The following is an 85,426-nucleotide window of genomic DNA, read 5'->3' as shown; positions in this document are numbered from 1 at the left end:
TAGCCGCCGAACTCAACGGCCGACCACGCAAAACACTCGGCTGGGACACCCCAGCCGAGCGCCTCGCTAAACTCCTCACCGAAACCAGTTGATCACCTGTGTTGCAACGACCCCTCGAATCCGCCTTGCCGAGGAAGGGTCCCCTGCAAACACCTCAGCGGGTGGGCTGCGCCGTGCCGGGGGCAGCGTCGGTGAGGACGACCTCCCACGCCTCCACGCCCCGCTCGGTGACCGTGGTCGGCGACTCCAGGTGGTACGCCCCGCTGGGTAGGATGCCGGCACCGCCGTACCGGGCCAGCACGGCCAGCTGCGCCGCCACGTCCTCGCCCTGATGCCCCTCGGGCAGCCGACGCCAGAAGTCGAAGCCGCCCGCGTCGACCAGCCGGGCCCGGTCGTAGAGCACGCAGCCCCCGATCCAGGACACCTTGTACGCCCGCCAGGCACCCTCCGGCAGGTCCAGGCTTCCGGTCACGTGCAGCAGGTTCGCCGCGGAGTGGATGGTCGCGCGCTGCCACTCGCGGGTGCCGGGGCGTACCGTCTCCGGGACGGGTGGGCCGGTCCACTCCTCGTAGTGCCGGTGGCTCTGGGGCCGGACGTCGTCGAGGTAGGAGAGACCGTGCACGGCGTTGCCGACGAACCCGCAGCCCAACTCGGTGATGGCGGTGACCAGCCGGTGCAGGGCTCCCGGTTCGAGCCAGACGTCGTCGTCGAGGCAGAGCACGTACCGGGCCGCCGACCGGTCCAGCAGGTACGCCCGGTGTTCGGCCAGGCCACGCCGGGGCAGCCGGCGGGTGAGCAGCACCGGGTGCCCCCGGTGGCGTAACGCCCGAGCCATCGTGGCGACCGCCGGGTGGCGGAAGGCGGGCGCGCCGTCGGACTGGTCGCTGACCACCACCCCGAATCCGGGTACGCCCTCCTGCGCGGCGAGCCCGGCGAGGGTGACCGCGAGTTCGGCCGCCCGGTTCCGGGTGGGGATCAGCACGTCCAGGGTGCGCTCGCGGCGGAAGTCGTCCGGCGAGCCCGGATCGAGCGGCCGGTCGACCACGCCGGGCGGGCACACGGTGTGCGGCCGGTCGGCGGTCCCGGGCGGGGCTACGGCGTCCGGCCGGTTCACGGCGTCCGGCCGGTGAGGAAGGGGCCCCGGTTCCCCTTGCCGTGGCCGTTGCCGTTGTGGTGGCCGTTGCCGTTCGGGTGGCTGTCGGTGTGCGGGTGCGTGTTCCTCGGGCGGTCGGTGCCGGCCGCGTTCGACTGACCGGTGCCGGTGCCGGTGCCGGTGCCGGTGCCAGTGCTGCTGGCGGTGGCCGTGGCGTGGCTGGTGGCGTCGAGGGTCGGCACCTCGGCGATCTGCTGCGCGCGGATCCGTTCGATGATCGCCGAGGTGGAGCGGTCCGGGACGTAGCCGAGGGTGCGGACCTGCCCGCCGAGCCGGCGGACCAGGGGAGCCTCGGGCACCATCTCGGGCGGGTAGTCGCCGCCCTTGACGTACACGTCGGGGCGGATCGCCTCGATCAACGTCGCCGGGGAGTCCTCCCCGAAGACCACCACGTGGTCGACGCAGGCCAGTGCGGCGAGCAGGGCGACCCGGTCCTCGACCGGGTTCACCGGCCGGTCCGGGCCCTTGAGCCGGCGGACGCTGTCGTCCGAGTTCACCGCCACGACGAGCAGGTCGCCCAGCTCGGCCGCCTGTTCCAGATAGCGCACGTGTCCCCGGTGGAGCACGTCGAAGCAGCCGTTGGTGAAGACCACCGACCGCTCGGCGGCCCGGTGTGCGGCCACGATCGCGGCCAGGTCCTCCGGGCCGACCAGCACCGGCCGGTCACCGCCGTCGACCGTGACGCCCAGCGCGGCGAACAGGTCCTGTCGACGGCAGACGCAGGTGCCGGTGTCCGAGACGGTGATGGTGGCGGCGAGCTGAGCCAGGTGGGCGGCGGTGGACAGCGGAGCCTCGGCGGCGAGGGCCAGCGTCATGGCGGCCAGGTACGCGTCCCCGGCCCCCACCGCGTGGCTGGCCGGCACCGGGGTGGCATGGCTGCGCCTGGTCGAGCCCTCGGCGCTGCCGACCACCGCTCCCTCGGTGTCCAGGGTGACCGCCACGACGTCCGCCCCGGTGTGCGCGCGCAGTTCGGCCAGGCGGGACTCGGCGAGGCTCGCCCGGTCCGTGCCGGTGCCGTCGGCGGTGACGGTCACTCCGGTGCCGGTGACGCTGAACCCGTCCCCGGTCAGGGCCAGCCGGTCCTCGCCGGGGGTCGGCTCGCCGGTGGGTCCGGTGGGTGGCATGTCGGCCGGGCCGGGGACCGGTTCCTCGCGGTGCGGCGGCCGGCCCGGGGCGGTGCCGTCGTGGGGCACGACGGCTGTCCGGGTGGCCCGTCCCTCGCCGGGGGCGGTGCCGACGACGAGTTCGGAGGGCCCGTCCGGCGGGTCGGGGTGGTCGAGGTGCAGGACGTCGACGCCGGTCGCCCGGACGGTGGCCCCGGCGGCGGTGGCCCGGGCGAGCAGCCGGGTCGCCTCGGCGAAGCTCGGTGTCACCACGGTCGGTGCGAGCCCGCGCCAGTCGGCGAGGTCGTGCGCGTCCAGGGCGACGGTGGCGAAACGGTGCCGGTTGGCGACCAGCCAGGCCCGGATCGGTGCGGACAGCGCACCGAGCCCGTAGTCGCAGACCACCAGGGTCGGCGCGGCGCCGGCCGACGCGGCCCGCAGTTCCTCGACCGCGCATCCCACGGCGGTGAGCAGCCGGGCCACCCCGTCGTCGGTGAGCGTGTCGTCCGGGTCGCCGGAGTCCTCCCGCAACAGGATCTGGTTCCCGGCCAACATCCGGCGTTTCACCGGGGTCGGCCGGCCGGGCTGGTTGACCGTCCGGTCCCAGACGCCCGCGCGGTCCAGGCAGTCGTGCAACTCGTCTCCGGCGACGTCCGCGCCGACCGGCGCGACCAGTGCGGCGAGGCCGCCCAGGGCGGCCAGGTTCACGGCGGTGTTCGCCGCCCCGCCGGCCGCCGAGATCCGTCGCCGCAGGGTGAGCACCGGGGCTGGTGCCTCCCGGCAGAGCCGGTCGGAGTCGGCGAACCGCCACTCGTCGAGCATCGCGTCGCCGATGACCAGGACGGGGCGTCCCCGCCAGCTCTCCACGACGGTGGCGAGCCTGCGCTGTTCCGCTGCTGCTCCTGCCATGCCGTGCCGGATCCCCCTGCCTCGGCGGGTCAAACCCGCCACCGGGCGGCGTGACCCGGGCGACGCGTTTTGCCCCTCCCTCCTCGGGAACACCATCAGTGACACGGAGAACGGGACGACGGAGGAGGGCCGACTGATGGCAGGCCGAGTACTGGAGGGCAGGCGGATCGCGTTCCTCGCCGCCGACGGCGTGGAGGAGGTCGAGTACGTCCAGCCCCGCGAGGCGGTGGAGAAGGCCGGCGCCCGGACCGAACTGGTCTCCCTGAAGGGCGGGTCGATCCGGTCGTTCAATCACCTCGACCCGTCGACCAGCTACGACGTGGACGTGGCGGTGGCGGAGGCGGACGCCGGGGCGTACGACGCGCTGGTGCTGCCGGGTGGCGTGGCGAACCCGGACTTCCTGCGGGCCGACCCGGAGGTGGTGCGGTTCGTGCGGAGCTTCCACGAGCAGGGCAAGCCGATCGGGGTGATCTGCCACGGCCCGTGGACGCTGATCGAGGCGGACCTGGTCCGGGGCCGGCGGATCACCTCCTGGCCGACGCTCCGCACCGACCTGGTCAACGCCGGCGCGGAGTGGGTCGACGAGGAGTGCGTGGTCGACGGCGGCATCGTCAGCAGCCGGAAGCCGGACGACCTGCCGGCCTTCTGTGCCGCGATCGTCGAGGAGTTCGCCCGCCGCTGAGGATCCTGGCGGCGTCGTGACCATCGAAACCGCCGGGAACCGGCCGGCGTCGCGCCCGACGCGGGCGCGGGGCGTCGACGAGGGACATGTGGCACGGCCCGGGTGAGGCCCGCTCCGACCGGACCCGGCGGGGCGGTCCGGGCCGTGCAGCCCGACCGGGCCCGGCGGGTCCGGTCGGGGCCGTGTGCTCCGACCGGATCCGCCGGGCCGTGTGGCCAGGCCGGACCCGGCGGAGCGTGTGGCCAGGCCGGATCCGGCGGAGCGTGTGCTCAGGCCGGATCCGGCGGGGCGGTCCGGGCGCGGCTGGTCAGGCCGGGGCGCGGTCGGCGGCGGTGGCCGCCCAGGCCGCGTCCTCGGCCTGTTTGCGGGCCAGGCCGTCGCGGCCGTCGTAGCGGAGGAAGGCGGGCAGCGCGGCGGCGAGCGCGACGGTGCCGACGACGCAGAGGATGCCGCCGGAGACGATCGAGCCGTTCACCCCGACCCACCGGGCGGCCAGGCCGGAGCGGAGTTGGCCGAGGAGCGGCCCGGTCGAGTAGGAGAGCATCTCGATACCGGCGAGCCGGCCGCGTAGGTGGTCGGGGATGGTCTGGTTCCAGATGATCATGCGGAACAGGCCGGAGACCATGTCCGCCGCGCCGGCCAGGGCCAGGAAGAACAGGGCCAGCCAGAGCGAGTTGACCAGCCCGACGCCGATGATGGCCAGCCCCCAGGCTCCGGCGGCGAGGACCACCATCAGCCCGTGCCGGTGCACCCGGGCGGTCCAGCCGGAGCCGACCGTGGCGATCATCGAGCCGACCGCCGGAGCGGCGTAGAGCAGCCCGAGCACCGACGGCCCGCCCAGTTTCTCGGCCATGAACGGGTAGAGCGCCTGTGGCATCCCGAAGAACATCGCGTTGATGTCGACCAGGTAGGTGCCGAGCAGTTCGGGACGGCTGCGGGCGTACCGCAGGCCGGTGACCACCGAGCGCAGCGACGGTCGGTCGGCGGCCGGCGGCGGCGGGACCGCCCGGACCATGGCCAGGCAGACCAGCGAGACCGCGAAGGTGAGCAGGTCGAACGCGTACACCCAGGCCAGGTCGACGGTGGCGATCAGGATGCCGGCCAGGCCGGGTCCGCCGAGCTGGGCGAGCTGCATCCGCAGCGAGTTCAGCGCGCTGGCCGCCGGGATCTGGTCCGGGGCGACGATGCGCGGGGTGAGCCCCTCCATGGCCGGTCGTTGCAGCCCGTCGAGCGACGCGGTCAACGCGGCCACCAGGTAGAGCAACCAGAGGTGCGGCTCGTCGTCGAGCGAGTTCACCAGCAGTACCCCGCAGAGCAGGGTGAACCCGATCTCGCCGCCGAGCACCAGCAGGCGGCGGTCCAGGTAGTCGGCGAGCGCACCGCCGACGAAGGCCATCACCAGCAGGGGTACGAGTTCACAGACGCCGATCAGGCCGACCAGGAGGGGATCCCCGGTGATCTGGTACACCTGGTAGGGCAGCGTGACGTAGGTGATGAAGGATCCGAAGCTGGATATGCCCGCCGCGGTGAAGACCAGCCGGTAGTCCCGCGAGGTCCGCAGCGGCGTCACGTCCAGCGCCGTACGGCGGAGCAGGCGGATCAGCACGTGCGGGATGTTCGCCGTTCCGGTGCGTCCTGTCCAGCGTTTTGCCCCCGAGGTGAGGGCAACCTGACCTGGCGTCCGGCTACTTGAGGATGAGCCGGTCGGTCTGCTCGAAGACAGCGAGGTCCGCGAGGGTCTCGGCGACCGAGGGGGAGAGCGGGGCGGGGAACCCGTCCCCCGGGTGGAAGAACCCGGCGTCGGTGGTCTCGTCGGTGATCCGTAGCAGGTCGCCGTCCCACTCGTCGACCCGGAACGCGGCGGTGAAGACCTGGTAGGTGTGGCCGTACATGTTGGTGTGGGTGCGGTCCGGGCCGGTGTAGAGGGCGAACGCGCTGACCCGCAGCGCCCGGAGCCCGGTCTCCTCGCGGACCTCGCGTACGGCGCAGTCGGCGATCGACTCGCCCAGTTCCATCGCGCCGGCCGGCATCGACCAGTGACCGTTGTCCGAGCGTTGGATCAGCAGCACCCGTCCGCGCTGGTCGCGCAGCACGGCCCGCGCGCCCACGAACATGAGGGTGCGGTCGCCGGCCAGTGCGCGCAGTTGCCCGACGTACGACTCGGCCCAGGAGACACTCACCGGACCAATCTACGGGGTGGTCGGCGTGTCGTACGCCACACTACTTTGTTACCTATGCGTAGCACGATGATGGACGCCCCCCTCCAGATCGCCCGGATCCTCGACCACGGCGCCACCGTGCACGGCACGGCCGAGGTGGTCACCTGGACCGGTGCGGAACCTCGCCGGATGTCGTACGCCGAGGTGGCCCGGACGGCAGCCCGGCTCGCCCACGCCCTGCGGGACGAGTGCGGGGTGACCGGGGACGAGCGGGTCGCCACCTTCATGTGGAACAACAACGAGCACCTGGTGGCGTACTTCGCGGTGCCCAGCATGGGCGCGGTGCTGCACACCCTGAACATCCGGCTCTTCCCGGAGCAGCTCACCTACATCGCCGACCACGCCGAGGACCGGGTGGTGCTGGTCGACGCCACGCTGATCCCGCTGCTGGCCCGGGTGATCGGTCAGATGACCACCGTGCGGCACGTGGTGGTGGTCGGCGGCGGCGACCCGGCGCCCCTGCTGGCGGCGGCCGGCGACCGGATCGTCGTACATCACTGGGATGCGCTGCTGGCCGACCGCCCGACGGTCTACGACTGGCCGGAGGTCGACGAGCGCGACGCGGCGGCGCTCTGCTACACCTCCGGGACCACCGGCCACCCGAAGGGGGTGGCCTACTCGCACCGTTCGGTCTACCTGCACTCGCTCCAGGTCTGCATGCCGGAGGGGTTCGGGCTCGCCCCGACCAGCCGGGAGCTGGTCATCGTGCCGATGTTCCACGCGATGGGCTGGGGGCTGCCGTACGCGGCGTTCATGTCCGGCGCGTCGCTGGTCATGCCGGACCGGTTCCTCCAGGCGGCACCGATCGCCGAGATGATCGCCGCGGAACGGCCGACGATGGCCGCCGCGGTGCCGACCATCTGGACGGACCTGCTGGCCCACCTGGACACCCACGACGCCGACGTCTCGGCGCTGCGCGAGGTGGTGGTCGGCGGGTCGGCCTGCCCACCGGCCCTGATGCACGCGTTCGGCGAGCGGCACGGCGTCGAGGTGATCCACGCCTGGGGGATGACCGAGACGTCACCGCTCGGCTCGGTGGCCCGTCCGCCGGCCGGGGCGACCGGCGAGGAGGCCTGGCGCTACCGCTACACGCAGGGGCGGGTGCCCGCCGGGGTGGCGGCCCGGATCGTCGGGCCGGACGGCGACGTGTTCCCCGCCGACGGCGCCTCGGTCGGCGAGCTGGAGGTCCGAGGGCCCTGGGTGACCGCCCACTACCTCGGGGACGAGACCCCGGACGCGGAGAAGTTCCACGACGGATGGTTGCGCACCGGTGACGTCGGTACGCTCTCCCCGGACGGCTTCATCACGCTGACCGACCGCTCCAAGGACGTGATCAAGTCCGGTGGCGAGTGGATCTCGTCGGTGGAGCTGGAGAACGCCCTGATGGCCCATCCGGCGGTGCTGGAGGCGTGCGTGGTCGGGGTCCCGGACGAGCGCTGGCACGAACGCCCGCTCGCCACGGTGGTGCTCCGGGAGGGGGCCTCGGCGACGGCGGAGGAGTTGCGTGAGTTCCTCGCCGGCTCGGTGGCGCGGTGGCAGTTGCCGGAACGGTGGGCGTTCATCGACGGGGTGCCGAAGACCAGTGTCGGCAAGTTCGACAAGAAGGTGGTCCGGGCCCGGTACGCCGACGGCGCGCTCCCGGTGCACGTGTTGGCGGTGTAACGGTTTCGAAGGCGGCGACGCCTGAGGAGGTAGGGGCGATACTCCTACTCCCCCTCCCCAGGAGCGGCCCCGGCGTTCGCACCGCGCCGGGGCCGCCCGCTTGTGCGGTTCGTGCCGCACCAGCATTGTTGCGAATATCTTTCACATTCACCCGGTGGTCGCCGACTCTGTCCCCCGGTCGGCGGAAGCTCCGACGAACAGCGGTCAGGCCGCGCTGGTGCTGATCAGCACCTTCCCGACCACCGAGTCCTCCACCACGCGGTGCGCCGCCGCCGTGGCGTCGAGCGGGTAGTGGTGCAGCGGCAACCCGGCGCCCTCACCCACCCGGACGTGCCCCTGGGCGATCGCCGCCGTCACGTCCGCGATCGCCTGCTCCTTCGCCGGCCACGGGGTGGTGTAGACGAGGACGAACTGCCAGCGCGCGTTCGGCAGCATCAGCGCCCGGATCGGCAGCGTCACCTCGTCACCGCCGTCGTCGGCGTAGACGCTGACCACCGCGCCGGTCCGCAGGATCCGTACGTCGGTGGCGGCGTTCCGGGCGGCGGAGACCTCCACCACCGCGTCCACCCCGTCGGGCGAGATCCGGCGGACCTCCTCGGCCACGTCCTGCTCCCGGTAGTTGACCACGTGGTCGGCGCCGGCCGCCGCCGCGAGGAGCGCCTTCTCCGGGCTGCTGACCGTGGCGACCACCGTGGCGTCCGCCCAGCGGGCGAGCTGGATGGCCGCGTTCCCCACCGCCCCGGCCCCGCCCTGCACCAGCACCACCCGGCCGGTGAGCGAACCGGCGTGCAGGCGGCGCGGCATGGTCTCCCCGGCGGTCAGGCAGCGGTGCGCGGTGAGGAACGGGATACCGAGGCAGGCGCCCAGGTCGAAGGAGGCGTCACCGAGCGGCACCGCCTGCCGGGCCGGCACCACCGTGTACTCGGCGGCGGTGCCCCACCGGCGCTGCCAGGACGCCTCCCACACCCAGACCCGCTCACCGATCAGCCGCCGGTCCAGTCCGGTGCCGACCGCCTCGATCACCCCCGCGCCGTCCTGCCCCGGGGTCTGCCCGCCGTCGGGCACCGGCCAGTTGCGGCGGCCCTTCCAGTCGGTCGGGTTCACCCCGGCGACCGCGAGCCGCACCAGCACCTCCCCGGGACCGGGTTCCGGCACCGGCCGGTCGACCACCTGGAGCACCGAGGGGTCACCGTTGCGCTCGTACACGATCGCCTTCATCCCGTCCTCTCCTCCCGGTCGCGCTGCCGTACCCGGCAGTGCCCCGATCATGCCGGGTAGGGGCGCGGGAGGGGGGACCGCCGGGCACGTCATGCCCCGGGAAAGGACCCGTCGGGTACGGCCGGGTCGGGGGCGGATCAGCCGGCGACGACCTCGGGGGTGAGTGCGCCGATCGACGGGAGCACCACGGCGGCCAGCCGTTCGGCGTCCGGATCCAGCGGGTACGCCCCGTGCGGCACCGCCACCACCCGCATTCCCGCCGCCGCGGCGGACCGCACCCCGTTGGAGGAGTCCTCCACCGCCACGCAGCGCGCCGGTGCCACGCCGAGGCGCGCGGCCACCGCCAGGTAGACGTCCGGAGCGGGCTTGCCGTGCGCGGTCTCCTCGGTGGAGAGGGTCGCGCCGAAGGTGCCGGTCAGACCGGTCGCGGCGAGCGCCGCCGCGATCAGCCGGGTCGGCGAGGAACTGGCCAGCCCCAGCGGCCAGCGGCCGGCCAGCCGGCGCGCCACGTCGTCGGCCCCGTCGATCAGCGGGACGCGCTCGGCGTACCGCCGGGCCATCTCCTCGACCACCTCGGCGGCCACCTGCTCGGCGGTCCGGTCGACGCCGAGGTCGTCGCTGAGGTGGCGGGACCACTCCCCGGTGCTCATCCCCATTAGCCGGCGTTGGGTGTCCGGCTGCCAGGTGCCGCCGTGCGCCGCCACGTACGCGCGGCGGACCTCCTCCCACACCGGCTCGGAGTCCACGATCACGCCGTCCAGGTCGAAGATCACCGCATCCGTCACGGCTCCATCCTGCCGCGTCCGGGGCCGTTACGCCGGCACAGGCCCGGCGGGATCAGCCCGGCAGCCTGGCCGGCGGGGCCAGCCCGACAGCCCGGCCGGCGGGGCCAGCCCGGCCGGCAGGCTGATCCGGCAGGTCAGCCCTTCCGGCCGTTCCTGCCCGGCAGATCAGTCCGGCATGGCCGGCAGGCCGATCGGGTTGCCCGGGGGGATCATCGTGTGGCAACGGCGGGCCAGCGGTTCGAGCAACTCCCGGAGCCGGTCGATCCGCTCGGTGCCGAGCGCCTGCCACGGGTGGGCGGCGGCCCGGTCGGTGGCCTCCTCGACCGCCTGGAAGCCGGCCCGGCCCTCCTCGGAGGGCTTCCCCTCCGGGGTCAGCCAGCCGCGCCCGACCAGCCGGTCGTGGGCCGCCCGCCACTGCTCCTCGGACCAGCCCCGGCCGGTCAGCATGACCGGCTGCATGCCGTCGGCGATGCGCCAGGCCAACGTCTCCACCGGGTCCAGGCCGGCGGCGACGAGTGCCGCGACGTGCCCGTCGCCCCGGTGCTCACGCAGCGTCGTGGACGCCTGCCAGAGCCGGGCGAGAGGGTACTCCGCGCGGGGCAGGGCGGCGTTCGCCGCGCCCAGCACCCGGCCGCCCGGCTCCACCGTCAGGGCGGCGGCCTCCAGCAGCTCCGCCGCCTCGGCCAGGTGCTTCTCGGGCAGTTCGTACGTCAGTTCGGCGAGCGCCTGCACCGCTCCGGTGAGCCGGGCCCGCAGCGCTTCCGCCGGGGTGGCGAGCTGCCAGACGGCCGGCAACGCCCGGCCGACCATGTGCGGGGCGAAGGTGAAGAAGACCGCGACCACCGGGGCGGCGTCGGTCGCGCCCAGCGGCGCGGCACGCCCGGCGAAGTAGCCACGCCAGTACCCGCGCAGCCCGACCGCCTCGAAGGCGGCCCGGGACCGGGGGTGGAAGTAGGTCACCACGTGCAGCGGCTCGTAGTGGGTCCACATCAACCGGGCGGTCCGCCCCGGATCGTCCAGTGACACGTGCACCTCCGCGTCCGGCGGGTGGTCACCACGCCGCGCTGCGTGGTGGATCCTGAACCTACTGCCACCGGGCAAGCTGCCGGAAGACTCCTGTGGTCCACACCGCACCGGCCGTTCCGCCGCTCCCGGTGCCGCCCGTCGAGCGGCACCGGGAGCGGAGGCAGGTGGTAGGAGGGGGCCCCGGTTACCGCTTTTTGCGGTGCAGGGGACCCCTCCTACCACCCGAAGCGGGTCACTGGGCGGCGAGGACGTCCACCACGAAGCGCAGCGGGCCGGCCGGGCGACCACCGGCACCGTCGCCGTACGCCAGCTCGGCCGGGATGTCCAGCTGGACCCGGCTGCCCACGTTCACCCCGACCAGGCCCTGGTCCCAGCCCGGGATGACCATGCCCCCGCCGACCTGGAAGGTGAACGGCTGGCCGGTCTTCCAGGAGGCGTCGAACTCCTCGCCCGAGGCGTAGAACGCCCCGACGTAGTTGACGGTGAGCTGCTGACCGGCCTTGGTGGCCGGGCCGGTGCCCTTGACCAGCGGGGTGACGGTGAGCTTGGTCAGCTCGCCGGAGCCCTTGGCCACGACCGGCTTGGTGCCCAGCGCCGGATCGGTGTTCGGGGGCAGCTGCGGAGCGGGAGCCCCGGGCGCGTCCGCCGACGCGCTGGCCGAGGGGGAGGTCGCGGCCTGGTCGGCGGGCTCGTCGTCGCTCCCGAAGACCACGAACGCCCCGACGATTACGCCGACCACGGCGAGGCCGGCGAGCGCGCCGAGCATCGACTGCCGGCGGCGCTTCGCCTCGGCGGCCTTCTGGGCGGCCAGCTTGGCGGCGAGCCGCCGTTCCGACTTGCTCGCCGGGCTCTGGCCCGAGGACCGGTTCTCCGTGCGCTCACTCACGTCGAGCACTCCCTGTCGCTGTGGAATGGTGGGTCGGCGCCGGTGCGGGCCGAAGTCGACGCAAACGGTACCCGGATCGATGCTCCGCAGGCAGGGGTCCCAGCGGCTCCGGCCCCGGGCAACCGGTCGGTGGGTGGGCCCGGGCGGCGGTAGATTCGGCCCATGGCGTTCCTCACCGCAGACGACATTGCCCTCCTGAACGAGTCGCAGCTGGCCCACGTGGCCACGATCGAAGCCGACGGCACCCCGCACGTCACCCCGGTCTGGGTGGACACCGACGGCGAGCACGTCATCTTCAACACCGCCAAGGGGCGGGTGAAGCACCGGAACATGGAACGCAACCCGGTGGTGGCGATCTCCGTCTCCGACCGGACGAACGACTACCGGACGCTGTGGATCAAGGGCACCGTCGAGCTGACCACCGAGGGCGCCGACGAGCACATCGACCGGATGGCGAAGAAGTACCTCGACAAGGACACGTACCCGTTCCGCAAGCCGGGTGAGGAGCGGGTGATCGTCAAGGTCACCCCGACCCAGCGGCTCAGCCAGGGCTGACGTACGACGGCCGGGGTCAGGCCGTCTTGCGCGGCGCCTTCTTCGGCGCGGCCTTCCTGGCCCCGGTCTTCTTCTCCGCCCCCGGCTCGGCCTTCTTCGCCGAGGTCTTCCTCTCCGCCGTCTTCTTCGGGGCGGCCTTCTTCTCCGTGGTCTTCCCGGCCGCCTTCCCGGCCGGGGCCTTCTTCGCGGCGGCCTTCTTCGCCGGAGCCTTCTGTGCCGACCGGGCCGCCGAGATCGGTGTGGGCTCGCCGGCCTCCGGCTGTTCGCCCCGGGCTGCCCGGGCCCGCTCCACGGACGCCCGGAGCGCGGCCATCAGGTCCACCGCCGCAGCCGGTGCCTCCTCGACCTCCTCCGGCGCGACCACCTCCCGCCCCTCCACCTTGGCGTCGATGACCTCCTGCAACGCGGCCCGGTAGTCGTCGGTGAAAACGTCCGGCTGGAACTCGCCGGCCATCGAGTCGATCAGCGAACTGGCCATCGCCAGCTCCGGTGGGCGAACGGTGATGTCCTCGTCCAGGAACCCGAAGTCCGGTTTGCGGACCTCGTCCGGCCAGAGCATGGTGTTGAGCAAGAGCACGCCCTCCCGGACGCGCAACGTGGCGAGCTGTTCCCGCTGGCGCAGCGCCACCTTGACGATCGCCACCCGCTCCGCGTCGACCAGGGCGTCGCGCAGCAGCACGTACGGCTTGGTCGCCGCCCCCTCCGGCTCCAGGAAGTACGCCTTGTTGTAGAGGATCGGGTCGACCTGCTCGGCCGGGACGAACTCCAGTACGTCGATCGCGTGCGAGGTGGTCAGCGGCAGGTCGGCGAAGTCCTCGTCGGTCAGCACCACCATCTCGCCACCGCCGATGTCGTAGCCCTTGGCGATGTCGTCGTAGTTGACCTCCTCGCCGCAGACCGAGCAGGTGCGCTTGTACCGGATCCGACCGCCGTCGGCCCGGTGCACCTGGTGGAAGCGGATGTCCTTCTCCTGGGTGGCGGAGTAGAGCTTCACCGCGATCGAGACCAGACCGAACGAGACGGCACCCTTCCAGATCGCCCGCATGCTGGCGCTCCTCTCACCGCTTCTGACCAGGATCGCAAATGATCGAAGGTGGCGCGCGCCGTTCACCGGCGAACTACAGTCACACTCGTGCCGGGCCGCCCGCCGCTGAGGCCGATGCTCGCGACGACCGGGCCGCTGCCGGCCGGGTCGGAGTGGGCGTACGAGTTCAAGTGGGACGGCGTACGCGCCCTGGCCGACATCTCTCCCACCGGCCAGCGCCTCTACGCCCGGTCCGGCGTGGAGATCACCGCCGCGTACCCGGAACTGGCGAGTCTGGGTGAGCAGGTGGACGACGCCCTGCTCGACGGGGAGGTGGTGCTCCTCGGCGCGGCCGGTCAGCCCTCGTTCACCGCGCTGGCCGAGCGGATGCACGTACGGGACCGGAACCGGGCGGCCCGGCTGGCGGCGGTCGCCCCGGTGACGTACATGATCTTCGACCTGTTGCGGCTGCGCGGGGTGGACCTGACCGGCCGCCCGTACGCACGACGGCGCGCGGAGTTGGCGGCGCTGGGGCTCGGCGGGGCCCGGTGGGCGGTGCCGCCGAGCTTCCCCGACGGCCCGGCCACCTACGAGGCGGCCGGTGAACACGGGCTGGAGGGGGTGATGGCCAAGCGGCTCGACGCGCCGTACCGCCCGGGGGTGCGCTCGCCCGACTGGGTGAAGGTCAAGCTGGAGGTGACCGGGGACTTCGTGGTGGGCGGCTGGCGGCCCGGCGCGCGGAAGATCGGCGGGTTGCTGGTCGGGGTGCCCGGTCCCGACGGCCGGCTCGCCTACCGGGGCCGGGTCGGCGGCGGGATCGGGGCGGCCCTGGAGCGGGCGCTCCTGGCCGAGTTGGAGCCGCTGCGCACCGCCGCCTCGCCGTTCGCCGTCGGCGTGCCCCGGGAGGACGCCCGGGGCGCGATCTGGGTGGAGCCCCGGGTGGTGGTCGAGATCAAGTACGGCCAGCGCACCCCGGACGGTCGACTGCGCTTCCCCCGGGTACTGAGACTGCGTCCGGACAAGCCCCCCGAGGAGGTCGACGATGCCGGGTGAGCGGCTGCGCGTGGAGGTGGAGGGGCGTTCGCTGGAGCTGTCCAACCTGGACAAGGTGCTCTACCCGGACGCCGGGTTCACCAAGGGCGAGGTGATCGACTACTACACCCGGATCGCCCCGGTGCTCCTGCCGCACCTGCGGGACCGCGCGCTGACCCGGATCCGCTACCCGAACGGCGTGGCCGACAAGTCGTTCTTCGAGAAGAACAAGCCGGCCGCCACCCCCGACTGGGTCCGGGTGGAGACGCTGCCCGCGCCGGGTTCGACCAAGGGGCGGGAGACCATCGACTACGTGGTCGCCGACGACCTGCCCACCCTGGTCTGGCTGGCCAACCTCGCCGCGCTGGAGCTGCACACGCCGCAGTGGCGGATCGGCGCGCACCCGGACATGCTGGTCGTCGACCTCGACCCGGGGCCGCCGGCCGGGCTGCGCGAGTGCTGCCAGGTGGCGGTGCTGCTGCGCGACCGGCTCGCCGACGACGGCGTGGAGGCGTACCCGAAGACCTCGGGCAAGAAGGGGATGCAGCTCTGCTGCCCGGTGGCCGGCACCCAGTCCGCCGACGTGGTCTCCGACCACGCCCACCGGATCGCCCGCGAGCTGGAGGGCGCACACCCGAAGCTGGTCGTGTCGAGGATGGCGAAGAACCTGCGTCCGGGGAAGGTCTTCATCGACTGGAGTCAGAACAACGCGGCGAAGACCACGGTGGCGCCGTACTCGCTGCGGGCCCAGCCGGTCCCGTCCGTCTCCACGCCGCTGACCTGGGACGAGGTGGAGGCGGTCGCCGCCGACGGCCGGCGTCGGCTGCGTCCGTACACCGCCGCCGAGGTCCTGACCCGGGTCGACGAGTACGGCGACCTGCTCGCTCCGCTGCTCGACGGCGGTCCGGAGCTTCCCACCCGCTGACGCCGGTTGCTATTCGACGCACATCGATGCGACGCTGAAGGGGATCTCAGCCGGCGCGTCGAGTGGGGGATCGTCATGAAGCGGCTCGTGTCCCGCCTGCTCGCGGCGGCGTGCCTCCTGCCGCTGCTGGCCGTGCCGGCCCAGCCCGCGGCCGCCTCGACCCCCTTCCGCAACCCGCTCAACCCGGGCGCGGACCCCACCATGACCTACTTCAACGGCCAATACCACCTGGCCACCACGCTCGGGGACCGGATCGGCATCTGGTCCTCGCCGACCCTGGCGGGTCTGGCCAGCGCCGGAGAACGGACGGTGTGGCGCGACCCGGACCCCAGCCGCAACAAGCAGGTGTGGGCCCCCTCGATCCACCGGTTCGTCCGGCCCGAGGGACCCCGCTGGTACATCTACTACACCGCCAGCGACGGCGTCGACGCCAACCACCGCAACTACGTCATCGAGTCCGAGGGCGACGACCCGCGCGGCCCGTACCACTTCAAGGCCCGGATCGCCGACGACGGGGAGTACGCGATCGACGGTGAGCCGTTCGTGCACAACGGCACGATGTACTTCGCCTGGTCGGGGCCGGGGCGGGGCATGGGTGGGCCGCAACAGATCTACCTGCGCAGGATGACCAGCCCGTGGACGACCACCGGCAGCCGGGTCGCCCTGCCCGCCGACGGTGGCTGCCACGAGGTGCGCGAGGGCCCGACCGGGCTGCGCGGCACGGGACGGCTCTTCCTCGTCTACTCCACCTGCGACACCGGCAAGCCCGACTACCAGCTCTGGATGAGGTCCATCGCCGACGGCGCGGACCCGCTGGTGGTCGCGAACTGGCGGCAGCACCCCGGCCCGGTGCTCTGGCGCAACGACGCGGCCGGTGTCTTCGGCCCCGGGCACAACGGCTTCTTCCGCTCACCGGACGGCACCCAGGACTGGATCGTCTACCACGGCAAGACCACCTCGGCGTACACCTACGAGGGACGCACCACGCGTGCCCAACCGGTGCACTGGAACGCCGACGGCACCCCGAACTTCGGCCGTCCGCTCGCGCTGTCCGCCACCCAGGCACCGCCCTCCGGGGACCCGTGGGCCAGCCAGGAGGCGGGTGCCACCCGCAGCTACGTCTCCGCCGAGCAGCGGCACCACTTCGACCGCGCCCCCGACGGCATGCTGACCCACTGGTGGTGGGACCCGGTGGACCGGACGGTGCGGCGCGACGTGTGGGGCGGCCCGATCGCCGGCCGACCGGTCGGCTACCCGGTCGGAGCCGAGCAGTACGTCTTCGCCCGTACCCCGGACGGACGCCTGCGGCACTGGTGGTGGACGCCGGGCGGGAGCGTCCGCCAGGAGGACTGGGGGCCGGGCCTGGCCGGCGACCCGACCGGAATGGTCACCTCCAACGGGCAGAAGCACGTGTTCGGCCGGGCCCCGGACGGCCGGTTGGCCCACTGGTGGGCCGAGTCCGACGGCACCGTCCGCCGGGACACCTGGACCGGCGGCGACCTGGTCGGCACGCCGGTCGCGTACGCCGTCGGCAACGAGCAGCACGTCTTCGCCCGGGGCAGCGACAACACGCTGCGCCACTGGTTCTGGTTCCCCGGCATCGCGAACAACCTGCCGGGGCTGGACGACTGGGGCGCGGTCGGCCGGGTGCACTCCGACCCGACCGGGTTCGCCTTCGGCGACCAGCAGCACGTCTTCTACCGGACCGCCGACGGCAGCCTCGAACACCGCTTCTTCGACCACGGCGACTGGGCCGTACGGACCGACAACTGGGGTGGCGCGCTCGTCGGCTCGCCCTTCGCCCTCCGGCAGGGCCAGACGCAGCAGGTCTTCGCCCGAGGCACCGACGGCGCGCTGTGGCGGCTGTCGTGGCGGCCCGGCGGCGCGGTGACCGCCGACCGGACGACCTCCGGTGCCACCACCGACCCGGTGGCGCTCGCCTGGCGCGACGAGACCCACGTGCTGGCCCGGGGCGGGGACGGCTCCCTGGTCGACTGGCACTGGCCGTCCTCGGGCGGTGCGGTGCCGACGTCCTGGGGCGGCCAGGTAGCCCCCTGACGCCCCCGCGCACCGCACCCCGCGCGGGCTTGCCGTCGCGGCGTCGGGTGTGGCAGTGGTGGAACGTTCAGGCTGGTTCGGGGTGCCAGCGGACGGCTGCGGCGGCGGCGAGGTCGCCGGCGTGCGCGAAACCGGCCAGCACCACCAGGTCCCCGGGGCTCGGCCGGCCCTGCCGGAGGGTCTCGTGCAGGGTGACCGGCACGGCCGCGCCGAAGAGGTTGCCGTACTCGTCGAAGGTGTCCGGATGCCGGGCCACGTCGACGCCGAGGGACTCCCGCCAGTTGGCGAGGAAGAGCCGGTTCGGCTGGTTGGTGACCAGCAGGTCGATCGCCGAGGTGGGAACGTCGAGGCGGTCGCAGAGCCGGCCGACCACCTCCGGTACGAGAGCGTTGCCCCGATCAATGATCTTCCGCACCTTGTCCGGGGTGAACGAGACATCGAGCTGGCTGTGCCCCGGCTCCCAGTAGCGGCGTCCGTCCTCCAGCCGGACGCCCATGTCCCCGGCGAACTCGCCGAGGTTGCGCACTTCGACGTCGAGGATCGGCGACTCGTCCCCCACCCGCAGGTAGCCGACCCCGCAGCCGTCCCCCGGCACCGAGGCGTGCGAGCGGCGGCGTACCTCGGACTGGGCGAACATCTGGCCGGCGGTGTTCTGCACGCAGCAGATCAGCGCGGTGCGCGCCTCACCGGTTCGCAGGATCTGCCGGGCCGTCCGGAGCATGTGGACGAAGGAGGCACAGCCGCCGTTGTGCACGTCCAGCACCCAGCCCGGGTCCTGCCCGAGCCGGTGCGCCACCGCCGATCCCGCGCCGGTCCACGGCAGGTCGGGTAGTTGCACGTTGGTGAGCAGGACGTCCAGCGGTCCGTCGCCCCGGGCGGCGGCACGGTCCAGGACCGGCCGGGCGGCCTTCTCGATCATGTCCACGGCGCTCTCGCCCGGGGCCACATGTCGCCGGTACCGGGGCGACTTGAACATCACGCTCTCCCGGAGCGCGTCGTCGTCGCCACCGTAGAAGTCCACGGTGACCCGTCGTTCCGGCAGGTAGCTGCCGACATCCACCAGGCTGACCGGGTTCACGCGACCTCCCGGTCTCCGTGGGGGTGGCCGACCAGCCGGAACCGCGGGCCTGCTGTGCTCATCGAGGATCGCCCCTGTCGTGCGGTGGGTGCGGACGTCCTTCGTGATCATCGTCGCCGGGAAATCGATCCCGCACAAGCCCCCGCCCGGTCCGCCGTCCGCCGCGCCCCGCTGCCAGGGCGGGAAATCGCCCGCTCCGGCTACCGGTGTCGGGTCAGCGGTGATCGGGTGCAGGGCGCGGTGTGGTCGGTGGGCAGGGTGCACCGGCCACCGGCGGCCAGTCGCCGGTCGCAGAAGACCCGATGTCGTACGCCCTGGGCGTCCTCGGCCGAGACGGTCACCTCCCCGGCGTCGATCCGCGAGGTGAGCAGGGCGAGAGCGCGGGTGGCGGTGCGGGCGAAGATCCGGGCGCGGTTCAGGTCGGGTGCGACGACCGGCACGTGGATCACCCAACGCTCCTCGCTCATCGCCGGTCACCTGCGGTCGCGCGTAGGGCGTGCCCGGTCTGCCAGTCGCGGAGCGCGTCCTTGATCCGCTTGTTCTCGTCGAGTACGGCTTCCAGCGCGGTCTGCGCGACGGTCAGTTCGTCGGCCACCCGGTGCAGGAAGGCCCGGATCTCGTCGGGGTCGAGCCCGTGGCGGCGGGTGGTGAAGCAGCGGGCGCGGACCTGCCAGGGCCGCAACGGTCGGTACGCGGACGGCGGGGCCGCGTTGACGGGGTGCCGGTACGCCGGCCGCCGCCGGTGGTGCCGGCCGAGCAGGCGACGCAGGATCGTGCGCATCAGGTGACCGCCCTTCGGGGTGTCCGCTCTCGTTTCCGGTCTGCCCACCGGGTGGAGGGGTGGTCTCCGGCGTCGGGTCCGCCGGAGACCACCCGGCCCGACCACCGCAGCCTCGATCGGCAGTACGGCAACCGGACGTGTGGTGTCCGGTGGTCGGGGCGAAGCAGGGGGACCGCCTCGCCCCGACCGGCTGCCCCTGGTGCCATCCGGGGGCTCGTGAGGAACCTACAACCGGTACCGGTTGTAGGTCAACGATGAACCACCGGTTGGTTGAGATTGGAGGTGCCACGTGATCGAATGGGCCTTGCCATCCGGGGAGTGTGTGATGCCCAAGCAGCAGTACCAGATGCTCGCAGACGAGCTGCGCAAGAAGATCGACTCAGGCGAGTGGCCGCCCGGCACCAAGTTGCCGAGTCGCGCGCAACTGTGCAAGGAGTACGGCGTATCCGACACGGTTGTCGGTAAGGCGATGATGCTGCTCCGGGCGACCGGCCTGACGGAGACCTTGGAGGGCGTGGGCGTGTTCGTGGCCGATCGCTCGTAGCTCGCGGTCGACGAACGCCGGGCGGATGACGGTGATACCGGCCCGCCCGGCCCACGTCGACGGCTGAACGCCCGTGCCGGGTCGACGTCGCCGTCTTCGGGGCGGACCATCCAGCGGTGGCCGGCAGCGGGGCGAGAACGTTCTACGAACGGCTCGGCTTGGTCCCAGCGACGAGGCGGCACGCAGCCCCGACGGCGGGACGCGACAGTGGTTCCACCTCTCGCCCTGGCCGGATGACCCTTCGGAGCGTGGCACCGCGCCTGGATCACTCGGCCGAGTCGGTCACCTGCTACGCAGGGGCGCGGAGGCGTGCGACCTCGCTGCGGGCGTGCCGGACCGGGTCGGTCTCCCGGCCGCCGGACCGGGCCAGTTCCCGCGCCAGATCGTTGGCGGCGGTGAGGACGTGCCGGGCGGTCCGCTTGTCCCGGTGGCCGTGGCGGGACTTGAGGTACGACCGGCGGGTGCGGCATCCGCCGCTGGCCGCCGTGAGCTCGTCGTCGGTCAGTACGCCCTGGGCGGCCTCGGGTGCGAGAACGGCGCGCAGCCACCGTTGTTCCTGCGGTACGGCGAGCCGGAACGTCAGCCAGAGCAACAGCAGGTTGGCAGCGGGGAAGACGACGATCATCAGCAGCGGGGCGCCGTAGTCGCCGGCGACGAGGTAGCCGATGGCACCCAGGTTGTCCCACCCGCTGTGGGCGGCCATGGCCGCGAGCATCAGCAGGAGCCCCCGCACCCGGTGCCCGGGGTCACCCCGGCCGATCAGCCACATCAGCCCGGCGCAGAAGACGGCGCTGAAGAGCACGTGCCCGACCAGTCCGGTCAGCCCTCGGACGAGAATGATCTGGAGCACGGCCCCGACCTGGTCGGCGCCGAAGTTGGCGTACGTGTTGTTGAAGGCGTACAGGACGTCCTCGGAGATCTGGAAACCGAGCCCGGCGAACGCGCCGATCATCAGCCCGTCGTACGGGCTGCGGACCAGCCGGGGAGCCAGGCCGATCAGCAGGACCAGGGCCAGCGCCTTGGACGTCTCCTCGGTGAACGGCGCGGTCAGCCCCGCGCCCCAGTCGGTGACCCAGGCCAGACCGAACCCCTTGCCGTACAGCGACAGGATCGCCCCGTTGGCGCTGATCGCGAGCCAGAACGTGGCAGCGCTCGCGCCCCAGACGAACGCGGTCAGCAACAGCTTCGACGGGAGCGAGGTGTAACGGTTGTGGTACGCGAGCAGGAAGAGCCACGGGATCGTGTAGAGCGCGAAAGCGAGGACGCCGGTGCCCAGCCCGACGCCGTAGGCCCCCAGGGCCGGGCCGTAGTAGTGGAGCATCCCGTAGCTGCCTGCGGCGACGCCCCAGACGAAGACCCAGAAGCACAGGTTGCGGGGTTGTACGAGCCGGAACGGCTCACCCCAGCCGGAGTCCCGGATCGCGGCGGCCCGCTCGGCGGTGAGAGCGGTGGTGTCGACGCTACTCACGACTGTCCCTCCAGGCTGACGCTGCGGAGCATCACGTCGATCTCACGTTGGTACACGGCGAGCTGCTCTCGGGATGCCGCGCTGATCTCGATGGTCATCCCCCGACGGTCGGGAAGGGCGTAGGCGGCGATCATCCCGTCGGCCGCCGTGCTGGTGTACCTCTCGATCACCCCGGTCAACCCGTTGACGGTCGGCACCGTCGTCCGTTCTCCGTCGATCGTGAACGCCGGCCGGGCGTCGGACCTGTTCTCGTTGGTGTTGACCTGGTCCAGCAGCGCGTCGGCGTCGCCGGTGAACGGTGCGACGCGGAGATGGGCGGCGACACCGTCACGGACGACGGTCGCGTTCGGCGAGCCCTCCTCCGGCTCTGCGGTGTCCGCGCCGACCCGGAGGCCGTCGACCAGTTGCCAGCCCTGCGGCGGGGTGACGGTCAGTCCGCCGGACAGGTTGAGGCGGTCGCCCGGCCGGATGGCGTCGTCCGGGGCCGGTGTCGCCGAGTCGACCAGCGGCAGGACCCAGGCCAACAGGAAGCCGAGCACCGCGACCACCAGGCCGGGCAGCAGGCTGCGGCGGTCCAGCCCGAACCAGCGGTGCTCCGCCGGGACCCAGGAGGGGGGAGGGACGTGACGCCCCTCGTAGGTGTTGCCCATGGCCGCCATCCTTGCCCCGTCAGGGGCGCTCGAAACCGCAATCACGGGGCTGACCAGGTTAGTTCTGTCGGTCGCGGACCCGCCGGTGCCGGCGAGTCCGCACGATCGGTGCGACTCCCGCCGCCATACCCGGCCCCGGCGGCTGCCCACCGCGTCGTCCGCCGGACCGTTCGCCGGTGCGCGGTGCGGCACACTGAGCGACATGACGCGGGGGCATGACCGTCTGTGCTGGGTGGCGGCCGGACCGGTTGCGGGAGTGGCGTTGGGTGCGGTCGACTCGGTGGTTGACCACGTACCGGTCTGGCTCGGCGAGGTCGGCACCGCGCGCGCCGAGCGTGGTGCCGGGTCGCAGGTGGCGGAGTTCGCCAGCCTGATCCTCGACGCCGGTTGGGCGTGGGCGGCGGCCTCGGTCCGGTCGGGCTGAGCCGGAAACCGCGCGGGCTGAGCCGGAACTGCCCCGTCTGCGCGGGCAGCTCGACAGGACCGCGACCGGGAATCCGTGACCCGGCGGGCCGACCCGTCCCGCGATCAGTCGACGGTGGGCAGTTTCGGACCGAGGACGTCGTCGGCGTCGACGATCGTGTACGCGTACCCCTGCTCGGCGAGGAAGCGCTGCCGGTGGGCGGCGTACTCGGTGTCGATGGTGTCCCGGGAGACCACCGTGTAGAAGTGCGCCTGGCGACCGTCGGCCTTGGGACGGAGCACCCGGCCGAGCCGCTGCGCCTCCTCCTGCCGGGAGCCGAACGTGCCGGAGACCTGGATCGCCACCGCCGCCTCGGGCAGGTCGATGGAGAAGTTGCCGACCTTCGAGATGACCAGCGTCCGGATCTCGCCCGACCGGAAGGCGTCGAAGAGCCGTTCCCGCTCCTTGTTGGTGGTCGAGCCCTGCACGATCGGCGCGTCGAGGTACTCGCCGAGCTGGTGGAGCTGGTCGATGTACCCGCCGATCACCAGCACCTGGTCGTCCGGGTGCCGCTGCACGAGCGCGCGGACCACCGGCAGCTTGGTGCGGGCGGTCGCCGCCATCCGGTAGCGCTCCTCGCTCTCAGCGGTCGCGTACGCCAGCCGCTCGGCGTCGGTGAGGGTGACCCGTACCTCGGTGCACTGGGCCGGGGCGATCCAGCCCTGCGCCTCGATGTCCTTCCACGGCGCGTCGTACCGCTTCGGGCCGATCAGGCTGAACACGTCGCCCTCCCGGCCGTCCTCCCGGACCAGGGTGGCGGTCAGGCCGAGCCGGCGGCGGGCCTGGAGGTCCGCGGTGAACCGGAAGATCGGCGCGGGCAGCAGGTGCACCTCGTCGTAGACGACCAGGCCCCAGTCGCGGGCCCCGAACAGGTCGAGGTGGGTGAACGCGCCACCGCGCCGCGAGGTGAGCACCTGGTACGTGGCGATGGTGACCGGGCGGATCTCCTTGCGCTCGCCGGAGTACTCGCCGATCTCGTCCTCGGTCAACGAGGTGCGGGCGATCAGCTCACGCTTCCACTGCCGCCCGGCGACCGTGTTGGTGACCAGGATCAGCGTGGTCGCCTTCGCCTCGGCCATCGCCGCCGCCCCGACCAGGGTCTTGCCCGCGCCGCAGGGCAGCACCACCACGCCGGACCCGCCGGCCCAGAACGCCTCCACCGCCGCCCGCTGGTACGACCGCAGCGTCCACGGCTTCCCGCCGTCCTTGCCGGCCTCGGCCAGTTCGATCGGGTGCGCCTCGCCGTCGACGTAGCCGGCCAGGTCCTCGGCGGGCCAGCCGAGCTTGAGCAGCGCCTGCTTGAGCCGGCCGCGCTCGGACGGGTGCACCGCGATGGTGTCGTCGTCCAGCTTCGCGCCGAGCATGCCGGCGAGCTTCTTGCTCTTGGCGACCTCGATCAGCACCAGCCGGTCCAGCGCCTGCAGCACCAGCCCGTGCACCGGGTCGTTGGCGAGCTGGAGCCGGCCGTACCGGTCCATGGTCTCGGCCACGTCCACCAGCAGCGCGTGCGGCACCGGGTAACGGGAGTACTTCAGCAGCGCGTCGACCACGCCCTCGGCGTCGTGCCCGGCGGCGCGGGCGTTCCACAGCCCCAGCGGGGTGAGCCGGTAGGTGTGCACGTGCTCGGGGGACCGCTCCAGCTCGGCGAAGGGCGCGATGGCCATCCGGCAGGCCTGCGCGTCCGGGTGGTCGATCTCCAGCAGCAGGGTCTTGTCCGACTGCACGATCAGTGGTCCACCGTTCACGCCGGGTCCTCCCGCTCTCACCAGGTGTTTCGCTGTCCGTCGCGCCGTCGCCCCCGTGCCACGACGGAATCTGGGCGACCCTCCAGTCTTGCACGCACGGGGGGCGGCCAGAAAAATTCACTACAGGGTGCAACCTTCGCGGCACTCACATACGTCTAGCGAAGGGACGGCTGTGCCCCTAGGAGGACACATGAACAGAGTTCGGTCCACCATCGGGGTCGCCGCCCTGGCAGTGGTCACGCTGGTCGGTGCGAGCGCGTGCGCGCTCGACCCGCAGGCTGATCCGGCCGGCGACGACCTCGCCGCGGTCAGCGTGTCGGGACGGTTATCGGGGGAGAGCGCCTCGCTCGGCTCCGACCAGCTGACCGGCCTGACGTCCGCCAGGACGACGACCGCGACACTGGCAACCACCCGCTCCACCGTCCAGACCACCTCGAACAGGACCAGGGCCGCCGCCTGCCCGCAGGGTGAGTACCAGAAGGCGGTCGAGACCTATCTCGCCAAGCTGGGCACGTTCGGCAAGGTCATCGTGGACGGCAAGCAGTCCGCCACCGACTGCGCCGCGATCAAGAAGTTCCAGCAGCGGTACGACATCCGCCCGGTCCAGGGTCGTGCCGGACCCACCACGTACGACGTGTCGAAGCGGCTGGCCACGACGAACGTGAAGAGCTGCAAGACCGGCTCCGGTGTCACGTTCTGCATCGACCTGACCCGGCAGACCACCTGGGCCATGCGCGACGGCAAGGTGGTCATCCCGCCGACGGTGACCCGGACCGGGATGCGCGGCTACGCCACCCCGACCGGCACCTACAAAATCAACAAGCGGACCGTGAAGGAGTGGTCCGACCCGTACGAGGTGTGGCTGCCCTACTGGCAGCGCTTCGTGGGTGGCATCGGGTACCACCAGACCACCACCTACCTGCACGACAAGTCCATCGGCTCGCACGGCTGCATCAACCTGCTGCCGTACGACGCCAAGCGGTTCTGGGACTGGGGCAAGATCGGCTACCGCGTGGTCGTGTTCGGCAAGCGGCCCGGCACCTGATCCGATCCGACCGCGTCCACCCTGTCACTTCGTTCCATCAGGTGACAGGGTGGACGCAGGGGCGGCGACGGGGAGGTCAGCAGATGACGGTCGACCGGGACACCACCGCCGAGAGCGAGCGGAACGCCGCACCCGTGGCGGAGGTGCCCTCCGGCGACGACACCCGACGCACGGGAGCCGACGACACCCGACGCAGCGACGGAGCCGCCGGGACGCCCACCGTGTCCACCGCGACCGTGGTGGCGTACGCGGTGGCCGGCGCGGCGGTCCTCGGCTGGTTCCTCTTCGGTTGGCTCGTGCTCCAGCAGGGGTTCGTCGACTCGCTGGGCGAGTCCGCTGGGGCGGCCTTCGCCCTGCTGCTGGTCGTCTCGATCGTCGGCACCGTCCGACGCGGCCGACGCCGCTGACGACCTACTCGTCCCGCACCGCCGCGGTGATCCGGTGCAGGGCGAAGGTGTGCAGCATCTCCGTCCGCTCGTCCTCCGCGCGCAGGTAGCCCGCCCCGATCGACACCGGACGCACCAACCGGGACGCGGTCGCGCCGTGCGCGTCCACGTACCCCACCCAGACCAGGGCCTTGTCCCGGACCGCCTGTTGCAGCACCGCCAGCGCGTCCCGGTGACCCGGCACCGCGACCGGACCGCCTCCCTCCGGCGCCACGCCGCGCAGCACCGACGGGGCCCGCCGGGCCACCCGTGCCGCCGCCTCGCCGCGCCGGATCTGCTCCACGATGCCGAGCAGCCGGGGCGGAGTGAGCCGGGGCCCGGCCAGCGGGTCGACCGAGCGGGTGGTCACCGGCACCCGGGCCGGGGCCCGCCGTGCCTTCGGCCGGGCCAGCACCGCCGCCCCGGCCGCGTCCTCCGGCACCGGCGCGTAGCCGGCGTCCCGCAGCGCCCCCAGCAGCCGGCCGATCTGGTACGGGGTGACCAGCACGGTCGGGGCGAGCCGACGCATCGACAGCCCCTCCAGCCGCCGGTCGGCGAGCACCTCGACCAGCAGCGCCTCGTCGTCGCTGCGCAGGTACGCCCCGGCCGACCCGACCCGCAGCCCACCGTGCCGGCGGGCCACGTCGTCCACCAGGTACGTCAGCCCCTGCGGCACCGGGGTCCGGGACCGGCGACGGAACAGCTCGTGCAGGTCCTCGGCGGACCAACCGGCGTCCAGCGCCCGGCGCACGCTCGCCGTGGTGACCCGGTGCACGCTCGCCCCGCCGGCCGACTCGTGCTCGGCGACCACGTCCAGTTCGGCGGCGAGCGTCGGCTCCGGTGGACCCGGCACCACCACGGTCAGGTCGGCCTGGACGAGGAAGTGGTCGACCGGCTCGGGGAGCAGCGCGTCCAGGGCCCGGACGGCGGTGGACTGCTCGTCGGGATCGGTCCGCACCCCCAGCGGGTCGTCGACGCCCGCCCCCGGGGACTCCGTGTCGGCCAGCAGCAGTCGCCCGTACGAGGTGAGCGCCCCCAGCCCGGTCACGCCCAGCGTGGCCGCCTCCGCCAGCACCTCCCGGTGGGCCGTCTCCCGTCCCCGGCTGCGCCGGGGCGCCCGCCAGTCGAGCAGTCCCAGCACCTCGTCGGGGGTGGGGGCGGTCGCCGGGGGCAGGTCGGCGAGGACCCCGAGCACGGCCCGCCGGGCGGCCGGCGCGCCGGCCCGTTCCGCCTCGGCGGAGAGCGCGCTGATCGGCCGGTCCCGGTCGTCCCGCTGCCCGACCAGGCCCACCTGCCGGGTCATCGCGAGCCAGGCGCGGGCCAACTGCTCCCAGCGGCGGGCCAGGGAGAGCGCCCGCCACACCTCGTACCCGCCGGTGGGCAGGACCTGCTGGTCGGCCCCGTACCGGGTGGTGCTGGCCCCGGGAAGGTCGAGCTCACCGAGGAGCCCGGCCGCGTACGCCGTCTCCAACAGCAGCGCGCTGGTCGCCTCGTCCAGCCCGGTGCCCTTGGCCAGCCGGCGCAGGTCCCGCACCCCGAGGCCGCCGGTCCGCAGCACCGGTGCCGGGTCGGCGGCCAGCGCGTCCAGCAGCGCCTCGGTGTGGCGTACCACCTCCATGGTCTGCCCGGTCCCGGCGTTGTCCACGAGCTTCGCCTCACGGGGCGCGGCGGCCACCGTCGGCGGCTCGGTCCGCAGCGGGCCGAGCGGGCCCGTCTCCCGACGTAGCAGCAGACCGACCTCGCGGGGCAGTTCCACCGCGCCCGCCCCACCCGACTCGGCCCCGGAGACCGGCACCAGCAGTTTGTGGTCGACCAGCCAGCGCACCGGGGAACCGGTCGGCGGGCCACCGTTGGTCGGATCGGCCGGGACGACGTCCTGCACCCCGGAGGCGGGTGCGCGCAGCGCGCCCGGGGGCACCGTGCCGACCGGCGGTCCGGCGGCGAGCCGGTCCAGGATCGCCCGCGCGGAGGGAGGCGCGGCCAGCAGCGTCCGCCGCAGCTTCGCCGGGTCCGCGCAGAGCGCGGCGGTCGCCGGGTCCAGCTCCGCCGCCGGCCGGCCCAGCCCCGCCGGGTACGCGGACACCTCGTCCACACTCGCCACCACGTGCAGGTCGTGCTCCGGGCCGTACACCAGGAAGAGCTCGCGCAGCCGCGACAGGGCGGTCCGGACGGCGGTCGGCGCGGGCGGACGCGGACCGGCGGTGGCCATCGCGAGCACCGCCTCCACGGAGGTGCCGCCTCCGCCGGGACCCCGGGTCAGCCGGGCGGCGTCGAGGATCTGGAGGGTGAACTGGTCCAACCCGTCGAGCGCGCGGGCCACCGAGACCCGCGACTGGGCCCGGACGGCGAGGGCCGAGAGGTCGGCGGGCACCGGCACGACGAGGTCCGGCCGCCGGGCGAGCAGCGCGGCGAGCGCCTCGTCGTCGAGGGTGCGCAGGTGGTCCGCGAGTGAGATGGTCATCGTCGTTCCACGCTAGCCCGCCGAGGGGCCGTCGCGCCCCTCGGACATCCGGTCGGTACCCCGGCGACGGTAGGTTCGCAGCATGCCCCCGCTGATGGTCGGATTCGACCTCGACATGACCCTGGTCGACTCACGTCCCGGCATCGCCGCCGCCTTCCGGGCGCTGACCGCCCGGACCGGCGTGTACGTGGACGTCGACGCCGTGGTCGCCCGGCTCGGGCCGCCGCTGCGCACCGAGATCGCCAACTGGTTCCCGCCGGAGGAGGTCGATCAGGCGGTGACCCTCTACCGGGAGCTCTACCCGGCGTACGCGATCACCCCCACGGTGCCGCTGCCCGGTGCGCTCGCCACCCTCGACGCGATCCGCGCCCACGGTGGGCGGGTCATGGTGGTCACCTCGAAGCACGGCCGGCTGGCCCGGCTGCACCTGGACCACCTCGGACTCTCCGTCGACGAGCTGGCCGGCGACCTGTTCGCCGAGGAGAAGGCGACCGCGCTGGTCGCGCACGGCGCGACCCACTACGTCGGCGACCACGTGGCGGACATGGTGGCCGCCCGGACGGCCCGGATCCCCGGGATCGGGGTGACGACCGGTCCCTGCACGGCCGAGGAGCTACGTGCCGCCGGAGCGGACACGGTGCTCGATGATCTCACCGGATTCCCGGCGGCGATGGGGCGGTGGATCCGGCTAGCCTGAGGGGAGTAGACGTCTCAAACGAAGCAGAGGTTCTCAGGTGCCGACGGGTCGAGTGAAGTGGTATGACGCGGCCAAGGGATACGGGTTCGTCACCAGTGACGAAGGTGGCGACGTGTTCCTGCCCAAGGGCGCGCTGCCGACAGGGGTCACCGATCTGAAGGGCGGTCAGCGCGTCGACTTCAGCGTCGTGGACAGCCGCCGGGGCGCGCAGGCGATGGGGGTCAAGCTGCTTGACGCCCCGCCCTCCGTCGCCGAGCTGCGCCGCCGGCCGGCGGAGGAGCTGCACGGCCTGGTCGAGGACATGATCAAGGTGCTGGAGGCCAAGGTCCAGCCGGACCTGCGGCGGGGCCGCTTCCCCGACCGGAAGACCGCGCAGAAGATCGCTCAGCTGGTCCACGCGGTCGCGCGCGAACTGGAGGTCTGAGGCACCAGCCCGGCGTCGGCGGCCCGGCCCAGCAGCGCCTCCACGGCGGCGAGGCCGTCCGTGCCCAGGTCGGCGGTGAACTCGTTGACGTAGAGCCCGATGTGCTGGTCCACCACGTCGGGCTCCATCTCCTGGGCGTGGGCCAGCACGTAGTCCCGGGTCGCCGCCGGGTCGGCCCACGCCCGCTCCACCGAGGCGCGGATCCACCCGGCGGCGGCCAGCGGGTCCACCACACCGCGCCGGGCCAGGATCGCCCCGAGCGGGATGGGCAGGCCGGTGGTGGACTCCCACCACTCGCCGAGGTCGACCAGGGCGGTCAGCCCGTGCCGGGGGTAGGTGAACCGGGCCTCGTGGATCACCAGTCCGGCGTCGTACCGGCCGGCGGCCACCCCCGGCATGATCTGGTGGAACGGCACCACCTCGATCCGGGCCGGCGGGCGGTCCGCCGACCAGAGCCGGAACAGCAGGTACGCCGTGGTCCGGTCACCCGGCACGGCGACCGTCGCGCCGGTGAGGTCCCCGGCTCCGGGGCGGGTGAGCAGGAGTGGACCGCAACCCCGGCCCAGCGCCCCGCCGCAGGGCAACAGGTGGTAGTCGTCCAGCAGCCACGGCAGTGCCCCGTAGCTCACCTTGACCAGGTCGAACGCGCCCTGCTCGGCAGCGTTGTTGGTCACGTCCACGTCGGCGTAGGTCACCTCGACCGGCGGCGCGCCGGGCACCAGGCCGTGCACCAGCGCGTGGAACACGAAGGTGTCGTTGGGGCAGGGCGAGATCGCCAGCGAGAGTGCCACGCCCTCACCGTAGCCCGTTGACCTGCCGCTCCGGCCACGCCCCTCGACCACGGTCCCGCCCCCGGGCCGCCCTCCCTGGTCCGCTGCGCCCGGCCCGTTCGGCCTGCCACGCCTTGCGGCACCGACGGTGCTCTTCTCACTCCCGACGGCCGGTCTCCCGCCCTGGTGACATGCCCCTTCGAGTCCTTTGGAGCTGCCCGCACAGACGGGGCACCATCCGCCCGCCGCCCGCCGCCCGCCGCCCGCCGCCCGCCGCCCGCCGGGTTAGTTGGTTGCAGGGGACCCTTCTTCGACAAAAAACGGTAGGAAGGGTCCCCTGCAGGCACCCGGCACCCGGCACCCGGCGACCGGCACCCGGCACCCGGCACCCGGCGACCGGCACCCGGCACCCGGCGACCGGCCGGTCGCGGGCCGCCCCGCCCGCTCTGTGGGCGCACGGACGGGGCAGCTCCAAAGGGCCGGAGCGGGCATCATCCACCGCCGGTGTGGGTTGTCCACAGGTTTGTCCACAGGTTCGACGAGGCTGTTGAGGACGACGACAACCGCTCGGACGATGGGGGTGTGAGGAAGCACGCGGTGAGCCTCGACGGACCGAACGAGGACCAGCCGACCGGTGGGCGCCGGCGCGGGAGCGGGCGCGGAGGCGGAGGCGAGGATGAGGCGGACGGTGGGGGCGAACGCGGCGGGGCGGGTGTCGAGCTGGGGGCGGTGCTGCGCGCCCTGCGTCGCCGGGCCGACCTGAGTCAACGCGAACTTGCCGTGCGGGCCGGAGTGTCGAAGAGCACGGTGGCCCGGATCGAGTCGGGCGGGGCGGACGATCCCCGGTTCCGTACGGTCGAGCGGCTGGTCCGCGCCGCCGGGGGCGAGGTGGCGGTCGGCGTCGCGGATGACGGACGGCCGGCGGCGGTGCCGGCCGTGCCGCACGACGGGTGGCGGGACGGCGCGGACCGTCGCTACCCCGCCCATCTCGACGTGCGGGAGGTCCGCACTCTCAAGGACTGGCCGGGGGCCTGGTGGGCGGACTGGTACAACCTGCCGCCGGAACGGTGGCCGTTGCCGGTGCCCCCGGCGACCTACGATCTCGACCGGCGTGGTCGTGACCGACGGCGGGAGGTCGACCGGATCCTCCGGTGTCTCCGTTACCGGCGTGACGACGTCGGCCTGCCCGCCACCTCGTGGCGGCTCGTCGCGGAGCTGCCCGATGGTGCGCTGGTGGGGGAGTTGCGGGCCCACGAGCGCAGCGTCGACCTGCTGTCGACCCGCCCCGGCGACGGCGCGCGGGAACTGGTGCTCGACGGGGTGCTGGTCGCGCCCGGCCTGCATCGGGTGGGCATCGGCCGACGGCTGGTCACCCTCCTCGTCGAGGGGATGGATCAGGCCGGGATCGGCGCGGTCCACGCGATCGCCGAGGGCGGTGCGGTCGAATTCCTGCTCGCCTGTGACTTCCGGCTTGGATGCAGCCGACCGTGGGCGCTCAGCCTCCGTCGGCCCCCAGGGCGTCGAGGGCCGCCGCCGCCGAACCCAGGGCGGTGAGGGCCTCCCGGAGCCGCCACGCGTCCCGGTCCCGGGGCCCGATCGGGTTGGAGATCGTCCGGATCTCCACGAAGGGAAGTCCGGCCTGGGCGGCGGCGACCGCCACGCCGTGCCCCTCCATCGCCTCGGCCACCGCGTCGGGGTGCCGGACGGCGAGGGCCCGGGTGCTGGCCGCGGTGCCGGTCACGGTGCCGACGGTCAGCACCGTGCCGACCACGGCGTCCGGCAGGGCCGACCGCAGGGCGGCGAGCAGGGCCGGGTCCGCCTCGACGGCGACCGGGCCGCCGAGTTGCTCGGCAGTCATGCCCAGCTCGTCGATCGGGATGAAACCCTGCGGTGACTCCGCACCCAGGTCGGCCGCGAGGCTGCGTTCGGCGAGCACCGTCCCGCCCACCGCCACCCGGTGGGCGAAGCCGCCGGCCACGCCGGCGCTGACCACGCCTCGGTACGGGCGTCCGGCGGCCTCGGCGAGCGCCAGCAGACGTGCGGTGGCCGCGCCCGCCACGGCCGGCCCGACCCCGACCGGGACGACGGTCGCCGTCGGATCGGTCAGTCCGGTGCGGAACGCCTCCGCCTCGGCGGGAACCGCGGTCACCACGAGCAGGCCGGTCACGCCACCGGCCCCTGGGAGTCCTGGCGGTCCTCGTCCTCTGACCGGTCGGCCGCCGGTGAGGGACGGTAGAGGTGGAAACCGGGCGGGACCAACCGCTCGTCCTCGGGCGCGGTGGGTGCCGGCGGACGGGCCGGGGGCGGGGAGGGGGGCTGGGGCCGGGGCGGGGTGGACACGGGTGGTGGTGCTGGTGCCGAAGTGGGCGGGGCCGTCGAGCCGGCCGGAACGGGGGTCGGTGTCTCCGCCGGGCCGGACGGATCGGTGGCGCCCGACGGATCGGTGGTACCCGACGGGGCCGGGTCGGGATCCGGCGGGTCGGTGGCGTCGGCGAGTTCCTCGTCGCCGAGCGGGCGGCCGATCAGGCGTTCCCCGCGTAGCCGGTTGGTGACCAGCATGCCCCGGACGGCGGCGAGCGTGCCGGCGGCGGCAGCGACGCCGATGCCGATCCGCCCGTCGAAGGGGACCAGCCCGAGGCCGCCGCCGGCCACGAAGGCGAGCATCAGCGCCGTCTCGGAGTGGGCGAAGGAGCTGGCCCGGAGCCGCTCCGGGATGCGTTCCTGGATCGACGCGTCCACGGCGAGCTTGGCGATACCGCTGCTCAGGGCGGCCACCAGACAGAGCGCGGCCACCATCTCCAGGGAGAACCGGATGGTGGCGAAGACCGCCACCCCGGCCACGATGACCATGCCGCTGGACTGGATCAGCGCCGGGTGGTGGATGCGGAGCCGGGTGCCGACGGCGGTGGCCAGGAAGGTGCCCACGGCCAACGCCGCGCCGACCAGACCGAGGGCGGCCTCGTCTCCGAGATCCCGGCCGAGGATCACGGTGGGCAGGTCCCCGGCCTTGATCGCGAAGGCGAGGAAGAGCAGCAGGAAGCCGTACACGGCACGGAGGCTGGCCGCGCCGATCAGCGTGGCCAGCACCAGCCGGCCCGCCGGGCGTCCACGTCCCAGGGGCCGTTCACCGTCGCGGCCGAACGCCCGGCGTAGCGGGCGGGGAACCCGTTCCGGCGGTTCGGAGTCGGCGCGGGGCGGGAGGCGCAGGGCGATCACCATGCCGACCAGGAAGATGAGCGAGGCGACCCGGAGCGGCCACTGCGGGCCGAACCAGAACGCGGCGAGTCCGATCGGCGCGACGAGGCCACCGGCGATGGTGCCGTAGACGCTGGCCCGCGCGCCGACCTGGGAGAGGCCGAGCCCTTCGGGCAGCAGCCGGGGCACGGCCGCGGACCGGGCCACCCCGTAGGCGCGGGAGAGGGCGAGCACCCCGAACGCCGCCGGGTAGAGCCCGAAGCCGTGGATGTAGTCGGAGATCATCCAGGCCAGGAACGCCCGGCCCAGCATGGTGGCCGCCAGGGCGTAGCGCCGGCCGTGCCGGAAGTGGTCGAGCAGCGGACCGACCACCGGTGCCAGCATCGCGAACGGCACCATCGTCACCAGCAGGTAGATCGCGACCTTGCTGCGGGCCTCGCCGAGCGGGACGTTGAAGAAGATCGTTCCGGCCAGGCCGATCGCGATCAGGGTGTCCCCGGCGCAGGAGACGGCGTGCAGGTCGAAGAGGCGGACCATGCCGACCTCGCCCCCGGCGCTGCGGGCCCGGGCCCGGCCGAACCGCCGCCCCATCCACATGCCGCCGTTGACCGACCCCCGGAAGAGCTTTCGGGTGGTACGGACGCCCGTGCCGACGGTCGTCCCGAGGACGGAGCGCCCGGAGCGGGAGAACAGCGGCATGTGCTCCATCCTCGCCCATCGTCCCGGCCGACGCCGCATCTGCCCGGGAAGACGTGTGTCGGGGAGTCCCTGTCGGTCCGCGCCGCGCATGGGGGACAATGGACAGGTGACCAGGCCCGCCTCCGCCCGCGCCCGTCTCGACCAGGTCTGCGCCGCCGCCGTCGAGGTGGCCCGCGACGGCATCACCGAGGTGGAGCCCTCGGATGTCGGCGACCACCTGAAGGCCGCCGCCGAGGGCGACCGGCTCGTCACCCACTACTTCGAGTGTCGACTCCCGGGCTACCGGGGCTGGCGTTGGGCGGTGACCGTCACCCGCGTCCCGCGCAGCCGTAACGTCACGGTCTGCGAGACCGTCCTGCTGCCCGGCCCGGACGCGCTGCTCGCGCCGGGCTGGCTTCCCTGGCAGGAGCGGCTCCAGCCGGGCGACCTCGGCCCCGGTGACCTGCTGCCCACCCCGCCGGACGACGAGCGACTGGCCCCGGGCTACGTGCTCTCCGACGACCCGGCGGTCGAGGAGACCGCGTGGGATCTGGGGCTCGGCCGCTCCCGGGTGTTCTCCCGGGAAGGGCGGATGGACACTGCCCAGCGGTGGTACGACGGTGACCACGGCCCCGGCGCGGCGATCTCGGTGGCCGCCCCCGCCCCCGCGCGCTGCGGATCGTGCGGTTTCTACCTCCCGCTGGCCGGGGCGCTGCGGCAGTCCTTCGGCGCCTGTGGCAACTTCTACGCTCCCGACGACGGTCGGGTGGTCAGCGTCGACCACGGGTGCGGCGCGCACTCCGAGGCCCTGGTCGAGACGGCCGAGGCCGCGGTCGACGAGCTGCCCACCGTCTACGACGACAGCGCGGTCGAGGAGCTGTCGGTGAGCCGGGCACCCGGCTCGGTAGAGGCGACCGAGCCGGGAGAACCGTACGGCCACCCCTGAGCCCGACCGGCCGCGCCGGCCGGTGACGGCACTCCGGGTGGCCCGGGTGGGTCAGCGGCGCGCGCGGCGACGTCGTCGGTTCGCGTCGTGCCGCATCATCACGGCCAGACCGGGAAAGCCCCACAGGAAACCGGCCAGGCAGGTCCAGAGCCAGTTCTCGTGACCGTTCGTGGTGAGCCAGTCGCGGAAGAAGACCAGGAGCGTCAGCCCGACGACGGCCCAGATCGCCAACCCGGCGAGGGCGAAGGGCACCATCGGCGGGTCGAGCGGCTCCGGCCGCGGTGGCTGTTGTCTGGGCACGGGGGAAGCGTACCTCGATCAACTTTTCCTTGTGGCCCCTGATCTGCGACGATGCGGCCCGACAGACGGAAGATCAGTTGCGAGGACCCGATGGACAAAGCCCCGTCCAAGACCGGAACACCGTTCGGCGCAGCCCGCCCCCGCAACGGCTTCGACCGGTTTTTCGAGATCTCCGCCCGTGGGTCGACGGTGGGCCGCGAGGTGCGGGGCGGTCTCGCCACCTTCTTCACGATGGCCTACATCGTGGTGTTGAACCCGTTGATCATCGGCGGCGCGGTCGACGGCGAGGGTAAGCGGCTGGCGATCCCCGCCCTGGCGGCGGCGACCGCGCTGGTCGCCGGGGTGATGACCCTCCTGATGGGTGTGGTGGGCCGCTTCCCGCTGGCGCTCGCCGCCGGGCTCGGCGTGAACGCGCTGGTCGCGTACGAGATCGCACCGCAGATGACCTGGGCGGACGCGATGGGCCTGGTGGTGATCGAGGGTGTGATCATCGCCGTGCTGGTGCTCACCGGGCTGCGGACCGCGGTGTTCCGGTCGGTCCCGACCGAGATGAAGACCGCGATCGGGGTCGGCATCGGCCTCTTCCTGACCATCATCGGTCTGGTCAACGCCGGGTTCGTCCGTCGGGTGCCGGACGTGGCGAACACCACCGTCCCGGTGGGGTTGGGCATCGGTGGCAAGCTGGCGAGCTGGCCGATGCTGGTCTTCGTGCTCGGCCTGCTGCTCACCCTGGTGCTGGTGGTGCGCAAGGTCCGGGGCGCGATCCTGATCGGCATCCTCGCCTCGACGGTGCTGGCGATCATCGTCGAGGCGGTGGCGAACGTCGGTCCGTCGGTGGTGAACGGGCAACCCAACCCGAAGGGCTGGGCGCTCAACGTGCCGGAGTTGCCGAAGAACGTGGTGGACGTGCCGGACCTCTCCCTGCTCGGCAACTTCAACGTGCTCAACTCGTGGAGTCAGGCCGGCTGGCTGGTCGCGCTGATGTTCGTCTTCACCGTGCTGATCACGGACTTCTTCGACACGATGGGGACGATGGTTGCGGTCGGCCAGGAGGGCGACATGCTCGACGAGCGGGGCACCCCGCCCCGGGCCAAGGAGATCCTGCTGGTCGACTCGATCGCGGCGGCGGCCGGCGGTGCGGCGAGCACGTCGAGCAACACCTCGTACATCGAGAGCGCGGCGGGTGTCGCGGAGGGCGCCCGGACCGGCGCGGCCAACCTGGTCACCGGCGGGCTGTTCCTGCTGGCGATGTTCCTCGCGCCGCTGGTGGTGATCGTGCCGTTCGAGGCGGCCTCGACCGCGCTGGTGGTGGTCGGCTTCCTGATGATGATGGCGGTGCGGACCATCGACTGGTCCAACTACGAGATCGCCATCCCGGCCTTCCTCACCATCGTGCTGATGCCCTTCACCTACTCCATCTCCAACGGGATCGGCGCGGGCCTGATCACGTACGTGGTGCTGAAGTTGGCGAAGGGGAAGGCCCGCGAGGTCCACCCGCTGCTGTACGGGGTGGCCGCCCTCTTCGTGGTGTACTTCCTACGCGGGCCGCTCGAAGCCGCCCTCCTGTGACACCATCCCGGCCCGGGACACCTCAGGGTGTTTCGGGCCGGATGGGACTAAACGCCTGGTGAGCCTACTCATATCGGATGTCGTTAGCTCGGCTTATTAGCTAGGCTAACCAACGTGACGGAGCGGACGGTGACGACGAGACGCGTGGCACCGACGCAACTGGCGCAACAACTGCGTGATGCGCTCACCCGACTCAACCGGCGGGTCCGCCAGGCCCGCCCGGTGGGTGACCTCACGGTGACTCAGCTCTCCGCCCTGACCAGTCTCCGGCTGGCGGGCGCGCTGACCCCTCGGGAACTGGCCGACGTCGAACGGGTGCAACCGCCGACGATGACCAGGATCGTCGCGAAGTTGGAGGAGCGTGGCCTCGTGCGCCGCACCCCCCACCCGACCGACGGCCGGCAGGTCATCCTGGCGGCCACCGAAGGGGGGCAGGCCGTGCTCGACCAGTTCGAGCGGGCCCGCGACGAGTGGCTGGCCAACCGGCTGGCCGACCTCACCGAAGAGGAACGCGACACTCTGCGGCACGCCGCCGAGATCCTGCAGCGACTCGCCCGCGGCTGAACGCCACCGGGTCCGCACCGTCCGTCCTGGATGACGCGTACCCGAGGAGGCGCACCGAGCGTGCGGACGAAGCTGAGCACGATGTTCCAGTCCCTGCAGATCCGTAACTACCGGCTCTTCGCGTCCGGGCAGCTGATCAAGTTGATCGGCGTCTGGATGATGTTCATCGCCCAGGACTGGCTCGTCCTCGACCTCTCCGGCGACTCCGCCACCGCGCTCGGCATCGTCACCGCGCTCCAGTTCGCCCCGGTCCTGCTCCTCACCCTTCTCTCCGGCCGCCTCGCCGACCGCTACGACAAGCGCCTGCTCCTCTTCGTCGCCAACGCGTTCTGGAGCGTGCTCGCGCTCGGGATGAGCCTGCTGGTCCTCACCGGCCTGGTGCAGCTCTGGCACGTGTACCTCTTCGCCGCCCTGCTCGGCGTCGCCAACGCGGTGGAGACCCCGGTCCGGCAGGCGTTCGTCTCCGAACTGGTCGGCACGCCGCTGCTGCCGAACGCGCTCGCCCTCTCGGCGGCCACCTTCAACAGCGCCCGGATCATCGGCCCCGCCCTCGCCGGCATCGCCATCGCCCTCGTCGACGTCGGCCCGGTCTTCCTGGTCAGCGCGCTCAGCTCGCTCGCCCCGCTGGCCAACGTGGTCCGGATGAACCCCGCCGAGCTGTACCGGGAGGACCTCCGCCCGGTGAAGGAGCGCGACTCGGCCAAGGTGGTCGACGGGCTGCGCTACGTCGCCAAGCGCCCCGACCTGCTGCTGCCCATGGCGCTGATGTCGGTCATCGGGATGAGCCTGTTCAACTTCCAGCTCACCCTCGCCGCCCTCGCCAAGACCGTCTTCGACACCGGCGCGGCCTCGTTCGGCCTCTTCACCACCACGCTCGCGGTGGGCTCGCTCGCCGGTGCCCTGGCCGGCAGTGGACGGCGCAGCCGACCGTCGGTCTGGACGGTGCTCGGTGCGGCGGTCGCCTGTTCGGTGTTCGGCACCCTGGTGGGGCTAGCGCCCGCCTACTGGCTGGTCGTCGCGTTGCTCCTGCCGACCGGGTTCTTCGTGCTCTACTTCGCCCAGGCCGCCAACCAGCGGGTGCAGCTCGGCACCGACGCCGCCTTCCGGGGCCGGGTGATGGCGCTGTGGGTGCTGGTCTTCCTCGGCACCAACCCGGTCGGCGCGCCGCTCATCGGCTGGGTCGCCGAGACGTACGGCGCGGGCGTGAGCATCTGGGCGGGCGGGCTGATCTCGCTCACCGCCGCCCTGATCGCCCTGACCTGGCAACTGCGCCGCTCCGGTGCCCGGATCCGGCTGCGGGTCAACCCGCTGCCCCGTTTCTACGTCGTTCCGCCGCCGACCGTCGACCTGCCCGGTCGCGGCACCTGTGGGACGCGCGTACCCGCGGAGGCTGGTGTCCGCTGAAACGTCCCCGCCCGGATACCGGCATTCCGCTGGCACGGGGGGTCACGGGGGATTAGCGTCGATGCGTGGAGGCCGGTCGGGCGATGCTGCTGGTGCTGGCGATCCTCCTCGTGGTGTGCGTACCGGCCGCAGTTGCCCTGGTGTGCTGCGGCGACGACCGCCTCGACCGGATCGCCGGCGCCTGGTCACGTCGACGGGCCGCTCGGCGCGACCGGCGGACCATCGCCCGCCTCGACCGGGCCGTCGGGGCCGACGCCCTCACCCGTGACATCGACCTCACCGAGTTCGACCGGCCGGACCGTCGGCCGCTGGAGCAGATCGCCGCCGACCTGTGGCGGCTCCGCGCGTACCGGCTGGGACGCGGCGGACGCCCGATCGTCTGGCCGCTGCTGCTGATCAAGGCGTACGACGACCGGCTCCGACTGGCCTGCCGGTGTCTCGGCATCCCCGAGCACCTGGCCGAGCTGGAGGGGGTCGACCGGGAGATCGAGCGGGTCCGCGTCGAGGGGGCGTTGCACGCCGCCGGGCTTCCGCTGCCGGCGACCACCACCGACCACCGCCAACGACACCGGTGACCCGACGCCGGCGTCGATGAGGCTCTTCGTCGCGGTCCACCCGCCCGCCGACGCGATGGCGGATCTCGCCGTGCAGGTCGCCCGGCTGCGGATCGGACTGGCCGCCGCGGTCGGCACCAACGTACGACTGGCCGACCCGGCGGACGCGCACCTGACCGTCGCCTTCCTCGGCGAGGTCGCCGAGGACCGGCTGCCCGCCGTCCGGGAGGCGCTGGGCCGGGCAGCCGGCCCGTGCCGGGGACCGGAACCGCCCCGGCTCCGGCTTGGCGGCGGCGGCCGGTTCGGGTCCGGCCGGCGCACCGTGCTCTGGGTGGACGTGCTCGGCGAGGTGGAGCGGCTGGCGGCGCTCGCCGCGCGGATCCGGGACGAGCTGGACGCCGCCGGACTGCCGTACGACGACCGGCCGTTCCGGCCCCACCTCACCATCGCCCGCCCCGGCGACCGGCTCGACGTCGAGGAGGACCAGGCCACGCTGGGCGGATACCTCGGCCCGAGCTGGCCGGCGACCGAGGTGGTCCTGGTCCGCAGCCACCTCGGCCCGGTCGGCGGCCACCCGGGCCCGGTCCGCCGGTACGAGCACCTCGCCGCCTGGCCCCTGTGACCCGGCCGGGCCGGCGGACACCGCCGCCCCGCGCGGCTGACCGACCGCCCCGCGCGGCTGGCCGACCGTCCTGCGCGCGGCTTGACCGTCCCGCGCGGCTGGTCGACCGCCCCGCGCGGCTGGCCGACCGTCCTGCGCGCGGCTTGACCGTCCCGCGTCGCCGGCCGGACCGGGGCGGTGGCTACCAGGCCCACGCCTCCGGGGCGGGACCGCCGCTGCCGATCGGCGGGAAGAGCTCGTCGAGCCGTTCCCCGGTCGCCTCGTCGAGACGGACCGCCAGGGCGCCGAGGGTCCGGTCGAGCTGCTCGACGGTACGCGGGCCGATGATCGGCGCGGTCACCCCCGGACGGGAGAGCAGCCAGCCCAGCGCCACGTCGGCCGGGTCGTGGCCGAGATCCGCGCAGAGCTGCTCGTACGCCTCGATGGTGTCGCGGTGGGCGGCCAGCGCGTCGCCGGAACGGCCGGTCGTGCCGCGTGCCGCCCCACCGGCGGCCATCTTGGCCAGCACACCGGCGAGCAGCCCGCCGTGCAGCGGCGACCACGGGATGATGCCGAGGCCGAGGTGCTGGGCGGCCGGGATGACCTCCAGTTCGGCGTGCCGGGTCATCAGGTTGTAGATGCACTGCTCGGAGACGAGTCCGAGGAAGTTGCGCCGTCCGGCGGCGGCCTGCGCGACGGCCAGGTGCCAGCCCGCGAAGTTCGACGAGCCGACGTAGAGCACCTTGCCCTGGGCGACCAGGGTCTCCATGGCCTGCCAGATCTCCTCCCACGGCGTGCTCCGGGAGATGTGGTGCATCTGGTACAGGTCGATGGTGTCGGTGCGGAGCCGGCGCAGCGAGTCCTCGCAGGCCCGGACGATGTGCCGGGCGGAGAGACCCTGGTCGTTCGGCCAGTCGCCCATCTTGCCGTAGACCTTGGTGGCCAGTACGACCTTCTCCCGGCGACCGCCGCCCTGGGCGAACCAGCGCCCGATGATCTGCTCGGTGACACCCTCACCGGTCTGCCAGCCGTAGACGTTGGCGGTGTCGAAGAAGTTCAGGCCGTGCTCCAGGGCACGGTCCATGATCGCGAAGCTGTCGGGTTCGCTGGTCTGCGGTCCGAAGTTCATGGTGCCGAGGCAGAGCCGGCTGACCGAGAGGCCGGTACGGCCGAGGTTCGTGTACTCCATGGGCTCACCCTGCCACGGCACCGTCGACCGCACCGGCTGGCCGGTGCGGTCGGACCATGCGGTGGACCGGTGCTGACGTCGGGGGTGCCCGGCGTCGGTCGGGTCAGGAGGACTCGCGGGCCGCCGGACCGGACCCGAAGAGGACGTCGTCCCAGCTCGGCAGCCGCTTGCGTGGCTTACCGGCAGTCTCGGCAGGGGCCTCGGCGGCGGGCGCGCCGGTGCGGCGGGGCCGGAGCACCGCCAGCGACGGCACGGCCGGCACCTCCTTCGGCGCGTCCGAGTCGTCGTCGAACGCCGAACCCTGGCCACCGCCGAGCAGCGCCGCCGCGCCCCCGCTGATCGCCCGCTGGCGGGGCGTCTCCTGGTCGCCGAGGGCGGCCGGGGTGCGCGGTTCGAGGCCCCGGCCGGAGGTCGAGCCGAGCGGCCGGTCCAGCGAGGCGAGCAGGGCGTCCCGGCCGGCGCGGATCGGGTCACGACCGGTCCGGGTGCGCTCGACGGGAGCCGGCAGGCCGTGGCCGCCCCGGCTCGGTTCGCCCCGCGACGGGCCGGGCAGCGCGTGGCCCCGCTCCGGCGGGTCCTGGCCGAGGATCGGGGTGGGCCGTTCGGCGCAGAGATACTGCGCCATGTCGTCGTGCGGCGTGACGTTCTGCCGGGTCTTGTCGAGATCCCAGACCGCCTGGGCGGTGGCCTTGCCGGAGGGCCAGGTGGCGATGATCCGCCAGGTGCCGTCGTCGCGGCGGTACGCGTCCCAGGAGATCTTCTCGGTGTCGATCCCGTGCTGGGCCAGCCGGCCGTTGACCACCTCGGCGAGCGGGGTGGGCTTCTCGGCGCCCTTGAGCCGGGTGCGTCGGGCGTGCTGGGCGAGCATGGCCCGCTCCTGGAGCACCGGGCCGGCGTACCGCAGGACCCGGTCGACCGGGACGCCGGCGACGCGGGCGACGTCCTCGGCGGACTCGCCGGAGCGGATCCGGGCCTGGATGTCCCGCGGGGACAGTGAGGGGATCGGATCGGGGGCCCGTTCGGTCGCGACGGCCAGCGGCGGCGCGCCGGGCTCGGCGTGCAGCACGTTGGTGACGCGCTCGTCGATGGGCAGGGCGAGCAGTCGCCCCACCTCGTCGGCGAGCACCAGGGCCTGGCCGTCCTCGGAGAGGGCGACGAAGCGTACTGGGCGCATGACGTTGCCTCCGTCCCGCTTCGCTGGCCGCACGCCAGGGTCAGCCACCCGGGCGTCTGGTCAACACGGTACGCCCATCCGCTGGCGGGTGGGGGATGCCACGCCCGCATGTCACGGCTGAGCAGGTCAGGATCACAGTCGTAGGGGACGCCACCGGTCGGCGACGCCCCCCACCATAGCGGCTAGAGCCGCTCCACCACGTAGTCGATCGAGGCGGTCAGCGCCTCGACGTCGGCCGGCTCCACCGCCGGGAAGAGCGCCACCCGGAGCTGGTTACGGCCGAGCTTGCGGTACGGCTCGGTGTCGACGACGCCGTTCGCCCGCAGCGCCTTCGCGATCGCCGAGGCGTCCACCCCGTCGGCGAAGTCGATGGTGGCGACCACGTTGGAACGCAGCGCCGGGTCGGTGACGAACGGGGTCGCGACGGCGGAGCGCTCGGCCCAGCCGTAGACCGTTCCGGCGCTCTCGGCGGTGCGCTTGGCGGCCCAGGAGAGTCCGCCCTGCGCGTTCATCCAGTCGGTCTGCTCGGCGGCCAGGAAGATGGTGGCCAGCGCCGGGGTGTTGTAGGTCTGCTCCAGCCGCGAGTTGTCGATCGCGGTGACCAGGTCGAGGAAGGCCGGGACGTACCGGCCCGAGGCCTTGATCTCGGTGGCCCGCTCCAGCGCGGCCGGCGACATGAGCGCGATCCAGAGGCCGCCGTCGGAGCCGAAGCACTTCTGCGGGGCGAAGTAGTAGACGTCGGTCTCGCCGACGTTGACGTCCAGCCCGCCGGCCCCGGAGGTGGCGTCGACCAGCAGCAACGACCCCGGGTCGGCCCCGTCCACCCGGGCGATCGGCACCGCCACACCGGTCGAGGTCTCGTTGTGCGGGGTGGCGTAGACGTCGACCCCGGCCTCGGCGACCAGCGACGGCGCGCTGCCCGGCTCGGACTTGCGGACGGTCGGCTCACCGAGGAACGGCGCGTCCTTGACCGACTTGGCGAACTTCGCCCCGAACTCGCCGAAGCTGGCGAACTGCGCCCGGTCGCGGACCAGGCCGAAGGCGGCGACCTCCCAGAACGCGGTGGTGCCGCCGTTGCCGATCACGACCTCGTACCCCTCGGGGAGGGAGAAGAACTCGGCGAGACCACGACGCAGCCGGGCGACCTGGTCCCGGACGGTCTTCTGCCGGTGCGAGGTGCCGAGGTAGCTGGTCGCGACGTCGGCGAGCGCGGACACGGCCGCCGGACGGACCTTGGACGGCCCGCAGCCGAACCGGCCGTCGGCGGGCTTGATCTCGTCGGGAATCCGGATGGTCGAAACATCAGCCACGGTGATCAGGCTTCCTTACTGTGGGCCACTTGACCGGGTGCGAGTGGTGGTCCGGCGACGCTGCCGAGGCACCCATCCTCCCATCCGGGCCCCCTGCCGGACGCCGTCACCGTCCGCCCGGTGATGAGGCGCTGCCCACACCCGGGCGCCGTGCCGCCACCCGCCGCCCCCGTCGATCATGGACTTTGGGTACCTGACAAACCCCCGCAAACCTGGCTGATCGGGCACCACAACTCCATGATCGACGGAGTCGGTCGGGAACTCAGACGCCGTGCGGGATGGCGTTCCAGCCGTCCACGTCCTGCGGCTTGCGGGGGCCGTGACCGACGTAGCGGGCGGACGGGCGGACCAGCCGGCTGAGCTTCTTCTGTTCGAGGATGTGCGCGCTCCAGCCGCCCATCCGGGCGCAGGTGAACATCGAGGTGAACATGTGCGCCGGCACCTCGGCGAAGTCGAGCACCACGGCCGACCAGAACTCGACGTTGGTGGCGAGGACCCGGTCCGGGCGGCGGGCCTGGAGTTCGGCCAGCGCGGCCTTCTCCAGCGCCTCGGCCACCTCGAAGCGGGGTGCGCCCAGCTCGCGGGCGGTGCGGCGGAGCACCCGGGCACGCGGGTCCTCGGCCCGGTAGACCCGGTGGCCGAAGCCCATCAGCCGCTCGCCCCGGTCCAGCACGCCCTTGACGTACCCCTCGGCGTCGCCGCTGCGCTCCACCGCCTCCAGCATGGTCAGCACCCGGGAGGGGGCGCCGCCGTGCAGCGGGCCGGAGAGCGCGCCGATGCCGGAGGAGATGCAGGCGGCGGCGTCCGCGCCGGTGGAGGCGACGATCCGGGTGGTGAAGGTCGAGGCGTTCATCCCGTGCTCGGCGGCCGAGATGAAGTAGGCGTCGACGGCCTTGACGTGCCGGGGGTCGGGCTCGCCCCGCCAGCGCTTCATGAACCGCTCGACGATGGTGGATGCCTTGTCGATCTCCTTCTGCGGCACCGCCGGCAGGCCGAGACCCCGGGCCGACTGGGCGACGAAGGAGAGCGCGGTGACCGAGACCCGGGCCAGGTCCTCGCGGGCCTGCTCGTCGGAGATGTCGAGGAGCTGGTTGAGCCCCCAGTACGGGGCGAGCATCGCCACGGCGGACTGCACGTCGACCCGGATGTCGCCGGAGTGCACCGGCACCGGGAACGGCTCGGCCGGCGGCAGGCCGGGACCGAACCGGCCGTCGACCAGCAACGCCCAGACGTTGCCGAAGGAGACCTGACCGATGAGGTCCTCGATGTCGACCCCGCGGTAGCGCAGCGACCCACCCTCGCGGTCCGGCTCGGCGATCTCGGTCTCGAAGGCTACGACGCCCTCCAGGCCCGGTTTGAAGTCGGCCATGTCGTCTCCTTGGATCTGCTCGGTGCGCCCGCCTGGGCTCATCCGGCCGGTCGGCCGGGCGCCGTAGGCGACCCTCAGGGATGTGTTCGGAACATCTTGCCTGGTGGACAACCGGGTTTGCGACCCGCAACCACTGTGCTACAGGCGACATCCGACGGGGCGGGCAACCGCAACATCGTGGTGACCCGGGGCACAACGTGCTGGTCAACGGTGTGTGGCACCGTATCGGCAGGCAAAGAGGAGGGGAACGTGACGGGAGACACAGTGGTCCCGGACGTCGGGTCGCCCGGGAACGCCGAGCAGAAAGGGCTTTCCCGGGCGGATCTGGCGGCCGACTGGTGCACCCAGTTCGACCGCTGGTTCCGGGACGTGGTCGCCGCCGCGCTGCCCGAGCCGACCGCGATGGTGGTCGGCACCGCCGACGCGGCCGGCCGCCCGAGCGGGCGGACCGTCCTGCTCAAGCGGTACGACCCCGAGGGTTTCGTCTTCTTCACGAACCACACCTCACGCAAGGGCGCCGAGGCGCTCGCCAACCCGTACGCCAGCCTGGTCTTCCCGTGGTTCGCCGTCGGCCGGCAGGTGACCGTCACCGGACGGGTGGGGCCGGTGGAGCGGGCCGAGACGGAGGAGTACTTTGCCAGCCGGCCGCGCGGCTCCCAACTCGGCGCCTGGGCCAGCCCGCAGTCCCAGGTGATTCCCGACCGCGACTACCTGGTGGAGCGCCAGCGGGAGGTGGCCGAGCGGTTCGCCGGCACCGACCCGGTCCCGCCCCCGCCGCACTGGGGCGGGCTGCGGGTCGCCCCGGACGTGGTCGAGTTCTGGCAGGGACGGGCCAACCGGCTGCACGACCGTTTCCGTTACCGCCGTACCGAGCAGGGCGACTGGATCGTCGAACGGCTCGCGCCGTGACCGGGGTGCAGGACGCGACCGGGGCGAAGGACGCGACCCGGGTGGCGGGGGAACGGTCGGGGGGTGCCGCCCGCCGCTGGGCGATCGACCTGCGTCCGCTGCGGGTGCCCACGTACCGGCGGCTCTGGACCGGCAACAGCGTGGCGATGTTCGGCTTCCAGTTCACCGCCGTCGCGGTCCCGGTCGAGATGTACGCGCTGACCCGCGACTCGTTCTGGGTCGGGCTGATCGGGGTGGCCGCCTTCCTGCCGTTGTTGGTCTTCGGGCTCTGGGGCGGGGTGATCGCCGACCGCCGGGACCGCCGTCAGGTGCTGCTGGTGGGTTCCGTGCTGCTCTGGTTGTCCACGCTCGGGCTGCTGGTGCAGGCGCTGCTCGGGGCGCGCAGCCCGGTGCTGCTGCTGGCCCTGGTGGCGGTGCAGTCGGTCGCGTTCGCCATCTCCTCGCCGGCGCGCAGCGCGATGCTGCCCCGGCTGGTGCCGCTGGACCTGGTGCCGGCGGCCAGCACGCTGAACTACACCACCAACACCGCGGCCACGGTGGCCGGGCCGATGGTCGCCGGGCTGATCTTCGGCATCTGGGGCACCGACACCGGCCTCCCGATCGCGTACGCGGCGGACGCCCTGCTGCTCACCGCGCTGATCTGGGCCGCCCGGGGACTGCCGGCCCTGCCGCCCGAACCGGACCCGGACGGCGCTCCGCGCCGGCGGGGACTGGCCAGCGTGGTGGACGGCTTCCGCTACCTGGTCACCACCCGGGTGCTGATGCTGTCGTTCGTCATCGACCTGATCGCCATGATCCTGGCCATGCCCCGGGCGCTCTTTCCGGAGGTCGCCGAGGAGCGCTTCGGTGGCGGCGCGGCGGTCGGCTGGCTGTTCAGCGCGATCGCGTTCGGCGCGCTGCTCGGCGGGTTGACCTCCGGCTGGATCGGTCGGCTCCAGCGGCAGGGATTGGCGCTGGTCGTGGCGGTGGTCGGCTGGGGCGTGGCGGTCGCCCTGGCCGGGCTCGCCGGGCAGCTCTGGCTGGCCGTCGGGCTGCTCGCCGTGGCGGGTGCCGCCGACCTGGTCAGCGCGGTGCTGCGACAGTCGATGCTGCTGGTGCACGCGCCGGACCGGATGCGTGGTCGGCTCCAGGGGGTGAACACCGTGGTCGTCGCCGGTGGGCCCCGCCTGGGCGATCTGCGGGCCGGTTCGATGGCCGCCGGCCTCGGCAGCGGGGTGGCCTGGGTCGGCGGCGGCCTGGCCGCGGCGGTACTGGCCGTGCTGCTCGCGGTCGCCTTCCCCGCCCTGGCCCGCTACCGGACCGCCCCGCCCGCCACCACCCGGCAGCCCTGAGCCGGGCGGGGCGGTCGTACGGCGGCCGGACGCGGTGTCGGCCGGGCGGCCCGGTGCACGGCAGCGGACGTACGGTCGCCGGAGGCGGTGTCGGCCGGGCAGCCCCGGGCGCGGCGGTGGACGTGAGGCCGTCGGACGCGACGGTGGACGTGAGGCCGTCGGGCGCGGCGGTGGTCCAGGGACTAGGGTCGCCGGCATGCAGACCACCGAGCCCACTCCGCCCTCCGGAGCACAGTGGACCATCGCCGCCGCCGGTCACGAGGCCGTCATCGTGGAGGTGGGGGGTGGACTGCGGGCGTACCGCCGCGACGGCGTCGACTACGTCGACGGCTACGGCGCCGACGAGATCTGCCCCGGGTCCGCCGGGCAGGTGCTCGCCCCCTGGCCGAACCGGATCCGGGACGGCGCGTACACCTTCGACGGGCGGTCGTACGCGCTGCCGCTGACCGAGCCGAGCCGGCACGTCGCCATCCACGGCCTGGTGAACTGGGTGCCGTGGCGACTGGTCGAGCAGGCCGAGGACGTGGTGACCGTGGGCTACGACCTGCCGCCGCACCCGGCCTACCCGTGGGCGCTGCGGCTGCGTACCCGGTGGAGCGTGGGAGCGGACGGGCTGCGCGCGGAACACGAGGTGACCAACCTCGCCACCGAGCCGGCCCCGTTCGGTCTCGCCGTGCACCCGTACCTGCGACTGCCCGGCGTGGCCGTGGACGACATGCTGATGCGGGTCCCCGGACGCAACCGGCTGGTGGTGGACGGCCGGCTGCTGCCGGTCGGCGCGGCCCCGGTGGCCGGCACCAAGTACGACTGGACGGTGCCCCGCCCGATCGGTGACGCGGTGCTGGACACCACCTTCGGCGCGGTGATCCGGGACGCCGACGGCGGCTCGACGGTCACCCTCGCCGCCCCGGACGGTTCGGACGCGGTGCGTCTCTGGGCAGGCGCCGAGTTCGGCTGGTGGCAGGTGTTCACCGGTGACGCGCTGTCCGGTGAGCGGCACCGCCGATCGGTGGCGGTGGAGCCGATGACCTGCCCGCCGGACGCGTTCCGCTCCGGCCGGGACCTGATCACGCTGGCCCCCGACCAGACCTGGCGGGGCACCTGGGGCGTCCGGCCCGGAGTCTGAGCGGCCGACGGAGAAGAGAGCCTGAGTGACCGACGGAGAAGGAGGCGCGGCATGGAGTTCGCGGAGGTCGTCCGGCGGCGACGGATGGTGCGCAACTACGACCCGGACCGCCCCGTCCCGCCGGAGGTGGTGGACCGGCTGCTCGACCACGCGATCCGCGCGCCGTCGGCCGGTTTCGCCCAGGGCTGGGGTTTCCTGGTCCTGACCGACCCGACCGACCGGGAGCGGTTCTGGGCTGCGGCGACGCCCGAACGGGGCGGCCGGGACCGCTGGCTGGCCGGGATGCGACGGGCTCCGCTGATCGTGGTGCCGCACGCCAACCGCTCCGCCTACCTCGACCGGTACGCCGAGCCGGACAAGGGCTGGACGGACCGCGCCGAGGAGCGCTGGCCGGTGCCGTACTGGCACGTCGACGCCGGGTTCGCCTCGTTGCTGATGCTGCTCACCGCCGTGGACGAGGGACTGGGGGCGTGCTTCTTCGGTATCCCGCCGGAGCGCACCGCGGCGTACCGGGCCGCGTTCGACGTTCCGGCGGAGTTCACTCCGGTCGGTGCGATCACCGTCGGTTACCGGGCACCTGACCAGCGGTCACCGTCGTTGCGTCGGGGACGTCGACCGGTCGACGAGGTGGTGCACCGGGGACGTTGGGGCCGACCGGCTCCCACTCCGGACGCGGGGAACGCGGCCGAGTAGCGAAGCTGACAAGAGGGAGCAAAATGTGAAGTGACGGGGGCCGCTAGGCTGGCAAGGTCATCGAATACCGCTGGGTCGCGGTGTCACGCCGCGGCCCTCGGCTGGCGGGTGCCGGCCGGCTCGGCAAAGGGGAGGGGAGCGTGCCGTCGTGATCTTCAGAGCGGTTCGGGACGGGCGTCCCTACCCGGAGCACCACCTCACCCTCAAGCAGTGGGCCGAGATCCCACCGCGCCCGCTCCGCCTCGACCAGCTGATCACCACCAAGCGGGAGTTGGCGCTGGACAAGCTCCTCGCCGAGGACTCCACCTTCTACGGTGACCTCTTCCCGCACGTGGTGCAGTGGAACGGCGGTCTCTACCTGGAGGACGGGCTGCACCGGGCGCTGCGCGCCGCCCTCCAGCAGCGCAACCAGATCCACGCCCGGGTGCTCGTGCTGAGCGGCCAGACCGAGTAGCCCTGCGGTGTCGCGTCCGCGCCTGAGGGATCGTTAGGGTGACGGCATGAGCGCACCCACCCTCGACCTGCTCGACCTGGACTCGTCGCTCGGCGAGGAGGAACGGCAGATCCGCGCCGTCGTGCGCCGGCTCGTCGACGACCGGGTACGCCCGTACGTCGCCGACTGGTACGAGCGGGGTGAGGTGCCCGCCCGCGAGCTGGCCCGGGAGTTCGGCAGGCTCGGCCTGCTCGGCATGCACCTGACCGGGTACGGCTGCGCCGGTTCCTCGGCGGTCGCGTACGGCCTGGCCTGCCTGGAACTGGAGGCCGGCGACTCGGGCGTGCGCTCCCTGGTCTCGGTGCAGGGCGCGCTGGCCATGTACGCCATCTGGCGGTACGGCAGCGAGGAGCAGAAGCAGCGATGGCTGCCCGGCATGGCGACCGGCGAGCTGATCGGCTGCTTCGGGCTGACCGAGCCGGACCACGGCTCCGACCCCGCGTCGATGGCGACCCGGGCCCGCCGGGACGGCGACGACTGGTTGCTCACCGGCGGCAAGATGTGGATCACCAACGCGCCGGTCGCGGACGTCGCGGTGATCTGGGCACGGGCCGAGGAAGGGGTGCGCGGGTTCGCCGTACCGCTGGACACGCCCGGGGTGGCCACCCGTGAGATCCGCCGCAAGATGTCGCTGCGCGCGTCGGTGACCGGTGAGATCTCCCTCGACGACGTCCGGCTCCCGGCGGACGCCCTGCTGCCGGGGGCGGTCGGGCTGAAGGCCCCGCTGAGCTGCCTCACCGAGGCCCGGCACGGCATCGTCTGGGGCGCGCTCGGCGCGGCCCGGGAGTGCCTGGAGACGACCCTGCGGTACGCCACCACGCGGACCCAGTTCGGCCGGCCGATCGCCGGGTTCCAGTTGACCCAGGCCAAGCTGGCCGACATGGCGGTGGAGTGGCAGAAGGGCTACCTGCTCGCCCTGCACCTGGGCCGGCTGGCCGACGCGGGCAGCCTCCGTCCGGAGCAGGTCAGCGTCGGCAAGCTCAACAACGTCCGGGAGGCGCTGGCCATCGCCCGCCAGTGCCGGACGATCCTCGGCGCGAACGGCGTCTCCGGGGAGTACCCGGTGATGCGGCACGGCGACAACCTGGAGAGCGTGCTCACCTACGAGGGCACCTCGGAGATCCACCAGCTGGTCATCGGCCAGAAGCTGACCGGCGTCTCCGCCTTCACCTAGGCCGACGACCAGCTGGTCCCCCGTTCCCGCCGGACGACCTGCGCAGGCGGTCTAGCCGGCCGCGCGATCCCCGGCGAGCAGCGCGTCGATCTGCCCCATGGCCGCGCGGGAGCCCTCCTCCATGCCCATGGCGACCAGTTCCTCCATCTGTTCGGCGCTCCGGAACGTGGAGACCGTCGTCATGCGGGTGCGGTCACCGACCTGCTCCAGGGTCACCATGCCGTGGTTGTGGTCCTCGGGGTCGACCGGTTCGCCGTCCTCGCCGGCGAAGCCGTCGTCGAACTCCAGCCGGTGCGGGGCGTCGATGGCGGTGATCGTCCACCAGCCGCGCGACTTCTCGCCCTCCGGGCCGGTCATGTGGTAGCGGGAGGCGCCACCCACCACGAAGTCGTGCCGGTCGAAGGTGGCGGGCCACTCCGGCGGGCCCCACCAGCGCTCCAGCTGGCGCGGGTCGGCCCAGAGCTGCCACACCCGCTCCACGCCGGCGTCGAACTCGGCGACGATGGTGAGGGTCCTCGCCTCGGGGTCCTTCTGCGAACTGATGACAGGCATCTGTCGACCTACCTTTTCATTCCTCGTCCAGAATCTGGTCCATGCGGTGCACCCGGTGGCGCCACAGCTCCTCGTACGCGTCGAGGAGCTGGCTCACGCGGCGCAACGCCGCCAGGTCACCGTGCACGATCTGTTCCCTGCCCTTGCGCTGCTTCGTGACGAGAGACGCCCGTTCGAGGACGGCCACGTGTTTCTGCACCGCCGCGAAGCTCATGGTGTAGTGCCGCGCGAGCGCCGTCACGGACTGCCCACCGCGGATCACCCGGGCGAGGATGTCGCGGCGGGTGGCGTCGGCCAGGGCGTGGAAGACGCGGTCGACCTCCGCCTGATCCAACTCATCTACAACCATGTGGTTGTACGTTAGTGGCCCCGGGCGGTGGGCGCAAGCACCCGGTCTGCCCGGGACGAATCCGAGCACCGCTCGACGGGCGCGTGTCGTACCGGGGACGTACCGTCATTCCCAGACAGCAATGTCACGACCGAGGACGGTGAGGGCGATGTCCCGCAACGGCGATGTCAACCAGCCCACGCGCGAGTTCCCGGAATACCCGGCCGACAGCGCGTCGACCGACCCGGCACCGGCTGCCCGGCCGGTCGCCGAGCCCGACGGGCCCGACGACGCCGGTCGCCGTGGCCCGGCCCGTGGGCTGCTCCTGGTGCTCGGGGCCGCCGCGCTGGTCGTGGTGGTCCTGCTCGGCACCCAGGTGACCGGCCTCTGGCCGAGCTGGCGTAACCCGTTCGCCCAGGAGACCACCGACCGCAGCCAGCCGCCGCTGCTGAAGTCGATCCGGGACCTCAGCCGCTACGTGGCCGCCGAGGGCAACTTCCAGGTCGTCGTCGACCTGGAGACCGACCGGAAGTACGTCCCGGACTTCCTGCTCAACGAGCGCACCCTCTTCGTCGGGGCGGGCCGGGTCGAGGCGTACGTCGACTTCTCGAAGATCGCCGAAGGGGCGGTGGTGGAGTCCGCCGACGGGAAGTCCGTCGAGATCACTCTCCCCGCGCCCCAGATGAGCGACACCAACCTCGACATCGAGAAGAGCTACGTCTTCGCCGAGAAGCGGGGGCTGCTCAACCGGCTCGGCGACGTCTTCGCCGACGACCCGAACCGGCAGCGGGAGGTCTACCGGCTGGCCGAGGAGCGGATCACCGCCGCCGCCCGGGACAGCGAACTCGCGGCCCGAGCCGAGGCGAACACCCGCAAGATGCTGGAGGGACTGCTCCGTTCACTCGGCTACCAGACGGTCACCGTCACCTACACCAAGCCCTGACCCTGCGACGCCGCGACGTGGCGACGCCCGCCCCGGGAAGCCGGGGCGGGCGTCGTGGTCGTCGGGTCACGCCACGTCGGGCGTGGCGGCGGGGGTCAGTACTGGACGGCGTACCGGTCCTCGTTGGGCATCAGGAGCCAGAGCACCAGGTAGACGATGACCTGGGTGCCGGGCAGCAGCAGGGACAGGAGGAACAGCAGTCGGACGAACCCGGGAGACCTACCGAACCGCTGGGCCAGGCCGGCGCAGACACCGGCGAACATGCGCCCCTGACGGGGCCGGACCAGTTTGCGACTCATCGTCGTCTACTCCCACTCTGCGGCGCTTTGGCCGCCTCTGCAATCCACGGTAGGCGGGGCGCGCCACCGCGCCCTCGGCCCGCAGGTGGATCGGCAACCGGCGTACCCGTAGGTACTTACCCGCGCCGGAATGGGGTGACCCCTCCCCGACGGCGGCGATCGGCGCGGGTGTGGTGGCGACCGATCGGGGAAACCGTGACCAGGGCGGGTACGCTCGCCGGCGGCCCCGCCGACGTCGCCGGGGCCGAGGGGAGAGGTGCGGGTCATGATCAGCGTCTTCGATCTCTTCAGTGTCGGCATCGGGCCGTCGAGTTCGCACACGGTCGGGCCGATGCGCGCCGCGCGTACCTTCGTGGAGGGGCTCAAGGCCGACGGGCTGCTCGCCGGCACCGCCCGGGTGCGCGCCGAACTGTTCGGATCGCTCGGCGCGACCGGGCACGGGCACGGCAGCGACCGGGCGGTCCTGCTCGGCCTGGCCGGTGAGGCCCCGGAGACGGTCGACACCGACGGCGTCGGCCCCCTGGTGGACCGGGTCCGTAGCGAGCGGCGGCTGCGCCTGCTCGACGTACACGAGATCGACTTCGACCCGGACCGGGACCTGGTCCTGCACCGGCGGCGGTCGCTGCCGTACCACCCCAACGGGATGACCTTCACCGGGTACGACGCCGACGGGGCCGAGCTGCGCACCCGCACGTACTACTCGGTCGGTGGCGGGTTCGTGGTGGACGAGGCGGCGGCCGGCGCGGACCGGATCCGGCCGGACACCACCGCCGTCCGGTATCCGTTCGCCACCGGCGTGGAGTTGCTGGAGGTCACCACCGCCACCGGGCTGTCGATCAGCGAGGTGATGCTCGCCAACGAGCTGTCCTGGCGCAGCGAGGCGGAGGTTCGCGCCGGCCTGCTTAGGATCTGGCGGGTGATGCGGGAGTGCGTCGACCGGGGCTGCGCGCGCGACGGCGTACTCCCCGGTGGGTTGAAGGTCCGGCGGCGCGCGGCGGAGCTGCGCCGGGGGCTGGAGGCGGACGCGGGAAGCGCGGACCCGCTGCGGGTGATGGACTGGGTCACGCTGTTCGCCCTGGCGGTCAACGAGGAGAACGCGGCCGGCGGGCGGGTGGTCACCGCTCCCACCAACGGAGCGGCCGGGATCATCCCGGCGGTGCTGCACTACTACGCCCGCTTCGTGCCGGGCGCCGACGACGAGGGCGTGGTCCGCTTCCTCCTGGCGGCCGGGGCGATCGGGGTGCTCTTCAAGGAGAACGCCTCGATCTCCGGTGCCGAGGTCGGCTGCCAGGGCGAGGTCGGTTCGGCCTGTTCGATGGCGGCGGCCGGGCTGGCCGAGGCGCTCGGCGGCACCCCGGCCCAGGTGGAGAACGCCGCCGAGATCGGCATGGAGCACAACCTCGGCCTGACCTGTGACCCGGTCGGGGGTCTGGTGCAGATCCCCTGCATCGAGCGGAACGCGGTGGCTAGCATCAAGGCGATCACGGCCGCCCGGCTCGCGCTGCGGGGCGACGGGGTACACGCGGTCTCCCTGGACAAGGTGATCAAGACGATGCGGGAGACCGGCGCCGACATGAAGGTCAAGTACAAGGAGACGGCACGCGGGGGTCTCGCGGTCAACGTGATCGAGTGCTGAGCCCGGAGGCCGGGCGACCCGTGTGACGGCATCCCGGCGAGCCGGTCGCCGGAGTGCGGGCCGGGGCGGGAGGCGACGGTGGCGACCGGTGCCGCGACCCTGTGGTCGCACCGCAACGCGCTGCGCATCCTGGTCCGCCGCGACCTGGCGGTGAAGTACCAGCGGTCCGTGCTCGGGTACCTCTGGTCGCTGATCGAGCCGCTCGGCCTGGGCGCGGTCTACTACTTCGTCTTCGGGGTCCTGTACGCCCGGGACACCGGTCGGCACCTCGGCGAGGCGGCCGGGTCGTACCCGCTCTTCCTGGTCGCCGGGATCTTCGCCTGGCAGTGGGCCGCCTCGGCGATCACCGAGGCGGCCAACGCGCTGACCGGCCAGGCCCGGCTGGTCACCGTGCTGAACGTGCCCCGGGAGATCTTCCCGGTCGGCCGGGTCGCCGGCCGGTTCGCCGAGTACGTCGCCGGCCTGCCGATCCTGGTCGGCGTCGCCGCGGTCTACGCCCTGCGCGGCCGGATCGACCCGGGCGTGGAGCTGCTCGCCCTCCCGTTGGCCCTGCTGGTGCAGGCGGTCCTGCTGGTCGGGGTGGCGCTGCTGCTCTCCGCCCTCAACGTGCTGGTGCGCGACGTGGAACGGGTGATGCGCCTGGTGCTCCGGGTGCTCTTCTACGCCACGCCGATCATCTATCCGCTGAGCCTGGTGCGGGACTCCCCGGTCCCCGGCTGGTGCAAGGCGCTCTACGAGCTGAACCCGCTGGTCGGCATCGTGCAGCTGCACCACGCGGCCTGGTATCCGGACGAGTTCCCGGACACCCGGCTGCTGGTCACCTCGGTCGCCGGCAGTCTCCTCGTGTTCGTCGCCGGTCGGCTGGCGTTCCGTCGTCTCGAACCGGCCGTACTCAAGGAGTTGTGAGGCGTGCGTCCCGGGGAGCGGCGGGGAGTGACCGCGATGATCGAGGCGGACGGGCTGGGCATCCGGTTCGCCCGTAACCGGCGGCGGCGGTTGCGCCTGCGCGAGCTGGTCGTCCACCGGGGCGGCCGGGACCCGGACGGCGGCCGGTTCTGGCCGTTGCGGAAGGTGTCGTTCACGATCGCCCCCGGGGAACGGGTCGGTGTGCTGGGCCGCAACGGCAGTGGCAAGAGCACCCTGCTACGGCTGATCGCCGGGGTGCTGATCCCCGACGAGGGCCGGATCCGGGTGCGTGGCGCGGTCGCCCCGCTGCTGGAACTCTCCGCCGGCTTCGCCGGTGACCTGACCGGGCGGGAGAACCTGCACCTGGTCGGTGGCCTGCACGGGCTCTCTCCGGATTACCTCCGGCGGCACTTCGATGACATCATCTCCTTCGCTGGCGAGCAGGTCGAGCGGGCCGTCGACACTCCGGTACGGCACTACTCCTCCGGGATGAAGATCCGGCTCGGCTTCGCGATCGTCAGCCGGCTGCCGCACCCCGTGCTGCTGATGGACGAGGTGACGGCCGTCGGGGACGCGGAGTTCCGTGCGAAGTGCTACGCCACGATCGACCGACTGCTCGCGGAGGGGCGCACCTTGGTGCTGGTGTCACACAACGAGAAGGACCTGACCCGGTTCTGCCGTCGGGGTCTCTACCTCGACGGTGGCCGGTTGACCGTCGACGGGTCGCTGGACGAGGCGCTCGCCGCGTACCACCGGTCGGTCACCCGGTGACGCTCGCGATCGTGCTCGCCGCCGGGGGGCCGGCGGCGGCGCTTCCCGACGACGCCGTTCCCCACCTCGTCGCGCAGTGGCGGGCCGCCGGGGCGACCGAGGTCCGGGTCGCCGCCGACCTGGGCGAGCTGGCCGCGCTGGCCGGGCACGCGACCGGGCCGGTGCTGGTCTCCGGAGCGGACCTGGTGGCCCACACCACCGTGCTGAAGCACCTCGCCACCAGCCCGGTCCCGGGCACGGCCGCGCTGGTGCTGGCCGACCCGCCGGCCGACCGGCACGCGGTGGTCCGCGAGGAACGCGGCCAGGTGGTGTCCGCCGGCTCCACCGGGACGCTGCCCGACGCCACCGGCAGTTTCGGCGGTGCGCTGCGGGTCGTCCCGGCCGACCTGCCCGCGCTGGTCGCCGCGGCCCGGACAGCCGCCACCACGACCGTCCCCGCCGGTACGTCCACCGACCCGGGCCTGCCCGGCCCCGGTCCGGCCGGTGGACCGGGCGGGTCCGACGCCGCGCTGGTCGGCGCCGACCTGGACCGGCTCTTCGCCGCGTTCACGGCCACCGGGGTGCTGACCTTCGCGCACCGGGTGCGCCTGCTCGTCGCGCACCGGGTGGTCGACCCGACCGGGCTGGCCGCCGCCCGCGCCGAGCTGGCCGGGGTGGACGAGGACGCGGCCGAGCTGCGGCTGTCGGTGAAGGAGCGGGACGACTTCTTCACCACCTACTTCGTCAGCACCTGGTCGCCGTACGTGACGAAGCTCTGCGCGCGGCTGGGGCTGACGCCGACCGGGGTCACCATGATCTCGGTGCTCTTCGCCGTGGTCGCGGCGGTGCTGTTCGGCGTCGGCGGGCGGCCCGCGCTGGTGGCCGGTGGCGTGCTGCTCTACCTCGGGTTCATGCTCGACTGCGTGGACGGGCAGCTCGCCCGGTACACCCGCAACTTCAGCCCGTGGGGCGGCTGGCTGGACACCATGGCCGACCGGGCCAAGGAGTACGTCGTCTACGCCGGGCTCGGCTTCGGGATGACGCACGCCGGGCTGGGCGACGGCTGGGTCCTGGCGCTCGCCGCGATGACCCTCCAGACCGTGCGGCACCACGTCGACGCCTGGTACGGGGTGCTGCACGACGCGGCGGCCCGCCGGCCGAAGGCCGCCAGCACCGGTGGGGGCATCGGCGACCGGCTGAACGCCGCGTCGAACCGGGTGCAGAACGACACCGGCTCGCTGTCGTACTGGCTGAAGCGGACCGTGGTCTTCCCGATCGGGGAACGCTGGGCGCTGATCGCGTTGGCCGCCGCACTCTTCGACACCCGGGTCGCCCTGGTCGCCGTCCTGGTCTGGGGTGGGCTGGCGTTCGCGTACACGGGGGCGCTGCGCACCCTGCGGGCCCGGTTCCTGCGGGTGCCGGCGCTCGGCACCGTCGACGCCGGCCTGCACCGCGACGACGGCCTGCTGCTGCGCCGGTTCGGCGGGCGGATCCCGGCGCAGCTCCCCCTCGCGGTGCTCGCCGCGCTGGCCGCGCTCGGCCTGCTCGGTGCGGCGCTGACCGGTGGGGAGACGGCCCGCTGGGCCGCCCCGGTGGCGCTGCTGGTGCTGCTCGCCGCCGGCCTCGCCGCGCGGGGTCGGGCCGAGGGGCCGCTGGACTGGCTGGTGCCGGCCGCGCTGCGGGCCGCCGAGTACGTCTTCGCGATCGCCGTCGGGGTGGCCGGCGACGTGCCGTTGCCCCTGGTCTTCGGGTACGTCTTCGTGCTGACGCTGCTCCACTACGACCTGGTGGCCCGGCTGGAGAAGCGGCAGCCCGCCCCGCCGCTGCACGACCTCACGCTGGGCTGGGAGGGGCGCTCGGTCCTGCTGGTCGTGGCGCTGATCGCCGGATTCGCGTGGGTGGGGATGGCTACACTCGGTGCGTACCTTTTCGTGGTGTTCGTAATGAGTGTGGTCGCCGCCTGGGTGACCGTCCCGGCCCGCGCCGCGAGCGCCCCGGCGCGGTGAGGGGGCGCCGCGCGGTGGGCTGACCGGGGGGCCCGGGATGGCGCTGATCAGCTTCGTCGTACCGGTCCACCGGGTCCAGGGCTACCTGCGCGAGTGCCTGGACTCGCTGCTCGGGCAGGCGTTCGACGACGTCGAGGTGATCGCCGTCGACGACTGCTCCCCGGACGCCAGCCCGGAGATCCTCACCGGCTACGCCGGCCGGGACCCCCGGGTCCGGCTGGTCCGGCTGACCGGAAACGTCGGGCTCGGTCCGGCCCGCAACGTGGGGCTGGACCGGGCCACCGGCGAGTACGTCTGGTTCGTCGACGGCGACGACTGGCTCACCCCCGGGTGCCTCCCGGTGGTCGCCGCGCGGCTCCGGGCCACCCGACCGGACGTGCTCCTGGTCGACCACGTCCGGACGCACTGGGACGACAGCGTCACCCGCAGCGCGCTGCGGGACGTCCTCCCCGGACCGGTCGGGGCGGAGACGTTCCGGCTGCGGGACCGCCCCGAGACGGTCGCCCTGCTGCACACCGCCTGGAACAAGCTGGTCCGCCGGGAGTTCCTGCTCTCCCTCGGGCTGCGGTTCGCGCCCGGCTGGTACGAGGACGTCTCGTTCAGCTACCCGGTGCTGCTGGCCGCCGGGCGGATCGGGCTGCTCGACCGGGTCTGCGTGAACTACCGGCAGCGGCGGGCCGGGGCGATCACCCGTACCCCGGGGGACCGGCACTTCGACGTCTTCGCCCAGTGGGAGCGGGTGTTCCGGTTCCTGGCCGACCATCCGGCCGCCGCCGGGGCGCAGGAGTTGCGCCCGGTGCTGTTCGAACGGATGGTCTGGCACTACCTGACGGTGCTCGGCAACGGCGAGCGGATCGCCCCGGAGTTGCGGGCGGCGTTCTTCGACCGGGTCGTCGCCGAGCACGCCCGGTGGCGGCCACCGGGCGGATACCGGGCGCCGGACGGGGTCGAGGGGCTCAAGCACCGGCTGGTGGCGGCCGGACGGTGGCGTACCTTCAGCGCTCTGCGCGGCGTCCACCAGGCGGGTGGGACGGCCCGGCGGACCGTGCGGGCGGCGCGGCGGCGGGGTGTCCCGGTGCTGCGCGGCGCGGCGCGGCTGACCCGGGACGCCGCGCTGCTCGTCGGATACCGGGCGGAGCTGCGCCGACCGGTCGACCCGACGCTCGCCGTCTACGCCGCGTACTGGTACCGGGGGTACGCCTGCAACCCGGCCGCGATCCACGCCGCCGCCCGCCGGCTGGCCCCGCATGTACGCGGGTTGTGGATCGTCCGGCGGGACCGGGTCGACTCGTTGCCGCCCGGCCTGGAGTACGTGGTGGCCGGCACCGCCGCCTACTTCCGGGCGCTGGCCCGGGCCCGGTGGCTGGTCAACAACGTCAACTTCCCCGACCACGTGCGCAAACGCCCCGGCACCGTGCACGTGCAGACGCACCACGGCACCCCGGTCAAGGTGATGGGGCTGGACCAGCGGCGGTATCCGCTCGGCGCGTCCGGGATGGACTTCGCCGCGCTGCTGCGCCGGGTCGACCGGTGGGACTACAGCATCTCCTCGAACAGTTTCTCCACCCAGATGTGGGAGCGGGCGTACCCGGCGTCGTACGTGACCCTTGAGGTGGGCTATCCGCGCAACGACCGGCTGGTGAACGCCACCGCCGACGAGGTCGCCGACATCCGGGTGGGGCTCGGCGTCGGGCCGGGGGAGCGGGTGGTGCTCTACGCGCCCACCCACCGGGAGCACCTTCCCGGCTACCGTCCCCCGTTCGATCCCCACCAACTGCTCGACGCGCTCGGTCCCCGTGGCCGACTCCTGGTGCGCAGCCACTACTTCCACGACCGTGAGCCGGACGGGTCCGGCTGGCCGTCCGGCGACCGGGTGACCGACGTCAGCGGGTACGAGCCGGTGGAGGACCTCTACCTCGCCGCCGACGTGCTGGTCACCGACTACTCCTCGGCGATGTTCGACTTCGCCGTGCTGGACCGGCCGATCGTGGTGTACGCGCCGGACCTGGCGGCGTACCGGCTGGCGCGGGGGGTCTACTTCGACGTGACCGAGGAACCGCCGGGCGCGGTGGCGACCACCTTTCCCGACCTGGTCGACGTGTTCCGCTCCGGGGCGGTCGACTCGTCGGTGGCCACCGGGGAACGACAGCGGTTCCGGGCCCGGTTCTGCGTCTGGGACGACGGGCGGGCCGCCGAACGGGTGGTCCGCCGGGTCTTCCTCGGCGAGCCGGCCGGCGGCGGCCCGGGTGACATGGAATGACGCGGATACCGGGGCGGAAGGAGGGACGGTCGGTGTAATAGGCCTGTCACGAGGCGAACATCACACGTTTACCCGATGTCCCGATCCCTTGATGCTGGTCAGAGTCAATGCGGTGTCCGCGACGACCAGCGGGAGGTGACGGGTGGCCACCGTCGCGTTGAAGGATGTCGCCAAGGTGTTCCCGAACGGGACGCTCGCGGTGGACAACGTCAGCCTCGATGTGAACGACGGCGAGTTCATGGTGCTGCTCGGGCCGTCGGGATGCGGGAAGTCGACGGTGTTGCGCATGGTCGCCGGCCTGGAGGATCCGACCAGCGGCGCGGTGATGATCGACGGCGAGTACGCCAACGACCTGACCCCGCGCGACCGGGGGGTCGCCATGGTCTTCCAGGACTTCGCGCTCTACCCGCACATGACGGTGGAGGACAACATCGCCTTCCCGCTCAAGCTGACCGGGATGGAGTTGAGTCCCCGGGAGGAGCGCGTGGCGAGCGTGGCCAGCGCGCTGGGCATCGGGGACGTGCTGGGCCGCCGGCCGAGCCAGCTCTCCGGTGGGCAGCGTCAGCGGGTCGCGATGGGCCGTGCGATCGTCCGCCGGCCCCGTCTCTTCCTGATGGACGAGCCGCTGTCCAACCTCGACAGCGGGCTCCGTGCCGAACTGCGGGCGGAGATCTCCGGGCTGACCCGGGAACTCGGCGTCACCACCATCTACGTCACCCACGACCAGGCCGAGGCGCTGACCATGGCCGACCGGGTCGCCATCATGCGCCGGGGCGTGCTCCAGGACGTCGGCACCCCCACCCAGGTGTACGGTCGCCCGGCCACCCTCTACGTCGCCGCCTTCCTCGGCAGCCCCCGGATGAACCTGCTGGAGGCGTCGGTCTACGTCCACCTCGACCGGTACGTGGCGCTGAACCTCGGCGAACAGTCGCTCTACCTGCCCTGGGACGACATCCGCAGCCGGGCGGTGGCGCACTACCACGGTGAGCGGATCGTGGTCGGGATGCGTGCCGAGGCGCTGACCCCGGTCGCGCCGGACGCCCCGGGCGACGTTCTCCAGGGGCGGATCCGCTTCCTGGAGCACCACGGGCACGAGTCGCTGGCCTTCCTCGACGTCGGGGCGACGGCGGTGGTGGTGGACGAGATGGGTCGGCGGGTCGACGTGGACGACACCGACTCCGGCTCGCGCGGCCTGCGCCGAGGGCTCGGGCAGATGGTGCAGCGACTCACCGGTCGGTCGGCGGAGCCGGCCCCGGAGCAGCCGGTGATCCGCGACAGCCGGGCCAGCGTGCTCGGCGAGCCGGGCCGGCACCACCGCCGTCCGGCGGAGCTGTCCGTCCGGCTGGCCCCGTATCCGGCGGTGACCGCCGGCCAGCAACTGGCGGTCTCGGTCCGGATGGACGCCGTGCACTTCTTCGACGACCGGGGCGACCGGATCGACGTGGGCTGGCGCTGAGCGCGGTGACGGGCGGCTCCCGGCTGCCCCTTGCCCGGGAAGTTACCGGTCAGTAGCCTCTCTGGGTATGTCGATTGACTCGCGTCAGGTGGCTGCCGGTCTGCTGGCGGCGGTGCCGTTCGTCCGTACCCTCGACCTGGAGGTCGTCGAGGTCGAGGCCGAGGGCGACGGCGGTGTCCGGGCCGTGCTGCGGCTGCCCGACACCACGGCGACCCACAACCACGTCGGCGGCCCGCACGCCGGGGCGATGTTCACCCTCGGCGAGAGCGCCTCCGGCGCGGTGGTGCTCGCGGCCTTCGGTCACCTGCTCGACCGGGCGACGCCGCTGGCCGTGCGGGCCGAGATCGGCTACCGCCGACTGGCGATGGGGCCGGTCACCGCGACCGCCCGCCTCGGCCGGCCGGCCGGGGAAGTGGTCGCCGAGCTGGACGCCGGCCGCCGGCCGGAGTTCCCGGTGTCGATCGAGATCACCACCGCCGACGGCACCCCCACCACCACGATGACCGTCGTCTGGACCCTGCGACCCAACTGACCGCTGTCGGCGGCTGGGCGCGGAATGAGGTTTGTGGGCGGTTTCCACTGGTTAGATTCAGGGGGTGCTGGGCCTACCCGATCACGTGACCGCCTGCCTCTTCGACCTGGACGGCGTGCTGACCCAGACCGCCCGGGTGCACAACGCCGCGTGGACCGAGACCTTCGACGCGTTCCTGCGCGCGCGGTCCACCGCCACCGGTGAGCCGTACCGCCCCTTCGACCCGGGGGACGACTACAACCGGTACGTCGACGGCCGGCCCCGGGCCGACGGGGTCCGCACCTTCCTCTCCTCCCGGGGCGTCGCGCTGCCCGAGGGGGCCGCGGACGACCCGCCCGGGGCGGAGACCGTGCACGGGCTCGGCAACCGTAAGAACGTCGTCCTGCTGGAGCGGCTGCGCACCGGCGGCGTCGACGTCTACCCCGGCTCGGTGGCGTACCTGGAGGCGGTGGCCGCCGCCGGGCTGCACCGGGCGGTCGTCTCGGCCAGCGCCAACTGCCGTGAGGTGGTCGCCGCCGCCGGCCTGGAACACCTGCTGGAGGTCCGGGTGGACGGGCTGGTCGCCCGTGCCGAGGGACTGCGCGGCAAACCGCACGCGGACACCTTCCTGGCGGCGGCACGGCAGCTCGGCGTCGTACCCGCCCAGGCGGTGGTCTTCGAGGACGCGCTGGCCGGGGTGGCCGCCGGCCGGGCGGGCGGGTTCGGCTACGTGGTCGGCGTCGACCGGGTCGGACAGGCCGACGAGCTGCGCGCCCAGGGCGCCGACGTCGTGGTACGCGACCTCGGCGACCTGCTCGACGTGGAGTTCCGCGGGTGATCCGGGAACGGGCGTATCCGGTCGAGCCGTGGCACGTGCGGGAGGTGCTGCTCGACCTCGACGTGCTGGCCCAGTCCGAGTCGATCTTCGCGCTCTCCAACGGGCACATCGGGATGCGCGGCAACCTCGACGAGGGTGAACCGCACGGCCTGCCCGGCACCTACCTGAACTCCTTCTACGAGCTGCGTCCGCTGCCGTACGCCGAGGCCGGGTTCGGCTTCCCGGAGTCCGGGCAGACCATCGTCAACGTCACCAACGGCAAACTGATCCGGCTGCTCGTCGACGACGAGCCGTTCGACGTCCGGTACGGCGAGCTCCTCGACCACGAGCGGATCCTCGACCTGCGCGCCGGCACCCTGCACCGGTACGTGCACTGGCGTTCCCCGGCCGGGCGGGAGGTCAAGCTGCGCAGCACCCGGCTGGTCTCGTTCCGCCAGCGCTCGGCCGCCGCGATCAACTACGAGGTCGAGGCGGTCGACGGGCCGCTGCGCTTGATCGTCCAGTCCGAACTGGTGGCCAACGAGGCGTTGCCCGCGCAGAGCAGGGATCCCCGGGTGGCGGCGGTACTGGAGTCACCGCTGCTCGCCGAGGAACAGCTCACCCGCGACAACGGCGGACTGCTGATCCACCGGACCAAGGTGAGCGGCCTGCGGGTGGCCGCCGCGATGGACCACGAGGTGCACGCGCCGGCCGACGTGACGGTCAGCACCGAGGGGTACGACGACTGGGTCCGTACCACCGTCGGCTGTGTGCTGGAGCCGGGCGAGAAGCTGCACGTGGAGAAGCTGCTCACGTACAGCTGGTCCAGCCAGCGGTCGCTGCCGGCGTTGCGCGACCAGGTCGGCGCGGCCCTCGCGGCGGCCCGGCTGGACGGCTGGGACGGGCTGCGCCGGGAACAGCGGGAGTACCTGGACGAGTTCTGGGACGCCGCCGACGTGCGGGTCGAGGGTGACCCCGAGGTGCAGCAGGCGGTCCGGTTCGGGCTGTTCCACGTGTTGCAGTCCGGTGCCCGCGCCGAACGACGACCGATCTCGGCCAAGGGGCTGACCGGCCCGGGGTACGACGGGCACGCGTTCTGGGACACCGAGATGTTCGTGCTGCCGGTGCTCACCTACACCCAGCCGAGCGCCGTCCGGGACGCCCTGCACTGGCGGCACGCCACCCTCCCGCAGGCCCGTGACCGGGCCCGGACGTTGTACCTGGACGGGGCGGCCTTCCCCTGGCGCACCATCGAGGGGCCGGAGTCGTCGGCGTACTGGCCGGCGGGGACGGCCGCCTTCCACGTCGCCGCCGACGTCGCCGACGCGCTGCGCCGCTACGTCCTGGTCACCGGGGACACCGAACTGGAACAGTCCATCGGACTGGAACTGCTGGTCGAGACGGCCCGGCTGTGGCGCTCGCTCGGACACCACGACCGGCACGGCGAGTTCCACATCGACGGTGTCACCGGCCCGGACGAGTACACCGCGGTCAAGGACGACAACGTCTACACGAACCTGATGGCCCAGCGGAACCTGCTCACCGCCGCCGACGTGGCGATGCGCTACCGCGACCAGGCGCTCCAGTACGGCGTCACCGAGGAGGAGGCGGCGACGTGGCGGGACGCTGCCCACGCGATGCACATCCCGTACGACGACGAGGTCGAGGTGCACGAGCAGGTCGAGGGGTTCACCCGTCAGGAGGAGTGGGACTTCGAGCACACGCCGTCGGACCGGTACCCGCTGCTGCTGCACTACCCGTACTTCGACCTGTACCGCAAGCAGGTGGTCAAGCAGGCGGACCTGGTGCTGGCGATGCACTGGCGCGGGGACGCGTTCAGCGCGGACGAGAAGCTGCGGAACTTCCTCTACTACGAGCGGCGGACCGTCCGGGACTCCTCCCTGTCGGCCTGCACGCAGGCGGTGCTGGCCGCCGAGGTGGGGCATCCCGAGCTGGCGCACAGCTACCTGCGTGAGGCCGCGCTGATGGACCTGCACGACCTCAACGAGAACACCCGCGACGGCGTGCACATGGCATCCCTGGCCGGGGCGTGGATCGCCCTGGTCGCCGGGTTCGGCGGACTCCGCGACCACGACGAGGAACTGTCGTTCTGCCCCCGGCTCTCCAGTCGGCTCAGCCGCCTGGAGTTCTCGCTCCAGTGGCGACAGCTCCGGTTGCGGGTGGACATCCGGGGGCACCAGACGACGTACTCGTTGCGACACGGCGGGCCGGACGCCGTGCTGGAGCTGCGGCACTACGGTGAGCGCATCCGGGTCACCTGCGACCAGCCGGTCACCATGCCGGTGCCGCCGCCCCGTCCGTCCGGCCCACCGCCGACCCAGCCCCCCGGCCGCGCCCCCCTACGCCAGGCCGACAAGATCCGCGAGTAAACCCCCACCCCACCACCCCCTGCCCCTGCCCCACCCACCACCCACCCCATCTCCCTGTCGATCATGGAGTTCGGGCACCGAACAAGCCTCACAAATGCCACTGTTCAGGCGCCACAACTTCATGATCGACGGGGCGGTGGGGCGTGGGCGGTGGGCGGGACAGGGGGCGGTGGGGCGGTGGGGTGGGTCAGAGGTGGCCGCCGGTTGTGGGCTTGCCGGCGGCGTCGTGCGGGGCCATCGCCCTCGGGTCGTCGGCGGTGCGCGCCTGGGCGGCCTCGTCCGCCCAGTCCCGGCCGCGCTCCTCGTCCTCTCGGCTCCGCTGCTCGTCGGTGCGCTCCTTGCGGGACTTCTGCTGCTGGCCCATGCCGGTCCTCCCCGTCTGGTGGCAGCCGTGCGCCGGCCGCCTCGTGGCGGACGTCGCCCGCCGGTCGCCCACGGCTACCCGGGCCCGGCACCGGCAAACCCGCCACCGCCGGCCAGCGACCCGTCGTGGGCCGTACCTCGTCGCGGCTCCATGGCGGGCGTGCCGGCGGCCGAGCCGGGTAACGCACGCGGAGCCGGCGCAGGGGCCGGCGGTTGCGGAGGTCGGACCATGGACGTACGCACCACCGGGACGGCGATACCCGTCGCGAACGCACCCTCGGGGGCCGCGCTCACCGCGGACCTGTTCGTGCCCGCCGAACCGGTCGGGGTGGTGCTGTTCGCGCACGGCAGCGGTTCCTCCCGGCGTAGTCCGCGCAACGTGGCGGTGGCGCACACGCTCAACGACCGGGCGCTCGCCACCGTACTGGTGGACCTGCTGACCCCGGAGGAGGCGCGGGTGGACGCGCGGACCGCCGAACTCCGCTTCGACATCGACCTGCTCGCCGGGCGGCTGGTGGGCATCGTCGCCTGGCTGGCCGCCGAACCCGCGTTGGGACGGCTGCCGATCGGCCTGTTCGGGGCGAGCACGGGGGCAGCCGGGGCGCTTGTCGCGGCGGCGGACCGGCCGGACCTCGTCCGGGCGGTGGTCTCCCGGGGCGGGCGACCCGACCTGGCCGGTGCCGCCCTGTCCCGGGTACGCGCACCGAGCCTGCTCCTGGTCGGCGGCCTGGACGAACAGGTGCTGGCGCTGAACGAGTCGGCCCTCTCCACACTCGACGGGGTGGGCGAGTTGCGGGTGGTGCCCGGCGCGACACACCTCTTCGAGGAGCCGGGCACCCTGGAACAGGTCGCCGACCACGCCGGCACCTGGTTCACCACCCACCTGCGCTGAGCCCCGCCGCCCCGCCGCCCCGCCGCCGGGCCGCCCAGCCGCCCCGCCGGCCAGCCACCGGGCCGTCCTGCCGTCCGGGCGGACGGGCGGACGGGTGCCGTGCCGGCCGTCCGGGGCGGACGGCCTGCCGGTGGGTCGGGCGGGGGCGGGAAGAGTGGGTCAGGCGGGGGCGGGTGGGACCGCGCCGGGCCCGGGTTCGGCGCGGTCCGGCAGGTGGAGAGCCTGTTGGCGGGCGGCCCGCTGGCGGTGCCGCTGGATGGTGTCGACCACGCGGTAGGTGACGGCGGTGATCGGCACCGACACGAAAGCGCCGGCGATCCCGGCGACCAGCGTGCCGGCGGTCACCGCCACCAGGATCACCGCCGGATGCAGCCGTACCTGACGTTTCATGATCAGGGGTTCCAGCAGGTTGCCCTCGGCCTGCTGGACGGCGATCACGGCGGCGAGCACCAGCAGGGCCGTGCCGGGGCCGTTCGCGGCGAGCGCCACCAGGACCGCGACCGCGCCGGCCACGGTCGCCCCGATGATCGGGACGAACGCGCCGATGAAGGTGATCAGCGCCAGCGGGAAGGCCATCGGCACGCCGAGCAGAACCAGCGCCAGCCCGATGCCGACCGCGTCGATCAGGGCGATCATCATCGTCCCCCGGCTGTACGCCCCGAGGGTGCGCCAACCGGCCCGCCCGGCGGCGGCGGCCACCGCCCGGTTCCGCTCGGAGACCCGCCGCACCACCCAGTGCCACATCGCCCGGCCGTCCTTGAGCAGGAAGAAGAGCAGGACGAGGGAGAGCAGCACCGACCCGGCCACCTCGGCGGCGGTACGTGCGCCGGAGACCGGATCCGGTGAGCTGCGGTCGATGCCGCCGCGGGCCTGCTCGGTAAGCCGGTCGAGTTGGGTCTCGCTGACCGGGAACGTCGAGGTGACGAAGTCCCGGGTCCGCTGGACGCCCTGGTCGAGTTCGTCCGTCAGGTCCCTGAACTGGCCGGCGGTCAGGCTCCAGACCAGCGCGACGGTGCCGAACAGCACGCCGAGCAGCAGGAGCACGGTGAGCAGGGCGGCGAGGGTCCCGGGCAGCCGCATCCGGCGCAGCAGTCGGGTCACCGGGTCGAGCAGCGCGGTGAGGAAGAGGGTCACGGCGAGCGCGATCGCCAGCGGGGCGAGCAGCACCGCGATCCGACCGAGCAGGTAGAGGGCGGCGACCAGCACCACCAGGCAGGCGCTCCACATGACCACCGACCGCACCAGCCAGGGCAGCCGGTCCCACGTTCCGCGCAGTCCGCCCGGCACCGGACGGTCCGGGGTCTGCCCCTCGTCGTCGATCACGTCGGCCCTCCTCGATTCCCGCCCGGAGGTACCCGTCCATCCCGTCCACGACACCCGTGGAGCGCCCTGCGTGACCGGGGCCGGACCGGTGTGATCCGTTTGCCGCTCCGGCCCGGGGGAAGGCGGACAGGGACCGACCGAGGGAGGGGAGCACCGTGAGCGACTTCATGGACAAGGCCAAGGACTTCGCCGACAAGCACGACAAGCAGGTCGACCAGGGGCTGGAGAAGGCCGGCGACAAGATCGACCAGCGCACCGGCGGCAGGTACGACGAGCAGATCGACCGGGGCGTGGACCAGGCCCAGGCGCGTACCGGTGAGGGCGACCAGGCGCGCTGACGGCTCGGGCCACGCCGGGGGGCTCTGGTCAGGATCGACCACTCTCGCTACTATCCGCAGTCAGGCCATGACTCGACGTCGAGTCGTGTGTCGCGGACGTGCAACCGCGCTCGCGCGGGACGCCGACGAGAGGACGTCATCCGGTGACCGACACGATCGCGCACCCGTACCCGTTCAGCCCACCCGACCGGCTCAACCTCGATCCCCGGTATGCCGAACTGCGCCGCGACGAGCCGCTCGTCCGCGTCCAGTTGCCGTACGGCGAGCCGGCCTGGCTGGCCACCCGGCACGCCGACGTCCGCATGGTCCTCGGCGACCCCCGGTTCAGCCGGGCCGCCTCGGCCGGGCGGGACGAGCCGCGCAACGTGCCGGAGCAGCGGGAGTCCGGGATTCTGGGGATGGATCCGCCGGAGCACACGCGTCTGCGCCGGGTGGTGGCGAAGGCGTTCACCGCCCGCCGCGTCGAGCAGCTCCGGCCGGGCACCCGCCGGGTCGCCGGGGAACTGGTCGACGGCATGGTCGCCGCCGGTGCCCCCGCCGACCTGGTCGTCCACCTGGCGACACCGCTGCCGATCCGGGTCATCTGCGACCTGCTGGGCGTGCCGGTCACCGACCAGGACCGCTTCCACACCTGGTCCGAGGCGATCGTCTCGACCACCGCGCTCAGTCCGGAACGGGCCCGGGAGTACGTCGACAACCTGTTCGGGTACATGGCGGGGCTGGTCGAGCAGCGCCGGACGACCCCCACCGACGACCTGATCGGCGCGATGGTCCGGATGCGCGACTCCGACGGCGACCGGCTCAGCGAGGACGAGCTGGTCAGGCTCGCCGCCGGCCTGCTCGCCGCCGGGCACGAGACCACGGTGAACCAGATCCCCAACCTGGTCTACGTGCTGTTGACCAACCCGGAACAGTGGGCGCGTCTGTGCGCCGAGCCGGGTCTGGTGCCGAGCGCCGTCGAGGAGCTGATGCGGTTCGTCCCGCTCGGGGCGACCGCGGCCTTCCCCCGCTACGCCACCGAGGACGTCGAGGTCGGCGGGGTGCTGGTCCGGGCCGGCGAGCCGGTGGTCGTCTCGATCCACTCGGCCAACCGGGACGAGCGGGTCTTCACCGACGCGGACCAGATCGACCTGGCCCGCCCGGTCAACCCGCATGTCGCCTTCGGACACGGGGTGCACCACTGCGTCGGCGCGCAGTTGGCCCGGATGGAACTCCAGGTCGTCCTGGAGACCCTGGTCGAACGGACGCCCGGTCTGCGGCTCGCCGTGCCCGAACCGGAACTGACCTGGAAGACCGGCCTGCTGGTACGCGGCCTGACGAGCCTGCCGGTGAGCTGGTGAGCGAGAGGAGACCCTGGTGACCTCGTCGTGGCGGGTGAGCGTCGACCCCACCCGGTGCATCGGATCCGGCATCTGCACGGGTGCGGCGCCGGAGCACTTCGTCCTCGTCGACGGCCTGTCCTGCCCCCGGAAGGAACTGATCGAGCCGGCGGATCCGGTGATCGACGCGGCCGAGTCCTGCCCGATGGAGGCCATCCGGGTCTCCGACGCGAGCAGTGACCGCCGGATCGCCCCGGAGCTGTGAACCTGGCCGCCCCGTGCTGACGTGGTCGCGGCACCTCCGTGGGCCGTGCCGCCCATGGAGGTGCCGCGATCAGAACCGGTGGCGGCCGGTCAGTGGCGCTGCTTCTCCCGTAGCTCCGCCATGCTGGTGGGACGGCCGCTGAGCGCGTCCCGCAGCCGGTCGACCAGCCCCGCGCCCGGGGCGAGCAGCTTGTTGGCGGGCGGGTGGTCCGGCGCGGCCGGGTGTGGCCGGGTCGGCGCGATCCGCTTCGCCGCCGTCACCTTGTCGGCGAGTTCCACCAGCTCCTCGTGCGCGCACGCAGCCCGCAGCCGGGGGAACAGGTCGGTCTCCTCCTCCTGCACGTGGTGCCGGATCGTAGTGGTCAGGTGGGTGAGGAGCTGGTCGAAACGCGGGTCGGACGGGTCCACCGACTCCAGGTCCTTCATCGTGCGTTCGGCGTCGGCGTGCTCGGAGATCTCGTGGTCGGCGACCTGGTCACCGTCCGGGAGCGCCTTGCGGGTGGCCGGGTAGACGTACGCCTCCTCGGCGACGCTGTGCCGGACCAGTTCGGCGATCACCACGTCGACGAGCTGCCGCCGGTGCTCCGGGGTGCCCTGCCGGTTCTCCAGCTCGACGAAGAGCGCCTCGACCTCGCGGTGGTCGGCGGTCAGGACGTCGATGACGTCCCGTCCCGCCATGGCCTCTGGGTTGGTCATGTTGTTGCTCCCTACCCGTGCGATTCGTTGCGGATGTCCTTTCCGTACCCTGCGTTCCGTCGACCAATCCGCGACGTCCGGTGGGATGCGGAACCGCCGGGGGCGGCCACGACGCGGGGCCGGCCTCCCTGGCAGGGAGACCGGCCCCGGCGTTCGGCGGTCAGGTGAGCCCGACCCGCAGGTCAGGAGCTGTATCCGCGCTCGGCGATCCAGTGGGCGAGCCGCTCGGTGGTCATCCAGTACTCGCCGACCGGGTCGGCCGGGTCGGCGATCCGGACGACGTCGCCGCCGTCCCGGTAGGCCACCACGGTCAGGTAGTGGCCGCCGGGGAACGAGTGCGCCCGACCGTCGGTGTCGACCGTGCTGCCCTTGATGTTCGCCACCACCGGGTCCCCGGCCTCCAGCGCGTCGACCACGTCGGCACGCAGCCGCTCGATCTGCTCCGGGCTGGCCGCCGACTCCCGGATCTCGGTGGTCCGGTAGCCGCCGGTCAGCTCGTTGAGCACCCGGGTGACGTCCTCGGCCGAGTTGGTGCCGGCCTCGGTGGTGCCGAGCTTCCTGGCCAGTTCGTCCTGGCTGAGGTGCTTGCCGGCGGCGCTCAGGGCGATCCGGGTCGCGGCCGGTCCGCAGTAGTAGAAGTTCGGCTGGGCCTGGTACTCGATGCCGACCGCACGTTCACGTCGACGGTCGTCCCGGCGGTCCCGGTCGTCCCGGCGGTCCCGGTCGTCCCGGCGGTCCCGGTCGTCCCGGTCGTCCCTCCGGTCGTGCCGGTCCCGGTCACCCTGGTCGGCGCGGGGCGACGAGGTCGGCCGTTCCCCCTTCGGGGGCGTGGCGTGGGCGGCCACGGCCGGTCCGGCGACCGCGCCGCCGGTGAGGGCCAGCCCGGCGACCGACAGCAGGCTCTTGCGCAGCATCCAGTTCATGTCGAAGCTCCTTCGGGGGATCGACGTCCGCGCCACGGGGTGGACGCGCGGACACCTGCACCGAGTCAGGGTTTCGGCTGTCCAGGAATTCGCCCCTGCCGGGGCGCACCGAGGTGTCAACGACCGGTCCCCGCCAGCCATTCCGCCCCTACTCGACCGGGGGCTCGCGGTCCGGGGGGGGTCAGAGGGTTCCGAGGAGCCGGGTGACGGTGATCTCGATGACCACACGGGCGGGATTGGCCCGGGGCGGGCGGTACCGCTCGGTGTAGCGGCGTTCCGCCTCGGCCACCGCCGGGCCGTCGGTCCGGACCACGGCGCGGCCCTCGACGGTGAGCCAGCGCCGGCCGTCGACCTGGCACACCGCCACCGGTGCCCCCTCCGGTCCGGCGGCGGCGACGTGGTGGGCCTTGTGGGACGTCCCCGAGGTGATCACCCGGGCCAGCCCGGTCGCCGGATCGAAGGTCACCCCCACCGGTACGACGTGCGGGGTGCCGTCCGGACGCAGCGTCGTCAGCGTCGCGACGTGCCGTTCCCGGAAGAACGCGGCGACCCGTTCGTCGTGCGGGTCGAGCTGGTGTCCGCCCCCGGTCCGCTGGCGCATGTCGTCCCCTGTCTGCCGGCCACTGCGATCATGGCACGGCCGTCCCGGGTGCGGGCGGATGTCCGGTTCCGCCCGGTCAGGCGACGGCGGCCCGCCCCTGCCGGAACTCCGGGCGACCTGGGCGGTTCCCGGCCGACGTCGGCTGCTCCGTGCCCAGCAGGGGGAGGACGTCGGAGGTCTCGGGCTCCCGTCCGACGGCCGCGAACGCCTCGTCGCGCAGACTGCGGGCGGACGCGGCGGTCAGCTCCGCGTCGTGCCACGCCGCCCGTTCCCGCTCGGCGGCAGCCCGGTGCCGGGCGAGCAGGTGGTCCCGGACGGCCCGCCGCACCACCCGTTCCTGCTCGACCGGGTGCAGCCGGGGGTCCCACCCGTTGCGGTACGCGAGGGCGTCGGCGAGCTGCTCCTCCGACAGCTCGCGGCGTTCGTACGCGGCCCGCGCGGCCCGGTGCAGGTAGCGCTCCCGGTCGGCGTACTCGGCCGGGGTCTGCGGGGTGTGCGGCAGGGGCAGGGCCGCGGCGGTGTCCAGGCGGCGCAGGTCTGCCTCGACGTCCTGGTACGCCGCCCAGGCGGCCTCCACCGCCTCCTGGGCGGCGAGCCACTCGGCCCGCCGACGCCCGGCGGCCACCGAGGCGCGCTCGGCGGCGACCGCCACCTCCTCGGCGTACCGGTCGAGGTCCTGTCGTTCCCGGGCCACCTCCAACTCGGTGGGGAGCACGGCCTGGCGGATGCGGCGGCCCACGTGGAACCGGTCCGGGCGGGCGAGCAGGGTGGCGACGACGGCCACGATGACGCCGAGGAGGGCCAGCCAGATGACGGCGGCCCGGGGTACGTCGAGGAGGACGGAGGAGAGGACGGTCTGCATCACCAGCACCTCGTGAGGGGAGGACGGGACAGGGCTCAACGGGGTGCCCGGTCCGGGCGGGCACGGGGGCGCGCGGCGCGGCGGGTGTTCCCCGCCCACGGCGGACGTCGACCGGCCCGGCACGGGATCAGTCCGGACGGTCGGTCGTGGACGGTCGGTCAGGCCCGGGGCGGGCCGCGTCGGCCGACGGACCCCTGTCCGGGGTCGGTGGCCGGCGGCGGAAGCGGAACGGCGACCGTGGTGGCGGTGCCCGGGTCACCGGTGGGGCGGACCGGCGGCGTCGGGGCGTCGGCGTGCTCGTCGACCGGCCGGGGCGGCAGTGGTGCCACGACCGGCCGGGCGGCCGGTTGCGGGCCGCCGACGACCGGGGCCGGCCGGAGCTGGGGTGAGGCCGGGAACGACTCGGCCGGGGTGGCGGTGGCCCCGCCGAAGGTCAGCGTCAGGACCAGGGCGGTCAGCGCCAGGCGGGTCAGCACGCGCAGGGCACGCAGCATCGTCGGCCCGATCGGGCGGACGAAGGCGGGCGGCTGCACCGTTCCAACCTAACGGGCGGTCCGCCCGGCCGCCCGTCGGCGACCGTGGTGTGACCGGACCCACCGGTCGTCCCGGCCACGTCGCCCCTGGTCGCGTCGCCGTCGACCGATCCGTCGACGTTCGGTCTCCGCGTCACGGCACGCCGGTACACGGTGGACCGTCCGGAGTCGACGGAGCCGGGTCAGGGGGTGGGCGAGCCGGCGGTGGCCGGACCGGTGTTGCCCTGGTCGGTGAAGAGCGCGAGCAGGGCCCCGACGTGCTGGTACGCCTCGGCGGGGTGCCGGAAGCGCCCGGCCGGGTTCACCGTGTACTCGTTGCGCCGACCGACCCGGGTGCGTTGGAGGTAGCCGCCGGCCTCCAGGTCGGCCACGATCGCCTGCGCGGCCCGCTCGGTCACGCCCACCTCGTCGGCGACGTCGCGCAGCCGGGCGGTGGGGTTACGGGCGATGGCGAGCAGTACGTGCGCGTGGTTCGTGAGGAAGGTCCAGTTCCGTTGGCTCCCGTTCTCACGCTGCGTCGTCGCCATGACCGTCATGTTATGACCTTCGCTTCGCATTCGGCGTCGCGCCCTCCGCTGTCAACACCTGAAACGCATATCACGTATCCCTTGACGTAGTTTGCGCTCCGTGTGACCGTGGTGGCTGGCCGTGTCTCCCCGTCGGGCATGCGGCCCCGGTCCGGAGAAGGGGTGGATTGAGTAATGGCCGTTCCCGGTGGACAACAGCCTCCGGCGAGTCCCGCGCAGGCGCTGGTCGAGTTGCAGTCGGGCAACCGGCGCTTCGTCACCGGCAACCCGCTGCACCCCAACCAGGACGCCGGACACCGGGCCGCGGTCGCCGACGGGCAGCACCCCTTCGCGGTCGTGCTCGGCTGCTCCGACTCCCGGCTGGCCGCCGAGATCATCTTCGACCGGGGCCTCGGTGACCTCTTCGTCGTCCGGACCGCCGGGCACATCGTCGGCACCGAGGTGCTGGGCAGCATCGAGTACGCGGTGAGCGTCCTGGAGACCCCGCTGGTGGTCGTCCTCGGCCACGACTCCTGCGGGGCGGTGCAGGCCGCCCGGGAGGCCGACGGCTCCGGGACCACGCCCCCCGGTTACCTGGGGGCGGTCGTGGGCGCGGTGGTGCCCAGCCTCCGCCAGGCCGCCCGGCAGGGCGTCGACGACATCGACGGGATCGTCGACATCCACATCGACCACACCGTCGAGGTGCTGTTGGAGCGCTCGGTGACGCTCAACCGCGCGGTGCGGGAGGGGCGGTGCGCGGTGGTCGGCATGTCGTACCGGCTGGCCGCCGGTGAGGTACGCGTGGTCCGGTCGATCGCCGCCACCGAGGACGTCGCCCTCGCCGCCGGGCCGGCCCCCTCGGCCCGCCACTGACCCGTCCGGCTCCGGCCGGTCACGCGAACGGGCCCCGCCTCCGGTCGAACGGATGCGGGGCCCGATTCGGCGTGGTGGGTCAGAGCATGGAGACGTGGACGTGGTCCGTGTGGTCCGAGGGCCCGCTGTACGAACTCCAGCCGGTCGCCGGGAACCAGATCTGCTTGTTCCAGATCACGTAGTAGATGCCGAGCACGTCGGCGTTACGGACGAGGAACGCGGTCAGGTTGTTGCCGTACTTCCGTTCCGCCGTGGTGTCCCACCGGCTGAACCCCGACTTCTGGAGCGACCAGTCGCAGGCCCGCCCCTTCGGATGCTCGTACGGCCCGCCCGGTCGGTAGCACCCGACGAACATGTTGAAGCCGGCCCGCTTGACCTCCTTGTACATGTGCAGGGTGCGCGGGGTGATGCAGCCGCCGGTGGTCGGGTCGTCCTCGGTGCAGCCCAGCGAACGCCAGTTGCCGTTGCTGTCCCGCCCGGGGCCGGGCCGGGCGGGCGGGGAGGTGGCGTCCACCAGGCCACCGGTCAACCCCATGCCGCCGACCAGGGCTAGGGACTTCTCCGCCTCGCGCTTGCGCTTCTTCAGGATGTCGGACTGCTTCTGCTGCTCCATGACCTCGGCGTCGAGCGCCTTCTTGGCCAGTTCCGCCTGGTTCTTGGCGGCGGCGACCGCGGCGACCTTCTTGCTGTTGACCATGTTCATCTCGTCCAGCGCGCTGGCCCGCTTGACGAACGAGTCGGGGGTGTTGGCGTCCAGCAGCATGGAGGCGGGGCCGACCCGGCCGGTCATGTACGACCGCACGGCGATCGTGGCCACCTGCGGGGTGAGCGACTTCAGCTCGTTCTGCGCCCGTTCGACCTCCAGGGCGAGGGTGAGCTGGCGCTTCTTCGAGGCGTTGAGCTTCGCCTGAGCCTGGGTGTAGCTGCGGTTCGTCTCCTCGATCACCTCGTTGAGGAGCTTCGGCTGCTCTCCGTCGTGCCCGGACGGGCTCGACGGCTCGGCCATGGCCGGCGCGGGCACAGCGGCCACGGCGAAGGCGGCGAGCACGGCCACGACCGGTTTCAGCCAGCGGCGTAGGGGTGCCGTCACAGTGTTCCCTTCCGTCGACCGCCGACCGGGTTAGCTGACGGGTTCGGGGCGGAAGTGGCCCCTACCGCTGACGCGGATGCACCCCATGAACCTGGTTCCCCGGTTCGCCGGTGGGCGATTAGGCGGTGGCTCCGCTGGCGCCGGTGCGCGCCTTCGGCGGTAACCGGCAGCGAGGTTACCTGACAGTGGGCGTGGGGTTCTACGCCCGGATCCCGACCAAAAGCGTTATTTCCCTATTGCTTTCCGTCACTCGTGTCACATTTGTCAAGATCATAACGATTGGTGGTCACTCTGCGGAGTTTCACCATGCCGGATTCGTGTTCCTCGGGTGGCCCGGTCCGGCGGCGGAATCGGTGACCCCGGTGGCGGCACGGGGACCGCTGAGGGCGGCGAGGGCGTCGTCCCGCTCACCGGCCGGCCGGGGCGGGCGGCGGCTCGGCGTGCCACCCCGGCCGGCGGTGGTCACCAGGGCGGCCAGGCCGGTGGTGATCGGTACGGCGGCGATCAGCCCGAGCGTCGCGACGATGCTGCGGACGATCTCCTGGGCGAGGAACTCGCTGGTCACGATCTCGCTGATCCCACGCGTGTCGGCGGTCAGCAACAGCAGCAGGGGCAGCGACGCGCCCGCGTACGCGAGCACGATCGTGTTGACCGTCGAGGCGATGTGCGCCCGGCCGACCCGCGTGGCCGCCCGGTAGAGCTGGAGCCGGGTGAGGTCGGGGTTGGCGCGGGCCAGTTCGGTGACCGTGGCGGCCTGGGTGACCGTGACGTCGTCCAGGACGCCCAGGGAGCCGATGATGATGCCGGCCAGGAGCAACCCGTGCAGGTCGACGTCGGCCTGGAACATCGACAGCGTGGTGGCGTCCTCGGAGCCGTACCCGGTGAGGTGGGTGAGCGCGGTCGCCAGGCTGCCGAGCACGCCGGTGAGCACCAGGCTGGCCAGGGTGCCGAGGACCGCGACGGAGGTCTGTGCGGTGACCCCGTGGGTGAGATACAAGACCACGAACATGATCAACGCGGCGCCGGTGACCGCCACCGGCAGCGGGGACTCGCCGGCACCGATACCGGGCAGCACGAAGGTGAGCAGGATGGCGAAGCTGGCCACCAGCCCGCCGAGCGCGGCCAGGCCGCGCCAGCGGCCGAACGCGACGATGGCGACGGCGAACGCCAGGGCCAACCAGATCAGCGGCTTCCCCCGCTGGTGGGCGGCGATGGTGTAGCTGCTGACCGTCGGGTCGGCCGGGTCGGTCAGCACCACCAGGACGATCTCGTCGCCGACCTCCACCGAGGGCGATCCCGGCCCGGCGGGCAGCGCCGTCTCGACCTGCTGCCCGGCGTCCGGCCCGGTGTCGACGGTCACCGTGGCGGTCCCGCACGGCCCCTCCGTCGTCCCCTCCGGGGCCTCCGGCGTGGGTGGGCAGGGCTCGGTCACCACCCGCGTCACCGTGCCGTGGTACCGGGCCGCGTCCTCGCCGCCGCCGACCGACGGGGCGTCCCGGGGCCAGAGCACCAGCGCCGCGACCAGGGTCGCCAGGAAGAGGGGGACCACGGTCGCGATCAGGACACGCCGTACGCGCGGCGGCGCGGCGGCGGTGGGACGGCTGTGGTCGTGGCCCATGCTTCTCCCAACGATCCTGGCGTGGCGGGTGCCCTGGCCGGACCATTCTGCCGGGTCCGAAGCCGCAGCTCGCAGCCTGTTCGGCGGCCCGGTCCGGTTCCGCGCGGCTCGGTGGGGAGTTCGCCGGCGCACGCTGTCGAGCTGCCCCGTCCATGCGTCCACCGGTCACCGGCACCTCCCGTCATGCCTGTTCGCCAGCTCACACCGCCGTCCGTCGTCCAGCCGCGCGTCACACCAGATCCGGGTACGCCGCGACTGGTCGTCCTCCGCGCTGACGGTGGCCTCCCCGAAGTCCATTTCCGGCACGTGCCCGAGGGAGTCGCGCAGCGCGACCGCGAGGGCGACGGCGTACTCCCGGTCGGGCAGCGTCAGCGGCAGGTGCAGCACCCATCGGCCCACCGTCACCACCCCCCGTGCCGAGGGCCGGAGTCCGCCGGCCGGCGCTGGGCGTACTCGGACTGCCAGCGGCGCAGCGCCTGACGAATCCGATCCCCGTCGGCCTCCACGGCCCGGATGTGCCGGTGCAACCGCTCCACCTCCCCGGCGACCCGGTCGAGATGGGAACGGACCTGGTCCGGTGCGAGTCCGCGCCAGCACCGGTCGAATTCCGCGCTCCGGATCTGGTGCGGCCCGAGCCGCCTGCCGGTCAGGTAGATCACGGCCGTCGGCCTCTCCCCGCCGGGTCCGCTGCGTTCGCGGGAAACTGCGCCGCGAGCGCGGCGACGGTCTCCCGCAGGGCGGCGGCGGTCAGTTCGAGCTGCCCGGCGGCCCGTGCCCATTCCCCGGTCGCCGCCTCGACGGTCGGGCCGTCCTCCCCGGCGGCCCGGAGCTGTTCCCCGGCCACCCTGATCCGGTGCGGGAACCGGTCGATCCGGTCCGCCGCCGCGCGGAGCCGGACGACGACCGCCTCCACCGTGACGGCCACGTCGTGGCCGGGTGCGCCTCGTCCGCAAGCCGTTCGCAGGCGCGCGACGCCCAGGCCGAGCAACCGCTCCGCCTCGTCGGCCAGGTCCAGCGCGTGATCGGCGCTCTGCTGCGCGACCCGCAGTGCCGGATGCGTCGCGCCGAGCCGTGCCCGTTCCAGCAGGACGACGGCCGCGCCGACTGCGACGTACGCCTCCCGCAACTCGTCGGCCACGCCGGACACCGCCCAGGTGGCACTGGCCACCGGCACGTTTCTGACCTGCGGGTACGCGGGCAGCGTCGGCGTGACAGCCGGCTCGACCGGCACCGGCAGGTACCGGTCCGGACAGGGCCAGGCGCAGCCGCAGCCACAGCGCCGCCAGGCCGTACGCCAGTCGCGGCGGTGACGCGGAGCGAGCGGGACGGGATGGGGTCGGGGCACGGGACCTCCCTCTTTCGGGCTCTCGGTCAGATCGCGGTGACCGTGGGTGTACAGCCTGTCCGTGCCGCCCTAGGATTCGGAACAATCCGCTTCGGCATGATGACTTTGGGTGACCGTGTCGGGCTGGATGGGGGTGCGGCGACGTGGACCGAGGAGAGTGGGGGAACGTGTGGGAATCTCGCCGTCCGAGTTCCTGTTGCGCGAGCTGCGTCGGCGGCGGGTGGCCGCCGGACTGACCCAGGACGCGTTGGGTGAGCGGGTGCACTACTCGAACACGCACGTCAGCGCGATCGAGACCGGCGTCAAGCCACCTAAGCCGGAGTACCTCAAGGCCGTGGACGAAGCCCTGGAAACCGGCGGAATCCTGCTCAGCCTCTGGGAAGACCTGGTGCGTGACGCGAGCACTCCGGTGTGGTTCCGCAACTGGATCGAGATCGAACGCCAGGCACTGTCCCTACGGTGGTACGAGATGACGGTCCTGCCGGGGCTGCTACAAACAGAGGCGTACGCGCGTGCGGTGTTCTCATCTGGTGGACTGCTGACGTCCGAAGAAGTGGAACGCAGGACGGCTGCCCGCATCGCCCGTCAGGAGGTGCTTACGCGGGACTCACCACCACAGTTCGTGGCGGTCTTGGATGAGCACTTGTTGCATCGGGAAGTCGGCAACGCGGCGCTGATGCGCGACCAGTTGTCCCAACTGGTGGAGTTGTCTGCCCAACTTCCGTACGTACGAATCCACGTCGTTCCCTCTTCCACCGGGGCGTACGCTGGCATGAGCGGTCCCTTCGTGATGGCGACCCTCGAAGGAGGGGATGAGTACGCCTACCTCGACAATCAGCTTCAGGGGCAGGTGGTGGACGAGCCATCCGGCCTGCTCTGGGTACGACAAGCGTGGGAGTGCATCCGGGGCGAGGCGTTGCCTCACAGGCAATCGATCGAGTTGATCGGGAGAGTGGCTGAGAAATGGATCTGAGCGGCGCTGTCTGGCGCAAGAGCACGCGCAGCAGCCAAAATGGTGGAGCCTGCGTCGAGGTGGCGGACAATCTGGCTGGGGTGGTCCTCGTGCGCGACACGAAGGACCGGTCGGGTGGCACGCTCGCCTTCGACCCCGCGTCCTGGCGGGTGTTCGTCGCTGAGGTCGGTTGTCAGCGATAACAGACTTGCAGCGGATCGGGCGTTCGACCCCGGGATGGGGGCGGACGCCCTTTTGGTGTCTGACTCGCCTGACGATCTCGAAGAGGCGCTTCGAATCTTGGACAGTTACCGTCTTACTTGAACGGTAATTGTCCAAGATCCGGCTCTTGAGTTGGGTGTAGGCCGCTCTGGCTCGATGTCACTCCGAGTCGATCACTCTGCCGCCGGGCCGGCACCATGCCTCACGTGAGGTGCAGGGTCTCCGAAAGCCGCCGTATCCCCCGGAGAGCGTGGCCCTCTATCCGGCGGACTGGGCGAGCAACACCAGCCGGGCGCATGGCCAGTTAGGCACGCCCTTCGAAGCGGCAGTGCAGGGCTCCGATGGTCAGCCGCGTTTCATCAGACGGCCGACGGCCGCCATCATCTCGGTCGCCATCTCGTCGGCGCGACCCTCGGCGGCACCCTCGTGCATGCAGTGCCGGGCGTGGCCGTCGAGCAGGCCGAGGGCGACCTTGTCCAGGGCGGCCTGGATGGCGGAGATCTGGGTGAGCACGTCGATGCAGTACCGGTCCTCGTCGACCATCTTCTCGATGCCCCGGACCTGCCCCTCGACGCGGCGTAGTCGCGCGAGCAGTTGGTCCTTGGTGGCCGTGTATCCCCGGATCGGTGTGGGTGTGCTCATGGTGTCGAGGATAGCTTACCCCCCTGGGGTATGTTACGGTCCAGGCGAGGGGATACCCCAGGTGGGTATCCATCGTCGAGAGGAGTTTCGATGACCACCAAGACGTACCAGGTCCAGGGCATGACCTGCGGACACTGCGTCAGCGCGGTCAGCAGCGAGCTCGGTGCGGTCGCCGGCGTCACGGACGTTCAGGTCGACCTGGCGTCCGGTCAGGTCACCGTCACCAGTGACGCGCCGCTGGAGACCGAGACGGTCCGCGCGGCGGTCGACGAGGCCGGATTCGAGCTCGTCGGAGCATGAACACAGCGACGAAGCTGAGCGGTTTCGCCCTCGGCCTCGTGGCGGTTCTCGGTGCGGCATACGGGGTCGGGCTGGTGACCGGCCCCGTCACCCCCGCCGAGAGCGGCCACCCCGACGCGGGACACCCTGCGGGTGGTGGCGGGCACGAGGACGCCCCGGGCGGTGCCGACGCCCACCTCCCCGGCGGACTGCTCGTCTCCGACCAGGGCTACACGCTCACCCCCGTGTCCACGCCGGCCGGCGAGTTCGCCTTCCGCGTCACCGGCCCCGACGGGCACGCGGTAACCGCCTTCGACGTGGAGCACGACAAGCGGATGCACCTGATCGTCGCCCGGCGGGACCTCGCCGGGTTCCGGCACGTGCACCCGACGATGGATCCGGACGGCACCTGGCGGATCGCCTCCCCGCTCGCCGAGCCGGGAAGTTGGCGGGCGTTCGCCGACTTCACCCCGACCGGGGCGAAACCACTCACCCTCGGTGTCGACGTCGCGGTCCCCGGCGGTTTCACGCCGCGTACGCTGCCCGCGCCGGCGGCCACCGCCAACGTCGACGGATACGCCGTCACCCTCACCGGTGAGCTGCGACCCGGCGCGGCCAGCGAGCTGACCCTGACCGTGCGCCGGGACGGCGAACCGGTCACCGATCTCCAGCCCTACCTCGGCGCGTACGGGCACCTGGTGGCGCTGCGCCAGGGCGACCTGGCGTACGTGCACGTGCACCCGGACGGTGCCCCCGGCGACGGGCGGACCCGTCCCGGCCCGGAGGTGCGCTTCCGCGCCGAGGTGCCGTCCGCCGGGACGTACCGCCTCTTCCTGGACTTCCAGCACGGCGGCACGGTCCGTACCGCCGAGTTCACGGTCGTGGCCGACCCGGCCGACCACGCGCACGACTGACCGGAGGTATCCGATGTCCACCGCTGGGCCCCTGCGGGTGGCGCCCCACCGGATCGAACTGGCGATCGGCGGCATGACCTGCGCCTCCTGCGCCTCCCGGATCGAGAAGAAGCTCAACCGCCTGGACGGCGTCACGGCCACGGTCAACTACGCCACCGAGAAGGCGTCCGTCTCGTACGACGACACCGTCACGCCGCAGGATCTGATCGCCACGGTCGAGAAGACCGGCTACACCGCCGCGTTGCCGGCTCCGCCCACGCCGGTCACCGGCCCGGAGGGGACCACCGAACCGGTGGACGAGCTGCGCGGGCTACGTACCCGGCTGTGGGTCTCGGCCGTGCTGACGGTGCCGGTGGTGCTGTTGGCGATGGTGCCGGCCTGGCAGTTCACCTACTGGCAGTGGCTGTCGCTGACCCTGACCGCGCCGGTGGTGGTCTACGGCGGGTTGCCCTTCCACCGGGCCGCCCTGGTCAACCTGCGCCACGGCGCGGCGACCATGGACACGCTGATCTCGCTCGGCACCCTCGCCGCGTTCGGCTGGTCGCTCTGGGCGCTCTTCCTCGGCGATGCGGGCACGCCGGGGATGACGCACCCGTTCACCTTCGACATCGCCCGCAGCGACGGAGCCGGCAACATCTACCTGGAGGCGGCGGCCGGGGTGACCACGTTCATCCTCGCCGGCCGCTACTTCGAGGCCCGTGCGAAGCGCACCGCCGGGACCGCCCTGCGTGCCCTGCTCGAACTGGGCGCGAAGGACGTCGCCGTGCTGCGGGACGGCGCGGAGGTCCGGATCCCGGTCGACCGGCTCGCGGTGGGGGACCGGTTCGTGGTGCGGCCCGGCGAGAAGGTCGCCACCGACGGGGTGGTGGCCGAGGGCACCTCGGCGGTCGACGCCAGCATGCTGACCGGCGAGTCGGTGCCGGTCGAGGTGGGACCGGGTGACGCCGTGGTCGGGGCGACCGTCAACGCGGGCGGCCGACTGGTGGTCACCGCCACCCGGGTCGGTGGGGACACCCAGCTCGCCCAGATGGCGAAGCTGGTGGAGCAGGCGCAGACCGGCAAGGCCGCGGTGCAGCGACTGGCCGACCGGATCTCCGGTGTCTTCGTCCCGATCGTGATCGCGCTCGCGGTCGGCACCCTCGGCTTCTGGCTGGGCCGCGACGCCGGCCTGACCGCCGCGTTCACCGCCGCCGTGGCGGTGCTGATCATCGCCTGCCCGTGCGCGCTCGGCCTGGCCACCCCGACCGCCCTGCTGGTCGGCACCGGTCGGGGCGCGCAGCTCGGCATCCTGATCAAGGGGCCGGAGGTGTTGGAGTCGACCCGGCGGGTGGACACCGTCGTGCTGGACAAGACCGGCACCGTCACCACCGGCAAGATGACCCTGGTCGACTCGCTCCCGGCCGACGGGCAGGACGCCGACGAGCTGCTGCGGCTGGCCGGCGCGCTGGAGGCGGCCAGCGAGCACCCGATCGCCCGGGCGGTGGCCGCCGGGGCCGCCCGCGCCGGCACGCTGCCCCCGGTGACCGGGTTCGCCAACGTCGAGGGGCTCGGCGTCACCGGCACGGTCGACGACCGGGAGCTGGTGGTCGGCCGGGTACGGCTGCTGCGCGAGCGCGGTCTCGACGTACCCGAGGGGCTCGAACGGGCGGTGCGTGACGCGGAGGCCAAGGGCCGGACGGCGGTGCTGGCCGGGTGGGACGGCTCGGCGCGCGGCGTCCTGGTGGTCGCCGACGTGGTCAAGCCGACCAGCCGGGCCGCGATCACCCGGCTCCGCGAGATCGGCCTGACGCCGGTGCTGCTGACCGGGGACAACCTGGCCGTCGCCCGTACGGTCGCCGCCGAGGTGGGCGTGGACGAGGTGATCGCCGAGGTGCTGCCGGCGGAGAAGGTCGACGTGGTCAAGCGGCTCCAGGCCGAGGGGAAGGTCGTGGCGATGGTCGGCGACGGGGTCAACGACGCCGCCGCGCTCGCCCAGGCCGACCTGGGACTGGCCATGGGCACCGGCACGGACGCCGCGATCGAGGCGTCCGACCTGACCCTGGTCCGGGGTGACCTGGTGGCGGCGGTGGACGCGATCCGCCTCGCCCGGCGGACCCTGCGGATCATCAAGGGCAACCTGTTCTGGGCGTTCGCCTACAACGTGGCGGCGCTGCCGCTGGCCGCCGCCGGGATGCTCAACCCGATGATCGCCGGAGCGGCGATGGCCTTCTCCTCGGTCTTCGTGGTCGCCAACAGCCTCCGTCTGCGTGGCTTCCGCCCGGTCGGGTGAGACGCCCGGTTGGGGCCCGTGACCGGAGGATTGGGCCGGCGCGGTCGGGGTAGGAGGAACGGGGTAGGACGACGAGGTTCCACACCCGCGATCCCGGAGGTGCCGCATGGGTATCGATGACAAGATCAATAACGCGTCCGAGCAGGCAACCGGCAAGGTCAAGGAAGGCGTCGGCCGGGCCACCGACAACGAGCGCCTGGAGGCCGAGGGGCGCCAGGACCAGGCCAGCGGCCACCTCAAGCAGGCTGGCGAGAAGATCAAGGACATGTTCCGCAGTTGAGGTCCGCGTTCCGCGTCGGGTCGGCCCCTCGGCCGGCCCGACGCGCGCGTACGGGAGGGGAAATGGCGGTCGCCCTCGACGACCTCGGCGCCTGGCTGCTCAAGGGCAACGCGGACACCACCGACCTGACCGGCCGGTTCGCCCACGATCCCCAGGTGCGCCGCGAGCCCCGGCGCGACCACCTGCCACGGGTCGCCTGACCGTCAGCCGGACGCCCGCGCGGCGCGCAGCAGCCGGAGCTGGCCGATCTCGGCGACGTTCTTCATCAGTTCGGCGTTCACCCAGTTGAGGGTGTGCGCGACCGTGTGCGCGGGGTCGTCCTGCCACGGGAAGGTCGCGGCGCGGTCGAGGTCGGCGTCGGTGAGCCGGTCGAGTGCGGCCAGCCACTGGGCGCGCAGGTCGCGCAGCCAGGCCACCGTCGGCTCGCCGGGACCGGGCCAGTGGACGTCGGTACGCTCACGCGGCGGCCGTCCGGCGAGGTGGTCCAGGGTCACGCTCCACCACCAGCCGAGGTGCCAGGTGAGCCAACCGATCGTGGGCACCGGGACCGGATCCGGCTCGGTGTCGGCCCAGTCCGGCACCCACCGGCCGTCGGGGCCGGTCCGCATCGTCCAGCACAGTGGCGCGGGCTCCCAGCGGAAGTCCTCCGGTTCGATTCGTTCGAGGTGGTACTCGAACAGGGACCAGGTCAGGTCGAACTGCCACCGCGTGAGCGTGAGGGAGGGCACCGGCATCCGGGCACCATGCCACCACGCCACCCCGCCGGTCGACCGAATAAGACCCGCTGCGAGGTTCGCGACGAGTTGCCGGCCGCAGCCGTAAAGAGGGGTCTCGGCCAGGATCCGCTGCCGGACCGGCGGCTTGATCGACTCCGGTTGCGGCAGGTCGGGGTCACGCGGGCGGTGGAGACCCCGACCTGCCGCAACTTGAGGGCCAGGCCGAGGGACGGGGCCGGCAGCGGGCGGGGCGGCGGCGGGCGGGGAATGGTGGTGGGGGCGGGGTGGTTGTATCCCCCGTGCGGCTGTGGCCCGCTGCCGGTGAGCGCGGCGGGTGGCCGGGTGGCCCCGGGAATGGGGGCGGCCGGCCGGTCGTTACACCATG

The 85,426-nt window shown here is 72.9% G+C and carries 88 protein-coding genes, 1 pseudogene and 1 riboswitch; of the genes and pseudogenes, 47 read left to right on the top strand and 42 right to left on the bottom strand.

The annotated features are described in order from the left end of the window. Positions 1–154: 154 nt before the first annotated feature. Both QSK20_RS30305 and rfaE2 read right to left on the bottom strand, forming a co-directional pair. Positions 155–1,045, bottom strand: coding sequence for a glycosyltransferase family 2 protein (locus QSK20_RS30305; RefSeq protein WP_285792035.1), 891 nt, complete (start codon positions 1,043–1,045; stop codon positions 155–157). A 305-nt stretch (positions 1,046–1,350) separates the two neighbouring features. Then, positions 1,351–3,165, bottom strand: a pseudogene (gene rfaE2, locus QSK20_RS30300) (D-glycero-beta-D-manno-heptose 1-phosphate adenylyltransferase); the annotation flags it as partial. A 136-nt stretch (positions 3,166–3,301) separates the two neighbouring features. Between rfaE2 and QSK20_RS30295 the strand changes: the two are divergent. Next, on the top strand, positions 3,302–3,847 hold the full coding sequence (locus tag QSK20_RS30295; protein WP_285792034.1) for a type 1 glutamine amidotransferase domain-containing protein: 546 nt from the start codon (positions 3,302–3,304) through the stop codon (positions 3,845–3,847). A 307-nt stretch (positions 3,848–4,154) separates the two neighbouring features. On the opposite strand, the gene QSK20_RS30290 is transcribed toward QSK20_RS30295, so the two are convergent. Next, positions 4,155–5,453, bottom strand: a complete 1,299-nt coding sequence (locus QSK20_RS30290) for an MFS transporter (RefSeq protein WP_285792033.1) — start codon at positions 5,451–5,453, stop codon at positions 4,155–4,157. 79 nt (positions 5,454–5,532) lie between these two features. Continuing rightward, a complete protein-coding gene (locus tag QSK20_RS30285; protein ID WP_285792032.1) occupies positions 5,533–6,027 on the bottom strand; it encodes an NUDIX domain-containing protein in 495 nt (164 codons plus the stop codon). Positions 6,028–6,081: 54 nt separating this feature from the next. Between QSK20_RS30285 and QSK20_RS30280 the strand changes: the two genes are divergently transcribed. Then, positions 6,082–7,728, top strand: a complete 1,647-nt coding sequence (locus QSK20_RS30280) for a fatty acid--CoA ligase (protein ID WP_285792031.1) — start codon at positions 6,082–6,084, stop codon at positions 7,726–7,728. Between the two features lie 204 nt (positions 7,729–7,932). Here QSK20_RS30280 and QSK20_RS30275 read toward each other — a convergent pair whose 3' ends face one another. The 4 genes from QSK20_RS30275 to QSK20_RS30260 form a co-directional block, all read right to left on the bottom strand. Further along, on the bottom strand, positions 7,933–8,946 hold the full coding sequence (locus tag QSK20_RS30275) for an NADPH:quinone reductase (protein ID WP_285792030.1): 1,014 nt from the start codon (positions 8,944–8,946) through the stop codon (positions 7,933–7,935). Between the two features lie 137 nt (positions 8,947–9,083). Further along, positions 9,084–9,731, bottom strand: a complete 648-nt coding sequence (locus QSK20_RS30270; RefSeq protein WP_285792029.1) for an HAD family hydrolase — start codon at positions 9,729–9,731, stop codon at positions 9,084–9,086. Positions 9,732–9,896: 165 nt separating this feature from the next. After that, positions 9,897–10,721 (bottom strand): SCO6745 family protein, encoded by an 825-nt coding sequence (locus tag QSK20_RS30265; protein ID WP_285792039.1) that lies wholly within the window; start codon positions 10,719–10,721, stop codon positions 9,897–9,899. A gap of 268 nt (positions 10,722–10,989) precedes the next feature. Beyond that, on the bottom strand, positions 10,990–11,643 hold the full coding sequence (locus QSK20_RS30260; RefSeq protein ID WP_285792028.1) for an FKBP-type peptidyl-prolyl cis-trans isomerase: 654 nt from the start codon (positions 11,641–11,643) through the stop codon (positions 10,990–10,992). Between the two features lie 162 nt (positions 11,644–11,805). On the opposite strand from QSK20_RS30260, the gene QSK20_RS30255 reads away from it, so the two are divergent. Then, entirely contained in the window at positions 11,806–12,198 is a 393-nt protein-coding gene (locus QSK20_RS30255) for a PPOX class F420-dependent oxidoreductase (protein ID WP_285792027.1), read from the top strand. Positions 12,199–12,214: 16 nt separating this feature from the next. Here QSK20_RS30255 and ku read toward each other — a convergent pair whose 3' ends face one another. Beyond that, entirely contained in the window at positions 12,215–13,243 is a 1,029-nt protein-coding gene (gene ku, locus QSK20_RS30250) for a non-homologous end joining protein Ku (protein ID WP_285792026.1), read from the bottom strand. A gap of 87 nt (positions 13,244–13,330) precedes the next feature. Between ku and ligD (QSK20_RS30245) the strand changes: the two genes are divergently transcribed. From ligD (QSK20_RS30245) to QSK20_RS30235, 3 genes are all read left to right on the top strand, one after another. Next, positions 13,331–14,275, top strand: a complete 945-nt coding sequence (ligD, locus tag QSK20_RS30245) for a non-homologous end-joining DNA ligase (protein WP_285792025.1) — start codon at positions 13,331–13,333, stop codon at positions 14,273–14,275. Beyond that, entirely contained in the window at positions 14,265–15,179 is a 915-nt protein-coding gene (gene ligD, locus QSK20_RS30240) for a non-homologous end-joining DNA ligase (RefSeq protein WP_285792024.1), read from the top strand. Before ligD (QSK20_RS30245) ends, ligD (QSK20_RS30240) begins: the two co-directional genes overlap by 11 nt. Positions 15,180–15,254: 75 nt before the next feature. Continuing rightward, on the top strand, positions 15,255–17,237 hold the full coding sequence (locus QSK20_RS30235) for a family 43 glycosylhydrolase (RefSeq protein ID WP_285792023.1): 1,983 nt from the start codon (positions 15,255–15,257) through the stop codon (positions 17,235–17,237). Positions 17,238–17,304: 67 nt separating this feature from the next. Here QSK20_RS30235 and QSK20_RS30230 read toward each other — a convergent pair whose 3' ends face one another. The 3 genes from QSK20_RS30230 to QSK20_RS30220 all read right to left on the bottom strand — a co-directional run bounded on the left by QSK20_RS30230 (position 17,305) and on the right by QSK20_RS30220 (position 19,096). Continuing rightward, the gene (locus tag QSK20_RS30230; protein ID WP_285792022.1) at positions 17,305–18,315 is read right to left on the bottom strand and encodes a 3-oxoacyl-ACP synthase III family protein; all 1,011 of its coding nucleotides are present in this window, start codon (positions 18,313–18,315) and stop codon (positions 17,305–17,307) included. A 200-nt stretch (positions 18,316–18,515) separates the two neighbouring features. Beyond that, positions 18,516–18,782 carry a hypothetical protein gene (locus QSK20_RS30225; protein WP_285792021.1) on the bottom strand — a complete coding sequence of 89 codons (267 nt, stop codon included), beginning with the start codon at positions 18,780–18,782 and terminating at the stop codon, positions 18,516–18,518. Then, on the bottom strand, positions 18,779–19,096 hold the full coding sequence (locus QSK20_RS30220) for a DivIVA domain-containing protein (protein WP_352232332.1): 318 nt from the start codon (positions 19,094–19,096) through the stop codon (positions 18,779–18,781). Before QSK20_RS30220 ends, QSK20_RS30225 begins: the two co-directional genes overlap by 4 nt. Positions 19,097–19,421: 325 nt before the next feature. On the opposite strand from QSK20_RS30220, the gene QSK20_RS30215 reads away from it, so the two are divergent. Then, positions 19,422–19,640, top strand: coding sequence for a winged helix-turn-helix domain-containing protein (locus QSK20_RS30215; RefSeq protein WP_145820525.1), 219 nt, complete (start codon positions 19,422–19,424; stop codon positions 19,638–19,640). A gap of 289 nt (positions 19,641–19,929) precedes the next feature. Here QSK20_RS30215 and QSK20_RS30210 read toward each other — a convergent pair whose 3' ends face one another. Together QSK20_RS30210 and QSK20_RS30205 are read right to left on the bottom strand one after the other, a co-directional pair. Further along, a complete protein-coding gene (locus QSK20_RS30210; protein ID WP_285792020.1) occupies positions 19,930–21,108 on the bottom strand; it encodes a PrsW family intramembrane metalloprotease in 1,179 nt (392 codons plus the stop codon). Further along, a complete protein-coding gene (locus QSK20_RS30205) occupies positions 21,105–21,758 on the bottom strand; it encodes a hypothetical protein (RefSeq protein WP_285792019.1) in 654 nt (217 codons plus the stop codon). The genes QSK20_RS30210 and QSK20_RS30205 overlap by 4 nt, the downstream gene beginning before the upstream one ends. A 202-nt stretch (positions 21,759–21,960) precedes the next feature. Between QSK20_RS30205 and QSK20_RS30200 the strand changes: the two genes are divergently transcribed. Then, positions 21,961–22,182, top strand: coding sequence for a hypothetical protein (locus QSK20_RS30200; protein WP_285792018.1), 222 nt, complete (start codon positions 21,961–21,963; stop codon positions 22,180–22,182). A gap of 104 nt (positions 22,183–22,286) precedes the next feature. Here the strand turns inward: QSK20_RS30200 and QSK20_RS30195 are convergent, their stop codons facing one another. Then, a complete protein-coding gene (locus QSK20_RS30195; protein WP_285792017.1) occupies positions 22,287–23,966 on the bottom strand; it encodes a DNA repair helicase XPB in 1,680 nt (559 codons plus the stop codon). Positions 23,967–24,156: 190 nt separating this feature from the next. Here QSK20_RS30195 and QSK20_RS30190 point away from each other — a divergent pair, with 190 nt between their 5' ends. Then, complete coding sequence (locus tag QSK20_RS30190; RefSeq protein WP_285792016.1) at positions 24,157–25,011, top strand: L,D-transpeptidase family protein; 855 nt, start codon at positions 24,157–24,159, stop codon at positions 25,009–25,011. 83 nt (positions 25,012–25,094) lie between these two features. Beyond that, entirely contained in the window at positions 25,095–25,418 is a 324-nt protein-coding gene (locus tag QSK20_RS32315; protein ID WP_502889075.1) for a hypothetical protein, read from the top strand. A gap of 4 nt (positions 25,419–25,422) precedes the next feature. Here the strand turns inward: QSK20_RS32315 and QSK20_RS30180 are convergent, their stop codons facing one another. Then, complete coding sequence (locus QSK20_RS30180; protein ID WP_285792015.1) at positions 25,423–27,897, bottom strand: helicase-associated domain-containing protein; 2,475 nt, start codon at positions 27,895–27,897, stop codon at positions 25,423–25,425. Between the two features lie 82 nt (positions 27,898–27,979). On the opposite strand from QSK20_RS30180, the gene QSK20_RS30175 reads away from it, so the two are divergent. Together QSK20_RS30175 and QSK20_RS30170 are read left to right on the top strand one after the other, a co-directional pair. Continuing rightward, entirely contained in the window at positions 27,980–28,594 is a 615-nt protein-coding gene (locus tag QSK20_RS30175; RefSeq protein ID WP_285792014.1) for an HAD family hydrolase, read from the top strand. A 37-nt stretch (positions 28,595–28,631) separates the two neighbouring features. Continuing rightward, on the top strand, positions 28,632–29,018 hold the full coding sequence (locus tag QSK20_RS30170) for a cold-shock protein (protein WP_088980993.1): 387 nt from the start codon (positions 28,632–28,634) through the stop codon (positions 29,016–29,018). Here the strand turns inward: QSK20_RS30170 and QSK20_RS30165 are convergent. Continuing rightward, complete coding sequence (locus QSK20_RS30165) at positions 28,979–29,809, bottom strand: 1,4-dihydroxy-6-naphtoate synthase (protein WP_285792013.1); 831 nt, start codon at positions 29,807–29,809, stop codon at positions 28,979–28,981. The two genes, QSK20_RS30170 and QSK20_RS30165, sit on opposite strands and share 40 nt — an antisense overlap. A gap of 576 nt (positions 29,810–30,385) precedes the next feature. Here QSK20_RS30165 and QSK20_RS30160 point away from each other — a divergent pair. Continuing rightward, on the top strand, positions 30,386–31,342 hold the full coding sequence (locus QSK20_RS30160) for a helix-turn-helix domain-containing protein (protein ID WP_285792012.1): 957 nt from the start codon (positions 30,386–30,388) through the stop codon (positions 31,340–31,342). On the opposite strand, the gene QSK20_RS30155 is transcribed toward QSK20_RS30160, so the two are convergent. Then, the gene (locus QSK20_RS30155) at positions 31,284–31,955 is read right to left on the bottom strand and encodes a futalosine hydrolase (protein ID WP_285792011.1); all 672 of its coding nucleotides are present in this window, start codon (positions 31,953–31,955) and stop codon (positions 31,284–31,286) included. The genes QSK20_RS30160 and QSK20_RS30155 overlap by 59 nt on opposite strands. Next, positions 31,952–33,682 carry an MFS transporter gene (locus QSK20_RS30150; RefSeq protein WP_285792010.1) on the bottom strand — a complete coding sequence of 577 codons (1,731 nt, stop codon included), beginning with the start codon at positions 33,680–33,682 and terminating at the stop codon, positions 31,952–31,954. Before QSK20_RS30150 ends, QSK20_RS30155 begins: the two co-directional genes overlap by 4 nt. Between QSK20_RS30150 and QSK20_RS30145 the strand changes: the two genes are divergently transcribed. Continuing rightward, on the top strand, positions 33,681–34,607 hold the full coding sequence (locus QSK20_RS30145; RefSeq protein ID WP_285792009.1) for a DUF3027 domain-containing protein: 927 nt from the start codon (positions 33,681–33,683) through the stop codon (positions 34,605–34,607). The two genes, QSK20_RS30150 and QSK20_RS30145, sit on opposite strands and share 2 nt — an antisense overlap. Before the next feature lie 51 nt (positions 34,608–34,658). Here the strand turns inward: QSK20_RS30145 and QSK20_RS30140 are convergent, their stop codons facing one another. Continuing rightward, positions 34,659–34,907, bottom strand: coding sequence for a DUF2530 domain-containing protein (locus tag QSK20_RS30140; RefSeq protein WP_285792008.1), 249 nt, complete (start codon positions 34,905–34,907; stop codon positions 34,659–34,661). A gap of 90 nt (positions 34,908–34,997) precedes the next feature. On the opposite strand from QSK20_RS30140, the gene QSK20_RS30135 reads away from it, so the two are divergent. From QSK20_RS30135 to thpR, 5 genes are all read left to right on the top strand, one after another. Beyond that, positions 34,998–36,476 carry an NCS2 family permease gene (locus tag QSK20_RS30135; protein ID WP_502889074.1) on the top strand — a complete coding sequence of 493 codons (1,479 nt, stop codon included), beginning with the start codon at positions 34,998–35,000 and terminating at the stop codon, positions 36,474–36,476. Positions 36,477–36,590: 114 nt separating this feature from the next. Beyond that, complete coding sequence (locus tag QSK20_RS30130; RefSeq protein ID WP_176737831.1) at positions 36,591–37,040, top strand: MarR family winged helix-turn-helix transcriptional regulator; 450 nt, start codon at positions 36,591–36,593, stop codon at positions 37,038–37,040. A gap of 60 nt (positions 37,041–37,100) precedes the next feature. Continuing rightward, positions 37,101–38,444 (top strand): MFS transporter, encoded by a 1,344-nt coding sequence (locus tag QSK20_RS30125; RefSeq protein WP_285792006.1) that lies wholly within the window; start codon positions 37,101–37,103, stop codon positions 38,442–38,444. Positions 38,445–38,509: 65 nt separating this feature from the next. Continuing rightward, a complete protein-coding gene (locus tag QSK20_RS30120; RefSeq protein ID WP_285792005.1) occupies positions 38,510–39,019 on the top strand; it encodes a hypothetical protein in 510 nt (169 codons plus the stop codon). A gap of 16 nt (positions 39,020–39,035) precedes the next feature. Then, on the top strand, positions 39,036–39,620 hold the full coding sequence (gene thpR / locus QSK20_RS30115; protein ID WP_285792004.1) for an RNA 2',3'-cyclic phosphodiesterase: 585 nt from the start codon (positions 39,036–39,038) through the stop codon (positions 39,618–39,620). A 181-nt stretch (positions 39,621–39,801) separates the two neighbouring features. Here thpR and QSK20_RS30110 read toward each other — a convergent pair whose 3' ends face one another. The 4 genes from QSK20_RS30110 to QSK20_RS30095 form a co-directional block, all read right to left on the bottom strand. Then, complete coding sequence (locus QSK20_RS30110) at positions 39,802–40,788, bottom strand: aldo/keto reductase (protein ID WP_285792003.1); 987 nt, start codon at positions 40,786–40,788, stop codon at positions 39,802–39,804. A 103-nt stretch (positions 40,789–40,891) separates the two neighbouring features. Then, entirely contained in the window at positions 40,892–41,962 is a 1,071-nt protein-coding gene (sepH, locus tag QSK20_RS30105) for a septation protein SepH (protein ID WP_285792002.1), read from the bottom strand. Positions 41,963–42,144: 182 nt separating this feature from the next. Next, a complete protein-coding gene (gene serC, locus QSK20_RS30100) occupies positions 42,145–43,272 on the bottom strand; it encodes a phosphoserine transaminase (protein WP_285792001.1) in 1,128 nt (375 codons plus the stop codon). Between the two features lie 262 nt (positions 43,273–43,534). Next, positions 43,535–44,641 (bottom strand): citrate synthase 2, encoded by a 1,107-nt coding sequence (locus tag QSK20_RS30095; protein WP_285792000.1) that lies wholly within the window; start codon positions 44,639–44,641, stop codon positions 43,535–43,537. Between the two features lie 249 nt (positions 44,642–44,890). Here QSK20_RS30095 and pdxH point away from each other — a divergent pair, with 249 nt between their 5' ends. The 6 genes from pdxH (at position 44,891) to QSK20_RS30065 (ending at position 50,367) form a co-directional block, all read left to right on the top strand. Continuing rightward, positions 44,891–45,550 carry a pyridoxamine 5'-phosphate oxidase gene (pdxH, locus tag QSK20_RS30090; protein WP_285791999.1) on the top strand — a complete coding sequence of 220 codons (660 nt, stop codon included), beginning with the start codon at positions 44,891–44,893 and terminating at the stop codon, positions 45,548–45,550. A 41-nt stretch (positions 45,551–45,591) separates the two neighbouring features. Beyond that, positions 45,592–46,881, top strand: a complete 1,290-nt coding sequence (locus tag QSK20_RS30085) for an MFS transporter (protein ID WP_285792037.1) — start codon at positions 45,592–45,594, stop codon at positions 46,879–46,881. Positions 46,882–47,077: 196 nt separating this feature from the next. After that, complete coding sequence (locus QSK20_RS30080) at positions 47,078–48,007, top strand: aldose 1-epimerase family protein (protein WP_285791998.1); 930 nt, start codon at positions 47,078–47,080, stop codon at positions 48,005–48,007. Between the two features lie 51 nt (positions 48,008–48,058). Continuing rightward, a complete protein-coding gene (locus QSK20_RS30075; protein ID WP_285791997.1) occupies positions 48,059–48,700 on the top strand; it encodes a nitroreductase family protein in 642 nt (213 codons plus the stop codon). 148 nt (positions 48,701–48,848) lie between these two features. After that, positions 48,849–49,154 (top strand): type II toxin-antitoxin system VapB family antitoxin, encoded by a 306-nt coding sequence (locus QSK20_RS30070; RefSeq protein WP_285791996.1) that lies wholly within the window; start codon positions 48,849–48,851, stop codon positions 49,152–49,154. A gap of 46 nt (positions 49,155–49,200) precedes the next feature. Next, positions 49,201–50,367: an acyl-CoA dehydrogenase family protein gene (locus tag QSK20_RS30065; protein ID WP_285791995.1), complete on the top strand. Its 1,167-nt coding sequence runs from the start codon at positions 49,201–49,203 to the stop codon at positions 50,365–50,367. 51 nt (positions 50,368–50,418) lie between these two features. On the opposite strand, the gene QSK20_RS30060 is transcribed toward QSK20_RS30065, so the two are convergent. Both QSK20_RS30060 and QSK20_RS30055 read right to left on the bottom strand, forming a co-directional pair. Continuing rightward, positions 50,419–50,919: an SRPBCC family protein gene (locus QSK20_RS30060; RefSeq protein ID WP_285791994.1), complete on the bottom strand. Its 501-nt coding sequence runs from the start codon at positions 50,917–50,919 to the stop codon at positions 50,419–50,421. Between the two features lie 16 nt (positions 50,920–50,935). Then, positions 50,936–51,268, bottom strand: coding sequence for an ArsR/SmtB family transcription factor (locus QSK20_RS30055; RefSeq protein WP_088980974.1), 333 nt, complete (start codon positions 51,266–51,268; stop codon positions 50,936–50,938). 148 nt (positions 51,269–51,416) lie between these two features. Between QSK20_RS30055 and QSK20_RS30050 the strand changes: the two genes are divergently transcribed. Beyond that, positions 51,417–52,190: a DUF4230 domain-containing protein gene (locus QSK20_RS30050; protein ID WP_285791993.1), complete on the top strand. Its 774-nt coding sequence runs from the start codon at positions 51,417–51,419 to the stop codon at positions 52,188–52,190. 95 nt (positions 52,191–52,285) lie between these two features. Here the strand turns inward: QSK20_RS30050 and QSK20_RS30045 are convergent, their stop codons facing one another. Next, positions 52,286–52,489, bottom strand: a complete 204-nt coding sequence (locus tag QSK20_RS30045) for a PspC domain-containing protein (protein WP_091455626.1) — start codon at positions 52,487–52,489, stop codon at positions 52,286–52,288. Positions 52,490–52,754: 265 nt separating this feature from the next. Between QSK20_RS30045 and QSK20_RS30040 the strand changes: the two genes are divergently transcribed. The 9 genes from QSK20_RS30040 (at position 52,755) to QSK20_RS30000 (ending at position 65,221) form a co-directional block, all read left to right on the top strand. Beyond that, positions 52,755–54,125: an L-serine ammonia-lyase gene (locus QSK20_RS30040; protein ID WP_285791992.1), complete on the top strand. Its 1,371-nt coding sequence runs from the start codon at positions 52,755–52,757 to the stop codon at positions 54,123–54,125. 78 nt (positions 54,126–54,203) lie between these two features. Beyond that, on the top strand, positions 54,204–55,031 hold the full coding sequence (locus tag QSK20_RS30035; protein WP_285791991.1) for an ABC transporter permease: 828 nt from the start codon (positions 54,204–54,206) through the stop codon (positions 55,029–55,031). A gap of 96 nt (positions 55,032–55,127) precedes the next feature. Further along, positions 55,128–55,802 (top strand): ABC transporter ATP-binding protein, encoded by a 675-nt coding sequence (locus tag QSK20_RS30030; RefSeq protein WP_502889077.1) that lies wholly within the window; start codon positions 55,128–55,130, stop codon positions 55,800–55,802. Continuing rightward, a complete protein-coding gene (locus QSK20_RS30025; RefSeq protein ID WP_285791990.1) occupies positions 55,799–57,787 on the top strand; it encodes a DUF5941 domain-containing protein in 1,989 nt (662 codons plus the stop codon). The genes QSK20_RS30030 and QSK20_RS30025 overlap by 4 nt, the downstream gene beginning before the upstream one ends. Before the next feature lie 37 nt (positions 57,788–57,824). After that, positions 57,825–60,047, top strand: a complete 2,223-nt coding sequence (locus QSK20_RS30020) for a bifunctional glycosyltransferase/CDP-glycerol:glycerophosphate glycerophosphotransferase (RefSeq protein WP_285791989.1) — start codon at positions 57,825–57,827, stop codon at positions 60,045–60,047. 142 nt (positions 60,048–60,189) lie between these two features. Continuing rightward, positions 60,190–61,503, top strand: a complete 1,314-nt coding sequence (locus QSK20_RS30015; protein ID WP_285791988.1) for an ABC transporter ATP-binding protein — start codon at positions 60,190–60,192, stop codon at positions 61,501–61,503. A 67-nt stretch (positions 61,504–61,570) separates the two neighbouring features. After that, positions 61,571–62,035: a DUF4442 domain-containing protein gene (locus QSK20_RS30010; protein ID WP_285791987.1), complete on the top strand. Its 465-nt coding sequence runs from the start codon at positions 61,571–61,573 to the stop codon at positions 62,033–62,035. 64 nt (positions 62,036–62,099) lie between these two features. Beyond that, on the top strand, positions 62,100–62,852 hold the full coding sequence (locus QSK20_RS30005) for a beta-phosphoglucomutase family hydrolase (protein ID WP_285791986.1): 753 nt from the start codon (positions 62,100–62,102) through the stop codon (positions 62,850–62,852). Continuing rightward, positions 62,849–65,221 (top strand): glycoside hydrolase family 65 protein, encoded by a 2,373-nt coding sequence (locus QSK20_RS30000; protein ID WP_285791985.1) that lies wholly within the window; start codon positions 62,849–62,851, stop codon positions 65,219–65,221. Before QSK20_RS30005 ends, QSK20_RS30000 begins: the two co-directional genes overlap by 4 nt. Before the next feature lie 187 nt (positions 65,222–65,408). Here the strand turns inward: QSK20_RS30000 and QSK20_RS29995 are convergent, their stop codons facing one another. Then, entirely contained in the window at positions 65,409–65,585 is a 177-nt protein-coding gene (locus QSK20_RS29995) for a hypothetical protein (protein WP_285791984.1), read from the bottom strand. Positions 65,586–65,813: 228 nt separating this feature from the next. On the opposite strand from QSK20_RS29995, the gene QSK20_RS29990 reads away from it, so the two are divergent. Next, on the top strand, positions 65,814–66,476 hold the full coding sequence (locus QSK20_RS29990) for a dienelactone hydrolase family protein (RefSeq protein ID WP_285791983.1): 663 nt from the start codon (positions 65,814–65,816) through the stop codon (positions 66,474–66,476). A gap of 159 nt (positions 66,477–66,635) precedes the next feature. On the opposite strand, the gene QSK20_RS29985 is transcribed toward QSK20_RS29990, so the two are convergent. Further along, complete coding sequence (locus QSK20_RS29985; RefSeq protein ID WP_285791982.1) at positions 66,636–67,799, bottom strand: AI-2E family transporter; 1,164 nt, start codon at positions 67,797–67,799, stop codon at positions 66,636–66,638. Between the two features lie 155 nt (positions 67,800–67,954). Between QSK20_RS29985 and QSK20_RS29980 the strand changes: the two genes are divergently transcribed. From QSK20_RS29980 to QSK20_RS29970, 3 genes are all read left to right on the top strand, one after another. Next, positions 67,955–68,137: an antitoxin gene (locus tag QSK20_RS29980; RefSeq protein WP_285791981.1), complete on the top strand. Its 183-nt coding sequence runs from the start codon at positions 67,955–67,957 to the stop codon at positions 68,135–68,137. A 143-nt stretch (positions 68,138–68,280) separates the two neighbouring features. After that, positions 68,281–69,477 carry a cytochrome P450 gene (locus QSK20_RS29975; RefSeq protein WP_285791980.1) on the top strand — a complete coding sequence of 399 codons (1,197 nt, stop codon included), beginning with the start codon at positions 68,281–68,283 and terminating at the stop codon, positions 69,475–69,477. A 16-nt stretch (positions 69,478–69,493) separates the two neighbouring features. Then, the gene (locus QSK20_RS29970) at positions 69,494–69,721 is read left to right on the top strand and encodes a ferredoxin (RefSeq protein ID WP_285791979.1); all 228 of its coding nucleotides are present in this window, start codon (positions 69,494–69,496) and stop codon (positions 69,719–69,721) included. 89 nt (positions 69,722–69,810) lie between these two features. On the opposite strand, the gene QSK20_RS29965 is transcribed toward QSK20_RS29970, so the two are convergent. The 6 genes from QSK20_RS29965 to QSK20_RS29940 all read right to left on the bottom strand — a co-directional run bounded on the left by QSK20_RS29965 (position 69,811) and on the right by QSK20_RS29940 (position 73,871). Continuing rightward, a complete protein-coding gene (locus tag QSK20_RS29965; RefSeq protein ID WP_285791978.1) occupies positions 69,811–70,416 on the bottom strand; it encodes a hemerythrin domain-containing protein in 606 nt (201 codons plus the stop codon). A 182-nt stretch (positions 70,417–70,598) separates the two neighbouring features. Next, entirely contained in the window at positions 70,599–71,339 is a 741-nt protein-coding gene (locus QSK20_RS32310) for a C39 family peptidase (RefSeq protein ID WP_285791977.1), read from the bottom strand. Positions 71,340–71,520: 181 nt separating this feature from the next. Next, on the bottom strand, positions 71,521–71,940 hold the full coding sequence (locus QSK20_RS29955) for a pyridoxamine 5'-phosphate oxidase family protein (protein WP_285791976.1): 420 nt from the start codon (positions 71,938–71,940) through the stop codon (positions 71,521–71,523). Between the two features lie 76 nt (positions 71,941–72,016). Next, positions 72,017–72,802 (bottom strand): hypothetical protein, encoded by a 786-nt coding sequence (locus QSK20_RS29950; RefSeq protein WP_285791975.1) that lies wholly within the window; start codon positions 72,800–72,802, stop codon positions 72,017–72,019. 158 nt (positions 72,803–72,960) lie between these two features. Then, entirely contained in the window at positions 72,961–73,335 is a 375-nt protein-coding gene (locus tag QSK20_RS29945; protein WP_285791974.1) for a hypothetical protein, read from the bottom strand. A 182-nt stretch (positions 73,336–73,517) separates the two neighbouring features. Further along, on the bottom strand, positions 73,518–73,871 hold the full coding sequence (locus tag QSK20_RS29940) for a helix-turn-helix transcriptional regulator (RefSeq protein ID WP_285791973.1): 354 nt from the start codon (positions 73,869–73,871) through the stop codon (positions 73,518–73,520). 165 nt (positions 73,872–74,036) lie between these two features. On the opposite strand from QSK20_RS29940, the gene QSK20_RS29935 reads away from it, so the two are divergent. Then, entirely contained in the window at positions 74,037–74,714 is a 678-nt protein-coding gene (locus QSK20_RS29935; RefSeq protein ID WP_285791972.1) for a carbonic anhydrase, read from the top strand. 79 nt (positions 74,715–74,793) lie between these two features. Here the strand turns inward: QSK20_RS29935 and QSK20_RS29930 are convergent, their stop codons facing one another. From QSK20_RS29930 to QSK20_RS29910, 5 genes are all read right to left on the bottom strand, one after another. Further along, complete coding sequence (locus QSK20_RS29930) at positions 74,794–75,804, bottom strand: coiled-coil domain-containing protein (protein ID WP_285791971.1); 1,011 nt, start codon at positions 75,802–75,804, stop codon at positions 74,794–74,796. Between the two features lie 4 nt (positions 75,805–75,808). After that, a riboswitch (cyclic di-AMP (ydaO/yuaA leader) is annotated at positions 75,809–75,939 on the bottom strand. 166 nt (positions 75,940–76,105) lie between these two features. After that, positions 76,106–77,422 (bottom strand): YibE/F family protein, encoded by a 1,317-nt coding sequence (locus tag QSK20_RS29925; protein ID WP_285791970.1) that lies wholly within the window; start codon positions 77,420–77,422, stop codon positions 76,106–76,108. A gap of 165 nt (positions 77,423–77,587) precedes the next feature. Further along, on the bottom strand, positions 77,588–77,821 hold the full coding sequence (locus QSK20_RS29920) for a hypothetical protein (protein WP_285791969.1): 234 nt from the start codon (positions 77,819–77,821) through the stop codon (positions 77,588–77,590). A gap of 2 nt (positions 77,822–77,823) precedes the next feature. After that, positions 77,824–78,081 carry a DivIVA domain-containing protein gene (locus tag QSK20_RS29915; protein ID WP_285791968.1) on the bottom strand — a complete coding sequence of 86 codons (258 nt, stop codon included), beginning with the start codon at positions 78,079–78,081 and terminating at the stop codon, positions 77,824–77,826. Next, positions 78,078–78,767: a hypothetical protein gene (locus QSK20_RS29910; RefSeq protein WP_285791967.1), complete on the bottom strand. Its 690-nt coding sequence runs from the start codon at positions 78,765–78,767 to the stop codon at positions 78,078–78,080. The genes QSK20_RS29915 and QSK20_RS29910 overlap by 4 nt, the downstream gene beginning before the upstream one ends. A gap of 169 nt (positions 78,768–78,936) precedes the next feature. Between QSK20_RS29910 and QSK20_RS29905 the strand changes: the two genes are divergently transcribed. Together QSK20_RS29905 and QSK20_RS29900 are read left to right on the top strand one after the other, a co-directional pair. Further along, a complete protein-coding gene (locus QSK20_RS29905; protein ID WP_285791966.1) occupies positions 78,937–79,740 on the top strand; it encodes a helix-turn-helix domain-containing protein in 804 nt (267 codons plus the stop codon). After that, positions 79,731–79,922: a DUF397 domain-containing protein gene (locus QSK20_RS29900; RefSeq protein ID WP_285791965.1), complete on the top strand. Its 192-nt coding sequence runs from the start codon at positions 79,731–79,733 to the stop codon at positions 79,920–79,922. Before QSK20_RS29905 ends, QSK20_RS29900 begins: the two co-directional genes overlap by 10 nt. Positions 79,923–80,286: 364 nt before the next feature. Here the strand turns inward: QSK20_RS29900 and QSK20_RS29895 are convergent, their stop codons facing one another. Next, a complete protein-coding gene (locus tag QSK20_RS29895) occupies positions 80,287–80,583 on the bottom strand; it encodes a metal-sensitive transcriptional regulator (RefSeq protein ID WP_088980949.1) in 297 nt (98 codons plus the stop codon). Positions 80,584–80,673: 90 nt separating this feature from the next. Between QSK20_RS29895 and QSK20_RS29890 the strand changes: the two genes are divergently transcribed. The 5 genes from QSK20_RS29890 to QSK20_RS29870 all read left to right on the top strand — a co-directional run bounded on the left by QSK20_RS29890 (position 80,674) and on the right by QSK20_RS29870 (position 84,525). Then, a complete protein-coding gene (locus QSK20_RS29890; RefSeq protein ID WP_285791964.1) occupies positions 80,674–80,883 on the top strand; it encodes a heavy-metal-associated domain-containing protein in 210 nt (69 codons plus the stop codon). Beyond that, positions 80,880–81,776, top strand: a complete 897-nt coding sequence (locus QSK20_RS29885; RefSeq protein WP_285791963.1) for a DUF8832 domain-containing protein — start codon at positions 80,880–80,882, stop codon at positions 81,774–81,776. The genes QSK20_RS29890 and QSK20_RS29885 overlap by 4 nt, the downstream gene beginning before the upstream one ends. A 13-nt stretch (positions 81,777–81,789) precedes the next feature. Beyond that, positions 81,790–84,045, top strand: coding sequence for a heavy metal translocating P-type ATPase (locus QSK20_RS29880; protein ID WP_285791962.1), 2,256 nt, complete (start codon positions 81,790–81,792; stop codon positions 84,043–84,045). A 106-nt stretch (positions 84,046–84,151) separates the two neighbouring features. Next, positions 84,152–84,325 (top strand): CsbD family protein, encoded by a 174-nt coding sequence (locus QSK20_RS29875; RefSeq protein WP_088980945.1) that lies wholly within the window; start codon positions 84,152–84,154, stop codon positions 84,323–84,325. A 62-nt stretch (positions 84,326–84,387) separates the two neighbouring features. Beyond that, on the top strand, positions 84,388–84,525 hold the full coding sequence (locus QSK20_RS29870) for a hypothetical protein (protein ID WP_285791961.1): 138 nt from the start codon (positions 84,388–84,390) through the stop codon (positions 84,523–84,525). Positions 84,526–84,528: 3 nt separating this feature from the next. Here QSK20_RS29870 and QSK20_RS29865 read toward each other — a convergent pair whose 3' ends face one another. Next, positions 84,529–85,059 carry a DinB family protein gene (locus tag QSK20_RS29865; protein ID WP_285791960.1) on the bottom strand — a complete coding sequence of 177 codons (531 nt, stop codon included), beginning with the start codon at positions 85,057–85,059 and terminating at the stop codon, positions 84,529–84,531. Positions 85,060–85,426: the final 367 nt, after the last annotated feature.

This window comes from Micromonospora sp. NBRC 101691 (assembly GCF_030269285.1).
In the GTDB taxonomy this organism is placed as follows: domain Bacteria; phylum Actinomycetota; class Actinomycetes; order Mycobacteriales; family Micromonosporaceae; genus Micromonospora; species Micromonospora echinospora.
Note: the sequence above shows the minus strand (reverse complement) of the source record. Positions and strands in the feature narration are given on the sequence as shown.

Coding starts and splice junctions, on each gene's coding strand:
- QSK20_RS30295 (WP_285792034.1), top strand. CDS start 3,302: ATGGCAGGCCGAGTACTGGAGGGCAGGCGGATCGCGTTCCTCGCCGCC.
- QSK20_RS30280 (WP_285792031.1), top strand. CDS start 6,082: ATGCGTAGCACGATGATGGACGCCCCCCTCCAGATCGCCCGGATCCTC.
- QSK20_RS30275 (WP_285792030.1), bottom strand. CDS start 8,946: ATGAAGGCGATCGTGTACGAGCGCAACGGTGACCCCTCGGTGCTCCAG.
- QSK20_RS30265 (WP_285792039.1), bottom strand. CDS start 10,721: ATGTGGACCCACTACGAGCCGCTGCACGTGGTGACCTACTTCCACCCC.
- QSK20_RS30255 (WP_285792027.1), top strand. CDS start 11,806: ATGGCGTTCCTCACCGCAGACGACATTGCCCTCCTGAACGAGTCGCAG.
- ku (WP_285792026.1), bottom strand. CDS start 13,243: ATGCGGGCGATCTGGAAGGGTGCCGTCTCGTTCGGTCTGGTCTCGATC.
- ligD (WP_285792024.1), top strand. CDS start 14,265: ATGCCGGGTGAGCGGCTGCGCGTGGAGGTGGAGGGGCGTTCGCTGGAG.
- QSK20_RS30235 (WP_285792023.1), top strand. CDS start 15,255: ATGAAGCGGCTCGTGTCCCGCCTGCTCGCGGCGGCGTGCCTCCTGCCG.
- QSK20_RS30225 (WP_285792021.1), bottom strand. CDS start 18,782: ATGAGCGAGGAGCGTTGGGTGATCCACGTGCCGGTCGTCGCACCCGAC.
- QSK20_RS30220 (WP_352232332.1), bottom strand. CDS start 19,096: ATGCGCACGATCCTGCGTCGCCTGCTCGGCCGGCACCACCGGCGGCGG.
- QSK20_RS30215 (WP_145820525.1), top strand. CDS start 19,422: ATGCCCAAGCAGCAGTACCAGATGCTCGCAGACGAGCTGCGCAAGAAG.
- QSK20_RS30205 (WP_285792019.1), bottom strand. CDS start 21,758: ATGGGCAACACCTACGAGGGGCGTCACGTCCCTCCCCCCTCCTGGGTC.
- QSK20_RS30200 (WP_285792018.1), top strand. CDS start 21,961: ATGACGCGGGGGCATGACCGTCTGTGCTGGGTGGCGGCCGGACCGGTT.
- QSK20_RS30190 (WP_285792016.1), top strand. CDS start 24,157: ATGAACAGAGTTCGGTCCACCATCGGGGTCGCCGCCCTGGCAGTGGTC.
- QSK20_RS32315 (WP_502889075.1), top strand. CDS start 25,095: ATGACGGTCGACCGGGACACCACCGCCGAGAGCGAGCGGAACGCCGCA.
- QSK20_RS30180 (WP_285792015.1), bottom strand. CDS start 27,897: ATGACCATCTCACTCGCGGACCACCTGCGCACCCTCGACGACGAGGCG.
- QSK20_RS30175 (WP_285792014.1), top strand. CDS start 27,980: ATGCCCCCGCTGATGGTCGGATTCGACCTCGACATGACCCTGGTCGAC.
- QSK20_RS30145 (WP_285792009.1), top strand. CDS start 33,681: ATGTGCTCCATCCTCGCCCATCGTCCCGGCCGACGCCGCATCTGCCCG.
- QSK20_RS30150 (WP_285792010.1), bottom strand. CDS start 33,682: ATGCCGCTGTTCTCCCGCTCCGGGCGCTCCGTCCTCGGGACGACCGTC.
- QSK20_RS30135 (WP_502889074.1), top strand. CDS start 34,998: ATGGACAAAGCCCCGTCCAAGACCGGAACACCGTTCGGCGCAGCCCGC.
- thpR (WP_285792004.1), top strand. CDS start 39,036: ATGAGGCTCTTCGTCGCGGTCCACCCGCCCGCCGACGCGATGGCGGAT.
- QSK20_RS30110 (WP_285792003.1), bottom strand. CDS start 40,788: ATGGAGTACACGAACCTCGGCCGTACCGGCCTCTCGGTCAGCCGGCTC.
- sepH (WP_285792002.1), bottom strand. CDS start 41,962: ATGCGCCCAGTACGCTTCGTCGCCCTCTCCGAGGACGGCCAGGCCCTG.
- QSK20_RS30095 (WP_285792000.1), bottom strand. CDS start 44,641: ATGGCCGACTTCAAACCGGGCCTGGAGGGCGTCGTAGCCTTCGAGACC.
- QSK20_RS30080 (WP_285791998.1), top strand. CDS start 47,078: ATGCAGACCACCGAGCCCACTCCGCCCTCCGGAGCACAGTGGACCATC.
- QSK20_RS30075 (WP_285791997.1), top strand. CDS start 48,059: ATGGAGTTCGCGGAGGTCGTCCGGCGGCGACGGATGGTGCGCAACTAC.
- QSK20_RS30065 (WP_285791995.1), top strand. CDS start 49,201: ATGAGCGCACCCACCCTCGACCTGCTCGACCTGGACTCGTCGCTCGGC.
- QSK20_RS30060 (WP_285791994.1), bottom strand. CDS start 50,919: ATGCCTGTCATCAGTTCGCAGAAGGACCCCGAGGCGAGGACCCTCACC.
- QSK20_RS30055 (WP_088980974.1), bottom strand. CDS start 51,268: ATGGTTGTAGATGAGTTGGATCAGGCGGAGGTCGACCGCGTCTTCCAC.
- QSK20_RS30050 (WP_285791993.1), top strand. CDS start 51,417: ATGTCCCGCAACGGCGATGTCAACCAGCCCACGCGCGAGTTCCCGGAA.
- QSK20_RS30045 (WP_091455626.1), bottom strand. CDS start 52,489: ATGAGTCGCAAACTGGTCCGGCCCCGTCAGGGGCGCATGTTCGCCGGT.
- QSK20_RS30040 (WP_285791992.1), top strand. CDS start 52,755: ATGATCAGCGTCTTCGATCTCTTCAGTGTCGGCATCGGGCCGTCGAGT.
- QSK20_RS30020 (WP_285791989.1), top strand. CDS start 57,825: ATGGCGCTGATCAGCTTCGTCGTACCGGTCCACCGGGTCCAGGGCTAC.
- QSK20_RS30010 (WP_285791987.1), top strand. CDS start 61,571: ATGTCGATTGACTCGCGTCAGGTGGCTGCCGGTCTGCTGGCGGCGGTG.
- QSK20_RS29995 (WP_285791984.1), bottom strand. CDS start 65,585: ATGGGCCAGCAGCAGAAGTCCCGCAAGGAGCGCACCGACGAGCAGCGG.
- QSK20_RS29990 (WP_285791983.1), top strand. CDS start 65,814: ATGGACGTACGCACCACCGGGACGGCGATACCCGTCGCGAACGCACCC.
- QSK20_RS29965 (WP_285791978.1), bottom strand. CDS start 70,416: ATGACCAACCCAGAGGCCATGGCGGGACGGGACGTCATCGACGTCCTG.
- QSK20_RS32310 (WP_285791977.1), bottom strand. CDS start 71,339: ATGAACTGGATGCTGCGCAAGAGCCTGCTGTCGGTCGCCGGGCTGGCC.
- QSK20_RS29955 (WP_285791976.1), bottom strand. CDS start 71,940: ATGCGCCAGCGGACCGGGGGCGGACACCAGCTCGACCCGCACGACGAA.
- QSK20_RS29950 (WP_285791975.1), bottom strand. CDS start 72,802: ATGCAGACCGTCCTCTCCTCCGTCCTCCTCGACGTACCCCGGGCCGCC.
- QSK20_RS29940 (WP_285791973.1), bottom strand. CDS start 73,871: ATGACGGTCATGGCGACGACGCAGCGTGAGAACGGGAGCCAACGGAAC.
- QSK20_RS29935 (WP_285791972.1), top strand. CDS start 74,037: ATGGCCGTTCCCGGTGGACAACAGCCTCCGGCGAGTCCCGCGCAGGCG.
- QSK20_RS29925 (WP_285791970.1), bottom strand. CDS start 77,422: ATGGGCCACGACCACAGCCGTCCCACCGCCGCCGCGCCGCCGCGCGTA.
- QSK20_RS29900 (WP_285791965.1), top strand. CDS start 79,731: ATGGATCTGAGCGGCGCTGTCTGGCGCAAGAGCACGCGCAGCAGCCAA.
- QSK20_RS29895 (WP_088980949.1), bottom strand. CDS start 80,583: ATGAGCACACCCACACCGATCCGGGGATACACGGCCACCAAGGACCAA.
- QSK20_RS29890 (WP_285791964.1), top strand. CDS start 80,674: ATGACCACCAAGACGTACCAGGTCCAGGGCATGACCTGCGGACACTGC.
- QSK20_RS29885 (WP_285791963.1), top strand. CDS start 80,880: ATGAACACAGCGACGAAGCTGAGCGGTTTCGCCCTCGGCCTCGTGGCG.
- QSK20_RS29880 (WP_285791962.1), top strand. CDS start 81,790: ATGTCCACCGCTGGGCCCCTGCGGGTGGCGCCCCACCGGATCGAACTG.
- QSK20_RS29875 (WP_088980945.1), top strand. CDS start 84,152: ATGGGTATCGATGACAAGATCAATAACGCGTCCGAGCAGGCAACCGGC.
- QSK20_RS29870 (WP_285791961.1), top strand. CDS start 84,388: ATGGCGGTCGCCCTCGACGACCTCGGCGCCTGGCTGCTCAAGGGCAAC.
- QSK20_RS29865 (WP_285791960.1), bottom strand. CDS start 85,059: ATGCCGGTGCCCTCCCTCACGCTCACGCGGTGGCAGTTCGACCTGACC.